Origin of the sequence: Pseudomonas sp. UV AK001, from assembly GCF_046097675.1 — a bacterium.
In the GTDB taxonomy this organism is placed as follows: domain Bacteria; phylum Pseudomonadota; class Gammaproteobacteria; order Pseudomonadales; family Pseudomonadaceae; genus Aquipseudomonas; species Aquipseudomonas kribbensis.
Genome location: NZ_JBJUVZ010000003.1, coordinates 229,971 through 345,313, shown reverse-complemented (window position 1 = coordinate 345,313; position 115,343 = coordinate 229,971). Strand labels below are relative to the sequence as shown.

General features: G+C 60.2%; 95 protein-coding genes (1 of these 95 only partly in view). 48 read left to right on the top strand and 47 right to left on the bottom strand.

The annotated features are described in order from the left end of the window. The 3 genes in view from ACKLNA_RS12490 to ACKLNA_RS12480 are tightly spaced (each overlapping or abutting the next) and all read left to right on the top strand, a layout consistent with a single transcriptional unit that may run on beyond the window. Positions 1-984, top strand: the 3' portion of a protein-coding gene (locus ACKLNA_RS12490; RefSeq protein ID WP_408986033.1) for a DUF4350 domain-containing protein. It extends 180 nt beyond the left edge of the window; only the last 984 of its 1,164 coding nucleotides appear in the window; its start codon lies off the left edge, out of view; its stop codon occupies positions 982-984. Beyond that, positions 981-1,982, top strand: coding sequence for an AAA family ATPase (locus ACKLNA_RS12485; RefSeq protein WP_408986032.1), 1,002 nt, complete (start codon positions 981-983; stop codon positions 1,980-1,982). The genes ACKLNA_RS12490 and ACKLNA_RS12485 overlap by 4 nt, the downstream gene beginning before the upstream one ends. Beyond that, complete coding sequence (locus tag ACKLNA_RS12480; protein WP_408986031.1) at positions 1,979-3,313, top strand: DUF58 domain-containing protein; 1,335 nt, start codon at positions 1,979-1,981, stop codon at positions 3,311-3,313. Before ACKLNA_RS12485 ends, ACKLNA_RS12480 begins: the two co-directional genes overlap by 4 nt. A gap of 26 nt (positions 3,314-3,339) precedes the next feature. Here the strand turns inward: ACKLNA_RS12480 and ACKLNA_RS12475 are convergent, their stop codons facing one another. From ACKLNA_RS12475 to ACKLNA_RS12445, 7 genes are all read right to left on the bottom strand, one after another. Next, the gene (locus tag ACKLNA_RS12475; protein WP_408986030.1) at positions 3,340-4,323 is read right to left on the bottom strand and encodes an Ig-like domain-containing protein; all 984 of its coding nucleotides are present in this window, start codon (positions 4,321-4,323) and stop codon (positions 3,340-3,342) included. Between the two features lie 158 nt (positions 4,324-4,481). After that, positions 4,482-5,342 carry a hypothetical protein gene (locus ACKLNA_RS12470; RefSeq protein WP_408986029.1) on the bottom strand — a complete coding sequence of 287 codons (861 nt, stop codon included), beginning with the start codon at positions 5,340-5,342 and terminating at the stop codon, positions 4,482-4,484. Continuing rightward, the gene (locus tag ACKLNA_RS12465) at positions 5,335-9,057 is read right to left on the bottom strand and encodes an Ig-like domain-containing protein (protein WP_408986028.1); all 3,723 of its coding nucleotides are present in this window, start codon (positions 9,055-9,057) and stop codon (positions 5,335-5,337) included. The genes ACKLNA_RS12470 and ACKLNA_RS12465 overlap by 8 nt, the downstream gene beginning before the upstream one ends. Further along, on the bottom strand, positions 9,050-13,132 hold the full coding sequence (locus tag ACKLNA_RS12460) for a neuraminidase-like domain-containing protein (RefSeq protein ID WP_408986027.1): 4,083 nt from the start codon (positions 13,130-13,132) through the stop codon (positions 9,050-9,052). The genes ACKLNA_RS12465 and ACKLNA_RS12460 overlap by 8 nt, the downstream gene beginning before the upstream one ends. 54 nt (positions 13,133-13,186) lie before the next feature. After that, positions 13,187-16,816 carry a Tc toxin subunit A gene (locus ACKLNA_RS12455; protein WP_408986026.1) on the bottom strand — a complete coding sequence of 1,210 codons (3,630 nt, stop codon included), beginning with the start codon at positions 16,814-16,816 and terminating at the stop codon, positions 13,187-13,189. Next, a complete protein-coding gene (locus ACKLNA_RS12450; protein ID WP_408986025.1) occupies positions 16,776-19,976 on the bottom strand; it encodes a hypothetical protein in 3,201 nt (1,066 codons plus the stop codon). Before ACKLNA_RS12450 ends, ACKLNA_RS12455 begins: the two co-directional genes overlap by 41 nt. 87 nt (positions 19,977-20,063) lie before the next feature. Further along, the gene (locus ACKLNA_RS12445) at positions 20,064-20,609 is read right to left on the bottom strand and encodes a hypothetical protein (protein ID WP_408986024.1); all 546 of its coding nucleotides are present in this window, start codon (positions 20,607-20,609) and stop codon (positions 20,064-20,066) included. Positions 20,610-21,072: 463 nt separating this feature from the next. On the opposite strand from ACKLNA_RS12445, the gene ACKLNA_RS12440 reads away from it, so the two are divergent. Beyond that, positions 21,073-21,477, top strand: coding sequence for a DUF6124 family protein (locus ACKLNA_RS12440; protein WP_119427834.1), 405 nt, complete (start codon positions 21,073-21,075; stop codon positions 21,475-21,477). A 46-nt stretch (positions 21,478-21,523) separates the two neighbouring features. Here ACKLNA_RS12440 and ACKLNA_RS12435 read toward each other — a convergent pair whose 3' ends face one another. Further along, complete coding sequence (locus tag ACKLNA_RS12435) at positions 21,524-21,883, bottom strand: PilZ domain-containing protein (RefSeq protein WP_119427833.1); 360 nt, start codon at positions 21,881-21,883, stop codon at positions 21,524-21,526. Between the two features lie 216 nt (positions 21,884-22,099). Then, positions 22,100-22,483 (bottom strand): tetratricopeptide repeat protein, encoded by a 384-nt coding sequence (locus ACKLNA_RS12430; RefSeq protein ID WP_408986023.1) that lies wholly within the window; start codon positions 22,481-22,483, stop codon positions 22,100-22,102. A 171-nt stretch (positions 22,484-22,654) separates the two neighbouring features. Between ACKLNA_RS12430 and pyk the strand changes: the two genes are divergently transcribed. Next, positions 22,655-24,106 carry a pyruvate kinase gene (gene pyk / locus ACKLNA_RS12425; RefSeq protein WP_085697206.1) on the top strand — a complete coding sequence of 484 codons (1,452 nt, stop codon included), beginning with the start codon at positions 22,655-22,657 and terminating at the stop codon, positions 24,104-24,106. A 65-nt stretch (positions 24,107-24,171) separates the two neighbouring features. Here the strand turns inward: pyk and ACKLNA_RS12420 are convergent, their stop codons facing one another. From ACKLNA_RS12420 to ACKLNA_RS12410, 3 genes are read right to left on the bottom strand one after another with little or no spacing between them, the layout of a single operon-like run. Then, positions 24,172-24,921 (bottom strand): enoyl-CoA hydratase-related protein, encoded by a 750-nt coding sequence (locus ACKLNA_RS12420; RefSeq protein ID WP_408986022.1) that lies wholly within the window; start codon positions 24,919-24,921, stop codon positions 24,172-24,174. A 29-nt stretch (positions 24,922-24,950) separates the two neighbouring features. After that, entirely contained in the window at positions 24,951-25,886 is a 936-nt protein-coding gene (locus tag ACKLNA_RS12415) for an iron-sulfur-binding ferredoxin reductase (RefSeq protein WP_408986021.1), read from the bottom strand. Further along, positions 25,879-26,985 carry a diguanylate cyclase domain-containing protein gene (locus ACKLNA_RS12410; protein ID WP_408986020.1) on the bottom strand — a complete coding sequence of 369 codons (1,107 nt, stop codon included), beginning with the start codon at positions 26,983-26,985 and terminating at the stop codon, positions 25,879-25,881. The genes ACKLNA_RS12415 and ACKLNA_RS12410 overlap by 8 nt, the downstream gene beginning before the upstream one ends. A gap of 441 nt (positions 26,986-27,426) precedes the next feature. Between ACKLNA_RS12410 and ACKLNA_RS12405 the strand changes: the two genes are divergently transcribed. The 7 genes from ACKLNA_RS12405 (at position 27,427) to ACKLNA_RS12375 (ending at position 43,832) form a co-directional block, all read left to right on the top strand. Beyond that, the gene (locus ACKLNA_RS12405; protein WP_007960181.1) at positions 27,427-28,950 is read left to right on the top strand and encodes a fumarate hydratase; all 1,524 of its coding nucleotides are present in this window, start codon (positions 27,427-27,429) and stop codon (positions 28,948-28,950) included. 239 nt (positions 28,951-29,189) lie between these two features. Further along, the gene (locus ACKLNA_RS12400; RefSeq protein WP_408986019.1) at positions 29,190-33,557 is read left to right on the top strand and encodes a SpvB/TcaC N-terminal domain-containing protein; all 4,368 of its coding nucleotides are present in this window, start codon (positions 29,190-29,192) and stop codon (positions 33,555-33,557) included. Beyond that, on the top strand, positions 33,554-36,337 hold the full coding sequence (locus ACKLNA_RS12395; protein WP_408986018.1) for an RHS repeat-associated core domain-containing protein: 2,784 nt from the start codon (positions 33,554-33,556) through the stop codon (positions 36,335-36,337). The genes ACKLNA_RS12400 and ACKLNA_RS12395 overlap by 4 nt, the downstream gene beginning before the upstream one ends. 19 nt (positions 36,338-36,356) lie before the next feature. Next, positions 36,357-39,182, top strand: a complete 2,826-nt coding sequence (locus ACKLNA_RS12390) for an RHS repeat domain-containing protein (protein WP_408986017.1) — start codon at positions 36,357-36,359, stop codon at positions 39,180-39,182. 76 nt (positions 39,183-39,258) lie between these two features. After that, entirely contained in the window at positions 39,259-41,019 is a 1,761-nt protein-coding gene (locus ACKLNA_RS12385; protein WP_408986125.1) for an ATP-binding protein, read from the top strand. Further along, positions 41,019-42,347: a sigma-54-dependent transcriptional regulator gene (locus tag ACKLNA_RS12380; RefSeq protein WP_408986016.1), complete on the top strand. Its 1,329-nt coding sequence runs from the start codon at positions 41,019-41,021 to the stop codon at positions 42,345-42,347. Before ACKLNA_RS12385 ends, ACKLNA_RS12380 begins: the two co-directional genes overlap by 1 nt. 165 nt (positions 42,348-42,512) lie before the next feature. Continuing rightward, positions 42,513-43,832, top strand: a complete 1,320-nt coding sequence (locus tag ACKLNA_RS12375) for an MFS transporter (protein ID WP_248742584.1) — start codon at positions 42,513-42,515, stop codon at positions 43,830-43,832. A gap of 62 nt (positions 43,833-43,894) precedes the next feature. Here ACKLNA_RS12375 and ACKLNA_RS12370 read toward each other — a convergent pair whose 3' ends face one another. Next, positions 43,895-44,653 (bottom strand): hypothetical protein, encoded by a 759-nt coding sequence (locus ACKLNA_RS12370; RefSeq protein WP_119427823.1) that lies wholly within the window; start codon positions 44,651-44,653, stop codon positions 43,895-43,897. A gap of 347 nt (positions 44,654-45,000) precedes the next feature. Here ACKLNA_RS12370 and ACKLNA_RS12365 point away from each other — a divergent pair, with 347 nt between their 5' ends. Together ACKLNA_RS12365 and ACKLNA_RS12360 are read left to right on the top strand one after the other, a co-directional pair. Beyond that, entirely contained in the window at positions 45,001-45,276 is a 276-nt protein-coding gene (locus ACKLNA_RS12365) for a hypothetical protein (protein ID WP_408986015.1), read from the top strand. Between the two features lie 128 nt (positions 45,277-45,404). Continuing rightward, positions 45,405-46,034 carry a flavin reductase family protein gene (locus ACKLNA_RS12360; protein ID WP_085709577.1) on the top strand — a complete coding sequence of 210 codons (630 nt, stop codon included), beginning with the start codon at positions 45,405-45,407 and terminating at the stop codon, positions 46,032-46,034. 6 nt (positions 46,035-46,040) lie between these two features. Here ACKLNA_RS12360 and ACKLNA_RS12355 read toward each other — a convergent pair whose 3' ends face one another. Both ACKLNA_RS12355 and ACKLNA_RS12350 read right to left on the bottom strand, forming a co-directional pair. After that, on the bottom strand, positions 46,041-46,283 hold the full coding sequence (locus ACKLNA_RS12355) for a hypothetical protein (RefSeq protein ID WP_065258578.1): 243 nt from the start codon (positions 46,281-46,283) through the stop codon (positions 46,041-46,043). A 43-nt stretch (positions 46,284-46,326) separates the two neighbouring features. After that, on the bottom strand, positions 46,327-46,680 hold the full coding sequence (locus tag ACKLNA_RS12350; RefSeq protein WP_085709576.1) for a putative quinol monooxygenase: 354 nt from the start codon (positions 46,678-46,680) through the stop codon (positions 46,327-46,329). A gap of 335 nt (positions 46,681-47,015) precedes the next feature. Between ACKLNA_RS12350 and ACKLNA_RS12345 the strand changes: the two genes are divergently transcribed. Beyond that, positions 47,016-47,957, top strand: coding sequence for an AraC family transcriptional regulator (locus ACKLNA_RS12345; protein ID WP_192552275.1), 942 nt, complete (start codon positions 47,016-47,018; stop codon positions 47,955-47,957). Here ACKLNA_RS12345 and ACKLNA_RS12340 read toward each other — a convergent pair whose 3' ends face one another. The 6 genes from ACKLNA_RS12340 to ACKLNA_RS12315 all read right to left on the bottom strand — a co-directional run bounded on the left by ACKLNA_RS12340 (position 47,958) and on the right by ACKLNA_RS12315 (position 55,258). Then, complete coding sequence (locus ACKLNA_RS12340; RefSeq protein ID WP_108563115.1) at positions 47,958-49,013, bottom strand: ABC transporter ATP-binding protein; 1,056 nt, start codon at positions 49,011-49,013, stop codon at positions 47,958-47,960. A 14-nt stretch (positions 49,014-49,027) separates the two neighbouring features. Next, positions 49,028-49,876 carry an ABC transporter permease gene (locus ACKLNA_RS12335; RefSeq protein ID WP_408986014.1) on the bottom strand — a complete coding sequence of 283 codons (849 nt, stop codon included), beginning with the start codon at positions 49,874-49,876 and terminating at the stop codon, positions 49,028-49,030. Then, entirely contained in the window at positions 49,873-50,781 is a 909-nt protein-coding gene (locus ACKLNA_RS12330; protein WP_007960163.1) for an ABC transporter permease, read from the bottom strand. The genes ACKLNA_RS12335 and ACKLNA_RS12330 overlap by 4 nt, the downstream gene beginning before the upstream one ends. A gap of 71 nt (positions 50,782-50,852) precedes the next feature. After that, positions 50,853-51,956 carry an ABC transporter substrate-binding protein gene (locus tag ACKLNA_RS12325; RefSeq protein ID WP_085730221.1) on the bottom strand — a complete coding sequence of 368 codons (1,104 nt, stop codon included), beginning with the start codon at positions 51,954-51,956 and terminating at the stop codon, positions 50,853-50,855. 216 nt (positions 51,957-52,172) lie between these two features. Further along, entirely contained in the window at positions 52,173-53,624 is a 1,452-nt protein-coding gene (locus ACKLNA_RS12320) for an aldehyde dehydrogenase family protein (protein ID WP_408986013.1), read from the bottom strand. After that, on the bottom strand, positions 53,621-55,258 hold the full coding sequence (locus ACKLNA_RS12315; RefSeq protein ID WP_408986012.1) for a 5-guanidino-2-oxopentanoate decarboxylase: 1,638 nt from the start codon (positions 55,256-55,258) through the stop codon (positions 53,621-53,623). The genes ACKLNA_RS12320 and ACKLNA_RS12315 overlap by 4 nt, the downstream gene beginning before the upstream one ends. 139 nt (positions 55,259-55,397) lie before the next feature. Here ACKLNA_RS12315 and ACKLNA_RS12310 point away from each other — a divergent pair, with 139 nt between their 5' ends. Then, complete coding sequence (locus tag ACKLNA_RS12310; protein WP_085709569.1) at positions 55,398-56,276, top strand: LysR substrate-binding domain-containing protein; 879 nt, start codon at positions 55,398-55,400, stop codon at positions 56,274-56,276. A gap of 53 nt (positions 56,277-56,329) precedes the next feature. On the opposite strand, the gene ACKLNA_RS12305 is transcribed toward ACKLNA_RS12310, so the two are convergent. Further along, positions 56,330-56,944 carry an NAD(P)-dependent oxidoreductase gene (locus tag ACKLNA_RS12305; protein ID WP_119427817.1) on the bottom strand — a complete coding sequence of 205 codons (615 nt, stop codon included), beginning with the start codon at positions 56,942-56,944 and terminating at the stop codon, positions 56,330-56,332. A gap of 45 nt (positions 56,945-56,989) precedes the next feature. Continuing rightward, the gene (locus ACKLNA_RS12300) at positions 56,990-57,868 is read right to left on the bottom strand and encodes an MBL fold metallo-hydrolase (protein WP_408986011.1); all 879 of its coding nucleotides are present in this window, start codon (positions 57,866-57,868) and stop codon (positions 56,990-56,992) included. A gap of 114 nt (positions 57,869-57,982) precedes the next feature. Between ACKLNA_RS12300 and ACKLNA_RS12295 the strand changes: the two genes are divergently transcribed. Together ACKLNA_RS12295 and ACKLNA_RS12290 are read left to right on the top strand one after the other, a co-directional pair. Beyond that, a complete protein-coding gene (locus tag ACKLNA_RS12295) occupies positions 57,983-58,888 on the top strand; it encodes a LysR family transcriptional regulator (protein WP_408986010.1) in 906 nt (301 codons plus the stop codon). Positions 58,889-58,929: 41 nt separating this feature from the next. After that, entirely contained in the window at positions 58,930-59,157 is a 228-nt protein-coding gene (locus ACKLNA_RS12290) for a hypothetical protein (protein ID WP_085730216.1), read from the top strand. Between the two features lie 9 nt (positions 59,158-59,166). Here ACKLNA_RS12290 and ACKLNA_RS12285 read toward each other — a convergent pair whose 3' ends face one another. Continuing rightward, a complete protein-coding gene (locus tag ACKLNA_RS12285; RefSeq protein ID WP_114885158.1) occupies positions 59,167-60,063 on the bottom strand; it encodes a helix-turn-helix domain-containing protein in 897 nt (298 codons plus the stop codon). 178 nt (positions 60,064-60,241) lie between these two features. On the opposite strand from ACKLNA_RS12285, the gene pobA reads away from it, so the two are divergent. Both pobA and ACKLNA_RS12275 read left to right on the top strand, forming a co-directional pair. Beyond that, positions 60,242-61,435, top strand: coding sequence for a 4-hydroxybenzoate 3-monooxygenase (pobA, locus tag ACKLNA_RS12280; RefSeq protein WP_408986009.1), 1,194 nt, complete (start codon positions 60,242-60,244; stop codon positions 61,433-61,435). 79 nt (positions 61,436-61,514) lie between these two features. Continuing rightward, the gene (locus ACKLNA_RS12275) at positions 61,515-63,032 is read left to right on the top strand and encodes an MDR family MFS transporter (protein WP_408986008.1); all 1,518 of its coding nucleotides are present in this window, start codon (positions 61,515-61,517) and stop codon (positions 63,030-63,032) included. A 44-nt stretch (positions 63,033-63,076) separates the two neighbouring features. Here the strand turns inward: ACKLNA_RS12275 and ACKLNA_RS12270 are convergent, their stop codons facing one another. The 4 genes from ACKLNA_RS12270 to ACKLNA_RS12255 form a co-directional block, all read right to left on the bottom strand. Continuing rightward, positions 63,077-63,922: a cache domain-containing protein gene (locus ACKLNA_RS12270; RefSeq protein ID WP_408986007.1), complete on the bottom strand. Its 846-nt coding sequence runs from the start codon at positions 63,920-63,922 to the stop codon at positions 63,077-63,079. A gap of 130 nt (positions 63,923-64,052) precedes the next feature. Beyond that, positions 64,053-64,907 carry an ATPase gene (locus ACKLNA_RS12265; RefSeq protein WP_408986006.1) on the bottom strand — a complete coding sequence of 285 codons (855 nt, stop codon included), beginning with the start codon at positions 64,905-64,907 and terminating at the stop codon, positions 64,053-64,055. 105 nt (positions 64,908-65,012) lie between these two features. Continuing rightward, on the bottom strand, positions 65,013-66,005 hold the full coding sequence (locus ACKLNA_RS12260; RefSeq protein ID WP_085709559.1) for an NAD(P)-dependent oxidoreductase: 993 nt from the start codon (positions 66,003-66,005) through the stop codon (positions 65,013-65,015). 54 nt (positions 66,006-66,059) lie between these two features. Continuing rightward, complete coding sequence (locus ACKLNA_RS12255; protein WP_065258594.1) at positions 66,060-66,953, bottom strand: LysR family transcriptional regulator ArgP; 894 nt, start codon at positions 66,951-66,953, stop codon at positions 66,060-66,062. 96 nt (positions 66,954-67,049) lie between these two features. On the opposite strand from ACKLNA_RS12255, the gene ACKLNA_RS12250 reads away from it, so the two are divergent. The 10 genes from ACKLNA_RS12250 to ACKLNA_RS12205 all read left to right on the top strand — a co-directional run bounded on the left by ACKLNA_RS12250 (position 67,050) and on the right by ACKLNA_RS12205 (position 80,904). Continuing rightward, the gene (locus tag ACKLNA_RS12250) at positions 67,050-67,451 is read left to right on the top strand and encodes an ACT domain-containing protein (protein WP_007953258.1); all 402 of its coding nucleotides are present in this window, start codon (positions 67,050-67,052) and stop codon (positions 67,449-67,451) included. Positions 67,452-67,456: 5 nt separating this feature from the next. Next, positions 67,457-68,059 carry a LysE/ArgO family amino acid transporter gene (locus ACKLNA_RS12245; RefSeq protein ID WP_085709557.1) on the top strand — a complete coding sequence of 201 codons (603 nt, stop codon included), beginning with the start codon at positions 67,457-67,459 and terminating at the stop codon, positions 68,057-68,059. A gap of 175 nt (positions 68,060-68,234) precedes the next feature. Further along, positions 68,235-68,831: a superoxide dismutase gene (locus ACKLNA_RS12240; RefSeq protein WP_016773431.1), complete on the top strand. Its 597-nt coding sequence runs from the start codon at positions 68,235-68,237 to the stop codon at positions 68,829-68,831. Between the two features lie 354 nt (positions 68,832-69,185). Continuing rightward, positions 69,186-71,237 carry a bifunctional diguanylate cyclase/phosphodiesterase gene (locus ACKLNA_RS12235; RefSeq protein ID WP_085709556.1) on the top strand — a complete coding sequence of 684 codons (2,052 nt, stop codon included), beginning with the start codon at positions 69,186-69,188 and terminating at the stop codon, positions 71,235-71,237. Between the two features lie 192 nt (positions 71,238-71,429). Further along, positions 71,430-72,773 carry an imelysin family protein gene (locus ACKLNA_RS12230; protein ID WP_408986005.1) on the top strand — a complete coding sequence of 448 codons (1,344 nt, stop codon included), beginning with the start codon at positions 71,430-71,432 and terminating at the stop codon, positions 72,771-72,773. 154 nt (positions 72,774-72,927) lie between these two features. Beyond that, a complete protein-coding gene (locus ACKLNA_RS12225) occupies positions 72,928-74,355 on the top strand; it encodes a di-heme oxidoredictase family protein (RefSeq protein ID WP_408986004.1) in 1,428 nt (475 codons plus the stop codon). Between the two features lie 26 nt (positions 74,356-74,381). After that, positions 74,382-75,446 carry an imelysin family protein gene (locus tag ACKLNA_RS12220; RefSeq protein ID WP_408986003.1) on the top strand — a complete coding sequence of 355 codons (1,065 nt, stop codon included), beginning with the start codon at positions 74,382-74,384 and terminating at the stop codon, positions 75,444-75,446. Between the two features lie 14 nt (positions 75,447-75,460). Next, complete coding sequence (locus ACKLNA_RS12215; RefSeq protein ID WP_408986002.1) at positions 75,461-76,561, top strand: DUF1513 domain-containing protein; 1,101 nt, start codon at positions 75,461-75,463, stop codon at positions 76,559-76,561. Positions 76,562-76,706: 145 nt separating this feature from the next. Next, on the top strand, positions 76,707-77,855 hold the full coding sequence (locus ACKLNA_RS12210) for an efflux RND transporter periplasmic adaptor subunit (RefSeq protein ID WP_408986001.1): 1,149 nt from the start codon (positions 76,707-76,709) through the stop codon (positions 77,853-77,855). A 13-nt stretch (positions 77,856-77,868) separates the two neighbouring features. After that, positions 77,869-80,904, top strand: a complete 3,036-nt coding sequence (locus tag ACKLNA_RS12205; RefSeq protein WP_408986000.1) for a multidrug efflux RND transporter permease subunit — start codon at positions 77,869-77,871, stop codon at positions 80,902-80,904. A gap of 67 nt (positions 80,905-80,971) precedes the next feature. Here ACKLNA_RS12205 and ACKLNA_RS12200 read toward each other — a convergent pair whose 3' ends face one another. The 5 genes from ACKLNA_RS12200 to colR all read right to left on the bottom strand — a co-directional run bounded on the left by ACKLNA_RS12200 (position 80,972) and on the right by colR (position 84,696). Beyond that, on the bottom strand, positions 80,972-81,199 hold the full coding sequence (locus ACKLNA_RS12200; RefSeq protein ID WP_114885184.1) for a hypothetical protein: 228 nt from the start codon (positions 81,197-81,199) through the stop codon (positions 80,972-80,974). Between the two features lie 2 nt (positions 81,200-81,201). Further along, on the bottom strand, positions 81,202-81,915 hold the full coding sequence (locus tag ACKLNA_RS12195; protein WP_408985999.1) for a lipopolysaccharide kinase InaA family protein: 714 nt from the start codon (positions 81,913-81,915) through the stop codon (positions 81,202-81,204). A gap of 4 nt (positions 81,916-81,919) precedes the next feature. Next, a complete protein-coding gene (locus ACKLNA_RS12190) occupies positions 81,920-82,588 on the bottom strand; it encodes a class I SAM-dependent methyltransferase (protein WP_085709742.1) in 669 nt (222 codons plus the stop codon). A 124-nt stretch (positions 82,589-82,712) separates the two neighbouring features. Further along, positions 82,713-84,023, bottom strand: a complete 1,311-nt coding sequence (locus ACKLNA_RS12185; protein WP_408985998.1) for a sensor histidine kinase — start codon at positions 84,021-84,023, stop codon at positions 82,713-82,715. Then, the gene (colR, locus tag ACKLNA_RS12180) at positions 84,013-84,696 is read right to left on the bottom strand and encodes a two-component system response regulator ColR (protein ID WP_085709546.1); all 684 of its coding nucleotides are present in this window, start codon (positions 84,694-84,696) and stop codon (positions 84,013-84,015) included. The genes ACKLNA_RS12185 and colR overlap by 11 nt, the downstream gene beginning before the upstream one ends. Positions 84,697-84,899: 203 nt before the next feature. Here colR and ACKLNA_RS12175 point away from each other — a divergent pair, with 203 nt between their 5' ends. Together ACKLNA_RS12175 and ACKLNA_RS12170 are read left to right on the top strand one after the other, a co-directional pair. Then, a complete protein-coding gene (locus tag ACKLNA_RS12175; protein WP_408985997.1) occupies positions 84,900-86,849 on the top strand; it encodes an LTA synthase family protein in 1,950 nt (649 codons plus the stop codon). A gap of 52 nt (positions 86,850-86,901) precedes the next feature. Then, positions 86,902-87,645 carry a phosphatase PAP2 family protein gene (locus ACKLNA_RS12170; protein WP_408985996.1) on the top strand — a complete coding sequence of 248 codons (744 nt, stop codon included), beginning with the start codon at positions 86,902-86,904 and terminating at the stop codon, positions 87,643-87,645. A 90-nt stretch (positions 87,646-87,735) separates the two neighbouring features. Here the strand turns inward: ACKLNA_RS12170 and groL are convergent, their stop codons facing one another. The 4 genes from groL to ACKLNA_RS12150 all read right to left on the bottom strand — a co-directional run bounded on the left by groL (position 87,736) and on the right by ACKLNA_RS12150 (position 91,269). Continuing rightward, on the bottom strand, positions 87,736-89,391 hold the full coding sequence (groL, locus tag ACKLNA_RS12165; protein WP_408985995.1) for a chaperonin GroEL: 1,656 nt from the start codon (positions 89,389-89,391) through the stop codon (positions 87,736-87,738). Positions 89,392-89,442: 51 nt separating this feature from the next. Continuing rightward, entirely contained in the window at positions 89,443-89,736 is a 294-nt protein-coding gene (locus tag ACKLNA_RS12160) for a co-chaperone GroES (protein WP_011335724.1), read from the bottom strand. A 259-nt stretch (positions 89,737-89,995) separates the two neighbouring features. Beyond that, complete coding sequence (locus tag ACKLNA_RS12155) at positions 89,996-90,472, bottom strand: FxsA family protein (RefSeq protein ID WP_085709542.1); 477 nt, start codon at positions 90,470-90,472, stop codon at positions 89,996-89,998. 65 nt (positions 90,473-90,537) lie between these two features. Beyond that, on the bottom strand, positions 90,538-91,269 hold the full coding sequence (locus ACKLNA_RS12150) for a HugZ family protein (RefSeq protein WP_408985994.1): 732 nt from the start codon (positions 91,267-91,269) through the stop codon (positions 90,538-90,540). 162 nt (positions 91,270-91,431) lie between these two features. Here ACKLNA_RS12150 and ACKLNA_RS12145 point away from each other — a divergent pair, with 162 nt between their 5' ends. Continuing rightward, positions 91,432-92,190, top strand: coding sequence for an SDR family oxidoreductase (locus tag ACKLNA_RS12145; protein ID WP_011335726.1), 759 nt, complete (start codon positions 91,432-91,434; stop codon positions 92,188-92,190). A 65-nt stretch (positions 92,191-92,255) separates the two neighbouring features. Here the strand turns inward: ACKLNA_RS12145 and apbC are convergent, their stop codons facing one another. After that, positions 92,256-93,350: an iron-sulfur cluster carrier protein ApbC gene (apbC, locus tag ACKLNA_RS12140; protein WP_011335727.1), complete on the bottom strand. Its 1,095-nt coding sequence runs from the start codon at positions 93,348-93,350 to the stop codon at positions 92,256-92,258. Between the two features lie 155 nt (positions 93,351-93,505). Between apbC and metG the strand changes: the two genes are divergently transcribed. From metG to ACKLNA_RS12100, 8 genes are all read left to right on the top strand, one after another. Then, entirely contained in the window at positions 93,506-95,557 is a 2,052-nt protein-coding gene (metG, locus tag ACKLNA_RS12135) for a methionine--tRNA ligase (protein ID WP_408985993.1), read from the top strand. Between the two features lie 131 nt (positions 95,558-95,688). Then, on the top strand, positions 95,689-96,258 hold the full coding sequence (locus tag ACKLNA_RS12130) for an electron transport complex protein RnfA (protein WP_408985992.1): 570 nt from the start codon (positions 95,689-95,691) through the stop codon (positions 96,256-96,258). Continuing rightward, positions 96,255-97,469 (top strand): RnfABCDGE type electron transport complex subunit B, encoded by a 1,215-nt coding sequence (locus tag ACKLNA_RS12125; RefSeq protein WP_408985991.1) that lies wholly within the window; start codon positions 96,255-96,257, stop codon positions 97,467-97,469. Before ACKLNA_RS12130 ends, ACKLNA_RS12125 begins: the two co-directional genes overlap by 4 nt. Beyond that, a complete protein-coding gene (locus ACKLNA_RS12120; protein ID WP_408985990.1) occupies positions 97,456-98,439 on the top strand; it encodes an RnfABCDGE type electron transport complex subunit D in 984 nt (327 codons plus the stop codon). The genes ACKLNA_RS12125 and ACKLNA_RS12120 overlap by 14 nt, the downstream gene beginning before the upstream one ends. Beyond that, entirely contained in the window at positions 98,436-99,041 is a 606-nt protein-coding gene (locus ACKLNA_RS12115) for an RnfABCDGE type electron transport complex subunit G (protein ID WP_408985989.1), read from the top strand. The genes ACKLNA_RS12120 and ACKLNA_RS12115 overlap by 4 nt, the downstream gene beginning before the upstream one ends. Further along, complete coding sequence (locus ACKLNA_RS12110) at positions 99,038-99,619, top strand: Rnf-Nqr domain containing protein (protein WP_408985988.1); 582 nt, start codon at positions 99,038-99,040, stop codon at positions 99,617-99,619. Before ACKLNA_RS12115 ends, ACKLNA_RS12110 begins: the two co-directional genes overlap by 4 nt. Next, a complete protein-coding gene (gene nth / locus ACKLNA_RS12105; RefSeq protein WP_408985987.1) occupies positions 99,616-100,254 on the top strand; it encodes an endonuclease III in 639 nt (212 codons plus the stop codon). Before ACKLNA_RS12110 ends, nth begins: the two co-directional genes overlap by 4 nt. 107 nt (positions 100,255-100,361) lie before the next feature. Next, on the top strand, positions 100,362-100,535 hold the full coding sequence (locus ACKLNA_RS12100) for a PA3496 family putative envelope integrity protein (protein WP_167443787.1): 174 nt from the start codon (positions 100,362-100,364) through the stop codon (positions 100,533-100,535). 87 nt (positions 100,536-100,622) lie between these two features. On the opposite strand, the gene ACKLNA_RS12095 is transcribed toward ACKLNA_RS12100, so the two are convergent. After that, positions 100,623-101,249 (bottom strand): response regulator transcription factor, encoded by a 627-nt coding sequence (locus tag ACKLNA_RS12095; RefSeq protein WP_085730184.1) that lies wholly within the window; start codon positions 101,247-101,249, stop codon positions 100,623-100,625. Positions 101,250-101,583: 334 nt separating this feature from the next. Here ACKLNA_RS12095 and ACKLNA_RS12090 point away from each other — a divergent pair, with 334 nt between their 5' ends. After that, complete coding sequence (locus ACKLNA_RS12090) at positions 101,584-102,168, top strand: hypothetical protein (protein WP_408985986.1); 585 nt, start codon at positions 101,584-101,586, stop codon at positions 102,166-102,168. 158 nt (positions 102,169-102,326) lie between these two features. On the opposite strand, the gene ACKLNA_RS12085 is transcribed toward ACKLNA_RS12090, so the two are convergent. Then, positions 102,327-103,544, bottom strand: a complete 1,218-nt coding sequence (locus ACKLNA_RS12085) for an argininosuccinate synthase (RefSeq protein WP_007963976.1) — start codon at positions 103,542-103,544, stop codon at positions 102,327-102,329. 129 nt (positions 103,545-103,673) lie between these two features. After that, on the bottom strand, positions 103,674-104,582 hold the full coding sequence (locus ACKLNA_RS12080) for an OmpA family protein (protein WP_085699676.1): 909 nt from the start codon (positions 104,580-104,582) through the stop codon (positions 103,674-103,676). Between the two features lie 160 nt (positions 104,583-104,742). Between ACKLNA_RS12080 and pyrC the strand changes: the two genes are divergently transcribed. Together pyrC and rnt are read left to right on the top strand one after the other, a co-directional pair. Next, positions 104,743-105,789, top strand: coding sequence for a dihydroorotase (pyrC, locus tag ACKLNA_RS12075; protein WP_047296199.1), 1,047 nt, complete (start codon positions 104,743-104,745; stop codon positions 105,787-105,789). Continuing rightward, a complete protein-coding gene (gene rnt, locus ACKLNA_RS12070) occupies positions 105,786-106,460 on the top strand; it encodes a ribonuclease T (protein ID WP_085709496.1) in 675 nt (224 codons plus the stop codon). The genes pyrC and rnt overlap by 4 nt, the downstream gene beginning before the upstream one ends. A 74-nt stretch (positions 106,461-106,534) precedes the next feature. Here rnt and ACKLNA_RS12065 read toward each other — a convergent pair whose 3' ends face one another. Continuing rightward, the gene (locus ACKLNA_RS12065) at positions 106,535-107,137 is read right to left on the bottom strand and encodes a peroxiredoxin (protein ID WP_007963972.1); all 603 of its coding nucleotides are present in this window, start codon (positions 107,135-107,137) and stop codon (positions 106,535-106,537) included. Between the two features lie 291 nt (positions 107,138-107,428). On the opposite strand from ACKLNA_RS12065, the gene ACKLNA_RS12060 reads away from it, so the two are divergent. Beyond that, positions 107,429-107,647 (top strand): bacterioferritin-associated ferredoxin, encoded by a 219-nt coding sequence (locus ACKLNA_RS12060; RefSeq protein ID WP_273541101.1) that lies wholly within the window; start codon positions 107,429-107,431, stop codon positions 107,645-107,647. A 200-nt stretch (positions 107,648-107,847) separates the two neighbouring features. Continuing rightward, entirely contained in the window at positions 107,848-108,324 is a 477-nt protein-coding gene (gene bfr, locus ACKLNA_RS12055) for a bacterioferritin (RefSeq protein WP_114885214.1), read from the top strand. A 106-nt stretch (positions 108,325-108,430) separates the two neighbouring features. On the opposite strand, the gene grxD is transcribed toward bfr, so the two are convergent. The 3 genes from grxD to ACKLNA_RS12040 form a co-directional block, all read right to left on the bottom strand. Next, the gene (gene grxD / locus ACKLNA_RS12050; protein ID WP_039765841.1) at positions 108,431-108,772 is read right to left on the bottom strand and encodes a Grx4 family monothiol glutaredoxin; all 342 of its coding nucleotides are present in this window, start codon (positions 108,770-108,772) and stop codon (positions 108,431-108,433) included. 97 nt (positions 108,773-108,869) lie between these two features. Continuing rightward, positions 108,870-110,975 carry a molybdopterin oxidoreductase family protein gene (locus ACKLNA_RS12045; protein WP_408985985.1) on the bottom strand — a complete coding sequence of 702 codons (2,106 nt, stop codon included), beginning with the start codon at positions 110,973-110,975 and terminating at the stop codon, positions 108,870-108,872. A gap of 137 nt (positions 110,976-111,112) precedes the next feature. Then, positions 111,113-111,403 carry a hypothetical protein gene (locus tag ACKLNA_RS12040; protein ID WP_065258633.1) on the bottom strand — a complete coding sequence of 97 codons (291 nt, stop codon included), beginning with the start codon at positions 111,401-111,403 and terminating at the stop codon, positions 111,113-111,115. 392 nt (positions 111,404-111,795) lie between these two features. Between ACKLNA_RS12040 and argF the strand changes: the two genes are divergently transcribed. Together argF and ACKLNA_RS12030 are read left to right on the top strand one after the other, a co-directional pair. Next, a complete protein-coding gene (gene argF / locus ACKLNA_RS12035) occupies positions 111,796-112,716 on the top strand; it encodes an ornithine carbamoyltransferase (RefSeq protein WP_085709493.1) in 921 nt (306 codons plus the stop codon). Beyond that, the gene (locus ACKLNA_RS12030; RefSeq protein WP_114885218.1) at positions 112,713-113,822 is read left to right on the top strand and encodes an ABC transporter ATP-binding protein; all 1,110 of its coding nucleotides are present in this window, start codon (positions 112,713-112,715) and stop codon (positions 113,820-113,822) included. Before argF ends, ACKLNA_RS12030 begins: the two co-directional genes overlap by 4 nt. 49 nt (positions 113,823-113,871) lie before the next feature. Here the strand turns inward: ACKLNA_RS12030 and ACKLNA_RS12025 are convergent, their stop codons facing one another. Both ACKLNA_RS12025 and ybaK read right to left on the bottom strand, forming a co-directional pair. Beyond that, positions 113,872-114,654 carry a PhzF family phenazine biosynthesis protein gene (locus ACKLNA_RS12025; protein ID WP_408985984.1) on the bottom strand — a complete coding sequence of 261 codons (783 nt, stop codon included), beginning with the start codon at positions 114,652-114,654 and terminating at the stop codon, positions 113,872-113,874. A gap of 89 nt (positions 114,655-114,743) precedes the next feature. After that, on the bottom strand, positions 114,744-115,214 hold the full coding sequence (gene ybaK / locus ACKLNA_RS12020; protein WP_408985983.1) for a Cys-tRNA(Pro) deacylase: 471 nt from the start codon (positions 115,212-115,214) through the stop codon (positions 114,744-114,746). Between the last annotated feature and the right edge of the window lie 129 nt (positions 115,215-115,343).

Below are 115,343 nucleotides of genomic sequence, written 5' to 3'. Positions count from 1 at the left end.
ATCGTCGACCATGCTGAAAGCCTTGCCGTGTTGCCCGAGATTGACCCGCGCCGACACACGCTGCTGCTGTTCAACGACCGCTCGAACATGACCCCGCGTCAGGTTGATCAAGTCTTGAACTGGGCCCGGGCCGGCGGGCGGCTGGTGTTCGTCGCCGAATCGCTGTGGGATGAAAAGACCGGCCAGAGCAATGACCTGTTGCTCGACCGTGTGCAACTGCACCAGTCCCTGAGCAAGGATCTGAAAGACCCGCCGCCGGATGCCGACGACGATCCCTGGCCCAACCTGACCAAACTCTATCTGGAAGACGAAGACGCCCCCGCCTACGCCGGGTTCGACACCGCGTTCCACCTCGACGACCCGAAAAACCTCGCCCAGGCCTGGGCCAACAGCGCCCGGGCCACGCACATGATGCAACTACCCTACGGCGTCGGCACGATCACCGTGGTCACCGATGCCGAGCTGTGGAAAAACCCGGCCATCGCTCAGCACGACAATGCTTGGCTGCTCTGGTATCTGAGCGCCGACACCGCCGTGACGCTGCTGTACAACACCGAACACGACGGGCTGCTGACCCTGCTCTGGCGCTACTTCCCGCAAGCCATCGTCGCCCTGTTGGCGCTGATCGGTCTGTGGTTGTGGCATGTCGGCGTGCGCCACGGGCCGGTGCAGGCTCCTGCCCCAAGCGGTCGTCGTCAGTTGATGGAACACCTGCGCGCCAGTGCCGATTTCATCCTGCGACACAACGGTCAACAGACCTTGCTGCAAGCCTTGCAGCAGGACGTCCTGCGCCGCGCCCGTCACCGTCATCCCGGTTTCGACCAGTTGAACGTCGCCGAACAATGGCTGGCCCTGTCACGCCTGACCCGCCAGCCGACCCGCGCCATCAGCCAGGCCCTGAGCCCGGCACCGAAGCGGCGGATGTCCAGTGCCGAATTCTGCCGTCAGGTCGCCCACCTGCAAGCCCTGAGGAACTCGTTATGACCGAACACATCGAACCCGGCTCGCCCAGCCACGTGGCCCAGCAACGTCACCGAGCCAGTCAGTTGGCGCAAACGGTACGCGGTGAATTGCAGAAGGCATTGATCGGCCAGAACCCGGTGATCGACGACGTGCTGACCGCGCTGATCGCCGGCGGCCATGTGCTGCTGGAAGGGGTTCCCGGCCTCGGCAAAACCTTGCTGGTACGCGCCCTGGCCAAATGCTTCGGCGGCGAGTTCGCGCGCATCCAGTTCACCCCGGACTTGATGCCCAGCGACGTCACCGGCCACGCGGTCTACGACCTGCAGACCGAGCAATTCAAATTGCGCAAAGGCCCGCTGTTCACCAACCTGCTGCTGGCCGACGAGATCAACCGCGCCCCGGCCAAGACCCAAGCCGCATTGCTCGAAGCGATGCAGGAACGTCAGGTCACCCTCGAAGGCCGGGCCCTGCCGATTGCCCAACCGTTCATGGTGCTCGCCACGCAAAACCCGATCGAACAGGAAGGCACTTACCCGCTGCCCGAGGCCGAGCTCGACCGCTTCATGCTCAAGGTGCGCATGGATTACCCCGACGCCGATCAGGAGCTGGACATGGTGCGTCAGGTCAGCCGTTCAACCCGCGCCGACATGCTCGACGTACAGTCACTGCGCACCGTGTTGCAGGCCAAGGACGTGCAGGCCCTGCAACGCATCGCCAGCGATCTGCCGCTGGATGATCAGGTGCTCGACTATGCCGTGCGACTGGCGCGCAGCACCCGCACCTGGCCGGGGCTGAGCCTCGGCGCCGGGCCACGGGCTTCCATTGCACTGGTGCGCTGCGCCCGCGCCCGCGCCTTGCTGCGCGGTGGCGAGTTCGTGATTCCCGACGACATCAAGGGCTGCGCGCTGGCGGTGCTGCGTCACCGCGTGCGCCTCGCACCGGAGCTGGACATCGAAGGTCTGCAGGTCGATCAGGTACTCCAGCAACTGCTTGACCAGATCCCGGCGCCGCGCCTGTGAAACCCTCGCGTCTGTTGTTGATCTGGCTGGCGATCCTGCTGGCCATCAGCATTGTGCTGGGCGCTTTGCAGGCGCTGGATGTGGAAGTGCCTTCGAGCCTTCTGTCGATCAACTGGGGATTGCTGCTGGCGCTGTTTGCACTGAGCTTGCTGGACGCCCTGCGCCTCAGGCGCCTGCCCTCGCCCCGCGTGCAACGACAGATGCCCGGTAGCCTGGCACTCGGTCGCTGGAGCGAAGTGCGGCTGGAAGTCGAACACGATTTCGACCAACCACTGACGATTCAAATCTTCGACCACGTGCCCGATGGCCTGAGCTTCGAAAACCTGCCACTCGACACCGAGCTGCAACCCGGCCAGCGCAGCCTGATCGGCTATCGCCTGCGCCCGCTCAAGCGCGGCCACTTCACCTTCGACACCTGCGAACTCAACCTGCCCAGCCCCTTCGGCCTGTGGTCCGGCAAACGCCTGCTGCACCTCACCGACCACACCCGCGTCTACCCCGACTTCGCCCGCCTCTACGGCGGCCAGTTGCTGGCGGTCGACAACTGGCTCAGCCAGCTCGGCGTACGCCAGCGCCAACGCCGAGGCCAGGGGATGGAATTCCATCAACTACGGGAATTTCGCGAAGGCGACAGCCTGCGCCAGATCGACTGGAAAGCCACCGCCCGCCACCGCACACCGATTGCCCGGGAGTACGAAGACGAACGGGATCAGCAGATCATCTTCATGCTCGATTGCGGGCGGCAGATGCGCAGTCAGGATGGCGAGCTGTCGCATTTCGATCATGCGTTGAATGCGTGTCTGCTGTTGAGTTATGTGGCGCTGCGGCAGGGGGACGCGGTGGGATTGAGTACGTTTGCCGGCGATCAGCCGCGCTACGTTGCTCCGGTCAAAGGGGCCGGGCAACTCAATGTGCTGCTCAATGGAATTTACGACCTCGACAGCACGCAACGACCTGCTGATTATCCGGCGGCGGTAAATCAGTTGCTGGCGAGGCAAAAACGCCGGGCATTGGTGGTGCTGGTGACCAATGTGCAAGGTGAGGACGATGGTGAATTGCTCAGTGCGGTCAAACAACTGATCCAGAAAAATCAGGTATTGGTGGTCAGTCTGCAGGAAAAGACTCCTGATCTTTTGCGCCATGAACCTGTGCAAACCTTTCACGAGGCACTGTCCTATTGCGGTACTTTGGACTACCTAAACGCCAGAGCCGCTACCCATGAGCGATTGAGCGCTCACGGACTTCCCGTACTGGATTCGCACTCCGAAGAGTTGGGTACCAAACTTGTGACGCGCTATCTGGACTGGAAGAGATCCGGTGTATTGCAGTGACAATTCGAACTTTAGAAATGATTCAGTTATTTATGAATTTTGGATCGGACAACATTTAGTGGCACTGACTTTTCCGCTATGTGGTCCAGACTACGCACGTGAGCCCACACATATACAACTCCCGTTACGGCTCCTGTTGCGAGCCAACGAGCAGTTGCCCGGCCTGTCAAATCTGTATAGCTGACGTCAAATTCATAACCATTGAATATCCAATGGACTTTTCGCCCTGCCAGAGGCTGCAAGGTGTACCAATCTCGTACAAACGCTGCAATTTCCGCAGACTGTCCGACCGGCAGCTCGAAGGGATACTGTGTCATCCTTTCAATACCTGCACGCCGAAGCTCTTGAACAACAATGCGCAGAGTTTTTGTATCGGGCAACCCAGAAACCAGAGTGGCTGTCAGGTCATGCTCGCCAACGTCTGGCACCGCAAAGGTGACGGATGCAATGCCATTCTCATCTGTAGTAGAGTCCGGCAAGGGCTTTCCCGCGTAGGTCCATCCGAGCGTAACACCTGATTCGGGCCGACCACCGGGAGAAGCCAGCACCAATGCCTGAGCATTGATTTCATACCCGGCATACGTAACAGCCTGATCACAAGTCAGTGAATCGATGGTCACATTTTCGATTTGCCCTGAAATTATCGGTGAATCAGGCATGCCGTCATAGAGAGGCATTCTGAAAAAGATATGGAAAGGGCCAGGGTGCGCGTGCTCCGTTGAAAGGATCCATATCAAGCTGCTGAACGTATCCGGATCCCGGACCATTTCAATGAGTTGGCCTTCTGGAGGAACAGCTTCAATGCCACTCACATCGCCGCTTGGCACAAAATGAATGGCAATAGGCGACTCGGGATCACCAATCAAATAGCTTTCATCAAACTCCAGTTTCAGTTGATAACGTTTGCCTGAGACCAGATTCAGTACCAGATCATCCCATCTCTTTCGAATACCATCGAGATAAGGTCTGAAATTGGCGCGCCAGGTTGAAGGCAGTGAGGAATTTGACATCGGCAACCTCTTCTTTGCAAAGCAAAAAGCACGGCACCAGGCATTTCACTATAAAATTCAAACCCGCTTGCAACCTGAACACTTCAAGCAATACTACCGTCGTAACGATTCTTGATGCTTAGAGCAACTGAATCACCCACCTCATCGGTTTTGTGGGCCTAGCCACGAGCGTCAGTTTTTTCGTAATCCACACCTTTATTCTGTACCTGAACGCCTGCCACGGGAGTTCCCAAAAACTTTGAAGTAGCACGAATTGAATAGGTTTTCGAATTCCAGTATTCCGTCACCCACCTTTCAGCAGTTACAAGATGATGATCAACTTCGAAGCGCAGCAGGCTGAGTTTAAAACCTAGATCAACAAACTCCAGCACAACATAAAACACACCATTAGTCACACTATTAGAACAATCAACCAACCAACTCACTCCGGACTGATACAAGTTTCGAATGCTTGTTTCTACGGGTAAGATTTCCACCCCAGCATGCTCAGTCCGAAGCAGCCTGACTTTTTCATTCAAAAAAGTTTCATCGAGTGGTAGCACGTTAAGATAATGTTTTGCACCATGGCAGGCATAAGCTGTAGCCCCCGAAGTGGTTGTCATGGCATCAAATTTAATTTCCAGCGCGTCGGCCAAATTGAAAATTGTCCCCGGAACTTTCGGTGAAGGCGGCATCTCTTTATAGAAGGGCATCTCAAAATGCAGTTCAAACGGCGCACCGAATGTCTTGCGAGCACAAATATGCCAAGTCAGTTCGATGAGCCCCTCCTCCATCTCGACAACCTGTCCAAAGGGAGGATCACACACCAGCCCCAACAACTCTCCGTCCGGCTCACAACACAACTTCAGAGGGGACTCTGGATCGCCTATCAAATAGCTATATTCAAATTCCAACGTGAGATCGACGCACTCTCCTGCCACCAGATGCAAATGCAGGTCAGGCCACCTTACTTTCACGCCATTCACGTAGGGTCTGAAATTCTGCAACCAGGTCTGAGAAGAAACAGATGAACTAGACATTTGGCACCACCCTGAATTCGAGATGTTTTCCTGCCCAACCAGCAAGCCCGCCCACCACGGTCGCTTCGAGAAGCGCACGATTCATGTTTGGCAGCCTGAATTCCACCGTCGCCTTTCCCGCACCGTCCGTCGTCGACGGTGTAAGGACGAGATCCAAAAATGCCCATTTGACTTCGACGTTCTGCAGTGGCTGGCCATTGCGCGCCGACACCACCAGGATCTCTGCTGAAACTCTTGTCCCGACAAAACCTGAAGTATTCGGACTGGTGAGCGACGCTATTTCCCGTGGTTCCAACAACTCATACGGGAGCGTGACCGACTGCGAAGACGCCCCCGTCCCCACGGAGCAAATCACAGCCGACGGACCAGGAATCTTCGGGACCAACCGCACGTTCGCATTCCCGTAATAGTCAGTGACCCTGGTAAAAGCCTCTCCGTTTTCTCCTGAGCAATTGACCTCCACACCGACCATCGCCTTCCCGCTTATCGACGAGCGCACACTCACGACGCCAACAAACGCGTCTCCCCAATAAAGGATCGGGGCGGCACGATTGGCCGCACTGATCGTCAGCACCTGATCGCCCTTCCCCACCGACATATGCATCGGCGGCGACAGTCGCGCCAGCCGCTCGGCGGCGAGGCGCAGTGCGCAGCTGCCGTCCTTCAGATCCTTTACAGAGAACGGAAATTGCAAAGTACCGTTGAATACTCGGGCCAATCCAAGTGTGTTGGCCGGCACGAAAGCGAATCCCAGCCCGGCAGGCCCCTCGCCGCTCATCCCCAGTGTCAGCGTGCGCCCGATCAAGGCATTGCCAACGGGTGCCGAAACCTCAAGCCCATGCTCCGCGTTGCGGCGCGGGAAATAGGTTTTTGTCCCGAGCAGATGTGAGGGCGATCCGTCGAAAGCGGACAATATCTGCGCCCATGGATCGACGCCCAAAGCGTTGGCCTCTGTCGAGCGCGACTCTTGAAAGTTGTCAAAAGGGCTGATGATCGAACCCGCGACCAGATGCACTCCGGGAGATTTCGGTTCAAACGCAAAACCGCTTTTACCCTCGTCATCGGTCTTGACTTCAACCCTTGTACCTTCGGTCTCCCATGTCACCGGCGCACCGGCAACCGGTCCACCGGAAAAATGAGAAACCACCCAGGCCCAAATCCACGCCTTGTCCATCCCGACGACAGGGTCTATCGCAGGACCGCGCAACGCCATCAGCCTGAGCTTGTTGTGATCCAGCACCATAGGTGTGGCAGTAAAGGCAAAACCAAGCTGAGGTAAAGACAAGGTCAGCATGAATTGGCCGGCTACCGCGCTGATAAAGTCCAGCGCCCATATCGCCCCGCCGGCGTCCAGACGCTGCGGCCGGTCCAGCGCAGGGGTTACCGTTGCACCCAGCTCGGCGGCAGACGTTCCCGTCCACTCCAGAAACAGGTCCAGCCCCAGCAATGGGCTGAGCGCATTGGGTAACGCATTGAACTGATGAAGCGCACCCAGGCAGGGGTGGAACGGTTGACCGCTCAGCTGTGCGGAAACCTGATCGAGCAGTTGGCTCAGCTCTTCCTTGAGATCCGGGTGCACCAAACGCCCGGACAATTCGCGGACACTGGACTCGCCTTCAATATGCAACTCGACTTCGAACGGCTGGCTTTGACTGGTGCCTGTTTGAGAAGAAAGCGTCCATTCCACCCCCTCGGGGAACAGCGTTTTGAATGCCCCCAGCTCACTGAGGGTCAATCCGATCACAGGATCCGCCTTGCGCCAGTGCAGGCTGATGTTTTTCCCGATCCACGGACTGGCGGTGTTCGGCAAGACTTTCAGGGTATGGGTCTGCCCACGGCGGCAGAGCAACCCAAGCGTGTTGCGCTCAACTTCAACGCCATCAAGGAAAAACCTTACGTGGCTTTTCCAGGGGCTGGTCGCAACCGCAGGGATAACAAAAGTCTGTTCGACCGGTATGGCGTCCGGGTGCGCCTGGATCTGTACAACAACCGCATGGTTTCCGGCGCTGGTCGGCTGCCAGGTGCGGCTGGTCCAGCCGCCCGCGCCGGTGGTCGAATCGACAGAGGTCCCGTCCGGCAGCAGCCACTTGCACAACGCTCCCTGAACCGGGTCCCCCTTGCCCGCCGTCACCCGATGCAATACCTCGACCTGAACGGTAGCACTTTCATCCTCATCCACGACGCACGTCTTGTCTGCCTCGCGCACCCTGCCGATCTCGATCTCGTTGCGTGCCAGCCGCATGCTTTTATACGGCGATGGCTTGAGCAATTTCGAGCAGGTCAACTGCAATTCGAACCTGCCGTCCAGCTCATCCGCGCTTGTCATCGCCCAAAGCATTTCACGCGTGGATGTCACCGGCACGTCTTCCTCGATCGCCGGGCTGACGTCGACCTTCAGTTGCTCTTGGGAGTCGCCTTCCCACCCAAGCGACAAGGCCGTACCGACAAGAACCTCTGGCACCGTTGCCAACAGGCGATAAGTCGAACCCCGATTTGGCCATCCGGTCTTCAACGCCCAAGGGGTTGCCTCGTCAGCGACAACGGCCATGACCTCCCGCCAGGGATCTGTCTCCAGCCCCCGCACTTCCAGGCTCTGCGTCACAACTCCCGACGCGTAATAAAGGCTCGCGACCGAGGCGACGACGATGAAAATTCCCGCGACGTCCGGCGTATATTTGAAGTACGCCCAGCCTCCAGCATCGGTGACCGCCGCAACCTGAATGGATGTCCCGAGCACGGTCCAGGTAACGCTCAGCCCTTCAAGTGCTTCGCCCGTGTAAAACGATCCCACCTGCACACCCAGGTCGACACTTTCGTTGTACTCAAGTACCGGAAAACAGGCCGCCTCCTGCACTTGTAGAAATTTCAATCGGTGATGCCACAGCGAAGCCGCCAACCGATAGGGTTCGGCGGTGTACTGGTTGAACAGCGTGAGTGTCATCGAGTGTGGCGCAGCCAGGTCGAGCGGCGGACAACGCAGCGAACGGCGCCCGTCCAGCGGGTGATCAACCAGCCAGTCAGGATCGGCGACGATCGCCCCCAGCGGATTGTCGTCAACCTCCAGGGCGTAATCGGTACCCTGCCAGGTATTCCCGTCTGCGACATGGAACTTCAGCTGATGGATCCCAAGGTTCTGCGCGCCCAGGCACAGAGGCACCAGCGCGGTCGGCGGGTGTGACTCCTCGTCGAGGCTGAAGGCCTGCAACACCAACGGCTGCAGGTGTATTTCGAGGGTGATGTCGGTTAAGTACAGCAACAAGTGATAGTCATCAGGCTCACTCGGCGGGCTGGTCACACTGAAAGTCAGAGTGGCACCCGCGCGGAACGTCGAATCCAGCGCAACCTCGTACGGGACCGGCTCAAACGTCAGCGGCTGTCCTGCATTGCGTTGACGACCAGGAGGAATCTGAATCTCCAGCGGCGGCATGCCCTCGCTGCTGATGCGTACCAGACCCGTGCCGGTATGACGCGATTCACACAGAAACTTCAGGACATAGACCGCGTTAACACCAGGATCCATGGGGGCAACGATTGGCTGGCTGGCTGAGGCCGCATACCCGACGGACAATGTATTGACCGGCAGGCCGTTGTATTCCTGTCCCACAACCCGAACCCAGGTGCTGCCTCTCGGATATACCGTCCAATCGGTCAAGGTCTGACGGAATGACCCGTTTTTCACCAGGCTCTGGTTGGCGAGTACATTCTGTCTACGCATGCCTGCCCGCTCCCCTGTGTTTTTTGTTTTTGTCGGGTGACTCCGCCAGGGTCACCATGTCCTCGACCTGACGCATGAAGGTCGGCTCGCCTGCCCTGGCGGTAAAACAGATCTCCAGAATGATGTCCGTCAGGGAATCCAGGATGGCGACCTGTGGTTCTTTTTGCGGCCAGGGGAACTTCAACTGCCAGCAGGAGACCGCTCCGGTGTTTTCGAACGGATTGAGCAAGCCTTCGTCGGGTTTCTGACCGGTCAGGCCGTTATCGGCCAGTCCCGTCGATACGACAATCGACTGGCCGGCAAGCAGGTTGATCAACACATCGGAAGGTGCCACGGAACCCGCAGGATCATGTAGATGCGCGACCGATTGCGCTGTTGCCTTGGTGGCGATCTTGCTGCTGATCTGCACCAGCGTTGCATGCACATCCTGAAAAGCGCCTTTCACGACGGGCAGATGGACCGCGACCGAACTGATCTGCCGGCAGTAATGCCCCGGATGATCGCGATCGAACAGCAATTGGGTCAGGCAGAAATCCAGTGATCCCTTTGACTTCAGTTGCGCCAGTGCGTCCGGCCAGCTGTAAAGAGCGAACTGAGGATCAATGGTGTCATCGAACAATTGGCGCAGGGATACCGTCTTGCGCAGCTCCAGCCGTCGCTGATAACGCTGCATGTAGTCATGCTCCATACCCAGCAGCCACATTCGCAGATACTCACCGGACGTCAGGCCGTGGCGAGCGTCCAGCCAGACCTGAGGTAACGGGCGCGGCGAATCGTAATCGCCGGTCTCGGCGCTCATCGATGCCTGCGCACTTCGACATAAACTGACAACCGCATCATAAGCCTGATAGTGCAGCGTCTTGAGCTGCCCCAGCATCCACCTGAACAGCTCGGCCCTGGTCGCACGTTTTTTGAGAAAGTTGAAGATCGTCAATGCATGGGCATTGGCTCGCAGGGTCTGCTCCAGATTGGTCTGAGCCGCCAGGACCGATTGTCTCTGCGCGCTGATCTGAGCATCCAGCGCGCGGACTTCGGCAAGTGCCTGATTGCGCTGCAGGCCCCAATCATTGCGACGGCGACGGTAGGCTTCGGTTGTAGCTTGTTTATCGGCCTCCATTTGCTTGACCGAGGCGGCCACGTTCAGCCCGAACACCACGGCATCGGTGATTTTATCGACCCTGTGCCCGCCGTTCGCCAATCCAAAAACGTTGGGTAGCGCGGCAATGGCTGCGCCAACCGGTTTGATGCTGGAAGCGATGAGTGAAAGCGCTTTCGATGACTGAATCTTGTCCATCACCTCGTATTCGACCGTCGAAATGTCTTCGACATAGAGTCGGTCATAAGCGTCGGCACGCTCCTGTGCTACGGCTTTGCTCTGCTCCAGCGCAGTGACCTGCAGGCGTAACTGTTCGAGGGTCTGTTCCTGCATTTTGCGAGCAAAGTCACCCAGTTCCACCAATTGTTGTTGCTGGGTTTCCTGCAGCTCAGCCTGGTCCGCTCGCTCCATCAGATTCAGGACCTGCGCACCAAACTCCGACAACATCTGCGCCGCGCGCAGCCCGACCTCGAACGAGACACGCCAGCGGAAAGCGATGACTTTCAATCGACCGCCCATCGCCCTTGGCGCACCACTGCTCCCCGCCGCCAGATCGCGCATCAGTTGTCCGGGATCTGCGGGCGCAGAGAACAAATCAATGAGCAGTGGCGTACCGTCGATGCTGCGATTGCTGCGCAAGTTATCCAGGCGTTCGCCAGGCAACGCGTAAAGTCGAAGCAGTTGCTCATTAAGAGGGTTTATGAAAATGTCCGAGCCGAGCAACCCTGAACGGGCGTCGGCATCGGTGGCCAGTGGGAAATCCCCAAGACTGAACGCCAGTGTCTTTTCAAAGGCCTCAAGCCTGGGTCGCGACTCGCTGTCAGACAAAAGGGCGCCAAGCGTGGTCGATCGCCAGCGGTTCACTGCGCGAACCGACGGTGCCTTGCCCATCAGGAACTGGGCATGGACGTAACACAGTTTGGCCGCTGCCAGGCTGTCTCGGGACAGTTGGCGATAGTACCAATCCCCCTTTGCAATCAATGTCTGGACGTATTCGCAGAACACCAGAATCCGGTAGTGCCTGGGCGCCCCATAGGAAATGGCATCGGGGTCCATCGGGTTCCAGGCTTCATGTCCCGGGTTGCCGTCGCTGTTCAATGGCCGGCATCGCCAATACTGCGGTCTCGGGTTGTCCACGGGCGGTTCCTCCGGATCGGCCGGCGCCTGGGGATCGAACAGGTAATTGAGCCAGTCGAGTGCTTCCTGAAAACGCTCCTCATCGCGCAGACGCGTGGCGACCAGATGCGCCATATGAAAGAACAGCTCCCAGAAATGACGGCCGTTGGCACTGTCGAACGCACCGTTTGGCTCTTCGAACGGTGCACTCGAAGGCTCTGGCTCCTTCAGGAACTGAGTGAACCAGTCCAGCACGGCATCGACGGAAATGCTGGCGCGCGACACCAGTTCGGGGCCGAACAGCGTATTGAGTCGGGTGAACTTGAGCGCAAGATGCGCCTGGTTGAACGATAGAAACTGCGCCGCGTTCCGGGTGTTCTTGAGCAGGGTCGGAACGACGAAATCCGTCAGATCCTTGACCCGGACCTCGAAACGTTTGACCCCTTGGGCGGCACTGCCAAATGTGAAGACAATAGGTTGTGTCCAGGAACCCTCGGAGCGAGTAAAAACCTGCGAAATGGTGTTCCAGCCGCCTGCCAGTGGATAGCTTTCGGTCAGAGGGGCGGGATCAGAGGGAAGCTTGTCTACCAAGGTCAACGTCAGGGAAACATCGGCTCCGGAAAGCCCTGTCAACCAGCAGTAACCCTGAACCACCAGCACATCATCCGTGCCGACGCGATGAGCCGTGGCGTGCAGTCCCAGAAACCCCGTCAGAGCGCCTGCCGATGAATCACTGGCCACCACCTCCGGCTGATTCATCAGCGGATGTTGAATCATCTCCATGCCAGTGAAGCGCTTGCTCGCCACATGCTCGAGCCAGGCACCATTGTCATGAGGGACTGCGCGCAAGAACACGTCACGCACGGAACTCTCTTTGATGGCGTCAGCGCCTGTTTTTTCGTTGGTCAGCAACACCCCGAGCTTGCCCTTGGGAATCTGATAATCAGTCCAGACTGTGGCGATCAGCCGGGCGCCGACCGGAGAAGTTTTTTCCTGATATTCCCGGGTAAGCAACGTCGTTGGCGGCGACCACTGATCGTTCTGGCGCTTGAAGGCCACATATACGTCCAGTTTGTCGGGCAGAAACTGATCCTGTTGCTCGACCCTGTCGCGCCAGGTCGCCCACACGATACACAGCCTTCCGTTCCAGACCACAGGCCGCATGTCCAGCACCTGTATGTCCACAGGGATATCCACGGGCAGAGGCTCACTCCAGGCTGCCGGGTTCAACGCTTTTTCTGCGGATCCGAGTTCAACCTCGGCCTTTCGCCAATAATATTGGCGCGGATCACTGCGTGTACGACTGATGAAATAGTAATCCGTCAGCTCCGGAGACTTTCCGTCCATACAGGCACTGACCATGTCCAGATCGCAAATTTTCACGAACTCTTCGAGATACGCCTGCATCGCTGCCTGAACGCTATCGGTCGTGAGGCGTGCCTGGTTCAAGTCGTTTTCAAACGTTTTGAACAGGCTGGTCTTGCCGATACGCACAGATGGATGAACGACGTTTTCCGGATAGGTCTGGATCATCTTCACCGCCGCCCAGGTTGAGTAGTCGCCGGAATACTTCCACGCCTCCAGATCCCTCTTCTCGAATTCGACTTTCTCAAAACCAGGCTCGAGCTTGTGATACACCGCGCGGATGTACTGCTGCACACAACTCACCGCTTCGGCGACCCAGGCGCTTTGCACCAAATGGCTATCCAGAGGATCCAGCCGCAGAAGTTCCAGGAGATCTTCCGGCGTTCTCACAAAGGGGTACTTTTTGATGTTGTCTTTGCCGAGTTGCCCGATGGCGTACGCGAGCAACGCCTGACGACGCTTTTCCTGCAACCCGCCAATGTTGCCAATCGATGCCATGGTCTTTGCTCCTGAAACAATCATCGAAGTTTCACATCCCGCAAGCGACCTGACTCAAGCCGGCGGCAGGAACTGGATCTGTTCGAAAAAAGCGCTTTTATCACTGCCCTGGCTGCGGACCTCAAATCTGAACGTGCCACCTTCAGGCGCATGGACAAAAACTTTTGTCAGCCCTTGCCGATCGGTGAAGGATTGCCCCGATGGCCGGATGACGTAAGGCTTGCCTTCATCCCCTTCGACAGGAATGGCGAACCACTCTACGAGCTGATTTGGTCCACGGTTTTTGAAGTCGTCCCGCAGCTCGGCGTACAACTGCACTTCCTCGCCCGCAGCTACGCTGGCCAGCGGAATTGCGGACATCAAGGGGCCAGGGAAGAACAATGTCGCGGCGTCAGGAACCACCTCGATTTCGGGCGCGCTGACCGGTTTGAACATATCCATCCAGAAGCTTGGCGCATCGCGACCCAGCACCATGCCTGGAATGAACTCGGCCTTGAGTTCTCCGTTTTCATCGGTGGTCTTTGTCGCGATAGTGCCGAGGCTGGCGAACCAGTACACACTGATGCCCTTCAGTGGCGCTCCTTCGGGATCGTTCAGTGTCACGGTGTAGGTGATTTTCGCTCCCGGCTTGTTGGCCACGACCTCGGTGTTGTCCACCACACAGGTCCTGACGACCAGTTGCTCCACATCAAGAGGAAACCGAGGATCATGCGCTCGCGTTTCCGACTGGCTCAGCAGGGCGTGCTCGGCCGCGTCAGCGTAGGCCTCCCGGTCAATGGCCTCCGGCAAGTTGCCAAGCATGAAAATCGTCCGGGCATCCATACCGCTGTGCTCCGCCAATGTGCGGATACGCATCAACAGATCCAGTTGACGCAGAGTTTTCAGAATCTTGAGGGACGGATCGATGTGAACGACGCACTCGCGCACCTCCTCGACGCTCCAGCGAAAGAACCTCGCCAACTTGATGTAGCCGGCGTCCTGGGCAAGCCTCAGCGAATCTCCGGCGATGCTGTCTGGCAGCGAGTCGACGGCACGCAGATAATCCAGCAGTTCCTGCGCTGGCTGCTCGCTCATCTCGAACGCACGGGTGAGCACCGTCAGGTAATAGAGCGTGCTCATCGAGAACTCGTGTTTGCTCGACTGTCCGAGCCAGGCAAGATGACCATAATCCAGATATTCCTGCAGCACGGCGGCACTCAGCCCCAGTGCTGTCACGACCGCACTCAAGCGTTGCACATTGGCCAAAGCCATGAGCAGCGGATCCACTTCGACGAAGCGCTCGCTCCGGACATTTTGCGAGTTCTGTGCGACTCGTTCGGTGACCTCGTGCAGCAGTCGATAGACCGTGATGTCGGCCCAGGTGAGAACCCCTATTACCCGCTCGGAATCAAGGCTGGTCAGTACGGCCGAAGCCTCCTTGGCCAACGAGACTTGCGCCTCCCTCGCTTGCATCAGAACACCCAGCATTTTTTCAACAATGGCGGCCCGCAGTTCGGGAGCCATGACCGGGAGACCATCCTGCACTGCACGGTCCAGTCGCAGGCGAGCTTCGATCAGGTATTGAGACTCGCTCCCGGGGAAAGCGAGCACCAGGCCATCGGCATCGACCAGCGAAGCCAGGAAATCGAGCCAGTTTCCCGCTGGCACAGGCGGCACGTCGGCCATCAGGAATCCGGCATTGGTCAACAGGGTCGCTGGCAAAAGATTTGTGACTTTGTCAAAGAACTGCAGCTGCGCTTCGGAGGGAGTGCCACTGACTTGGGGTTCTGCCACCATCTGCAACATCCCGAGTACCGGCAGGTTGCGATCCTTGCACCAGCCTACGCACGAATGCAGCGCATAGATGAGATTCAAGACATCTGGCGTTTCGCCCCGTTCGGTATTGATTCTTGGCAAACCCGCCAGCCCGTCGAGCCAGCTTTTCCCTTCTCCCATCAAGGTCAGCATCAGCACAATTTCCACCGGTGTGACGCCCAGCAACCGCGCCAGCTTCACCAACCGGTAAAAGGCTGAAACCACCGCTGGCGTACGCTGCAGGTTTTTACCAAGTCCCAGAGCTTCGGCTATCGCCAGTGCCAGGTAACCGTAGGTCAGCAGATCGATCTGCAGACCGTTGCACAATTGAACGACCGTCGGGTCGCTGCTACCTGCTGCGGGTATCGCCGGAAAATCCTTGCCATCGAGCATGAAGGGCTGGCGATAGTCACCCTGCCCGTTGAACACCTGATCGAACAGCGAGCGTTCTTCGCCGATTCCGTATACCGCTATCTCATCCAGGAAGACGGCAAAGTCCAGCGCTTTACATCCATACGTCTCACGCAGCAGTTGGAAAAGCCCCAGTGCATGCACCACGTTATCGGTTATCCACCACTCACCGGCCTTCGCACCACCGCGCACTTCCGCGCGCATGGCGGCCACCAGCATTGCATCCACCTCGAAGCTGCGCAGGTCCAGCCATTTGTCCAGACGCACCTTGCGGTTCAGTCGATCGTAGTATTCGAAATCAGCCTGTTTATCCGGACCAATCGTCAGTGTTTGACGCAAGCTGGCATCATCTGCAACAACGATAGGCGGCTCGGTTGCGGCGTTTACGTAGACTGAGCCGAAACGTGCGCTTTGCGGGTCTGATAGTGGCTCATCCGCGAATGTCACATTCGCGGAACGCACCGGTGCGAACGCGCGGATCGATAGAAGGGATTCAACGCCGGGGACATCGAGTGAAGTCCGCTCGCCGAAAAACTTCAACTGATTGAGATTCTGATACTTATCGTAATTATCCGAACCGTAGTTGGCGTTGAAGTAGGTTTCCCGGTCAGCGAAGGCTGCTCGCGGCTCAGTCAACAACGTTCGCTGGTAAGGCCCCAGACGCGATGCATGGGCCAGCGCACGGCCGGCATCGTCGTCCCAGCCGTCCGCTTGCAGAAAGTATGGAAACTGCAGGTCAACCATCTGCGCGAAATTGCCCACCGACATGCCCAACTGAAGGGCGATCGAGTCGACGGTGACCCAATGCTGAAAGTAAGGCAGTTCATTGGGGTAGCGCGCCTCGATCAAGGCCTCTACCAGATCGGTTACAGTCCCGTGTTTCTTGATGAAGGTTTCCAGCACCTGGTTGATGATGTCGACCGCAGAGATCGACTGATAAACCGCGTTGAAATCGACAACCAACTGTTTCAAGTCGGTGCGACGGTTGTGCAGAAGGTAATCATCCCCGGTGTCCCCGACACTCTCGATACGATCGCTGACCCACTGCAACAGCTCGACCAGATAAGCCACAGGCGACCACCGGCCTTCCAGCGCATTCGGTGGGCAGGAACCGTTGAAGTCCGGGTTGAGCAATGTCTCGAAAGTGGGTCCCGGAACCATTGACAGCAGCCCGCTTGATGAAGCTTCTTTTCGCGACTTCCCGGTTTTTTCCTGCTGGCTGCCCGTCAAGGTGTGCTCGATGAACCGACGCCTGATGTAGATGGCCATACTGCTGGCCTGACGCAGGAACGCCTGCGCATCTTCGCGACTCATCCGGTAATCCCTCACCAGCCCCTGAATACCCTTTTCCACCAGGGGAAAAATCGAACCACCCTGGCTCAGATAGGCTTGCAGGCCAGGATATTTTTTGTGGCGCGCACGCGTAGGGAACAATTGTTCATACATTTGCTCGGCGGGATGTTTGCGGGTCTTGGCCATGGTGAATTTCCTTGCGGCAAAAGCCATCCCGACGACCCGCACTGGTTGTCGGGTCATCTGTTCGGTTGATTCGATTTGGCGCCAGTCGCCGGCTCATGACAACTGTCAGAAATGACAGCCATGCACGCCGTTTGTCGGGAAGATCAGATGGATTTTTGCCTGGCGACGTCGGGTGGACCTCAAAGCGCGAGCTCAATACATGGTCTGAAATCGTCGCGCCGCCTGCATCATCGGTGATGGTTTGCTGGATCCAGCACCATTGGCCGCCAGAGGGTAACGGTCCCGTCGCATCGCTCTGCCAGCCTCCGACGAAAGCCGTGGCCTGCGCCCACTCTCGCTCAGGGTTGAACCAGCTTCGGACATGCACGACGCCCGCTCGGCCCAAACCTGCGAAACGAACCGGATCACTGACCGATTGCCCCTCGGCGGGCTTCTCGAAGACGGGTCGGTAGGTGCCCAGATTCACTGCCCGCGCAGCGGAGCCGTCGGACTGGAAGTCGTCCCAAGTGGCTGTCACCATCAAGTGGATTACTCGAGAGGGCTGCGTGACGTTCATGGCGACTGACCAGGTTCCATCGGCCTGCACCGTGGTTTCTCCTGCCCTCACGGCCCCGACACGGATCATCCAGACGATGATCCTGTCCCCCAGCACGCCGAAACCTGACGCGACCGAGCCTTGGCCCACATGCGCTCCCGGCACAGGCGTTTCCAGCACCGGAGGGGCTGGGACCACGCTGTAGTTCACCGGCACGCTGTCTTGGGAGGTCTGGTCTTCGAAATACTGCCTGGCCCAAATGATTTTATGCCCCACAGGCAATGTCACTTCGCCTTTCCATTTGCCGTCGAGGCCTATTGGCAAATGTTCGAGTAACGGCTCGGCAGCACCTTCCAGGAACACATCGACCGTCCCCAGCGCTTCCCCCTGACCTTCGATCATCGACGTTCGCGCCAGTCTGCCGCCCTCTTGCGGTGATGTGAAATCCGGAGCCAGCAACACGACATCGAAGGGATGCGATTCACTGTCCGCCGACTCCCGCCCATCGATCTCCTGTTTGGCCCGAACCACCCAACGGCCAAATTTCAGTTTCTCGACAGGGATTTGCCATGCCCCGTCGGCAGTCAGTTTTTTAGAGCCCAAAGGCTCGCCGCTCACGTAGTCCCACAAATAAACCGTGGCACCGCTCATACCGTCCGTTCCTTGAAAAATCACGTCACGACCGACTTCGGAATCCTTTACAGGTTCGGTGATGAGCGGCGCGATCATGGGCGTGAAGAGCCGGAACGTTTCAGTGGCCGCACGCGAAGTCTGCTGGGCGGCAATCTGGGTCGCCGTGACGGTATGGTCGATCTCCGGGGCAAAAGGTTCCGCGCGCTGACAGGTCCAGGTTCTGCCGGTCACCGTGGCGGGGTACGAGCTGCCGCTACCGCTGAACACGAGATTGACCTGGGCGTTCAATTCGCAGGTACCGGTGAAGGTGGGCGACAGCCCCTCAGGTGGAACCCTGTCAATGCCGGGCGCAATCGGAGGGATGCGGACTTTGTGCTCGACGAAGTCCGATTGCTGGGCATTCAGGAATTGTCGGATGCGAACGACTCGATCATACGTAGGCCCCCATTCGACATAGGCCTTACTGGACCACTGGCCATTGGAACCGACCTGGGCATCCGGGGCGATTTTAGTGGTTCCGTCAGAGTCATAAAGCGACACCGTCGCGCCTGAAACACCGTTGCCAGAGAGCGTCGTACTGTATTCCGGTGTGGAAACCACATCGGAGGGAGGCGGAAACTTGAACAGGAATTCGAACGGATATGGCACAGATTCGATCCAGCCCCCCGCGTTGTCGGACACCTTTTGAATCGCACTCATCTTGTAGAGGCCATCGGGCCAGTTCGTTGCGCTGGTTTCCCACTTGCCGCCGACTACTTTTGCTTCCCCCGGCGCTGCTCCACCCGGACCACTGACCACCGTTATCGCGACCGTGGCACCTTCATGACCGTCACCATCAAACGTCACGGTGGTTGGACTTGGCACAGTGACGTTGACTTTGGTCAAGACGGGTGGGCGGATATCGAATGCCCGGGGCTGGCTGAAGTCGGAAGGGTTGATGCCGGTTCCTGTCTGCCCGGCGACCAGTGAACGTCGGCCGGGATCGACCGTCACGGGCACTGTCCAGTTGTCAGCCGTGACGGACGCTTGGCCGACCTGTTTGCTATGGTCCAGGTCATAGACGATTCTCATGATGGAACCGACAACGCCACCTGTGCCACCCACCGTAAACGCAGAGTTCTGTAATGAACCGGCTGCTGGACTGGAGATAACAGGTGTCTGTAGTTTTACGGCTACTGTAATGGGCACCTGATTGGACGACGTTGTCTGCCCGTTATGGGTCTGCGTGGCTTGTAATGTAATTGGGCCGAGTGGCAACGACTTGGTGAGCGGTATATTCCACTTGCCACTCACAACAGATCCGGAGCCATAAACATCGGCAGGATTTTCAGCTCGATGGACTGAAATGCTTGCGCCGGTTTCGCCATCCCCCGAGACCGTTGGATTGAACGAAGTGACTACAGCACCGTTTACCGGTGAAGTGATGGTGACGGTGGCAACCTTGTACGAGACATTGACGGTAGCTGAGTTGGCCGAATGGTAGCCGCCGATCGTTTGTCTGGCATAAAAGCCGAGATTGTTACCTGTTATCGTCAGTGTCTTGGTCCAGTTACCATTGGTCTGAATGTCGGCATTTCCCAAAGATGCATTATTACTGGCGTCAAACAGTGAGACAGTACCCACACCGTACTCTCCCCCACTGCCACTGACATTGAATTGTCTGATTGGAAACTGGGTGCCATTGGCAGGCGATGTAATTACCACAGGTGTGACACGCAGATTCACATTGACTGTGGTCGTACCAGCTTGATCCGCGTCAATGCGATAAACCCCGGGCGCGAAGGGCCCGCGTAATGTAACGGACCAATTTTTATTGACCGTCCCTATCCCTTCCTCTGCGACCTTAATGGAACCGGAATACATTCGTACTACCAGTGCGGTAGAGATAGGGCTGGTTCCCGCCACAATAATCTGACTGTTCCTGACTGAGGCGTTATTGGCCGGAGTTTCGATGACCGCACTTCCTGTCGGCACGTTTCCTTGAGTCTTCATGGTATGTATCCAATGTAGCGTTTCAAGTTGCTGAATTAACTCCGTCGTAGAAATACGACTACCATGTCAAACAAATCATCAAGCCTGCTATGAAAACTCAGTGAAATAAGTGTGATCTACGACTTGCTTGTACGGATCACTTCCACTTTTATCAAAAATAAAAGAAACACCAAAATGTACATATGACGCGCCTGGCAGGATATCCACCGCCTGCGTGTGAAACCAGTTATGCCAAGTTCCGTCCTGCCACATGGCATCCGGGGAAATAATATACTTATGCGGGCTATCTGGATATTTCGTAGCCATCGAACATTCGATATTTGCCTTGTTCCCACCACTCTGACCATTAAGTCTCGTAATTCTATACTGCAAGGTAGAGATCTCGACTGTATTTGCTTTTTTCTCTAGCTGATAAGTCAACTCACCTCTAAAGTTATCTTTTTCCCCAATAATCGTTTTCGTCACTGCTGCTCTGGAGCCTGCTCTGCGCAATGCCTGCTCCCCTGGACAAGTCATGCTGAATTCTCGTTCTTTTCTTGCCTGCGCCTTCAAACGATCTCGCTCTGCTTGTTCTTGAGGATCGAGAGTTTCGTCACTGAAATCGTCTGGTGAATTCAAGTTGAAGTCATTCATTGCCGACCCCCTGAAAGTATTTGAATGGTTGCGAGAGCCAGTAGAGTCCAAAGGCGCTTTCGTGCCTACCTGTAAAATCTGACAGTCCCGACAAGCGGTAACTCTTCCCACAACCCTGTCCGGCAGCGTCCTGCAAGTCGTAACAGCGGGCTACGACGCCTTGTGCCATTGCCTACAAATCCCTCAGAATCCGCCGGCTTGTGCGCCTCGGCGTTGGCCCGTAACTTGATCCCCGTCGCTGCCAATCAGCGGCCGGGTTTAGTCGCCCGGGGTCTTTAGTACGTTGCGCATAAGCGTCATCCAGTCGGGTATTCCCTATCCCCGCACTCGATGGTGGCTGTTCGCAGGGCGCTCTCGGGCGCACCGGTACGTACTCCCGGTCGACTAACCTGCTTACAGCCGCCACCCTTTTTCTCGTTTAGTCGCGAGCCAGATGGTGGCCCTAACGACGAGTACGAAATACATGAAGAAGCCAGTTCCAAATCCCCCTTCGGACACCGACCCAAAGGACCCGACCGATCAACCCGATCCGGTTTCCCCCTACGCTTCAATCGATTCAAAGAAACTCCACGACGCAGCCCACAAGGCCCTCGACTTCTACCTCAATCCCAAGGCCGAAAAGCCGCGCAATTCCGTGGATCGCGGCATGCAGATGTTCAAGGTCGATCCCGAGATCAATTCCGAGGCGATTGCCATCCAGACCTACGAGACCTTTTCCTCGGTCAGTATTCTGCTGCTGGACCTGGCCGACAGCCTGGACGACAAGCCGCGGCACCTGGCGATGGCGATCTATCAGTTGAGCGAGATGGGGTTGCTGCTGGCGGAAAAGACGCTGGATAACGAGCGGGCGATTGCGATAGGCGCGTAACAAAAAAGGGTCATGACCGGTGGCAGGTCATGACCCTTTTGTTTTATCAGGCCGAAGCCGGCAACGGCTGAAAACTGAAGTACTGCTTCAACGCCTCGACCAGTTGCCCGTATTCCGGCGGCGTGCGGAAAAGGCTGAAACCGGCGTCGTAATGCCGGGGCGTGGCGTCTTCATGGCACCACAGGCAGCAGGCGCTGAGATCGATCACCTGCTGGCAACCATCGCCCACGGGGATCTTCAGACGCAATTTGAATTCGGCACCGATCATCATCGGCAACTGGCTGATGAGCATCAGCCCGTCTTCGGAGACGTTGCCCAGAAAGCCGATGGGTTTGTCGGTGACGCTGTTGAACACTCGAAGAAAATACGGCAACTGGTGCCGTTCGATTCGACGGTCGGTAAACATGAGCGTATCGCCATGCAGGGCCCGACAAACGGGCCGCACTGTGCTTCGGAACGAACCTGCCCGACAGGCCCGCTCTCCCCGCTTCCGGTGTGGCGCTCGCCACGTACTTCTCATGCCAGTCGCAGGTGTTGCGCCGGTACAGAGTGCATCTGCACCGGTGTCATTCGACTATAGCTCACCTTGTACAGCCGGCCAGCTTTTGTATGACAACCGCCATCAGAAGCGGGCGGGTGGCACCACGGCGGCGCTGCGGGTCGGGTAATGGCCCAGACTCTGCAGGGTTTCCAGTCGCGCACGGGCGCGGTAGGCGTATTCGCTGTCGGGGTACGAGGTAATGATGAACTGGTAGGTCTGCGCCGCATCGACAAACATTTTTTGCCGTTCCAGGCACTGACCGCGCATCATCGACACTTCCGGCCACACGTAAGGGCGGGCGCGGCTGGCGCGTTCGACCTTGGACAGTTCGAGCATCACCTGCTCGCAATTGCCCCGGTCATAGGCGCTGTAGGCGTTGTTCAGATGATGGTTCATCGACCAACGGGTGCAGCCCGAAGCGGCGAGGACGCTGAGGGCAAGGGCGGCAATGGGCAACAATCGCATGGGGGTTCTCCTGTCTTGTGCTCTGTATCGACCCTTTGCGAGAAATCTTCAGAGCCGTTTGCGCCGATTGTCGCGTTCAAAAAAGAAAATCGTAAGTAGTGCAAACGAACAATGACTACACCCTTCGAGCATAGTAGCCTTCGCTGGCGCTTGAACCTGAGGAGTCTTTGCATGTCCGTCCGTCGTACCAAAATCGTCGCTACCCTTGGCCCGGCCAGTAACTCGCCGGAAGTTCTCGAACAGCTGATTCTGGCTGGCCTGGACGTCGCCCGTCTGAACTTCTCCCACGGCACCCCCGACGAGCACAAGGCTCGCGCGAAGCTGGTGCGTGACCTGGCTGCCAAGCACGGCCGCTTCGTCGCCCTGCTGGGTGACCTGCAAGGCCCGAAAATCCGTATCGCCAAATTCGCCAACAAGCGCATCGAGCTGAAGATCGGTGACAAGTTCACCTTCTCCACCAGCCATCCGCTGACCGAAGGCAACCAGCAGGTGGTCGGCATCGACTACCCGGACCTGGTCAAGGACTGCGGCGTGGGCGACGAGCTGCTGCTCGACGACGGCCGCGTGGTGATGCGCGTTGAAACCGCCACCGCCACCGAGCTGAACTGCGTGGTGACCATCGGCGGCCCGCTGTCCGACCACAAAGGCATCAATCGTCGCGGTGGCGGCCTGACCGCTCCGGCCCTGACTGAAAAAGACAAGGCCGACATCAAGCTCGCCGCTGAAATGGAAGTCGACTACCTCGCCGTGTCCTTCCCGCGCGACGCCGCCGACATGAACTACGCCCGTCAACTGCGCGACGAAGCCGGCGGCACCGCCTGGCTGGTGGCGAAGATCGAACGCGCCGAAGCCGTAGCCGACGACGAAACCCTCGATGGTCTGATCAAAGCCTCTGACGCTGTGATGGTTGCCCGTGGTGACCTGGGTGTGGAAATCGGCGACGCCGAGCTTGTGGGCATCCAGAAGAAAATCATTCTGCACGCACGCCGCCACAACAAGGCGGTGATCGTGGCGACCCAGATGATGGAGTCGATGATCCAGAACCCGATGCCGACCCGCGCCGAAGTGTCCGACGTGGCCAACGCCGTGCTCGACTACACCGACGCCGTGATGCTCTCGGCCGAATCCGCTGCCGGCGCGTATCCGCTGGAAGCCGTGCAGGCGATGGCGCGCATCTGCGTCGGCGCTGAAAAGCATCCGACCAGCAAGACTTCCAGCCACCGTATCGGCAAGGAATTCGAGCGCTGCGACGAGAGCATCGCACTGGCGACCATGTACACCGCCAACCACTTCCCGGGCGTGAAAGCGATCATCGCGCTGACCGAAAGCGGCTACACCCCGCTGATCATGTCGCGCATCCGTTCGTCGGTGCCGATCTACTGCTTCACCCCGCACCGCGAAGCCCAGGCCCGCGCGGCGATGTTCCGTGGCGTGTACACCGTACCGTTCGACCCGGCTTCGCTGGCACCGAACGAAGTCAGCCAGAAAGCCATCGACGAGCTGGTCAAGCGCGGCGTGGTGGAGAAAGGCGACTGGGTCATCCTGACCAAGGGCGACAGCTACCACACCACCGGCGGCACCAACGGCATGAAGATCCTGCACGTGGGCGACCCGCAGGTCTGAGTGACCGGTTGCTGAAAACGAAAAGCCCCGCCATGTGAATGGCGGGGCTTTTCGTTTCAGGACTTTCAATGCCGCTTGATGAACCCGGTCAACGCCGCCAGCGCCTCCGGCGAGCGCAGCCGCTGGGTGAACAGCGCGCCCTCCTCCTCGATTACCTTGCGAATCAACTCGCGATCCGGCGCCCGCATCAATTGCTTGCTGATGCGCACCGCCTCGACAGGCAGCTCATCAAACCGCAGCGCCATCTCTCGTGCTTTGGCCAACGCGGCTTCGCCACTGCCCAGTGCCTCGGTGGCGATCCCCCATTGCGCCGCTTGCTCACCGGTGAAGCCTTCACCCAGCAGCAACAGCTCCGACGCTTTGGCCTGCCCGAGCAAACGCGGCAGGATCAGGCTCGAACCGAACTCCGGGCACAGCCCGAGATTGACGAACGGCATGCGCAACCGCGCATCCCGCGCCACGTACACCAGATCGCAATGCAGCAACAGCGTCGTGCCGATCCCCACCGCCGCCCCGGCCACGGCGGCGATCACCGGTTTGCGGCATTCAAGGAGTTCGAGCATGAAGTGAAACACCGGGCTGTCGAGGTCGCTCGGCGGTTGCTGAATGAAATCGGCGATGTCGTTGCCGGCGGTGAAGCACTCGGCGCTGCCGGTGATCAGCACGGCGTTGATCTCGGGGTCGTGATTGGCTTGCTTGAGCGCTTCGGCCAACTGGCTGTACATGGCGCGGGTCAGGGCGTTTTTCTTGTCCGGGCGGTTGAGGCGCAGGGTCAGCAAACCGCGTTCGCGGTACAGCAGGATGGCTTCGGGCATGGCAGGTCTCGCGTCTGAGAATTCAGCGCTCAACCACGGCTCAGGAAGACATCGGCCAGCAGTTGATTGCGCGGCAGTCCGGCCAGGAACAGACGCTTGGCAAAGGCGTCGACGCTGGCAGTCGAGCCGCAGACTAAGGCCAGGGTTTGTCGGGAGACAAGGCGCAGTTGCGCCAAAGCGCCCGGCAACTCGGCCGCCGTCCACCATTCGACGCTGAGGTTCTCCCGCTGCGCGGCCAGTGCTTCAAGGGGTTTGGCCAGATAATGCCCGCGCTCGTCATGGGCCAGGTGAATGACGCGGATGGCGCCCCGATGATCCTGACGCAAGGCTTCGCGCAGCACACCGAACAACGGACCGAGGCCGGTGCCGGCGGCCAGCAGCCACAGCGGCCGGTCGTGCCAGTCCGGGTCGTAGTGCAGCGCGCCGCCGCGCAGTTCGCCGAGGCGGATCGGGTCGCCGATCTGCAAGCGCCGGGCTGCATCGCTGAATTCGCCGGGCTCGCGACAATCGAGGTGGAATTCCAGAAAACGGTCTTCTTCCGGCAGGCTCGCCAGCGAATACGGCCGCGCGATGTGACCGGCCCACAACACCAGATGCTGGCCGGCGCTGTAGCGCAGCGGTCGCTGGGGTGTCAGGCGCAGACGCAACACGCTGTTGCCGAGCCAGTCCAGCGCTTCGACCGTGGCCGGGCGACCGTCGGTGACGGGATCGAAGGTGTGCACCTGCAAGTCCTCGATCACCTGACACTGACAGGCCAGCCGCCAGCCCTGATCACGCTGTTCGGCGCTCAGGGCGTCCGGGCGACTGTCAGCAGGCAAGCCCTGCACGCATTGCACCAGGCACGCGTGGCAACTGCCGGCGCGGCAACTGTAAGGCACCGCCACACCGTTCTGATTGAGAGCGTCGAGCAGGTTGCTGCCCGCCGCCACCGACCACTGTCGTTCACCGACTCGCAGTTCAGGCATCGACGTTCTCCCACGCGGCGGCACAACGGTTGCGCCCGTCACGCTTGGCCCGGTACAGCGCCTGATCGGCGCGCTGCAAGGCGTCGTCCAGATCATCGCCCAGTTCCAGCAGGGTCATGCCGGCGGACAGGCTCAGGTTTTTCACATTCAGGCCCACCAGTTCGACATCGGTGAAGGCGATGCGCAGCCGTTCGCAGCAAGCGGTCAGTCGTTCCGCGTTGCAATCGGGCAGCAGCACCACGAATTCCTCACCACCATAACGCGCCAGCACGTCGCCGTCGCGCAGACAGGCTCCGGCCACGCCGGCGAACGCCTGCAAGACTTGATCGCCGGCGGCATGGCCGTGCAGGTCGTTGATACGTTTGAAGTGGTCGAGGTCGATCAGCGCCAGACCATGCACCACGTCGGCTTCCATCGCGTTCAATTCGCGGGTGGCCAGGCGCAGGAAATGCCGGCGATTGAACAGCCCCGTCAGTTCGTCGGTGGCCACCAGGTCTTCGAGCTGGCGCATCATCCCGCGCAACGTGTCCTGATGCGCCTGCAAGGCAAAGCGGCGCTGGCGCATGCGTTGTCGTGAGGTCTGGACGAAACGCGCGTAAATCACCAGCCAGGCCAGCACGATCAGCAGGATGCAGGCCTGCAACGCGGACTGCGCCGGATCGTGCAGCCGGAAGTGGTAACCGTCCCACAGCGTGATGGCGCAGAAGCTGAAGAACACCAGCATCGCGCAACGCACAAAGGCCCGCCGCGACAAATGGAACAGGCCGAACAGCAGGATCAGCACATAGAAGACCAGGAACTCGCCCCGCGCTTCTTCCAGATGCGCGATCAACCATGTCTGCCAGCCAAGGCCGAGCAGCACTTGCGCTTCGGTCAGGCTCGGGTCGGAGAACCGCAGGTTGGCGCCCGAGAAAAACACCGCGAACAGGGTCGCCTGGCTGATGACCACCAGGGCGCTGCCGACGGCGACGCCTGCCAGCGAATCTTCGTAGTGTCCGGTGAAATACGCCAGCCACAGCAGCAGCAAGGCCAATCCGTAGGTGGCTGCAGCGAGGGCGAAGCGTTTGAGCAAAAGACGTTGAATGGCGTTATGGGTCAATCGTTGACTCACCGTGCGATAAGAGGCTGACCGAGTGTCCTACTCTACAGACCGGCTGCCACTTTAGTGGCCCAGTCGATAAATGACCATTGATTTTCGGGCCGGATATTTGGCGTCAAAAAAGCCCTTGAGCCCGCCCCGCCCGCGTTCCCGGAGCGCCCGCCAAAAGCGCCGGTCACGCGTGATTTTTTGTCGGCCTTCACGGCCCCGGAACAGCGCGCCGGACACGCATCCGGAAAATCACGACAACCGGCCCCCGCCATGCGACCAACGAATGACTGCCGGCGCGTGTCACCACCAAGTAGGCGCGGTATACTGCCGCGCCTTTTTAGCGTCGCGCCAGCAGCCCCGGCGTGCCTTGAAAGGTGTCTGCGACCGACCGATGCACCCAAGCCGCAGGCACCTTATTGAATGTTCCCGTCTTTTAGAGGAGCGCGACTCATGACCGTGATCAAGCAAGACGACCTGATTCAGAGCGTTGCCGACGCCCTGCAATTCATTTCCTACTACCACCCCGTGGACTTCATCCAGGCGATGCACGAAGCCTACCTGCGCGAAGAATCGCCAGCGGCTCGTGACTCGATGGCGCAGATCCTGATCAACTCGCGCATGTGCGCCACCGGCCACCGGCCGATCTGCCAGGACACCGGCATCGTGACCGTGTTCGTGCGTGTGGGCATGGACGTGCGTTGGGATGGCGCGACCATGAGCCTGGACGACATGATCAACGAAGGCGTGCGCCGCGCCTACAACCTGCCGGAAAACGTCCTGCGTGCTTCCATCCTGGCCGACCCGGCCGGTGCGCGTAAAAACACCAAGGACAACACCCCGGCGGTCATCCACTACTCCATCGTCCCGGGCAACACCGTGGAAGTGGACGTGGCGGCCAAGGGCGGCGGTTCCGAGAACAAGTCGAAAATGGCCATGCTCAACCCGTCCGACTCGATCGTCGACTGGGTACTGAAGACCGTTCCGACCATGGGCGCCGGCTGGTGCCCACCGGGCATGCTGGGCATCGGCATCGGCGGAACCGCCGAGAAAGCCGCCGTGATGGCCAAGGAAGTGTTGATGGAGTCCATCGACATTCATGAGCTCAAGGCCCGTGGCCCGCAGAACCGCATCGAAGAAATGCGTCTGGAGCTGTTCGAGAAGGTCAACCAGCTGGGCATCGGCGCCCAGGGCCTCGGTGGCCTGACCACCGTGCTCGACGTGAAGATCATGGATTACCCGACCCACGCCGCCTCGCTGCCGGTGTGCATGATCCCGAACTGCGCCGCCACCCGTCACGCGCACTTCGTGCTCGACGGTTCCGGCCCGGCCTCGCTGGAAGCGCCACCGCTGGACGCCTACCCGGAAATCGTCTGGGAAGCCGGCCCGTCGGCCCGTCGCGTCAACCTCGACACCCTGACCCCGGAAGACGTGCAGAGCTGGAAGCCGGGCGAAACCGTCCTGCTCAACGGCAAGATGCTCACCGGTCGCGACGCCGCGCACAAGCGCATGGTCGAGATGCTGAACAAGGGCGAAACCCTGCCGGTAGACCTCAAGGGTCGCTTCATCTACTACGTCGGCCCGGTTGATCCGGTCGGTGACGAAGTGGTTGGCCCGGCTGGCCCGACCACCGCCACGCGGATGGACAAGTTCACCCGTCAGATCCTCGAGCAGACCGGTCTGCTGGGCATGATCGGCAAGTCCGAGCGCGGCCCGACCGCCATCGACGCGATCAAGGACAACAAGGCCGTGTACCTGATGGCCGTTGGTGGTGCTGCTTACCTGGTGGCGCAAGCGATCAAGAAATCCAAGGTCCTGGCGTTCGCCGAGCTGGGCATGGAAGCGATCTACGAGTTCGAGGTCAAGGACATGCCGGTCACCGTCGCGGTGGACAGCAAAGGTGAATCGGTACACATCACCGGCCCTGCGATCTGGCAACAGAAGATCAGCGAAAGCCTGGCGGTAGAAGTGCAGTAAGCGCTTCAGTTGCTTGTGGAAAACCGGGCGGTCAGCGATGACCGCCCGGTTTTTTTTCGCCTGCCGTCAGTCGGCACCTGTCAGATCTGACAGGTGCCCGGCGCATGCCGCTCTGCTAGCGTGACACCTCGACATCTTCAGGTTGCGACGCCATGACCCCGGATGCAGATGCGCTCGTCACTCCTCCCTCTATTGCAAAGACCGCGTCCATTGCAACGAACGGGCGCAGTTGGGGGGAGATGGGTGCGACCGGGCAGCGCTCTTATACCCTGCCCCTTCCGATCCTGAATGCGCGCACGCTCAATCCCGAGTTGCAGCTGGTCTACGACGGTAACGCGGGCAACGGCAAGTGCGGGCTCGGCTGGGATCTGCCGCTGCCCGCCATCTCGCGCAAGACCAGCAAGGGCGTGCCGAAATACGAGGCCACCGATGTCATGCAGGCCGACGGCACCGACCTGCGGCCCGAGCTGACGGCCCGCGGCAGGATCAAGGCAACCCGGCGCACTCGAGGAAAAGGCAAGAACGCCAGAAAATTTTCCGTAGTGCGCTACCTCCCTCGTCTGGAGAGCACGTTCGACCGCTACGAGTTCTGGACACCCGATACCGGCAATCCCTTTTGGGTGGTATCCCGTGCCGACGGCTCGCAACATTGCTACGGCAACACGCCGGAATCCTGCATTTACGACCCTGAAGATCCGACCCGCATTGCCGTGTGGCTGCTGGTGGAAATCAGGAACGTCGTCGGGGAAAACATCTACTTCGAATACAAACCCGACGACACCGAGGCTGACCCTCGCTTTGACTATCGGCCCCAGCGCTACCTGCGTCAGGTCTGCTACTGCAACAAGACCGCCAGCACCGGTCTTCTGTGCCTTGAACACCCGAGACCGCAGGATCTGGACTGGCTGTTCAGATTGATCGCCTGCTACGGCGAACGTGTCACCGGGCTGGACGAAAAACCGGCATTCGACCCGACTCAGGCATGGCCAGCGCGCAGCGACCCTTTTCGCATGCATCGCTATGGGTTCGAGGTGGGCACCCGGCGCCTGTGCCGGCAGTTTCTGTTGTTCAATCACACCGGCCCCACTCCAGTGCTGGTCCATCGTCTGCTGCTGGAACACGAACCCACACCGCACCGGTACAACCACCTGAAAGCCGCGCACTACATGAGTTACGACGCCACAGGTCGCGTCAGACACATGCCGCCCCTCGAATATTTTCATGAAGCGCTGATACTCGACACCACCCCCAAACCTTTCCTGCAACTCGACCACATGCCCGGCCTCAATGACGGCCAGCCCTACCATTGCGTCGATCTTTACGGCGAAGGCGTGCCCGGTTTTCTCTGCCAGTACGACGGTGCCTGGTATTACCGCGAGCCCTTGCGCGGAGAGCCCGGCAGTGACGAAATCGTCTACGGCCCCTGGACCTTGCTGCCGCTGATTCCAAATGCAGACAGCAGCAAAACGGTGGTGCAGATCCTCACCGACCTCACCGGTGACGGGCGCCTGGACTGGATCGTCGCGCAACCCGGTGGCAGCGGGTACTACACGCTCAACCCGGATGGCAGCTGGTCGTTGTTCAAGCCGTTCAACCGGTTTCCCGTGGAGTTTTTCCATCAACTGGCACATCTGGGCGATCTGAGCGGCGATGGCCTGGACTCCATGGCCCTGATCGGCCCGAACAGCGTGCGGGTGTATGCCAATGTTCGGGAGAACGGCTTCGCGCCCGGCAAGGATGTGCCGCATACCCCGGATCGTTTACCGCTGTTCAGCGACACCCGAACCGAACTTGTGATGTTCGGCAACCTGCACGCCAGTGACCTCTCGGGACTGTGCCGGATTCGTCACGACGGGATCGAAACCTGGGCCAATCTGGGCCATGGCCGATTCGGCAAGGGGGTAGCGATCAGTCCGCTGCCCTTTGCGTATCAGCATTTCAATGCCGATCAGATTAGATTCGCCGATCTCGACGGCTCCGGCGCACCGTCGTTGATCTGTCTGTGCTCCGATCACTTCGAGATCTACTGGAATTACGGGGGCAATACCTTCGAGCAAGTCCCGCTCATCGTTGCGTGGCCCGACGGCATTCGCTACGACAACCTCTGCCAGGTGACCTTCGCCGATCTGCAAGGCATCGGCTGCGCCAGCCTGTTGTTCACCAGACCGCACATGACACCGCAGCACTGGGTGTATCACTTCGTCAGTGAACGGCCCTACATGCTCACTGGCTGCAACAACAACATGGGCTACGGCGCAACCCTGAAACATCGCAGCAGTGTGCAATTCTGGCTGGATGAAAAACGTCTGGAACTGATGGCGCGCCGGCGTCCGGTCTGCCTTCTGCCCTTTCCCCAAATGGTGCTTCACTGGTTGCGCCAGGACGATGAAATCACCGGCAATTACCTGATGCAGTTCCACGAATATTTCGAGGGCTACTACGACGGTGTCGAGCGCGAATTTCGCGGTTTCGGCAAAGTCTGCCAGACCGACAGTGAGCTGGAACCGGGCAAGGCCGAAAGTGGCCATACGGCGCCGATGCGGGTGACGCACTGGTTTCATACCGGCCGAAGCATTGATCTTGTCTTGAAAGGTATCTGCGAACTCGACGATGAGATCACGCCACTGGGGCACACCCTCATTTCAGAATTCGATGCCAGAGGCCGAAAGGAGCAACCTCGCAAGCGGCGCAAGGCCGACGACGATCATGAAATTGCCTATGCTCTGGCCGGTCGCGCTCTTCGCACCGAAGTCTGTCAGGCAGACGATCCCGCCCCGGCACGTCTGTTTTCCCTGAGCGAATTTCGCTATCGGGTGCGGGTCGTCAATGACAACCCGTCCAGTTTGCTGGTGCTGGAACAGGAAACCCGCAGCCATCAATACGAACGCTTCATGGACGACCCGAACTGTCAGCATGCAGTCAATCTGGCGTGGGATGAGTACGGCCAGCTGACTCACGGCTTCACGGTCGCCTGTGCTCGCCGCCGCACCGAGACGGACAAACCGCCCTTTGATCGAGAAGACCAGCTTCGGGCCTGGGTGGACAGTCACGATGAGCAGCAACAGTACTTTTATCTGACGGAAACACTCGCCGCCTTCATTCACCTGATCACCGACGGCCACTGGCTGCTCGGTTTGCCCTGGCGCCAGCGCAGCAACGCAATGAGTCTGCCAAAGGGCGCACTGCCGGGTGGGCTGCGAGCGGCGGACATCAGTTTCGAAAACTTCGACCGGTATAAAGACAGTGCCGAATGGACGACCGCGTGTGAATTGACCTCGCTCTCGCAACACACGTATCTGGAATCCGCCGGCGAGATGCTTTACCCGCCGCAGGCCGGGCCGACCGAGCAGGCCGTGTTCGACAAAAAAGCCCTGGAGGCTTACGACGACGTCCCGATAGTCATTCGGGACGAACTGAGAAAAATCGGCTACTCGCCCATGAAGCTGTTCTACCCGGAGGATCCTGCACAGGATCTGCTGCAAAACCTGTGGTCAGCGCAAAGCGGTTTTTTCACCTACGCCGATGCCAGCGGTTTTTACCATGTCACCGAGGTGCAGCAGACCGCCAGCCATGGTGTGACGCACATCACCTGGGATACAGACCATCTGCTGACCATTGCCATCACCCTGCCGGACGGCTGCGTAACATCGGTGACATACGACATGCACACCCTGCAGCCGCTCAGTGTCACCGATCCCAACGAGAACATTCAGGAAGTTCTTTATGACGCAGGCGGTCAGCCCCTGGTGCACAGTTTTCATGGCAGCGAAGAAGGATTGCCGGCCGGGTTCGCGCCTTTGTCCGCTTACCCGCCGCAGCCTGATACGAGCGTCAAATTTGCCCTGGCCAATCCAAAAACCGTGCTGGCATCTGCCGCCAGCGTGGTACGCACCGAACTATTCAGCTGGATGCCGTCGCTCCCGCGCAAAACACTGCCGCTCAAAAGAAAGGAATGGATCGTCAAAGGCCTGATCCTGCCCGACGGCCACATCCGCGCCTCGGCGCTGCGCTGGCTGAACCAGCGCAAAAAACGCACCGCCAGCGAACAGACCCTGCTCAAGATCATCCACACCGCCCTCAGACAACCGGTGCACAGCCTGAGCCTGGTTGCCGACCGCTATCACACCGACCCGCTGCAACAGATTCAGATGACGATCAGTTATGTCGACGGCTTTGGCCGCGAGTTGCAAAGCAAACAGCTCGTCCCGCCGGGCGATGCCCTTGTGGCCACCCCCGAGGACACTCTTGTGACTGGCGCCGACGGCAAGCCGATCGAACTGCCAGCCATTCAACGCTGGCGGGTCCAGAGACGCGTGGAATACAACCACAAGGGCGAAACCATCCGGGTCTATCGGCCTTATTTCCTCAACACCCATCGCTGCATAAACGACAGCGCGATGCGCCAGCACGGCTACCACGACCGGATGTTCTACGACGCTCTGGGCCGGCCGATTCAGACGATCAATGCACTCGGTCATCTGGCGTTCGACGTCCTGCATCCGTGGTTCAAGCTCAGCTACGACTTCAATGACACAGACGACTCGCCACCGGCCAGGCCCGCGAAAAGACCGGCGCCTGCAAGACCCGCAAAACGGACCAAGTCATGAATGCCGGCGTGCACCATCTCACACCGACGCTGTCGGTCATCGGCCCTCGCGGCGAAGCTGTCAGACAAGTCGAGTATCTGCGCACGGTGGCCGGAGAAGAGGTGCGCGCGTTCATCAGTCGTCTGCAATATGACGCCGCCGGTCATCTGGTTGCACAACGGGATCCGCGTCTGCCTACGCCCACCAATACAACAACGGTGTACAGGCTGGACGGCATGGCGCTCAAGACCCTCAACGTCGACGGTGGCGAAAACACGATCCTGCCAGGACTCGGCGGCGAGCTTTTGCAGAATCGGGATGCGAACCGCAATCACCGGGAGATGACCTACGACCCGCAACTGCGTTTGCGCAATGTCACGGAAAACGGGCTGCCGGGTTTCGAAAGCTTCAGCTACGACAATGCTTCGGCGGACCCGACGTACAACCTGCGCGGGCAAATGACGGAGCTGAGCGACCCCTCGGGTACGGTCCACATCAAAAGCTTCGCCATGGGTGGTCAGTCACTGGAAGAGATCCGCACCTTCGTGGATGGCAAGGCCTGCACCAGCCGTCAGCGCTACAGCGCCACCGGTGCGCTGCTGCAAACCACCGACGCCGGCGGGCATGTTCAACAATCGGCCTACGACATCGCCGGGCAGCTTGTCCGCGTACAACTGCAACTCAGCGGGCAACCCTTGCAGGGCATTTTGAACGGCGCGGACTACAACGCCGCCGGCCAGATCACCGAACAGCGGCTCGGCAATGGCGTGACCAGCCACTGGCACTACCGCGGGGCCGACGGACGCCTGCTTCGGCAGTATGCGCAAAGGGCTTCGGAGCCGGCGATTCAGGATTTCGAGTATGAATATGACGCCGCAGGAAACGTCACCCGCATCATCGACCACACCTATAAACCGACGTTTTTCCGCAACCAGCGGGTCGACGGTGAACGCACATTTGGCTATGACTCGGTGTACCGCCTGACCCGCACCACCGGTTACAGCGACGCCCCGCCCGCGGACAATCCAGGGCGCCCGCAGCCCACCGATCCCAATGACCGACGCAACTATGTCGAGTCTTTCGAATACGACGATGGCAACAACCTGAAAAAACTGACCCACGTACGCGACGGCAACACCTACACCCGCGAGATGTTCATCGACCCTGCCAGCAATCGCGGTGTGCGCTGGAAACCGGGAGACCCGGCGCCTGACTTCAGCACCCTTTTCGACCGCGCCGGCAGTCTATTGGCCCTGCAATCCGGCCAGCCAATGAACTGGAACAGCCGCAATCAGCTGGCATCTCTGACGCTCGTAGAACACGCCAGCGGCCCGCCGGATCAGGAGCTGTATCACTACAGCCAGGGAGCGAGGGTCTACAAACGTCACGAAATCCACACCAGCAAGGTCAGCCACGTCGAGGAAGTGCACTACGTGGGCCGTCTGGAAATCCGCAGCAAAAGCTCGGGTGAAGAATTGCACCGGATCACCGTTGCCACCGGGGTCGGCGAAGTGACGTGCCTGCACTGGGTCGTCGGCAAACCGTCCGGCATCGCTGCCAATCAACTGCGGTATTCGCTGACGGACCATTTGGGGTCGAGCGTTAAAGAACTGGATCAGCAAACGCGTCTGATCAGTGACGAAAGCTACTACGCTTTCGGCGGCACTGCATCGATGGCTCCCGGCTTGCCGATCGAAGCGCACTACAGGTTCAACCGCTATTCGGGCAAGGAAATGGATGTCACCGGGCTTTACTACTACGGGGCACGGTATTACGCGCCGTGGTTGTGTCGCTGGGTCAGCGCCGACCCGGCCGGCACTGTGGACGGGCTCAACCTTTACGCCTTTGTGTCCAACAACCCGCTTCGCTTTGTCGACCCTTCGGGAGATGCGAAGGCGGAGAGCGTCATCATGCTGTACTCGGGTTTTGTATCGACACTGGAAGGCATTGCCGGGCAGACGCTGGTAGAGATCGACAACGTCATCCACCAAAAGAACATCAAGCGGAATCTGCTGGCGAACACGGTTGGCGAAGTGGCCACAGGGATATTCGGCTATGAAGCCGGGAACATCGGCGGAGCGCAGGTCGGGCAGTTCATCCCGGATGTCCGGCACATCGCCTCTCACAGCAGAGTGCACCGCTTGCCCTTCATCGAGGCGGCGACGGGTGGCAACGTCGGCGGAGACATCGCGGGTGGCTTGGCCGCTCCGATCACAGGCTTGGGGCTGATCGGTGCACTCATAACCCAGACTTCAACCATCTCCGTGTCCGCGATCGATAAAGCAATGGGGATCGAGGAAGCCGCCAAAAATATCCAACTCAACTGGCGGAGCATCAAGGATGAACTGATCCACCCGGCGCTCAACTCGGTGCTCAATCCTGAATTCGTGATGGGGCGTCTGGTCGGAGCATGGATATCGATCCTTGGCGGCGCGCTCAATTTGTTTGCCCGCGCCGTTGAAGCCGAAGACATCAAGAACCGCCTCGATCCCGTCAAGATCGGCAAGATCGAAACGATGCTCAGTGAATGGAAAGAGGCCGTAGAGCAACGCTCCACCTGGGCCGAAGCGGCTTTTGATGCATTGGGCACGGACGTCATCAATCCCGTTGATCACATTCCCAATATCACCCACATGACGTCCCGTGAAACGCTCGCGCCGATCACCCGCTCCGGGCTGCGACAACAGACCGGAAAGACGCTGGACTATATCAACCGAATGCAAAACGGCATGACCTGGTACAAGGAAATGGGCACTACCGACAATCAGTTCCTGATGCGGCAACGCGCTGGGCGCCGTTGAACAGACAATGAGCAGCCCGATGAGTCGATCCGTGCATTGGCGCACACCCTCCTTGCAGGTTCACGACCCCCGTGCACTCCAGGTCCGACAGGTCGAATACCTGCGCAGGGTGGCGGATGGGGACGTAGAGTTGCTCATCACCCGCCAAGACTTTGATGCGGCCGGACGACCGGTGGCTCAACGCGATCCGCGCCTGCCGACACCGAATGTCCTCACGTTTTTCGCACTCAATGGTCAGGCGCTCAGGACGGTCAGTGTCGATGCCGGTACAACCGTCATCCTGCCTGGACTGGCCGGGGCACCCGGACATTCCTGGGACGCAAACGGTAATCATCGAATCATGACCTACGATGACCAGTTGCGCCTGTTGACCCTTGAAGAAAACGGCACTCCAGACGTTGAAACGAGGTCCTACGCCGACGCCACAAACGACTTCGACCGTAATCTTCGCGGGCAATTGATCGAACTGAGCGATCCATCCGGCACCGTCGCATTCCACAGTATCGGACTGACGGGCACCGGGTTACATGAAACCCGTACTTTCCATGACGGTAAAACCTTTGCCAGCCGATGCACCAGCAACCCGCTCGGCGTGGTGCTGGAGAAGATCGACGCCGGCGGTCACGGACAGCAATCGACTTATGACATCGCCGGGCAGCTCAATCGGGTGCAGTTGCAACTCAACGGACAGACCCGCTGGCAAACCGTATTACAGGATGCGCAGTACAACTCCGCCGGACAGATCATCGAACAACAGACCGGCAATGGCGTCATCAGTCGCTGGCACTATCGGGCCACCGACGGGCGCCTGGATCGTCACAGCGTACAGACGGATTCGGGACCGGTGCTTCAGGATTTCGAGTATGAATACGACCGGACGGGCAACATCACCCGAATTCTCGATCACGCCTGCACGCCCACCTATTTCCGCAACCAGCGGGTTGATGGTCACCGCGAGTTTCGTTACGACACGTTGTACAGGTTGATCCACGCCACCGGCCATGCCGACGCCCCGCCCTCGGATCACCTCGGCCGGCCGCAGCCGACCGACCCCGCCGACCGACGCAATTACATCGAGAACTACGAGTACGACCACGGCGACAACCTCGTCAAAACCACCCATGTCCGCGAGGGCACCAGTCACACGTTCGAGGTATTCATCGATCCCGCCAGTAACCGTGGCGTGCGCTGGAAACCCGGTGACCCGCCGCCGGATTTCACCCGCCTGTTCGACCCAGCCGGCCATCTGCTGGCGCTGCAACCCGGCGTGCCGATGACGTGGAACAGTCGTGGCGAGCTGGACAAGGTCACCCTAATCGATCGCAACGGCAGCAGTGCCAACGACGAAGAGCATTACCGCTACAGCCAGGGCGAGCGGGTCTACAAGCGCCACGACAGCCACACGACAAAAGTCAGCCATTTCCATGAGGTGCGTTATCTGCCGGGGCTGGAAATCCGCAACAAAGACAATGGCGAAGAACTGCACTTGATCACCCTGCCGCTGGCCAGTGACAACGCCATTTGCCTGCACTGGAAAGCCGGAAAACCGCCAGGCATCGATGCCGATCAACTGCGCTACTCCCATAGCGATCATCTGGGATCGGTCTCGCTGGAGCTGGATCAGCAGGCGCAGTTGATCAGCCACGAAGGCTATCTGCCGTTCGGTGCCACGGCATGGATGGCGGCGCGTGCACTGATCGAAGTGGATTACCGGTTCATCCGTTACTCGGGCAAGGAAATGGATGTCACACGCATGTATTACTACGGTGCCCGCTACTACGCCGACTGGCTGGGACGCTGGATCAGTGCAGATCCGGCGGGGGATGTGGATGGGCTGAACCTGTACGCATTTGTCGGAAACAATCCAATGGTACGGATTGATACCGACGGTCAGACCTGGCTGAGTCTTCCCTCGAACGAAACCACCGAAGAAAGGGATCGGCGCAAGGCCCAGGACAGGGTCGAGCGTTCTCTATACAACGCAAGACAACGGCTGTCGGGCAGCGTCAACCGACACATCAATATCCTTGGAATCTCGATGCGCCGGGCTCGGGAAGCACAACAGCAAATACTCAATCACCGCTCAGGTACCGAGTTCGCATTAGCGATAGCGCGACGGACGACTGTACACATAGTCGGACAAGCCGTGGGGTATGGCGCAGGTGTAGCTGTCGGTATCGGCGCCCAGGCCTTGAATGCTGCGGCCCCCGGAGTCGGGGGGGTGGTTGCGGTCGGAATGGCAATCGCTACGAAAAAAGCGGTCAGTCTGGGCGTGGATTATGTCGCAGAGCGCACGGGAGCAAGCGCCTCGGTCAAATTGAAGGCAAGCAAGTTGTCCCCGGAGAAAATCATCGCCAAAGCCGAGTACAAATCCGTCAACTACTTTGATTACGTTAAACAGAAATTCGCCGACATGAACTTCACTTCGCAGAAAAGCGCATATAAGGGCAGCAAGGAAATTACAAGGTTTGTAACCGGACAGGTTTTGAAACAAACGGTGCCTGAAGTGGCCAGCGTCGCCAGCGCGACGGTCAGTGCGGCGTTGGGCGTACCAGAAATCGTGCACGAGGTCATTGGTGCCGGTACCGAATTGTCTGCAAAGAAAATCGAGCAGCTCGACAACAATCTGGTGGGACTGATAGAGGCTCTCGAGAGGAACATGGATCAAGTGAAAAATGAATTCTCGACCGCGCAGGTCAATGCCATCCACACCTTCAGTTACTTTGGCGACAACGCCGGCGATACCGTTGAAAGCTTGCAAAACGAAACAAACCGGGTGATCAGCGAGTTGCGCTATACACGCACCATGCTGCATTCGCGGTCAACCCGGTTCAGCGCTGTCTGAGCGCCGCGACAAGAATTGAGAGCCCCGGGCGGGCGCATGTTATCGTGCCCGCCCGTCCTGACTTTTCTTGTCCAGCATGCTGCCGACTTCCCGTACCTTGCGTCTGTCGTTGTACACCCTGCTGATCCTCGCTGGCGCCGCCCTCGCCGCGACACTTGCGATCCGTCACGCCGAGCGTCAGGCATTGGAAGAGGACGCCGCGCGGGCCAATCAACAGCTGGCGCTGTACGCCAACTCGCTGCACACCCTGATCGACCGCTACCGCGCCCTGCCCGCCGTGCTGGCGCTGGACCCGCAATTGCGTGCGGCGCTGGCAGGGCCAGTGAATGCCGAGCAACAAGCGGCGCTGAATCTGAAGCTGGAAAAGATCAACGGCGCCGCGCAGTCCTCGACCCTTGAACTGCTCGACCACACCGGCCTTGCGGTGGCCGCCAGCAACTGGCGTTTGCCCAGCAGTTACGTCGGCCACAACTACGGCTTTCGCCCTTATTTCAGTCAGACCCGCACCCAGGGCACCGGGCGTTTCTACGCGGTCGGGGTGACCAGCGGGATTCCCGGGTATTTCCTGTCCAGCGCCGTGCTGGGTGACAACGGCGAGTTCCTCGGGGCGATGGTGGTCAAGCTCGAATTCCCGGAGCTTGAGCGCGAATGGAGTCACGGCAACGACACCCTGCTGGTCAGCGATGCCCGGGGCATCGTCTTCATCGCCAACCAGCCCGAGTGGCGCTATCGCCTGCTGCACCCGCTGACCCCGGCCGATTACCGAGAGATCAAGGCCACTCGCCAATACGACAAGCAGTCGCTGGTGCCGCTGACTCATCTGTCACTGCGCCGCTTCGACGACAACAGCGACCTGCGCCGTGTCGAGGCTCCGCAAGGCACGGCGGATTACCTGTGGGAATCCCTGCCGCTGACCGCCGAAGGCTGGACCCTGCACCTGCTGCGCCGTCCGCAATTGTCCTTCGAAGACCAGCGCAATGCCGGGCTCGCCGCCGCCGGAGTGTGGCTGGCGCTGGTGTTCCTGTTGCTGTTCCTCAACCAGCGTTGGCGTCTGGCCAAGATGCGCCAGCGCAGCCGCGAAGAACTTGAACAACTGGTCGAGGAACGCACTCGGGATTTGCGTACCGCCCAGGATGGTCTGGTGCAATCGGCAAAACTGGCGGCCCTCGGGCAGATGTCCGCCGCGCTGGCCCACGAAATCAATCAGCCGCTGACTGCCCAGCGTATGCAGCTTGCAACTCTGAGGCTGCTGCTCGATCACGGCCGGGTCGATGACGCCTACAAGGCACTCAAACCGGTGGATGAAATGCTCACGCGCATGGCGGCCCTCACCGGTCATTTGAAAACCTTCGCCCGCAAGAGCCCCAGCGGTTTGCGCGAGCGGCTGGACCTGTCGACGGTGGTCGATCAGGCCCTGCAATTGCTGGACGCGAGACTGCGCGACGAACAGGTCAGTCTGGTGCTGCACCTGACCCGCCCGGCCTGGGTGCGCGGCGATGCGATCCGTCTCGAACAGGTGTTGATCAACCTGCTGCGCAACGCCCTCGATGCGATGCATGGCAAACCGTGCAAGCGTCTGGAGATCCGCCTGGAAGCCGACGAGCAACTGTGGCGCCTGAGCGTCATCGACAATGGCGGCGGCATCGCCGAAGAACATCTGGGCCAGGTATTCGATCCGTTCTTCACCACTAAACCGGTGGGTGACGGCCTCGGTCTGGGGCTGGCGGTATCGTTTGCCATCGTCCACGAATCCGGCGGGCGCCTGAGCGCCGAGAACGGCGACAACGGTGCGGTGTTCAGCCTGACCCTGCCAATCGATCTGGAGGCGCACATCTGATGCTCAATGCGGTGATGGTGGTCGATGACGAAAGCAGCATTCGCAATGCGGTCGAACAGTGGCTGAGCCTGTCCGGGTTCGAGGTGCAGCTGTTCAGCCGCGCCGAGGACTGCCTGGCGGCGCTGCCGAAGCATTTTGCCGGGGTGATTCTCAGCGATGTGCGCATGCCCGGCCTCAGCGGTCTTGAGCTGTTGGCCGAGGTGCAGCGCCGGGATGCCGACCTGCCGGTGATTCTGCTCACCGGCCACGGCGATGTGCCGATGGCGGTCGAAGCGATGCGCGACGGCGCCTACGACTTTCTGGAAAAACCCTTCAGCCCCGAGACCCTGCTCGGCAGCCTGCGCCGGGCGCTGGACAAGCGTCGGCTGGTGCTGGAAAACCGCGCCCTGCACGAGCAGGCCGACAATCGCGCGAAACTCGATGCCACGCTGCTCGGTGTGTCCCGTGGTTTGCAGACCTTGCGCCGGCAGGTGCTGGATCTGGCGACGCTGCCGGTCAACGTGCTCATCCGTGGCGAGACCGGCAGCGGCAAGGAGCTGGTCGCCCGCTGCCTGCACGACTTCGGCCCCCGCGCCGAGAAACCCTTCGTGGCGCTGAACTGCGCGGCGATCCCCGAGCAGTTGTTCGAGGCCGAGTTGTTCGGCCATGAGAGCGGCGCGTTCACCGGGGCGTCGGGCAAGCGCATCGGCAAGCTGGAATACGCCGACGGCGGCACGCTGTTCCTCGATGAAATCGAAAGCATGCCGCTGGCCCAGCAGGTGAAACTGCTGCGGGTGTTGCAGGAGCAAAAGCTCGAGCGGCTGGGGTCGAACCAGAGCATTCGCGTGGACTTGCGCATCGTCGCGGCGACCAAACCCGATTTGCTGGACGAAGCCCGGGCCGGACGGTTTCGCGAGGACCTGGCGTATCGCCTGAACGTCGCCGAATTGCGACTGCCGCCGTTGCGGGATCGTCGCGAAGACATTCCGTTGTTGTTCGAATCGTTCGCCCAGAGCGCCGCCCAGCGCTTGGGCCGGACTTTCCCGCCGCTCAGTGGCGCGCAGTTGAGCCATCTGCTGAGTCATGACTGGCCGGGTAATGTGCGGGAACTGGCGAACGTTGCCGAGCGGCAGGTGCTGGGGCTGGATGAACCGGTGCAGGATATCGATCCGGGGCAGTCGCTGGCGGCGCAGCAAGAAGCGTTTGAAGCGCAGTGTTTGCGGGCAGCGTTGACCCGGCACAAGGGTGATGTGAAAGCGGTGCTTGAGGAACTACAACTGCCGAGGCGCACGTTTAATGAAAAGATGCAGCGGCATGGGCTGACCCGGGAAATGTTCGTACCTGAATGAGCGGAAATCCGCTCATTCATTCCAGCTCATCGGCAAAAACCCGCTCAGCAACTCCCCCTCCCCCCTCTAAACCGGCCCTCTCCCCGTTGGCACAGCTCCTGCTATAGCCCCCGCAGGCTGCGTTTCAACGCGCTCCACAAAAACAATTAAACGAAGGATCCTTCAATGGATAACTCCAACGCCCTGCCTCTTGGGTCGGCTGCCGTGCCCGCCAAAGAACGAACCACCGCCAGTCGCATCAAGTCGATCTTCAGCGGTTCCGTCGGCAACATGGTCGAGTGGTACGACTGGTACGTCTATGCCGCCTTCTCGCTGTACTTCGCCAAGACTTTCTTCCCCGCCGGTTCCACTACCGCCCAATTGATGAACACCGCCGCGATCTTCGCCGTGGGCTTTCTGATGCGTCCGATCGGTGGCTGGCTGATGGGCCTGTACGCCGACAAGGTCGGCCGTAAAAAGGCACTGATGGCCTCGGTGTACCTGATGTGCTTCGGCTCCCTGCTGATCGCCCTGAGCCCGAACTACGAAACCATCGGCATCGGCGCGCCGATCCTGCTGGTCTTCGCCCGTCTGCTGCAAGGCCTGTCGGTCGGCGGCGAGTACGGCACCTCCGCCACTTACCTGTCAGAGATGGCGACCAAGGAACGTCGCGGCTTCTTCTCCAGCTTCCAGTACGTGACCCTGATCTCCGGCCAGCTCATCGCGTTGGGCGTGTTGATCGTGCTGCAGCAGATGCTCACCACCGAGCAACTGTACGCGTGGGGCTGGCGTATTCCGTTCGCCATCGGCGCGCTGTGCGCAATCGTCGCGCTGTACCTGCGTCGCGGCATGGAAGAAACCGAGTCGTTCACCAAGAAAGAGAAGTCCAAGGAAAGCGCCATGCGCACCTTGCTGCGCCATCCGAAGGAATTGCTCACCGTGGTCGGCCTGACCATGGGCGGTACGCTGGCGTTCTACACCTACACCACCTACATGCAGAAATACCTGGTGAACACCGTCGGCATGAGCATCTCCGACTCCACCACCATTTCCGCCGCCACGCTGTTCCTGTTCATGTGCCTGCAACCGATCATCGGCGGCCTGTCCGACAAGATCGGCCGTCGCCCGATCCTGATTGCCTTCGGCGTGCTCGGGACGATCTTCACCGTGCCGATCCTGATGACCCTGCACACCATCCAGACCTGGTGGGGTGCGTTCTTCCTGATCATGGCGGCGCTGATCATCGTCAGCGGCTACACCTCGATCAACGCCGTGGTGAAGGCCGAGCTGTTCCCGACCGAAATCCGCGCCCTGGGCGTCGGCCTGCCGTACGCACTGACCGTGTCGATCTTCGGCGGCACCGCCGAATACATCGCGCTGTGGTTCAAGAGCATCGGCATGGAAACCGGTTACTACTGGTACGTGACCGCGTGCATCGCGGTGTCTCTGCTGGTGTACATCACCATGAAAGACACCCAGAAACATTCGCGCATCGTCACTGACTGATCGCAAAAAAAACGCGCGAGGTGCAAGACCTTCGCGCGTTTCTTACCTGTCCGATTTCACGATCAGGACAACTCGGCAACGCCCTGTTTGCCGCCATAGCGCTTCTGCGCATAAGACGCGCCCACGATCATCACCAGCAGAATCCCCGCCAGCACTGCCGACGATCCGATGGTGCCAAAGTCCAGTCCGCCCTTCTCATGGGACTTGGTCATCAAATCACCCAGGGTCGCGCCAAACGGCCGGGTCAGCACGAACGCCACCCAGAACAGCGCCACCGACGAAATCTTCGTGAAGTACTTGAGCAGTACCACCACGGCAATCGCCGAGCCGATCAGCAGCGCGCCACCGGCAAAGCCCAGACCCGAGTCGTCCGCCAGGTAATCGCCGAGCGCGGTGCCCAGGGTGTTGGAGAACAGGATCGCCATCCAGTAGAACATCTCGCCGCGAAAGCTCTGCACCTTGGTGACGTTGAGCGAGTCGCCGCTCAGGCGCCACGCCGCGAAGATCGCCAGCAGGATCGCGATCAGGATCATGGAACCTGTGGCGTAGCCCAGCTCCAGCGTGCGGTCCATGAAGTCGGACATGGTGGTGCCGGCGGTGCTGGTCGACAGGATCACGATCCAGTACAGCAGCGGCTTGTAGGTCTTGGACATCAGTTGCGTGACCAGCGTCAGGACGAACACGCTGATCAGGATCAGCGAGCTCATGGCGTAGCCGACGTTGAGGGTCATCGACAGCAAATCCCCCGCGGTTTCCCCCAGGGTCGTCGCGCAGATTTTCATGACCCAGAAGGCCAGGGTGATTTGAGGCAGTTTGTTCATTGCAGGTAAAGCTCCAGTGTGTGACGGCCGGTTCTTGGTTTTCTGGCCGCCGGCAGACTGGCGTTACGAGGGTGAAAAACCGGTCGGGAATGTATGAAAAATCTGTCACACACGCCAAAAGCGGCGATTAATCACCGGTTAATGCCCCTGCCGCATCCTGCACTTACCTGATCGATTGACTGCGCGTCGCTCGCTCCCACGACGAGACGAATTGAATGCGTCGCCCTTAATATCAAGTTAATCGATTGTTTTTAGCATTATTTTGCGCTTTTTAATCAATTAAGTTGGCGTAGCATGAACCCCATGCAAGACACACCGCCAACGAATATCGAATCTGGAGAACGACCATGAAAACCAAACTGATCCTCGCCCTGACCCTGTCCGTACTGGCTGCCAACACCTTCGCCGCCGATGGCTCGGACAAAACCAAATCCGCCGATTTCATCAACGGCGCCAGCGCCGCCATCGAAACCAGCCACTCGGGCACCTACGCTGCCGATGGTTTCGATAAAACCAACGTCGGCAAAGCCGTTGCTGCCGATGGCTTCGACAAGACCGGTACTGCCGCAGCCATCGCGGCTGACGGTTTCGACAAGACCGGCACCGCTGCTGCCATCAGTTGATCGGCAGAATGCAGACACCAAAGCCCGGCCATTGCCGGGCTTGTTCATTTCCAAAGGTCGGCATTTGATCTTCGCGGACCGGACTTGCACTATTGGCCGCTTATAAAAGCCTTCAGGAACACCCCGCCATGCCCGATGACATCCATTTCTACGAACCGGCCAACGGCCACGGTCTGCCCCACGATCCTTTCAACGCGATCGTCGGTCCGCGTCCCATCGGCTGGATTTCTTCGCAGGATGCCGAGGGCCGGTTGAATCTGGCGCCCTACAGCTTTTTCAACGCGTTCAACTACATTCCGCCGATCATCGGGTTCTCCAGCGTCGGGCGCAAAGACAGCCTGAACAACATCGAGCAGACCGGCGAGTTCGTCTGGAACCTCGCGACCCGCCCGCTGGCCGAGCAGATGAACCAGAGTTGCGCAGCCGTCGCGCCCGAGGTCAACGAGTTCGAACTGGCGGGACTGACGCCGGTGGCGTCGAAGGTGATCGCCGTGCCGCGCGTGGCCGAAAGCCCGGTGTCCTTCGAGTGCAAGGTCACGCAGATCATTCAGTTGCAGCGCGCCGACGGCGAGACGGTGCCGAGCTGGCTGGTGCTCGGCGAAGTGGTCGCCGTGCACATTGCCAAATGGCTGTTGAAGGACGGGATCTACGACACCGCCGCCGCAGAACCGATTCTGCGCGGCGGCGGGCCGGCGGACTACTTCCAGCTGGGGCCGGAGGCATTGTTCAAGATGTGGCGCCCGGGCGCCGTCAAGTAAACGGAGTTACCAGATCAGCTCGGCGTCATCAGTGACGCCCTTGAGCTTGTCCAGCTCGTTGATGGCCGCTTCATCGGCGGCAATGGCACCAGGGAAGACCTGGTCATTCAACAGTTTGTGAAAGCGTGGCGCACCGCCGTCCACCAGGGCCTTGACCGCGATTGCCGCGAAATAACCCTTGTTGCTGCCCAATTCGACGGGGACTACAGCGGAAACCGCTTCGAAGTGTTCGAACTCTTTACGTGCCATGTCGCAGGTCCTGGCTCAGTCAGATAGGCCGGCCATTAAACCCTCAACCGGCGAGTTTGTGTATCGGCGCGCAACTCTGACCCAGCGCCTGCGCTGCCGACACGTCTTTAAACGTGTGGAAATCCAGGCTGTTGACCACCAGGTCCTGCACCAGCTCGGCAAAAACCTCCATCGACGGGCTGCTGAAATAAGCGGTCATCGATTGCTGGTTGTTCCAGAAACCGGAAACCAGCCACAGCTCCGGATCACACTGCGAATGCTGCAAGGAAAAGCTCAGGCAACCGGCGGCGGCGCGGGACGGTTCGATCAGCGCGCTCAGGCGCATGCCGAGTTCCGCCGAGCGCCCGGCGCGCGCTCGAACGAAGGCCATATGACTGACGGGAATCTGCTTGGACATGTTCAACCCTCCCAGGGAGTCGCGTGGCAGCCGGGGACGGGCTGCGACAGGATCCAAGGTTAAGGGCCGGGCAATGCTCGCCGTTAGTCGATTCCTGCCGCCGCGTTGCACAATCCTGCGAGACTGTCTTTCAGACCTGTAACAGATCGTGAATGGCTGTCACCGTCCTGTCATACCGGTTTCGAGCAAGTTTGCCGGGATGCGCCCTGTCATGTCTGGGCAGGCACACAACGCCATGCAGGATCAGGCAAGCATTTCGCAGGATGTGTCTACCGCTTGCGCTTGCACAAACTTATGCTCTGCTCCCATTCCATCCCTTGCCGAGGAGGCTGTGCATGACGTCATTCGATCGTTTTCAGGCGCCGCGCGATGCCGACATGGAAGCCGACATGGAAAAGCAGCGCGAGGAACTGGCGGCGATCATTCGTCGCAACACCTCCGAAGATGGCAGTTATGCCACCGCCGTCGGCTCGCTGTTCATGTCGCGCCACACCAAATCCCACGATTTCGCCCCGGTGCTCGCGCAACCGGCGCTGTGCATCATGGCCCAGGGTCGCAAGGAGGTGCGGCTGGCGGACGAGTACTTCAATTACGATCCACTGAATTACCTGGTGGTGTCGGTCTCGATGCCGTTGAGCGGTCGGGTGGTGAATGTCTCGCCTCTGGAACCGATTCTCGCCGTGCGCCTGGATATCGACCCTGCGGAAATCACCGCGCTGATCGCCGACGCCGGCCCCATGGGCGTGCCGACCCGGCCGACCGGGCGCGGACTGTATGTGGAAAGGATCGACAGCGCGATGCTCGATGCGGTGCTGCGCCTGGCCCGTCTGCTCGACACACCGAAAGACATCGCCATGCTCGCGCCGCTGATCCGCCGGGAAATTCTCTATCGCCTGCTGCGCAGCCCGCAGGGCCATCGGCTGTACGAAATCGCCATCGCCAACAGCCAGAGCCACCGCATCAGCCAGGCAATCAAATGGCTCAACGGCAACTTCGAACAGCCGTTGCGCATCGATGACCTGGCGAAGGAAGTGAACCTCAGCGTTTCGACTTTGCATCACCGCTTCAAGGCGATGACGGCGATGAGTCCGTTGCAGTATCAGAAGCAGCTGCGCCTGCAGGAGGCGCGGCGTTTGATGCTGGCTGAAGGGTTGGAAGCTTCGGCGGCGGGGTATCGGGTGGGGTATGAAAGCCCTTCGCAGTTCAGTCGTGAGTACAGTCGGTTGTTCGGCGCGCCGCCACTAAGGGATCTGGCGCGCCTTCGGCTGAGTGTCTGATCAGGCGCCGAGTACCCGACACGCCTCACTCGGCAACGTCACCGAAACCGGATGCCCGATCCCCAGCCCGATGCCCTGACACGGCGTGCTCAGCGCCGTGAAGGTCACCCCGGAACACTCCACCGTGGTCTCGATGGTCGCGCCGATATCGCGCACGAACGTCACCTTGCCCAGCAGGCGATTGCCCGCCGTGGCCTGGGGCGCCGACAGTTGCAGGTCTTCGGGGCGGATCAGCATTTTCACTTTCTGCCCGACCACGATGCTGCTGCAGATCGGCACTTGCAGGGCATCACCGCCCGGCAGCACGACCTTGCCATCGCCCAGCGCGGTGGCCGGGAAGATGTTGCCGGAGCCGATGAAGTCCGCCACGAATTCGTTGGCCGGGTGCCGATAGATTTCAATCGGCGTGCCCACCTGCTGCACCCGATGCTCGCCCAGCACCACCACGATATCGGCCATGGTCATGGCCTCGCGCTGATCGTGGGTGACCATGATGGTGGTGATGTTCAGGCGTTGTTGCAGTTGGCGGATTTCCACCTGCATCGACTCACGCAACTTGGCGTCCAGCGCCGACAACGGTTCATCGAGCAGAAGGATTTTCGGGTGCGAGGCAATCGCCCGGGCAATCGCCACCCGCTGACGCTGGCCGCCGGAGAGTTTCGCCACCGGACGGTCGATCATCGGTTGCAGCTGGATCAGTTCCAGCAACTCAACGACCCGCGCCTGTTGATCGGCCTTGCTCACGCCCCGCAGTTTCAGCGGATAGGCGATGTTCTCACCCACGGTCATGTGCGGGAACAGCGCGAGCGACTGGAACACCATGCCGAAGTTGCGCAGGTGCGCCGGGGTGTGGCCGATGTCCTCGCCGTCCAGGCGGATCTCGCCGCCGGTGAGGGTTTCCAGCCCGGCGATCATTCGCAGCAACGTGGTCTTGCCGCAGCCCGACGGGCCGAGGAAACACACCAGTTTGCCCTCGGGCAAATGCAGGTTGACGTCTTTTACCGCGCAGGCCGAGCCGTAATGTTTCTCGACGTTTTCCAGAATCAGTCCAGTCATGTTGCACCTCACAATCAAAAGGAAACGCCGCCCTCGCCCACCAGTTTCTCCAGCGCCCAGATCAGGACGAAGTCGATCAGCACGATCAGCACGGCAAACGAGAACACGGTAGGGTCGAGCGATGACACGGTGCGGCTGTACATCCAGATCGGCACGGTCATGACGTCGATGGTGTAGAGGAAATAGGTCACGGTGAATTCGTTGAACGAGACGATGAACGCCAGCAGCATTCCCGCCAGAATCCCCGATTTCATCAACGGCACCACCACGTCGACGATGGCCCTCAATGGCGACGCGCCAAGCATCTGCGCGGCCTCTTCGACTTCACTGCCGATGGAAAGCATGGCCGCCGTACAGTTCTTCACCACGAACGGGAGCGCCAGAATCACGTGGGCAATCACCAGACGCGACGTAGTCATGTGGAACGGCAGACTGTCGAACACCAGCAGCAAGGCCAGCCCCAGCACCACCATCGGAAACACCAACGGCAGCGACATCAGTTGCAGCGCCAAGCCCTTGCCACGGAACTCGCAACGGGTCAGCGCGTAAGCCGCCGGCACCGCGATCAGCGTGGCGAAAACCATCGTCAGGCACGACACCAGCAAACTGGTGCCCATGGCCTGGCCGAGGCTCAGCACATCGCTGGCGTCCGGCGAAACGAAGGTGTGCCACGCGGCCTTGTACCACTGCAGGCTGTAGCTGCTCGGCGGGAAGTCGAGGTTCGACGCGCCGCTGAACGACATCACGATCATCGTCAGGATCGGCAACACCGCCAGGAACAAAATGATCCCGGAAAGAATGCCGGCGAACTTGCCGGTATCGCCCGGCAACAGCGACTGACGCTTCTTGATCAGGGCACTCATTGCGAAGCCTCCAGCAGACGGCGACGGCGGCCGGTGATGTATTCGGACAAGGTCATGATCGCCAGGGTGGTGACGATCAGCACCACCCCGGCAGCGGACGCGGCGGGCCAGTTCATCAGCGGGGCGATCTGGTCATGCACCATCACCGCCAGCATCGGTACGCGCCGACCACCGAGCAGCAACGGCACCACAAAGCTGCTGGCGTTGTAGGCGAATACCAGCGTCGCGCCGGTGATGATCCCCGGCAGGCTCATCGGCAATACCACCTGACGGAACACCTGAAAACGACTGGCGCCAAGGGTCGCGGCAGCTTCTTCGTAGCTGCGGGCGACACCGCGCATGGCGCTGGCAATCGGCAGCACGGCCAACGGAAACGCAGTCTGCACCAGGCCCATCAACACGCCGTTCTGGTTGTACAGCAACATGATCGGCCGCTTGATCAGACCGAGGCCCATCAGGGTCTGGTTGAGCATGCCGCCGGGGCCGAGGATCACCAGCCAGCCGTAGCTTTGCAGCAACAGGTTGACCAGCAACGGCAACAGCACCGCCGCCAGAAAGATCCGCCGCACAAATGGCGATGTCAGGCGCGACATGGTGTAGGCCACCGGGATCGCCAGCACCACGGCGATCACCGCGCTGATCAGCGCCAGACGCAAGGTCAGCAGCAACGATTTGAGGTAGTAGGGTTCGAGCAACTGGGCGTAACTGGCCAGGCTGAAACCGGACCACTCCGCCCCCTTGGTGCCGACGCTCATGCGCAGCACCAGCAGGCTGGCGGCAATCAGCACGCCGAGAAACAGCATCGACGGCGTGAGGAAAAACCACGCACGCGCAGTCGGCGAAACACCGCGCGCCGGGCGCACGTCACCCGCGCCGACCGGTTGGGTCAGGGATTGATGTTCCATAGCAATGATCTCGTCAATGGAAAACGAATCTCCCGGGCACCCCGATCATGCGGTGCCCCGGAAGGTCGGCGTCAGGAAGAAAAAATTTCCGTGTAGCGACGAATCCACTGGTCATGCACGGTCGCCAGGAAGGCGTTGTCGTGCATGATCGCCTTCTCCGCGATCTGCTCCGGCGTGAGGATGAACGGGCTCTTGCGCGCTTCGGCGGAGATGATCGCCTTGGCGTTGACCGGGCCGTTGAAGATGTCTTCGGCCATCTTGCCCTGCACCAGCGGGTCGAGGGAGTGGTCGATGAAGGCGTAGGCCAGGTCGGTGTCGCCCGGACGGTTCTTCGGCATCACCGAGAGCATCAGGTCGGTGTAGAAACCTTCCTTCATGCCGAACGTGGCGCCGAGGCCGTAGTTCGGATCGCGGATCTGCTTGGGGAAAAACGCCGGGGCGTAGAGGCCGCCCATGTCCAGGGAGCCGGTGCGGAACAGCTCGGCAATCTGGTTGGGGTTTTCGCCCAGGGTCACCACGCGTTCCTTGAGTTCGGCGAGCTTCTTGAAGCCCGGTTCGATGTTGTGCTCGTCACCACCGGCCAGTTTGGCGGCGATGATGATCAGGTCCATCGCCTCGGTCCAGTTCGGTGGCGGCAGGAAAATGTTCGGTGCCAGATCGGCGTCCCACAGTGCGGCGTAACTGTCCGGCGCCTCCTTCTGGGTGCGGGTGCTGTAGACCAGACTGTTGCACCACAACAGGTAACCGATGCCGTGACCGTTGGCCCCGGTGCGGTATTTTTCCGGGACGTCGATCAGGTTGGGAATACGGTTGAGATCGGGTTTTTCCAGCAGTCCGGCAGCGGCCAGACCTTCGGCGCCGACCCCAGCCAGAGTGATGATGTCGTACTGCGGACGGTCACCGCCGGCCTTGAGTTTGGCGACCATTTCCGAGGTGCTGCCGGTGCGGTCGGCAATCACTTTGGCGCCGGTCTTGGCTTCGAACGTTGCAGCGATGTTGCGCAGTGCGGCCAGCCCAGTGTCATCGGACCAGGTCAGCAGGCGCAGGGTCTTGCCGGCAAAGCGGGTGTCGCTGGCGCTGGCCCGGATGAAGGGCATGCTCATGGCCGCCGCAGCCACCGAGGCCACGCCGACGGTTTTGATGAATTGACGCCTGTTCAGATCGTGCTCGCCCATTTGGGACTCCCATTATTCTTGTAAGTATGAGATTGACCGCAACCCTTGCCGTGCGTGATCGGAACCGCTCAAGCCCCCGGTTTAAAAGGGCTTGAACGTGATCAGCGGGTTCATCCTGAGGTCGTGCAAAACACCTGACTATCGATAAAAACTCATTGGAGCCATGACGCCGGCGCATGCCTCGTTGCGAGGCATGCGCTGACCTTTTTCGGGCATTCAGAGCGCGCGGATCACGTGCTTGATTTCCTGGAATGCCGCCAGGCCCCACGGCCCCAGTTCGCGGCCGATGCTGCTCTGTTTGTAGCCGCCCCACGCGGTCTGCGGGAAGATCACCTGCGGTGCGTTGAGCCACACCAGCCCCGCCTGCAAGGCGTTGGCGACCCGGTCTGCGGTCTCGGCATTGCGCGTGACAACGCTGGCCACCAGACCGAACTGACTGTCGTTGGCCAGGGCAATCGCCTCGGCCTCCGAAGCAAAACTGCGCACGCAGATCACCGGGCCGAAGATCTCTTCACACCACAGCGCACTGTCGAGGGGCACTTCGGTGAAGATCGTCGGCTGCAAGAAATAGCCGCGCGGCAGATCCGCCGGGCGATTGCCGCCACAGATCAGCTTGGCACCGGCACTCAGACCTCGGTCGATGTGACCGAGCACACGCTGGTACTGCGCCTGATTGACCAATGCGCCCATCTCGACTTCCGGATCGAACGGGTCGGCCACACGGATTTTTTCCGCCCGGGTCTGCAAGCGAATCAGGAATTCATCGGCCAGTTCATCGGCGACCAGCACCCGGCTGGTGGCCGAGCACATCTGCCCGGCGTTGAAGAAACCGCCGCCGCAGGCCAGCTCCACCGCCAGATCAAGGTCGGCATCTTCCAGAATCAGCAGCGAGGATTTGCCGCCCAGTTCCAGGCTCACGCCCTTCACGGATTCAGCGGCGCGCTGCATCACTTGCACACCGACGGCGTTGCTGCCGGTGAAGGAAACCTTGGCGATGCGCGGGTCCGCCGACAACGGCGCGCCGACCGCCAGACCGGTGCCGCACACCAGGTTGAACACGCCTTTTGGCAGGCCGGACTCGGCGATGATCGCTGCCAGTTCCAGCTCCGGCAGCGGCGTGACTTCCGACGGTTTGAGCACCACGCAGCAACCGGCGGCCAGGGCTGGCGCGAGTTTCCACGCGGTGGTGACCATCGGGAAGTTCCACGGCACGATCAGCCCGACCACACCGCACGGCTCGCGGCGCAAGCGCGCGCTGAAGTCATCGCTGGGCAGCGGCACATCGCTGTCCTGTTTCGCATCGAGGCCTTCGGCGAGTTCGGCGTAGTACTCGAAGGTGGCGATCACGTCATCGACATCGATGCCCGCCTCGAACTGCGGTTTGCCGTTGTTGCTCGACTGCAAATTCATCAAATGTTCGCGACCGTTGCGCACGCCATTGGCGATGTTACGCAGGATCGCACCGCGCTCGGCACCGGTGGTTTTCGACCAGTCCTTGAAGGCTTCGGTTGCGGCCGTCACCGCTTGGTTGACGGCGCTTTCGTCACCGCCATTGACCGTGGTCAGCAGCGCTTCGGTGGCCGGGTTGATCACGCGCAGGTGTTCGCGGCCGGCGGACCATTGGCCGTTGATGTAGAGGCCGTCGAGTGTGGTCGGGAAATTGATCATTTGGCCACCGCCTTCATCCATTGGGTCTGGTCGATTTCGATCAGGGTCGGGCCCTGACGATCAGTGGCGGCGCGCAGTGCACCGCGCAGGTGTTCAGCCGAGCTGATCGCTTCCGCCGCGCAACCCAACGCCTTGGCCACACCGATGAAGTCCGGGGTGTAGATGTCCACACCCACCGGCTCGATGGCGCGGTTGACCATGTATTTCTTGATCTCTTCGTAACCCTGGTTATTCCACAGCAGGATGATCACCGGCGTGCGCGCTTCCACCGCGCTGGCCAGTTCCGGCAGGGTGAATTGCAGACCGCCGTCGCCGATCAGGCACACCACCGGCGGACGTGCGCCGTGTTCGAGATTGCCGCCGAGCCACGCGCCAATCGCCGCCGGCAGGGCGTAACCGAGGGTGCCGTAACCGGTGGACGAGTTGAACCAGCGGCGCGGACGCTCCGGGTTGAAAGTCAGGTTGCCGGTGTACACCGGTTGCGTGGAGTCACCGACAAACACCGCGTTCGGCAGTTCGTGCAGCACGGTTTCGAGGAACCGGGTCTGAGCCAGGGTCGGCGCGTCCCAGGTCGCGGCCAGATCTTCACGCAGACGGGCGGCGCGTACCTGGCCCCAATCGTTGCGGCGTTCGGCCAGCGGCTTGTGCGAGAGCGCACTGAGCAATGCTTGTGCCGCGTTGCGCGAATCGGCCACGAGCGCAACGTGCGGCGGGTAGTTGCGCACGGTCTGGTCCGGATCGATATCGACGCGCAGCAGCTTGCCGGGGATTTCAAAGCCGCCGGCGAAGGTCACGTCGTAGTCGGTTTCCGCCAGTTCGGTGCCGATCGCCAGCACCACGTCGGCATCCGCCACCAAGGCGCGGGTCGCGACCAGGCTCTGAGTCGAACCGATCAACAGCGGATGGCTGGACGGCAACATGCCTTTGGCATTGATTGTCAGCGCTACCGGAGCGTCGAGCAGTTCAGCCAGTTCGGTGAGTTCGGCAGCGGCATCAATGGCGCCGCCACCGGCGAGGATCAGCGGACGCTGGGCGCCGGCCAGCAGTTCGGTCATGCGGCTCACGGCGGCCGGCGCGGCACCGGCGCGGTCGATATTGACCGGCACGCTGCTCAGCAGTTCGTCGGCTTCTTCGACCAGCACGTCCAGCGGAATCTCGATGTGCACCGGACGCGGACGCCCGGCCTGGAACAGCGCAAACGCACGGGCCAATACGCCCGGCAATTCGGACGCCGACATCAGGGTGTGGGAGAACGCCGCCACGCCGCCGACCAGTGCGCTCTGGTTCGGCAGTTCATGCAGCTTGCCGCGACCGCCGCCCAGTTGACTGCGCGACTGCACGCTGGAGATCACCAGCATCGGGATCGAATCGGCGTAAGCCTGTCCCATGGCGGTGGTGATGTTGGTCATGCCCGGGCCGGTGATAATGAAGCACACACCCGGTTTGCCGCTGGTGCGGGCGTAGCCGTCGGCCATGAAGCCGGCGCCCTGCTCGTGACGCGGAGTCACATGGTTGATGCTCGAACGGGCCAGCCCGCGATACAGCTCCACGGTATGCACCCCGGGAATGCCGAACACCTGCTCGACCCCGTAACCTTCGAGTAACTTGACCAGTACTTCGCCACACGTCGCCATGTCTTTGCCCTTCTTGTTCGTTGAGGCACCGGGCCTTTAGGGAACCGGTGATTGACCTCATTGAAACGGGCGACCCGTAGCCGCAACAATCGATAAAAGCTCATACTAGCCATGTCCTCACGTCATACCTTGGATCCACATGAAACGACTGCCTCCCCTGCCCGCCCTGCACACGTTTCTGATCACCGCGCAGTGCTGCAACTTCACCCGGGCCGCCGAGCAGTTGCACATCACCCAGGGTGCGGTGAGCCGGCAGATCGCCGGGCTGGAGGAGCATCTGGGTTATGAGCTGTTCATTCGCCTGGCCCGGGGCCTGGAACTGACGGCCGAAGGTCGCGAATGGCTGCCACGGGTGCAGCAGGTGTTCAGCCTGATCGGCGACTCGATGGAGCAGATCGGCGCCAAGCGCGAAACCCTGCAACTCAAGGCCCCGAGTTGCGTGATGCGCTGGCTGTTGCCACGCCTGTTGCAATGGCAGCGCGAGCGCCCGGACGTGCCGGTGAAACTCACGGCGTCGTTGCAACACGGCGTGGACTTTCATCGCGAGCAGTTCGACGCCGCAGTGATCTACGGCACCGCGCCCCACGACTCCCCTGCCACGCTGCATCTGTTCGATGAACAACTGACGCCGGTCTGCTCGCCAACACTGCTCAACGGTGGCCCGGCGCTGCACACGCCGGCAGACTTGCAACAACACTTGCTGCTGCACCCGACCCACACCGATGACGACTGGACACTCTGGCTGGAAGCCGCCGAACTGCACTTGAGCAACATCAGCAGCGGTCAGCATTTCGAGACGCTGGATCAGGCGATGTCGATGGCGTCCCACGGGACGGGGGTGGCGATTGGCGACTGGTCACTGATCGGCGACGACTTGAACGCCGGGCGACTGGTGATGCCGTTCGATCTGAAGGTGAAGACGGGATTGGGCTATTACATCGTGGCGCCGGCGTCGGAGCCGTCGGCGAAGTTGCAGGAATTGATGGGGTGGCTGGTGGAGCAGGCTCATACGCGGTGAGCCTGTTACTGAACGTTCCCACGCAAGGCGCGGGAACGTTTGATCGGGTTACATCAGTAACCGACCGTAAACCGCTGACGCGAATGCTTCGGCGTTTCCACTTCGTCGATCAGCGCAATTGCGTAATCGGCAAAGCTGATGGAGCTCTGGCCTTCGGCACTTACCAGCAAATCATCCTTGCCCACGCGGAATTTGCCGGTGCGCTCACCTTCGAAGAACAGCGCCGACGGCGACAGGAATGTCCAGTCCAGTTCCTTCTCCTGACGCAGGGCATCAAGGAAAGCGGCACCAGCGCTGGCTTCGGCCTTGTACTCGGCCGGGAAACCCGCGCTGTCGATCACGCGGGTGCCGTCCGGCAGCAACAGCGAACCGGCACCACCGACCACCAGCAGACGTTTCACCCCGGCCTGTTTCACCGGGCCGATCAGCGCGCTGGCCGGCACCGTGGCGAAATGCGCGGCGCTGATTACCACATCGTTACCGGCGACTGCGGCTTGCAGCGCGGCGGCATCCAGCACGTCGACGTTCTTGCTGACCACACCGGCACGGGCGCCGATCTTCGAGGTATCCCGGGCGATGGCGGTGACGCTGTGGCCGCGACGCAGGGCTTCTTCCAGCAATTGGCTGCCGGCACGGCCGGTGGCACCAATGATTGCGATCTTGCTCATGACATTCTCCAGTTGGCTTGAGAGTGCTGCGTTTTCAGAATCGGGTTACCACTTCATCTCGCCCTTGGCGACTTTGGCGCTCAGCTCCAGGGAACTCTCTTCGCCCAGTTTCGGGTAGCGCTTTTTCATCGCGGCGATCAGCGCGGCAGAGTCCTTGGCCTTGGCGGTTTCTTCGTCGAAGGCCTTGATGTAGTCGGCGGTGAACTTCACGGCGGCCAGCGAACGGGCGCTGTCACCCAGGTAGTGACCCGGCACCACGGTTTTCGGCTTCAGGGTTTCGATCGAGTGCAGGGTTTCCAGCCAGTCGGCGTGGGATTGTGCAGTCTGAGTATCGGCCATCCAGACGTGGATGTTCTCGGCAACGACGACACCACCCACCACAGCTTTCAGTGATGGAATCCACACGAAGCTGCGATCCGGTTGCTTGCCTTCCAGGCCGACCACCTGCAGCTTCTGCCCTTCGAGCATCAGGCTGTCGCCCTTGAGCACGCCCGGCACGATGGTTTTGGCCGGCACGTCGGCGCCCATTTTCGGGCCCCAGAATGCGAGTTTGCCGTCGACGGTTTGCTTGATGTGATCAACGGTCGGCTGCGAGGCCAGCACCTTGGCATTCGGGAAGGCCTTGGTCAGGGTGTCGAGACCGAAGTAGTAATCCGGGTCACCGTGGCTGATGTAGATGGTGGTCAGTTGCTTGCCGCTGGCGCGGATCTTTTCCACCACTTGCTCGGCCTGGGATTTGCCGAACTGGGCGTCCACCAGAATCGCGTCCTTCTCGCCGCTGACCAGCACCGAGGTCACCGGGAAGATTGCGTTAGTGCCCGGATTGTAGACATCGAGGCTCAGGTTCGCGGCCGCTGCGTGGGCAGCAAAGCCGAGGGTGGCGGTGGCCAGTAAAACGCGCTTGAGAATGGTGAAGCCGATCATGGGTTGCTCCGCTGTTCGAATGCCGTGCTTGGCGATGGGACAGAGCTTAGTTGCCAGACTCGTTACAAAAAATGCGATGCTTAAACATAGTTTGTTTCTGAAAGCGGGCAAATCATGGATCGTCTCCAAGCAATGCGGGTGTTTGTCACGGTGGTGGATCTGGGCAGCCAGTCGGCGGCGGCCGATCACCTGGACCTGTCGCGGCCGGTGGTGTCGCGTTATCTGGCGGAACTGGAAGACTGGGTCGGCGCGCGCCTGATGCACCGCACCACGCGCAAGTTGAGCCTGACTGCGGCCGGTAACGAGATCCTGCCGCGCTGTCGGCAGATGCTGGAACTGTCGAGCGACATGCAGGCTGCCGTCAGTGAACCCGACGATGCGCCACGGGGTCTGCTGCGAATCAGCGTCAGCACCTCGTTCGGCCAGGCGCAACTGGCCGATGCCATGGCCGCGTTCGTCAAGCGCTACCCGGGCGTCAACATCGACCTGCAAATGCTCGATCGCACCGTGAACCTGGTGGACGAACGCATCGACCTGGCGATCCGCACCAGCAACGACCTCGACCCCAACCTGATCGCCCGGCGCCTGACGGTCTGCCGCTCGGTGGTCTGCGCCGCACCCGCCTATCTGCAGGAACATCCACAACCGCAGCGCGTAGAAGATCTGAGCCGGCACAACTGCCTGACCCACTCCTATTTCGGCAAGAGCCTGTGGCATTTCGAAGAAGATGGCGAACCGGTTTCAGTGCCGGTGCAAGGCAACATCAGCGCCAACGAGGCCAGCACCCTGCTGCGCGCCACTCTGGCCGGTGCCGGGGTGGCGATGCTGCCGACCTATCAGGCAGGGGCGCATATTCACAGCGGCGAACTGGTGCGCCTGCTGCCCAGCGCCGAACCTCGGCGGATGAACATCTACGCGGTGTACGCCTCACGCAAGCACATGCCGGCGGCACTGCGCAGCATGCTGGATTTCCTGGTAATGCGCTTTCCCGAAAACCCGCAATGGGATGTCGGCTTGTAAACCCGTTCGCCGCGCAGCTGGCAACTCCCCGGCGCTGACCTATGCTGAAAGTAGTACCCAAGGGTATTCGTTCAGAGGTCAACGCCATGATCATGAGCACCAGAACAAGAAGATACCTCGCGATTTTCATCACCTGCGCGGCCACGCTGGCGCTGTATGGCACCGCGGCATGGCGCGTGGAGCAGTTGCGGCAACTGCCCCGTGAGTACGCGAGCTGCAACTTCGAGCGCTGCATCCCTCACAACGCCACCCTCAACGCCCTGCGCTGATACAGGACGTCAGGCGTCGTCGTTCTGCTCGGCCTTCAAGCGGTCGCGGAACGCCTTTGGCGAGATCCCCACACGGCGCCGGAACAGGCGCGTGAAGTTGGTCGGATCGGAAAAACCCAATACCTCGGACATCTCGTAAATCGTCATGCTGGTGTACGTCAGCAGACGCTTGGCTTCCAGCAACTGACGTTCATGCATGATCTGCAACGCCGGTTGCCCCGCCAGTTCGCGGCAGGTGCCGTTGAGGTGCGAGACGGAAATCCCCAGACGATGGGCCAGGTCTTCGACCTTCACATGCTGGCGATATGTCTCTTCCACCAACTGGATAAAACCGTTGAGGTACTCGCGCTGACGCTGCGGGCGTTGGCTCGCGTTATGACGGCGGATCGCCTGACGGCTGACCCAGACCATGATCACGCTCACCAGCGAATGCATGAGCATTTCCCGCGCCGGTTGATGACCGTTGTACTCGGCCTGCAACGCGGCAAACAGACTGTTGAGGTACTCCGCGTCCTGCCCCGCCGGATAGCTTTCGGCCTGGGCCAGGGCCTGCACCGCGCTGCCCAGTTGCGCCTGCAAATGGTTGATCAGCGGTGTGGCGAGGGTGACGACAAATCCTTCGACGTCCTCGGAAAAACGGAATCCATGCACCGATAGCGGCGGCAGGATCTGGATCGCGGCTTCGTTCAGTTGCGTGCGTTGACCTTCGATTTCAAGCTCTGCCTGACCTTTGAATACGAAGAGCAACTGGCACAAATCGGCGTGGCGGTGGGGTTTGATTTCCCATTGATGTTCGCGGCTGCGTTTGGAAATGGTTTCACAGTGCAGCAAGTCAGGGGTCGGCCAGTCCAGGCTTTCACCGTAGAGCTTGAACACCGGAATCGAAGGCAGGTCAGGCTTGTTCATCACTTCAATCCAGGCCTCGAAGGTTGCGGGCGATAATCGCACCGATTGGCAGAATGTACAGGTATCGGCTCAGTTTTCACCTTCAATTGACAGACCCGCAAGGGAAAAATGCAAGCACTCGAATCCTGAAAATCATTCACCGGCCGTTGTCGCGTGAAGCTTGCGAGTCATAAAAACAATGAAAACGCTGAAAACCCAAGTCGCCATCATTGGCGCCGGTCCATCCGGATTATTGCTCGGCCAACTGCTGCACAACGCCGGCATCGATACCCTGATTATTGAGCGCCAGACACCTGACTATGTGCTCGGCCGAATTCGCGCCGGGGTCCTTGAACAGGGCATGGTAGAGCTGTTGCGCGAGGCTGGCGTGGGTCAGCGGATGGACGCCGAAGGGCTGGTCCACGGTGGTTTCGAACTGGCCCTCGACGGGCGTCGGGTACACATCGATCTGCAGGCGCTGACCGGTGGAAAAACCGTGATGGTCTATGGCCAGACCGAAGTCACCCGCGACCTGATGGCCGCTCGTCGGGAGACCGGCGGACAGACCATCTATGAAGCACGCGATGTCGTTCCCTGTGGCATGAAAAGCGACGAGGTCTTCGTCACGTTTGAAAAGGACGGCGAAATCTGGCGCGTCGATTGTGATTACATCGCCGGTTGCGACGGTTTCCACGGCGTGGCGCGGCAGTCGATTCCAGCCGAATGCCTGAAGATTTTCGAACGGGTTTATCCGTTCGGCTGGCTGGGGATTCTCGCCGACACGCCACCGATTCACGATGAACTGGTCTACGCCCGCCACGAACGCGGCTTCGCCTTGTGCAGCATGCGGTCGGCGACTCGCACCCGCTATTACCTGCAAGTGTCCGCCGAAGAGAACGTCGACGACTGGTCGGATCAGCGCTTCTGGGATGAACTGCGCAATCGTCTGCCGGAGGATCTGGCGCAGAAACTCGTGACCGGCCCGTCGATTGAAAAGAGCATCGCGCCGCTGCGCAGTTTCGTGGTCGAGCCGATGCAGTACGGGCGCATGTTTCTGGTGGGTGACGCGGCGCATATCGTTCCGCCGACCGGGGCCAAGGGTTTGAATCTGGCGGCCAGCGATGTCAGCACGCTGTTCAGGATTCTGCTGAAGGTTTACCGCGAAGGGCGCACGGACTTGCTGGAGCAGTATTCGCAAATCTGCCTGCGCCGGGTGTGGAAAGCCGAGCGGTTTTCCTGGTGGATGACTTCGATGCTGCACCGTTTCGACGAGCACGACGATTTCAGCCAACGGATCAGCGCCTCGGAACTGGACTACTTTGTCAGTTCAGAAGCGGGACAAAAAACCATTGCAGAAAATTACGTCGGACTTCCTTATGAGGCTATCGAATAGCCTGCTACCGACTTACACTGGCGAGCATCCCCGCTCGTCTGACGATCTGCGGGACCCTCACTGCCCGCAGGTTTTGCCCGTGACCAACCTCAACCACCCCGAAACGCCCAAACCGGCCATTCGCAGCGTGCTGGTCGCGCTGATGCTGGCGATCTTCCTTGGCGCGCTGGACCAGACCATCGTCGCCGTTTCCATGCCGGCCATCTCCGCGCAATTCAAGGACGTCAGCCTGCTGGCCTGGGTGATTTCCGGCTACATGGTGGCGATGACCGTGGCGGTGCCGATCTACGGCAAGCTCGGTGACCTATACGGGCGGCGCAAACTGATGCTGTTCGGCATGGGCCTGTTCACCCTTGCCTCGCTGTTCTGCGGCATGGCCCAGAGCATGGAGCAACTGGTGCTGGCGCGGATTTTCCAGGGCATCGGTGCTGGCGGGATGATCTCGGTGAGCCAGGCGATCATCGGCGACATCGTGCCGCCCCGTGAGCGCGGGCGCTATCAGGGTTACTTCTCCAGCATGTACGCGGTGGCCAGCGTGGCCGGCCCGGTGCTGGGCGGTTACATGACCGAGTATCTGTCGTGGCGCTGGGTGTTCCTGATCAACCTGCCGCTGGGCCTTGGCGCGTACTGGGTGGCGCGACGCAATCTGGTCGGCCTGCCGATCCCCCAGCGCAAACCGGTCATCGATTACCTTGGCACACTGCTGATGATCATCGGCCTGACGGCGCTGTTGCTGGCGATTACTCAGGTCGGCCAGGGTCATGCGTGGCGCAGCAGCGAAGTGCTCGGTCTGTTCGCTTGCGCGGTCGCGGTGCTGGCGGTGTTCGTCTGGCATGAGCGTCGTGCCCGCGAGCCGTTGCTGCCTATGCACCTGTTTACCAATCGCAGCGCCCTGCTGTGCTGGTGCACGATTTTCTTCTGCAGCTTCCAGGCGATTTCGTTGATTGTGTTGATGCCGTTGCGCTTCCAGAGCGTGACCGGTGCCGGCGCCGACAGCGCGGCGCTGCACTTGCTGCCGCTGGCAATGGGCCTGCCGATCGGCGCGTATTTCGCCGGGCGCCGCACGTCGATTACCGGGCGCTACAAACCACAGATTCTCACCGGCGCGCTGCTGATGCCGATCTCGATCCTCGGCATGGCCTTCAGCCCGCCCGATGCGACGCTGGTCAGCAGCCTGTTCATGTTGCTCAGCGGCATCGCCGGCGGCATGCAGTTCCCGACCTCGCTGGTCGGTACGCAAAATTCGGTCGAGCAAAAGGACATCGGCGTCGCCACCAGCACCACCAACCTGTTCCGCTCGCTGGGTGGCGCGGTGGGCGTGGCGTTGATGTCGGCGCTGCTGCTGGCATTGTTGCAGGACTCCAGCTTTGCCCACCTGACCGGCGCATCGTTGATCGGCGAAGGTCACTCCGGCAACGTGCTGCTCGATGGCCTGAACGCGGCACCCGGCGATGCACAGAATGCCTTGCGCGCCGAATTGCTGGTGACGTTCCGGCATTTGCTGATGGTCAGCGCCGGGGTGTCGCTGCTCGGGCTGGCGGCGGCGATTGCCATGCCGAACCGCTTGTTGCGCGGGCGTGAGCACGGCGCCCGCTGACCGATGCCGATGGCTCCCACGCGTGACGTGGGAGCACACAGGGTTCAAGCGCTGTAATAACCGACCGCCACCAGGAACCCGCCGACCTTCTTCAGGTAGGCATGCTTGTCCTCGACCTTGCCGGTCACCGGGTTCTTCCAGCGGTATTCGTATTCACCCTCATCCTGCTTGCCGATCATCGACAGAATCGGCTCACCCACCGGTTTGCCTTCCGGGTCCTTGACCTTGGCGAAGTCGGTGTTGATCAACCGCAGGTTGGTGCCATGGGCGACGTAGCGCCGGGTGTTCAGATCCACCACGAACACATACAGGTCATCCTGCAGGTAACCGCCCTTGAGCGAGTTGATCGCCGTCAGCGTGCCCTTTTCGTCCTTGGTCAGATCGGTGGCGGCTTTGTCGAGCAATGATTTCGCCTGTTCTGCCGATGCTCGTGGCAAGTAGTAACCGACCGCCAGAATCCGCTGACCGATGCGCTGATAGAACACATGCTTGCGCTCGACCTTGCCGTCGGCCTGGTTCTGCCAACGGTACTCGGCCTGCTGGATGCCGTTGCCTTCCGGCACTTTCAACGCGTCCTTGAACGCCTTCTGCAATTCCGGGCCAAGCACTTCGCTCACATCCCGGCCGATCAACGCCGAAGACGGCCCACCGCTGGCGAGCATCACGCCCTTGGTATCGACCACGAACACGTAACGATCCCTGTCGACGAATTCGCCCTGGCGGCTGAATGCCGCGAACGCCTTGTCGCCGTTGTCGTGATAGTAGGCCAGAGCCTTTTCCAGCAAGGCGATGGCGGCCTTGCTGTCGTCCTTTTCCGTGGCCGCATTGGCCTGTCCGAAACTCAACAACAGCACCGCGCCGAGCCAGGCCAGTTTTTGCACAAACCCCATGACGCATCCCTCGTTCTTGTTGGTGTTTCAAGAGCGTAGACGGCCTGACGGCAGGTATGGATTTTCAGAAAGCGTCTGAATGTTGCGATGGGTGTGGCGAGGGCATTCGCGCCCTCGCCACAGAAGAGGCTCACGGCCGGGCGTTGATCTGCTGTTGCAGGTTCTGGATCTGCGCCTGCAGGGTGTTGATGTTGCGGGTCATCTGCCCACGGAATGCATCGAACTCGGCGGTGCTGGAGCCGCCCTGCACAGCGGCCGGACGGTTGTCCTGCTCGCTCTTGAGCACGACGATTTCCTGCTCCAGACGCTCGATGGCGGCGTTCGAACTGCCTTGTTTCTTCAGCGCCGAGATGTCGGCACCAAGGCTCTTGAACTGCGCATCGAAACCCTTGAGTTGCGCGTCGACCTTGCTGGTATCGGCCGGCGCGTTTTTCAGTGTCGCCAGCTCGGCACTCAGGGCTTTGACCTGGGCCTGCAATTGAGTGTTGGCGTTCTGTTGCTCAGTGGTCTGGGCGGTCATCTGCGCGAGGCGCTTGTCCAGATCCGTCGCCTGCCCGGCCACACCCTGCTGCTGTTTGCTCTGATCCTGCAGTGCGTTTTGCAATTGCTTGATCTGCAGTTTCAGCGCTTCACTGTCGGTGTTGACGTTGGTCTGGCTGGCCACGACCTTGCCGGAAATATCCTGCAGGCGCCCCGCCGCTTCTTCACTGATCCGCGCGAAGCTTTCCTGGGTCGCCACCAGTTGCTGCTCCATCAGCGAAATCTGCTGGAAACTCCACCAGGCCAGACCGATGAAAGCAAAGAACAACGCACCGACCAGCGCCCACAACGGCCCGGTGCTCGCAGACTTGACCTTGACCACCGGCGGTGTGCGCGAATGCACGGAAGTGCGGGCAGTGGTCGGGAAATCGTCGTCATCGAGTGTATCGGCGCGCAGGCTCGGAACATCGTCGAAATCGTCGTGGGCATCGTTACGCATGGACATTGAGGCAACCTTTGTGAAACCCGGTAATGGCTGATTGCGGCGCAGTATAAACCCCGCAGCCGCAGGGATTGACCCCCAACCCGCGGCGGGGTTCAGCACTTGGTATCAACGAATGTCCTGGGCTTTCCACCAGCCACAGAACTCATCGAGGGCCGTCCAGAGACTGACTTTCGGATCGTAGTCCAGATAATGCCGGGCGCGACTGATGTCGAGGGTGAAATTTTTGTTCATCACCTGCATGCCCAGGCGCGACAGGGTCGGCTCGGGCCGTCCCGGCCAGAGTTTGCACGCGCCTTCGTTGAGCGCCGCCACGCTGTAGGCCAGCCCGTAGGACCGGTACTTGGTGACCTGTGGGACTTCCATCTTGCGCATCACGTAATTGACCACATCCCACAACGGTACCGGGGCGCCGTTGCTGATGTTGTAGGCCTTGCCCAGCGCCGAACCGGCCGCCAGCAGACTGCTCAGCAACGCTTCGTTGAGATTATGCACGCTGGTGAAGTCGACCTTGTTCAGGCCGTTGCCGATGATTGCCAGACGCCCTTTGCGCTGCATCTTCAGCAGGCGCGGGAAAATGCTCATGTCGCCGGCACCGGTGACGAAACGCGGGCGCAGGGCCAGGGTTTCGAGACCGAATTCCTGGGCGCCGAAGACCTTTTGTTCGGCCAGATATTTGGTCGCCGCGTAATGATGTTTGAAACGCTTGGGCACCTGCTCTTCGGTCAGGCCGAGGTGATCGCGGCCGTCAAAATAGATCGACGGCGACGACAGATGCACCAGGCGCCGCACCCGCTGCTTGAGGCAGGCTTCGACCACGTTTTCGGTGACCTGCACATTGCCCTGATGAAAGTCCTGATAGCGCCCCCATAGCCCGACCGCACCGGCGCAATGCACCACGGCTTCGACGTCGGTGCAGAGCGCACGCACCAGGTCAGGGTCGCTCAGGTCGCCCTGAACGAACTCGGCGCCGCGACGCACCAGATGCTCGACGCCTTCGGCCCGGCGGCCGTTGACCCGCACGTCCAGGCCCTGCTCCAGGGCAAAACGCGCAAAGCGTCCGCCAATGAAGCCGCTTGCGCCGGTGACCAGAATTTTCATGTAGAGCTCCGCTGTCTTTCGTTTTGCCTGATTCGTGAGTCTTGACGCTGGCCGTCAGTCCAACGGCACCAGCCATTGCGACGACGAACGCACCAATTGCTCGGTCAACAACCCCAGCAACTGGCCGCCATTGCGCCAATGATGCCAGTACAACGGCACGTCGATCGGTTTATCTGGCAACAGTTCGCGCAACACGCCGCGTTCCAGTTGCTCGCGCACCTGTAATTCCGGCACCAGCCCCCAGCCGAGCCCGGCTTCGGTCAGGCGGATAAAACCTTCGGAGGATGGGCACAAATGGTGTTCGAAACCACCATCTACACCCAGGGACGCGAGGTAGCGATGTTGCAGAAAGTCGTCCGGACCAAACACCAGCGCCGGGGTGCGTGGCAATTGTTCGGCCCGCACGCCGTCGGGGAAATGCCGCTCGATGAACGCCGGGCTGGCCAGCGCCCGATAACGCATGGCGCCGAGCAGCACGCTGCGGGCGCCCGCCACCGGCCGTTCGCTGGCACACAGGCAGGCGGCTACTTCGCCGGCGCGCATGCGTTTGAGGCCGACGGTCTGGTCTTCGACGATCAGGTCCAGCAACAGATGCTGTTCGGCGCAGAAGTCGCCCACCGCCTCCGCCCACCAGGTGGCGAGGCTGTCGGCGTTCAGGGCGATACGCAGACGTTCCGGCAGGCCCTCTTCGTCCAGCGCCGGCACCAGCGTCTGCAGATCCCGTTCGAGCAGGCGCACCTGTTGCACATGGTTGAGCAGGCGCCGGCCGATCTCGGTGGGTGACGGTGGTGTCCCGCGCACCAGCACTGGCTGGCCGACCCGCGCTTCCAGCAGTTTGATCCGCTGGGAAATCGCCGATTGCGAAAGGCCCAGCACCTGCGCCGCCCGTTCGAATCCGGCCTGCTCGACCACGGCGGCCAGAGCGGAAAGCAATTTATAGTCGAACATCAGTTTTCCTAATGAGCGATCAGCACTATTGGTTTTTCTTATACAGCGTCTGCCCGGAGAATAGCCACCAAGCACTCTTTATCAAGGACCACCCCAATGGCTGGCGAAACCTCGTTGACCACCCTGCTGCGCAGCATGAGCCCGCAGCTCAATGCCGGCGAATATGTGTTCTGCACCTTGCGCGACGGGCAGTTGCCGAGTGGCCTGGAAGTTGTCGGAAGTTTCCGTGAACAGGAAGGCCTGACGGTGATTCTCGAACGGTCCCACGCCGAGCGTGCCGGTTTCAGCTTCGACTATGTCGCGGCCTGGATCACCTTGAACGTGCATTCGGCGCTGGAAGCCGTCGGCCTGACCGCCGCATTCGCCACCGCACTGGGCAAGGCCGGCATCAGTTGCAACGTGATTGCCGGCTATTACCACGACCATTTGTTCGTCGGTCAGGCCGACGCCGAACGCGCCATGCAAGTGCTGCGCGATCTCGCAGCCAACGCGGAGTAATTGTCATGTGGCAAAGCTATACCAACGGTCTGCTGGTGGCCTTCGGGCTGATCATGGCGATCGGTACCCAGAATGCTTTTGTATTGGCTCAGAGCCTGCGTCGTGAACATCACCTGCCGGTCGCCGCGCTGTGCGTCGCCTGTGATGCATTGCTGGTAGCGGCTGGCGTATTCGGTCTGGCCACGGTGCTGGCGCAAAATCCGACGTTGCTGGCGGTTGCACGCTGGGGCGGCGCGGTGTTCCTGATCTGGTACGGCAGCCAGGCGTTGCGCCGGGCGTTCTCGAAACAGAGTCTGCAACAGGGTGAAAACCAGACCGTGCGTTCACTGCGGGCAGTGATGCTCAGCGCACTGGCGGTGACTCTGCTCAACCCGCATGTCTATCTGGATACCGTGCTGCTGATCGGCTCCCTCGGCGCGCAACAGTCGGTGCCAGGTGCCTATGTAGTGGGCGCGGCGAGTGCTTCGCTGCTGTGGTTTTTCACCCTGGCGTTCGGCGCGGCATGGCTGGCACCGTGGCTGGCGCGGCCGGGGACCTGGCGGATTCTCGATCTGTTGGTGGCTGTGATGATGTTCACGGTAGCCGGTCAGCTCATTCTGGCCTCGTGATTATTCCAAACAGCTCTGGAACCTCTATCCCACACAGTTGTTGCGTGGTTATGCCGCACCCCCGGTGCTATGATCCGAACCCTGCGCCGCAAAGAGTAAAAACTCGCCGGTGCATTTCTGGCCGCCCGTGATCGGCCTTGCGCTCACCGCAACAGACCTGATTAGGAGAATCATCATGGCTTTCGAATTGCCGCCGCTGCCTTACGCACACGATGCCCTGCAGCCGCACATTTCCAAGGAAACCCTGGAATTCCACCACGACAAGCACCACAACACCTACGTCGTGAACCTGAACAACCTGGTGCCAGGCACCGAGTTCGAAGGCAAGACCCTGGAAGAGATCGTCAAGACTTCCTCGGGCGGCATCTTCAACAACGCCGCTCAGGTCTGGAACCACACCTTCTACTGGAACTGCCTGGCGCCAAACGCCGGCGGTCAACCAACCGGCGCACTGGCTGATGCCATCAACGCGGCGTTCGGTTCGTTCGACAAGTTCAAGGAAGAGTTCAGCAAAACCTCGATCGGTACCTTCGGTTCCGGCTGGGGCTGGCTGGTGAAAAAGGCTGACGGTTCCCTGGCCCTGGCCAGCACCATCGGCGCCGGCAACCCGCTGACCAGCGGCGACACCCCGCTGCTGACCTGCGACGTCTGGGAACACGCTTACTACATCGACTACCGCAACCTGCGTCCGAAGTACGTTGAAGCGTTCTGGAACCTGGTCAACTGGAAGTTCGTGGCCGAGCAGTTCGAAGGCAAGACCTTCACCGCTTAAGCTGCGCGCCAGACAAAAACCCGGCTATTGCCGGGTTTTTTTATGCCTGTGCAATAAGGTCGGCGAATCCCGTCACAAACAAGGCCATTTCCCATACGCAAAGCAGCCCTTGCCCCCTTGCTCCCAAGCCACAGCGGACTAACATCAAACAGAGGAAAAATTGTCCGACGCCCCTCAAGTTGGAGAGCAAAACTACCGACACAGTACAATCAGGGCCAATACTCCAGGCAGCCGCATTTCGGCCAAGGCCACGGACAAACTTTCCGCGGTTCGATTGTCCCTTTGACTGCCAACACGGGATTGCCAATACTCATGGCAACTTGACGCTACCCGCACGGAACAAGGAATAACCCTTTGAAGCTGGAACTCAAGAACAGCTTGTCGGTGAAGTTGCTCCGGGTCGTGCTCCTGTCGGCATTGATCGTCGGCGTGGTCTTGAGCTGCGCGCAGATTGTCTTCGATGCCTATAAAACCCGTCAGGCCGTCGCCGGCGATGCCGAACGTATCCTCGACATGTTCCGCGATCCCTCCACCCAGGCGGTCTACAGCCTGGACCGGGAAATGGGCATGCAGGTGATCGAAGGCCTGTTCCAGGACGACGCCGTGCGCCAGGCCTCCATCGGGCATCCCAACGAAGCGATGCTCGCGCAGAAATCCCGTGAGTTGCAGCAATCCAGCAGCCGCTGGCTGACCGACCTGATCCTCGGCCAGGAGCGAACCTTCACCACTCAACTGGTGGGGCGCGGTCCCTACAGCGAATATTACGGCGACCTGAGCATCACCCTCGACACCGCCACCTACGGCCAGGGTTTCATCGTCAGTTCGGTGATCATCTTCATTTCCGGCGTGTTGCGTGCCCTGGCCATGGGCCTTGTGTTGTATCTGGTCTATCACTGGCTGCTGACCAAACCACTGTCGCGGATCATCGAGCACCTCACCGAAATCAACCCGGACCGCCCCAGCGAACACAAGATTCCGCAACTCAAGGGTCACGAGAAAAACGAGCTCGGGATCTGGATCAACACCGCCAACCAGTTGCTCGAATCCATCGAACGCAACACCCATCTGCGCCACGAAGCGGAAAACAGCCTGCTGCGCATGGCCCAGTACGATTTCCTCACCGGTTTGCCGAACCGCCAGCAATTGCAGCAGCAACTGGACAAGATCCTGGTGGACGCCGGCAAGCTGCAGCGCCGGGTCGCGGTGTTGTGCGTCGGGCTGGATGATTTCAAAGGCATCAACGAACAATTCAGCTACCAGACCGGCGACCAGTTGCTGCTGGCCCTGGCGGATCGCCTGCGCGCCCACAGCGGCCGCCTCGGCGCCCTCGCCCGCCTGGGTGGCGACCAGTTCGCCCTGGTGCAGGCCGACATCGAGCAGCCTTACGAAGCGGCAGAACTGGCGCAAAGCATCCTCGACGACCTGGAAGCCCCGTTCGCCCTCGATCATCAGGAAATCCGCCTGCGCGCCACCATCGGCATCACACTGTTTCCGGAGGACGGCGACAGCACCGAGAAGCTGTTGCAGAAAGCCGAGCAGACCATGACCCTGGCCAAGACCCGCTCGCGCAACCGCTATCAGTTCTACATCGCCAGCGTCGACAGCGAGATGCGCCGCCGTCGCGAACTGGAAAAAGACCTGCGCGATGCCCTGCTGCGGGATCAGTTCTACCTCGTCTATCAACCACAGATCAGCTACCGCGATCACCGTGTGGTCGGCGTCGAGGCACTGATCCGCTGGCAACACCCGGAGCACGGGCTGGTGCCGCCGGACCTGTTCATTCCGCTGGCCGAACAGAACGGCACCATCATCGCCATCGGCGAGTGGGTGCTGGATCAGGCCTGCAAGCAACTGCGTGAATGGCACGATCAGGGTTTCGTCGACCTGCGCATGGCGGTCAACCTGTCCACCGTGCAACTGCACCACGCCGAGCTGCCGAGAGTAGTCAACAACCTGCTGCAGATGTACCGCCTGCCACCGCGCAGCCTGGAACTGGAAGTCACCGAAACCGGCCTGATGGAAGACATCAGCACCGCCGCCCAGCACCTGCTGAGCCTGCGCCGTTCCGGCGCACTGATCGCTATCGACGACTTCGGAACCGGCTACTCCTCGCTGAGTTATCTCAAGAGTCTGCCGCTGGACAAGATCAAGATCGACAAGAGCTTCGTCCAGGACCTGCTGGATGACGACGATGACGCGACCATCGTTCGCGCCATCATTCAACTGGGCAAGAGCCTGGGCATGCAGGTGATCGCCGAAGGCGTGGAAACCGCCGAGCAGGAGACCTACATCATCTCCGAAGGCTGTCATGAAGGTCAGGGCTATCACTACAGCAAGCCACTGCCGGCACGGGAACTGAGCGTCTATCTCAAGCAGGCGCAACGCAGCAACGCCGCCATTCTCTGAAACCTCCGGCACAGGACTCCCCGCCACCGATACCGGGAAGTACCCGCGCCGTTGATCCAGCGCAACCCCTGCGCAAACAGGAAATATTTCCAGCTACAACCCTTTACACATAATGCGAAAGATTTGCATTATGTCGCAGCTTTTGCGCACCCCCGCGCCTGTCCACTCAATTACCGAAGCAGGATGTTCGCCATGATTCGTATGCCTCTGGCTACCGCCAGTCTGCTGGCCATCGCCATTTCCCTCGCCGGTTGCGGCGAAGGTAAAGACAAGGCCGCCGCTCCAGCTGCGCCGACGCCAGCCGCCAGCACCGCCGCACCGGCGACGCCTGCCGCTGCCGGTAAAGTCGACGAAGCCGCTGCCAAGGCTGTGGTCGCGCACTACGCCGACATGGTCTTCGCCGTTTACAGCGATGCCGAATCCACCGCGAAAACCCTGCAGACCACTATCGACGCTTTCCTTGCCAAGCCGAATGCCGAGACACTGAAGGCCGCCCGTGAAGCCTGGATCGCCGCCCGCGTTCCTTACCTGCAGAGCGAAGTGTTCCGCTTCGGCAACACCATCATCGACGACTGGGAAGGTCAGGTTAACTCCTGGCCGCTGGACGAAGGCCTGATCGACTACGTCGACAAATCCTACGAGCACGCACTGGGCAACCCGGGCGCCACCGCCAACATCATCGCCAACACCGAAGTACAGGTCGGCGAAGACAAGGTCGACGTCAAGGACATCACTCCGGAAAAACTCGCCAGCCTGAACGAGCTGGGCGGTTCCGAAGCCAACGTTGCCACCGGCTACCACGCCATCGAATTCCTGCTCTGGGGCCAGGACCTGAACGGCACCGGCCCTGGCGCCGGCAACCGTCCGGCGTCGGACTACCTGGAAGGCGCCGGCGCTACCGGCGGTCACAACGATCGTCGTCGTGCCTACCTGAAAGCCGTGACCCAACTGCTGGTCAGCGACCTGGAAGAAATGGTCGGCAACTGGAAGCCGAACGTGGCCGACAACTACCGCGCCACCCTGGAAGCCGAACCGGCTGAAAGCGGCCTGCGCAAAATGCTGTTCGGCATGGGCAGCCTGTCCCTGGGCGAACTGGCCGGCGAGCGCATGAAAGTGTCCCTGGAAGCGAACTCCCCGGAAGACGAACAGGACTGCTTCAGCGACAACACCCACAACTCGCACTTCTACGATGCCAAAGGCATTCGTAACGTTTACCTGGGCGAGTACACCCGCGTCGACGGCACCAAGATGACCGGCGCCAGCCTGTCGTCGCTGGTGGCCAAGGTTGACCCGGCTGCCGACACCGCGCTGAAAGCCGATCTGGCCGCCACCGAAGCCAAGATCCAGGTCATGGTCGATCACGCCAACAAGGGTGAGCACTACGACCAGTTGATCGCCGCCGGCAACACCGCCGGCAACCAGATCGTCCGTGACGCCATCGCCTCGCTGGTCAAGCAGACCGGTTCGATCGAAGCGGCTGCCGGAAAACTGGGCATCAGCGACCTGAACCCGGACAACGCCGATCACGAGTTCTGATCGACGCTGGCTGACTGAACAAGGCGACCTTCGGGTCGCCTTGTTCGTTTCCGCCGGCCTGACTTGTATCAAGCAAACGATAATTCCTCTTATTCAAACCCCCTCGCCCTGTTAGACTTTGCGCCTTTATTTTTGCCCGTCCGCAGGAAGTCTGATGCCGTCGTTGCCTCTTCGCTTGTCCGCACTGTTTCTGGCCCTTGGCCTGAGTGCCTGCGATGACGCCCCGCGTTTCACCAAGGCCGAGCCCGGCGAAGCCCGTTCCGGCGGTGCCGCGACCGTGCGCAAGACCGATCAGAATTCATTCTCCCTGCCCTCGGCCAACCTGCCACCTTCGCGTCGGGTAGATTTCAGCGTCGGCAACAGTTTCTTTCGCAGCCCCTGGGTGATCGCGCCGTCGACCACCACCGCCCGCGATGGCCTCGGCCCGCTGTTCAACACCAACGCCTGCCAGGGCTGCCACATCAAGGACGGTCGCGGACATCCGCCACCTCCGGATGCGCCGAACGCCGTATCGATGCTGGTGCGTCTGTCGATTCCCGATGCGCCGCAGTACGCCAGATTGATCGAGCAGGTCGGTGTGGTGCCGGAGCCTGTCTATGGCGGACAGTTCCAGGACATGGCCGTGCCTGGCGTCGCGCCGGAAGGCAAGGTGCGGGTCGACTACACGCCAGTGCCGGTGCGCTTCAAGGACGGCACCGAAGTCGAACTGCGCAAACCGGTGTTGCAGTTCTCTCAGCTTGGCTACGGCCCGATGCACCCCGATACGCGTTTCTCCGCACGGGTTGCGCCGCCGATGATCGGTCTGGGTCTGCTCGAAGCGATCCCCGAAGAAGCCATCCTCGCCAACGCCACTGCGCAGGCCAAAGAGAACAACGGCATCAACGGCCGGCCAAACCGGGTCTGGGATGACGCGCAGCAAAAGACCGTGATGGGCCGATTTGGCTGGAAAGCCGGACAACCGAACCTCAATCAACAAAATGTTCACGCGTTTTCTGGTGATATGGGCCTCACCACGAGCCTGAGACCGTTTGATGACTGCACCGACACGCAAATCGCCTGCAAACAGGCGCCCAATGGCAATGGCCCGGACGGCGAACCTGAAGTCAGCGACAACATCCTGCGCCTGGTGCTGTTCTACACCCGCAACCTCGCCGTGCCCGCACGCCGTGGCGTCAACGATGCTCAGGTGCTGGCCGGCAAGAATCTGTTTTTCCAGGCGGGGTGCCACTCCTGTCACACGCCGAAATACACCACCGCCGCCAACGCGGCCGAACCTGAACTGGCCAATCAAGTGATTCGCCCGTACAGCGATCTGCTGCTGCATGACATGGGCGAAGGCCTGGCCGACAACCGCACCGAGTTCCAGGCCAGCGGCCGCGACTGGCGCACGCCGCCGTTGTGGGGTATCGGTCTGACACAGGCAGTCAGCGGTCACACCCAGTTCTTGCACGACGGCCGCGCACGCAACCTGCTCGAAGCCGTGCTCTGGCATGGCGGCGAAGCCCGGGCGGCGCAGCAACAGGTTTTGTCTTTCAATGCCGAGCAGCGTGCCGCGCTGCTGGCGTTCTTGAATTCACTTTAAACACTTAAAAGAATCGGGAGCCCGACATGTTCCGTCCCAAGCTGTTGTTTACCAGCCTTGCCGCACTGGCCCTCGGCGCCTGCTCACCGCAGGATCCGCAAGCCGTCACCTCGGCCGCCATCGCCAAATCGGTGATCCTGCCAACCTACACCCGCTGGGTCGAAGCTGACCGGCAACTGGCCGTCAGCGCCCTCGCCTACTGCCAGGGCAAGGAAAACCTGGAGACCGCCCGCGCCGATTTCCTGCACGCGCAGAAAGCCTGGGCCGAACTGCAACCGCTGCTGATCGGCCCGCTGTCCGAGGGCAACCGTTCGTGGCAGGTGCAGTTCTGGCCGGACAAGAAGAACCTCGTCGGCCGTCAGGTCGAGCAACTGGTCACCACCCAGCCGCAGATCGATGCCGCGGCACTGGCCAAATCCAGCGTTGTTGTGCAAGGCCTGTCGGCCTACGAATACATCCTGTTCGACGCCAAGCCTGACGTGGCCAACGACGAACAGAAAGCCAAATACTGCCCGTTGCTGGTGGCCATCGGCGAGCGCCAGAAACAACTGGCCGAAGAGATTCTGAGCAACTGGAACAACACCGACGGCATGCTCGCGCAGATGAGCAAGTTCCCCAACCAGCGCTACGCCGATTCCCACGAAGCGATCGCCGATCTGCTGCGGGTACAGGTCACCGCCCTCGACACCCTGAAGAAAAAACTCGGCACCCCGATGGGCCGCCAGAGCAAAGGCGTGCCGCAACCGTTCCAGGCCGATGCATGGCGCAGTCAGTCGTCGCTGACGGCGATGGAAGCCAGCCTCGCCGCCGCCAAGACCGTGTGGGAAGGCGTCGACAACAAAGGCCTGCGCGGCTTGCTGCCGGCCGAGCAGAAACCGTTGGCGGACAAGATCGACGCGGCTTACGCGGCCTCGCTCAAGCTGTTCGGCAGCACCCAGCGCTCGCTGACCGAAATGCTCGAAGACGACGCCGGTCGCCAGCAGCTCAACGACATCTACGACAGCCTCAACGTCGTCCATCGCCTGCACGAAGGCGAACTGGCCAAGGCGCTGGGCATCCAACTGGGCTTCAACGCCAACGACGGTGACTGATGAGGGCAAGTGCCATGCTGCGACGCCAGGCTCTGACTTTAGGTAGTTTGCTGCTGGGAGCAGTGACACTGGGCGGCTGGACGCTGTTCAAGCGCAAGGATCAGAGCCCGCTGCTGCTGTCGGCGCGCGACGACACCGACGGCAAGCACTACGCCGTCGGTTATCGGCTGGACGGCACCCGGGTGTTCTCCACCGAAGTCGGCCAGCGCTGCCACGACATCATCAATCACCCGACGCTGCCGATCGCGCTGTTCGTCGCCCGCCGTCCGGGCACCGAGAGCTACCTGATCGACCTGCGCGACGGTGCATTGCTGCAGACCGTGACCTCGCAGCCGAACCGGCATTTCTACGGCCACGCGGTGATCCACCACAGCGGCGATTACCTGTACGCCACCGAGAACGACACCACCGATCCGGGCCGTGGCTTGCTCGGGGTGTACAAGTTCGAGGGTGAACGGCTGGTACACAGTGGGGAGATTTCCACCCACGGCCTCGGCCCGCATCAAGTGTCGTGGATGCCCGACGGCGAAACACTGGTGGTGGCCAACGGCGGGATCCGCACCGAGGCCGAAAGCCGGGTCGACATGAACCTCGACGCCATGGAGCCAAGCCTGGTGCTGATGCAACGCGACGGCACACTGTTGAGCAAGGAAACCCTCGCCCAACAGATGAACAGCGTGCGCCACCTGGGCATCGCCAGCGATGGCACCATCGTCGCCGGCCAGCAATTCATGGGGCCTTCCCAGGAGCGCTCCGAGTTGCTGGCGATCAAGCGTCCGGGACAGCCGTTCGTGGCGTTCCCGGTGCCGGATCATCAGTTGCAGTCGATGGGGCACTACACCGCCAGCGTCGCCGTGCACAGCGAACTGCGTCTGGTGGCACTGACCGCACCGCGTGGCAACCGCTTCTTCATCTGGGATCTGGACAGCGGCGAAGTGCGCCTCGACGCACCGTTGCCCGACTGCGCCGGTGTCGGTGCGGTGAAGGACGGCTTCGTCGTGACGTCGGGACAAGGACGTTGCCGCTACTACGATTGCCGCCAGGATGAACTGCTGGCCAAACCGCTGGATCTGCCCGCAGGGCTCTGGGACAACCATCTGCACCTGATGGCCTGAAAACCGCCGCTGGCCGTTCGGTCGGCGGTGCTCCCCTCCTCCACCTCATCCCCTCATACCTGTAAAAACTGGCAGCTGGAATCCCTGCCGGAGTCGGGGTAATGTTCCCGCCTGTCTCGCCTGATTTTCTCCAAGGAACTGGAATATGCTGCGTCGCCGCATGCTGATCATGTTGGGTGTTGTACTGCTGATCGTTCTGCTTCTCGCCGGTTACAAGGCCTTCTCGATCTACACCATGATCCAGGGCTTTGCCAAACCGAAACCGCCGATCAGTGTCGCCGTGGCCACAGCCGCCGAGCGCCCGTGGCAGATGCGCCTGCCCACCGTCGGCACGCTCAAGGCGCTGCAAGGTGTCGAGCTGAGCCTGGAAGTCGCCGGCACCGTCACCGAGCTGAAGTTCGAATCAGGTCAGAAGGTCAAGGCCGGGCAACCGTTGCTGCAACTCGACAGCGCCGTCGAATCCGCACTGCTGGAAACCGCCAAGGCCGACCTCGGCCTGGCGCAACTGGACTTCGGTCGCGGCAGCCAGCTGGTCGGCAGCAGCGCGATTTCCAAGGGTGAATTCGACCGACTCTCGGCGGTGCTGCAAAAGAACCGCGCCACGGTCAACCAGCTCAATGCATCGCTGGCGAAAAAACGCATCGTCGCACCGTTCAGCGGCACCATCGGCATCCGTCAGGTGGACGTCGGCGACTACCTCGCCAGCGGCACGAAAATCGCCACCCTGCAGGATCTGAGCAGCCTCTACGCCGACTTCTATGTGCCCGAACAATCAGTGCCGAAACTGGCGATCGGCCAACCGGTGCATATTTCGGTAGCCGCGTATCCCGGGCAGAATTTTCCCGGCGCCATCAGCGCAATCAACCCGATTGTCGAAAGCACCACCCGCAACATTCTGGTTCGCGCGACGCTGGCCAATCCGGATGGCAAGTTGCTGCCGGGCATGTTCGCCAGCCTTGAAGTGCTGCTGCCGGATCCGCAGAAACACATCGTCGTACCGGAAAGCGCGATCACCTACACCCTGTACGGCAACTCGATTTACGTGGTCGGGCAGAAAAAGGCCGAGGACGGCAGCGTCGAAAAAGACGACAAGGGCCAGCCGATACTGATCGCCGAGCGCCGTTTCATTGAAACCGGTGAGCGCCGCGAGGGCCTGGTGATGATCAACAAGGGCGTGCAGAGCGGCGAGCAAGTGGTGACGGCCGGCCAGATCAAACTGGACAACGGCGCCCACATCGCCATCAGCGAAGACATGACCCTCGGCGAGCAGAATAGTCCGCGCCGCGCCGACTGATCAAGGAATCCTCATGGCCTTTACCGATCCGTTCATCCGCCGCCCGGTGCTCGCCACCGTGGTCAGCCTGCTGATTGTGCTGCTGGGCTTCCAGGCCTGGAGCAAGCTGCCGTTGCGCCAGTACCCGCAGATGGAAAACGCCCTGATCACGGTGACTACCGCCTATCCCGGGGCCAACGCCGAAACCATCCAGGGCTACATCACCCAGCCGATGCAACAGAGCCTGGCGAGCGCCGAGGGCATCGACTACATGACCTCGGTCAGTCGCCAGAACTTCTCGGTGATTTCGATCTACGCACGCATCGGTTCCAACAGCGACCGATTGTTCACCGAGCTGTTGGCCAAGGCCAACGAGGTGAAGAACAAGCTGCCGCAGGATGCCGAAGACCCGGTGCTGAGCAAGGAATCCGCCGATGCCTCGGCGCTGATGTACATCAGTTTCTTCAGCAAGGAATTGAGCAACCCGCAGATCACCGACTACCTGTCGCGGGTGATCCAGCCAAAACTGGCGACACTGCCAGGCATGGCCGAAGCCGAGATTCTGGGTAACCAGGTGTTCGCCATGCGCCTGTGGATCGACCCGGTGAAGCTCGCCGGTTTCGGCCTCAGCGCCAGCGACGTGACCAATGCCGTGCGCCAGTACAACTTCCTCTCCGCTGCCGGCGAAGTGAAAGGCGAATACGTGGTCACCAGTATCAACGCCAACACCGAACTGAAGTCCGCTGAGGCCTTCGGCAAGATTCCGCTGAAGGTCAACGGTGACAGTCGCGTGCTGCTGAGCGATGTGGCGCGGGTGGAAATGGGCGCGGAGAACTACAACTCCATCAGCTCCTTCGGTGGCACTCCCTCGGTATACATCGGGATCAAGGCCACCCCCGGCGCCAACCCGCTGGACGTGATCAAGGAAGTGCGCAAGATCATGCCGGAGCTGGAAGCCCAGCTGCCGCCCAACCTCAAGAGCGAAATCGCCTACGACGCCACCCTGTTCATCCAGGCCTCCATCGACGAAGTGGTGAAAACCCTGTTCGAAGCCGTGCTGATCGTGATCGTGGTGGTGTTCCTGTTTCTCGGCGCCCTGCGGTCGGTAGTGATCCCGGTGGTGACCATTCCGCTGTCGATGATCGGCGTGATGTTCTTCATGCAGATGATGGGTTACTCGATCAACCTGCTGACCCTGCTGGCGATGGTGCTGGCCATCGGTCTGGTGGTTGACGATGCCATCGTGGTGGTGGAAAACATCCACCGGCATATCGAGGAAGGCAAGACCCCGCTGGAGGCCGCACTCGAAGGCGCCCGGGAAATCGCGATGCCGGTGGTGTCGATGACCATCACCCTGGCGGCGGTGTATGCGCCGATCGGATTCCTGAGCGGGTTGACCGGGGCCCTGTTCAAGGAGTTCGCGCTGACCCTGGCCGGGGCCGTGGTGATTTCCGGCATCGTCGCCCTGACCCTGTCGCCGATGATGTGCGCCCTGCTGTTGCGCCACGAGGAAAACCCCAGCGGGCTTGCCCACCGACTCGACCGGATCTTCGAAAACCTCAAGCGACGCTACCAGAGCATGCTCCACGGCACGCTCAACACCCGGCCGGTGGTGCTGGTGTTCGCGGTGATCGTGCTGTGTCTGATTCCGGTGCTGCTCAAGTTCACCAAATCGGAACTGGCACCGGACGAAGACCAGGGCATCATTTTCATGATGGCCAACGCGCCGCAACCGACCAACCTCGATTATCTGAACACCTACACCGAAGAATTCGTGAAGATCTTCAAGGAATTCCCGGAGTACTACTCCTCGTTCCAGATCAACGGCTACAACGGTGTGCAGAGCGGCATCGGTGGTTTCCTGCTCAAGCCGTGGAACGAGCGCAGCCGCACCCAGATGCAGATTCTTCCCGAGGTACAAGGCAAGCTCGGCAGCATTCCGGGTCTGCAGATCTTCGGCTTCAACCTGCCCTCCCTGCCCGGCACCGGCGAAGGCCTGCCGTTCGAATTCGTGATCAACACGGCCAACGATTACGAGCTGTTGCTGCAGGTGGCTGACCGGATCAAGAAGCGTGCGATGGAGTCGGGCAAGTTCGCGTTCGTCGACCTCGATCTGGCCTTCGACAAACCGGAAGTGGTGGTCGATATCGACCGTGCGAAAGCGGCGCAGATGGGCGTGTCGATGCAGGATCTGGGCGGTACCCTCGCCACCTTGCTCGGCGAGGCGGAGATCAACCGGTTCACCATCGAGGGTCGCAGCTACAAAGTGATCGCCCAGGTTGAACGGGCCTATCGCGACAACCCGGACTGGCTGAACAACTACTACGTGAAAAACACCCAGGGCGAGCTGTTGCCACTCTCGACCCTGATAACCGTGACCGATCGGGCCAGACCACGACAGCTCAACCAGTTCCAGCAACTCAACGCGGCGAAGCTGTCAGGGTTCCCGCTGGTCAGCATGGGCGAAGCCATCGACAGCGTCGTGCAGATCGCCCGGGAAGAAGCGCCTGCGGGTTTTGCCTTCGATTACGGCGGTGCCTCGCGGCAATTCGTCCAGGAAGGCAGTGCGCTGTGGGTCACCTTCGCGCTGGCACTGGCGATCATTTTCCTGGTGCTGGCGGCGCAGTTCGAGAGTTTCCGGGATCCGCTGGTGATTCTGGTGACCGTACCGTTGTCGATTTGCGGGGCGCTGATTCCGCTGTTCCTCGGCTGGTCGAGCATGAACATCTACACCCAGGTCGGGCTGGTGACACTGATCGGCCTGATCAGCAAGCACGGGATCCTGATCGTCGAATTCGCCAACCAGTTGCGCAAGGAAAAAGGCCTGACGGCCCGCGAGGCGGTTGAAGAGGCGGCGGCGATTCGCTTGCGTCCCGTGTTGATGACCACCGCCGCCATGGTGTTCGGCATGGTGCCGCTGATCATCGCCAGTGGCGCGGGCGCGGTGAGCCGCTTTGATATCGGCACGGTGATTGCCACCGGGATGTCGATCGGGACCTTGTTTACGCTGTTCGTCCTGCCCTGTGTCTACACCGTGCTGGCCAAACCCGATCCTGCACCTTCCCCATAACCGCCGTTTTCACACGCGCACAAAAAAGGCCTCGCATCTGCGAGGCCTTTGGCGCTTTTCAATCGATTCAACTCTGCGGCCTCATCCCTTGAGAAAGCCCGAACATGAACAGCAGCAAATCATGGTCGGGTTTGGTTGCCACGGAAGCTTTCGCCACCCGCGGCATCGGACAATGGGCATCGCTGCTCGATGCTCCGATCACTTGCATGCGTGGCTGTTCCCAGGCCGCCACCGCCAAAGATGCAACTGCCAAGGCTCCTACCAGAAACAAACCTCGTGCAATTTCTAGTTTCATCGCTATAAACCCTTGATAGCGCTGCCAAACGCCGTCTCATAAAAATAGACGAGTTTTTTCCAGTCCGTAGGGCTGAACGACGAGTGGCGGCGCAATTGTTTCATGTCATGGGAGGCCGCACGATAAGCGGTCAGGCGCTGACGGCATTTTTCCAGATCGATCAGGGCCACTTCGACCTTGGCCGAGTCGCCTTCGCCGGTGACGCGGACAAAGACGTGCTTGATGTAAATGCAGCTGTGCTGCCAACGGCCCTTGTGCATGCGGGCCAGGTTTTCGGCGAGGTCCTTGAGCACGCGCTCATACACGGCTTCACCGTACTGCTCGCGACCACCTGCCGCTTCCCACTGTTCAAGTTCCTGGAAACCGTCCAGCGACTTGGTGACCAGCAAGGCCCGCCACTTGTGCTGCGGATCTGGCTGAGCCCCGCAAAAAACGATTTCCGGCACCCGGACGCCAAGTCTGGTTACACCGGTCAGCGCATCCAGTTCACGCAAAACAGTCGGTCGACCGAACGGGTGCAACCAGCTGCGATAGATATGTCCTGTCTGGCGTTTGGCATACAGCAGTTGACCATCGCGCCCTACCACCCGCTGCACGCCACTTTCGCCACCACGACGCACGTTGGGTTCTTCCACCCACTCACCGCGCTGGTTCCAGTAGTAGTCAAAGCGATCCTGGGGAGCAACTTCCGTTTCTGCTGCAAATTGCACTGCCATCCTCTTACCTCTTGCGTAGTACGTAAACTCGCCACATGGCATAGAGCGGAATGAAGTCCAGTTGTTCCTGGATCCTGAATCCTGCCTCTTCGAATTCCTTTTCAACCGTAGCGGCCGGTAGCACAAACCGGTTCTGATAACCTTCCTGGCCGCGGCGTTTCTCGGCACGCTTGCGTTTCCAGGCCTTGAAATTGCCGTCTACCCACAACGAAACGATCACACTGTCCCGGGTGACGCGTTCAAATTCGCGCAAAATCGTCCGCCGATGCTCGGCTTCGCCGATATGGTGCAGCAGACGCATGCAGAAAATGCTGTCCACGGAGTTGTCAGGCAGCGCGATATCGAACGCCGAGGTGTGCAAGGGTTGTACCCGCTTCACCACATCCGCCGGCTGGGCCTGCATCGCCGTCTTGATCATCGACTCGGAATTGTCTGCCCCGATGATTACCCGATTGGGCTTTTCTGCCAGCAACGGCCAGAAACGTCCGGCACCGCACGGCAGATCCAGCACCAGTCCCGGTTCGCCAACCAGCGTCAGCGCCTTGCGGGCCAACTGCTGATCGCGCCAGTTGGACAGGCGACGCCCCAGGCCATCCTGGTGCTTGCGCAGATATTTCTGCGCATGGTTGTCGTCGTACTTCTCGGAAAAATCGAGTTTGATCGGGCCGGCCATCATCGGGACTCCTGAATTGCTGATATCCCCACCTTATGCAGGGGCGTGTCAGCGTCAGGTCATCCCTTTGTGAAAAAAACGTCGCGTAAACCCACGAACTATTTCAAGGTTATACAGGTTTCGTTCAGGTTGGCAGCTTTTTTGTGCCATTTGGGAGGGATTCCTGTATGCCCAGATCTACCTCGAAACGGCAGCCATTGGGCTCCATCGTACTCAAAGTGACGCTCCAGCCCTGGTTCTCACAGATGCGCTGCACCAATGACAACCCCAGCCCAAGGCCTTCTCCGCGTTTTTCGCTGCCGCGCACGAACGGCTTGAACATTTCCTCGCGCTTTTCCTCGGGAATGCCTACACCCGAGTCCTCGACCACGAAGCCGTTGTCGTTGAGCGTCAGCCGAATGAAACCCTGCTCGGTGTAGTGCAGGGCATTGCGCAGCAGGTTACCCATCACGGCATTGAGCAGTGTGGCGTTGTAACGGGTGTCCGGCGGGTTGCCCGGTTCGAAAATCAGCTTCAGCCCCTTGGATTCGATCGGCTCGCGCCACACGCCCAGCAGATTGTCCGCCACCTGGCCCAGACTGTGTCGGGGCGCCGCCCCGGCATCTTCGCGCTGGGCACGGGCCAGCATCAGGAAGGTCTGCACCAGTTCACGCATTTCTTCACTGGCACGAGCAATTCGCTCGACCTGGGCGCGGCCGCGCGGATCGATGCCCGGGTTTTCCAGCAGCAGCTCACAGGAAGTGGCCAGTACCATCAGCGGTGTGCGCAATTCGTGGCTGACGTCACTGGTGAACAACCGCTCACGGGTCAAAGCCTGACGCAAACGCCCCAGCGTCGCATCGAAGGCCACCGCCAGTTCACCCACTTCGTCAGCGGCGTAGTCCGGCGCCAGCGGCGGTGCCAGACCCAGCAACTGATCGCGATGACGCACCTGACGCGCCAGCCGGACCACCGGCGCCATCACCTTGCGCGCCAGCACCCAGCCGAGGAATACCGCCAGCGCCAGACTGAGCACGAAGCCCACCAGCACCACGGCAAACAGCACGCGCTCGCGCTCTTCGAAATCGCTTTGATCCTGCAGCAACACGTAACGCCGACCGTCGACGATTTCGACCATCGCGTGATAGGACAGCTGCTCGCGGAAGACTTCGTGGAACCCCGAATCCAGATGCCGCAGATCCTTGGGCAGCTCGAAGTCACCAGGGCCGCCGCTGAAATAAAACAACTGGTCCGGCTCCGGCCGATGGCTCCAGTCCGAAACGTTGTCCATCAGCAACAGGCGCTGCAGGTCGCCGCCCAGTCCGGCAGAAATCAGTTTTTCTTCCACCAGGTGCACGGTCGCGACAATGCCCATCGCGAAGGCCCCCGCCACCAGTGCGCTCATCAGCGCAAAGGCGATGATGATCCGCTGGGCAAGGCTCTGCTTAAACTCCATCGCGGCCCTCGGCCAAGCGATAACCCACGCCGTGCACGGTGTGCAGCAGTGGTTTGGCGAACGGTTTGTCGATCACCTGACGCAATTGGTGGACGTGGCTGCGCAGGCTGTCGCTGTCCGGGCAATCGTCGCCCCACAGGGCTTCTTCGAGAATTTCCCGACGCAGGACGTGCGGGCTCTTCTGCATCAGTACCGCGAGCAGCTTCAGGCCCACCGGGTTGAGCTTGAGCAGTTTGCCTTCGCGGGTCACTTCCAGTGTGTCGAGGTCGTAGCTCAGATCACCGACCTGCAAGGAGCGTCGACCGCCGCCCTGAGTACGGCGCATCACCGCCTCGATCCGCGCCGCCAGTTCCGACAGCGCGAAGGGTTTGACCAGGTAATCGTCCGCCCCGGACTTGAAGCCCTGCAAGCGATCATCGAGCTGATCGCGGGCGGTGAGCATGATCACCGGCGTGTCGCGACGGGCATCTTCGCGCAGGCGTTTGCACAGGGTGTAGCCATCGATGCCCGGCAACATGATGTCGAGCACGATCAGGTCATAGTGCTCGGTGGCTGCCAGATGCAGGCCCGACAGACCGTCCTGGGCGCAATCGACGGTATAGCCTTTCAGGCCCAGGTAATCGGCCAGGTTGGCCAGGATATCGCGGTTGTCTTCGACCAATAGAATTCGCATGGGCACCTCTTCCGTACACAGTAACGGCCGTCATGGCCCGCGCAGCTTAAGGCCTGTTTCGGTTCAGGGCCAGCGCTGGTGCCCCGGCAGAAGAAATTGCCCGGACGAAATAAATCTTTAACAAAGTTTTCACTATCGATTCACAACCTGACTACAGTGGCGCCGCGAAACTCTCGCGCCATTGATAAAAGGAAAAGAAAACAATGGGTTTCTTCAAGACAGCGCCTATGCGCTATCTGCTGTTGGTCACCGGCGCCTGGCTGGTCGTGTTTCTCCTCACCCGCACCGTACTGCTGCTGACTCATCTGGATGAGGCCGGTGGCGGTGCGCTGTCCGTGTTCGGCGTCGGCCTGGTCTACGACCTGGGCTTTCTCGCCTACGCGGCTCTGCCGATGGGCCTGTACCTGCTGCTGTGCCCTCCGGGCCTGTGGCGGCGGCGCGGTCATCGCTGGTTCCTGCAGGGACTGCTGACGGTCAGCCTGTACGCCATGCTGTTCACGGCGGTGGCCGAGTGGCTGTTCTGGGATGAGTTCGGGGTGCGCTTCAACTTCATCGCCGTCGATTATCTGGTGTATTCCGACGAAGTGCTGAACAACGTGCTGGAGTCCTATCCGATCGGCAAGTTGCTGAGCATCCTGGCGGTGCTGGCCATCGCGTTGAGTTTCGCGCTGCGCAAACCGTTCAACGCGGCGCTGGATGCCCCGCTGCCGCCATTGCGCGGGCGCCTGCTCAATGCGTTGGCCTTGCTGGTGGTCGCGGGTCTGAGCCTGCAACTGATCAGCCAGGACGCACCGCGCGCCCAGGGCGGCAACGCCTATCAGAACGAACTGGCGAGCAACGGCCCGTATCAGTTCTTCGCCGCGTTCCGTAACAACGAGCTGGACTACAGCCAGTTCTACAAGAGCCTGCCGGCGGACAAAGTCGCCGGTCAGATGCGTGCCGAACTGAACGAGCCCAATGCCCGCTTCGTCGGTCAGGATCCACAAGACATCCGTCGCGATATCGACAACCCGGGCGTCACCCGCAAGCCGAACATCGTGCTGGTGACCATCGAAAGCCTCAGCGCCAAATACCTGGGCAGCAATGGTGATGGCCGCAACCTGACGCCGAACCTCGACGCGTTGCGCAAGCAGAGCCTGTACTTCAACAATTTCTACGCCACCGGCACCCGCACCGACCGCGGTCTGGAAGCCATCACCCTGGCCATTCCGCCGACGCCGGGCCGTTCGATCGTCAAGCGCATCGGTCGCGAAAGCGGTTTTGCCAGCCTCGGCCAGCAACTGAGCGCGGTCGGCTATGACAGCGTGTTCGTCTACGGTGGCCGTGGCTACTTCGACAACATGAACGCGTTCTTCAGTGGCAACGGCTATCGCGTTGTCGACCAGAGCAGCGTCGACGAGTCGGAGATTCACTTCAAGAATGCCTGGGGCATGGCCGACGAGGATCTGTACAAACAGACGCTGAAGCTGGCGGACGCCGACTACGCCAAGCAGCAGCCTTTCCTGTTGCAGCTGATGACCACCTCCAACCATCGTCCGTACACCTACCCGGAAAACCGCATCGACATCAAATCCGGCAACGGTCGCGATGGTGCGGTGAAATACACCGACTACGCCATCGGCCAGTTCCTGGAGCAGGCGCGGCAGAAACCGTGGTTCGACAACACGATCTTCATCTTCGTCGCCGACCACACCGCCGGCAGCGCGGGCAAGGAAGACCTGCCGATCACCAACTACCAGATCCCGCTGTTCATCTATGCACCGAAGCTGATCGAAGCACGGGAAAACGCGCAACTGGCCAGTCAGATCGACCTCGCGCCGACTCTGCTGGGGCTGCTGAACCTGGACTACCAGTCGACGTTCTTCGGTCGCAACCTGCTGGCGGACAACCCGCTGCCACCTCGGGTCGTGGTGGGCAACTATCAGCATCTGGGGCTGTTCGACGGCAAGGATCTGGCGATCCTCAGCCCGCGCCAGGGCCTGCGTCGGCATGACGACGCACTGACCGAAAGCCGCGAGTCCCGGGTCAACAGCGACGACCCGCTGGTGAGCCGCGCCATCACGTATTACCAAACCGCCAGTTATGGCTTCAAGCAACAGCTGCTTGGCTGGAAAGCACCCAAGGAGGGTGCCGCGCAAGTCAGCGATCGTTAATCGAAGCGCCCCGGGCTGATGCCCCGGGGCGTTTTCCCGTTCTGGATCCCTCATGTCATCAAGCGTTGTACGCCCTGCCCCTCGCCCGCTGAACTTCTGGCTGTGCCTGGGGATTCCCGCCGTCGCGGCCGCCCTTCTGATCCTGCTGGAACTCACCGATCTGGACATGAACCTGGCGCGGATGTTCTACGACCCCGCCGCCGGCGACTTCATCGGGCGCCACAGTTACTTCCTGGAAAACATCCTTCACGATCGCGCCAAACAAGTGGTGATTGCGTTTTCGGTGTTCGCCGTCATCGGCTTCATCGGTGCGTTTTTCATCGACCGGATCAAACCGTACAAACGTGAACTGGGCTGTCTGGTGCTGTCCCTGGGCCTGGCGACTTCATTCGTGACACCGATGAAAGCCGTGACCGCCGTGCAGTGCCCGTGGAGCCTCGAGCAGTTCGGCGGCCATGAAACCTACAGCAAACTGCTGGATCACCGCCCGCCGACCGACAAGCCCGGGCGCTGCTGGCCCGGTGGTCATGCGGCTACGGGGTTCACCTTGTTTGCGCTGTTCTTCGTGCTGCGGGATCGTCGTCCGCGACTGGCGCGACAGGCGTTCATCTTTGCCTTTGCGCTGGGCTCGGTGTTCTCGATCAGCCGGATGATGCAGGGCGCACACTTCTTTTCGCACAACGTGTGGACGGCGATTTTCTGCTGGCTGATCTGCCTGGGGTCGTATTACTGGGTGCTGTATCGCCCGACCGTGAAAGCTGAAGCGGTCATGAAGGCACAACCGGTTAACGCCTGATTACTCAAACGCCAGATAACAAAATCAGGACAATAAAAAACCCCGCCTGCTCATCGCAGGCGGGGTTTTTCGTTTCGGGGTAAGGCTGGCTTACATCATGCCGCCCATGCCGCCCATGCCACCCATGCCGCCCATGTCTGGCATACCGCCGCCAGCTGCACCTTCTTTCTTCGGTGCATCAGCAACAGCAGCTTCGGTGGTCAGGATCAGACCGCCGATGGAGGCTGCAGCTTGCAGAGCCGAACGGGTTACCTTGGTTGGGTCCAGGATGCCCATTTCGATCATGTCGCCGTATTCGCCGGTAGCAGCGTTGTAGCCGAAGCTGCCTTCGCCGTTCTTGACCTTGTCGACAACCACGCTTGGCTCGTCGCCGGAATTGGCAACGATCTGGCGCAGCGGCGCTTCAACAGCGCGACGCAGTACAGCGATACCGACGTTCTGGTCAGCGTTGTCGCCTTTCAGTTCGGTCAGGGCTTCCAGAGCGCGGATCAGCGCAACGCCACCGCCAGGTACCACGCCTTCTTCAACGGCTGCGCGGGTTGCGTGCAGGGCGTCTTCAACGCGGGCTTTCTTCTCTTTCATTTCAACTTCGGAACCGGCGCCAACCTTGATCACTGCAACGCCGCCGGACAGCTTGGCCAGACGCTCTTGCAGTTTTTCACGGTCGTAGTCCGAGGAAGTCTCGGCAACCTGGGCACGGATCTGAGCGATACGGGCTTCGATGTCGCCTTGAACGCCAGCACCGTCAACGATGATGGTGTTTTCCTTGGACAGGGTCACGCGCTTGGCGCTACCCAGGTGTTCCAGGGTGGTGCTTTCCAGGCTCAGGCCGATCTCTTCGGAGATCACGGTACCGCCGGTCAGAACGGCGATGTCCTGCAGCATGGCCTTGCGACGGTCGCCGAAGCCTGGAGCCTTGACGGCTGCGACTTTAACGATGCCACGCATGTTGTTCACGACCAGAGTCGCCAGGGCTTCGCCTTCAACGTCTTCGGCAACGATCAGCAGTGGACGGCCGGCTTTGGCAACGGCTTCCAGCACTGGCAGCATTTCGCGGATGTTCGAGATTTTCTTGTCGACCAGCAGGATCAGCGCGCCTTCCAGCTCGGCAACCATGGTGTCCGGCTTGTTGACGAAGTACGGGGACAGGTAGCCACGGTCGAACTGCATGCCTTCTACAACCGACAGTTCGTTTTCCAGGCCCGAGCCTTCTTCAACGGTGATCACGCCTTCTTTGCCGACTTTTTCCATGGCTTCGGCAATGATGTCGCCGATGGAGTTGTCGGAGTTGGCGGAGATGGTGCCCACCTGAGCGATAGCCTTGGTGTCAGCGCATGGCTTGGACAGACCTTTCAGCTCTTTGACGATCGCGATGGTCGCTTTGTCGATACCGCGCTTCAGGTCCATCGGGTTCATGCCGGCAGCGACGGCTTTCAGGCCTTCGTTGACGATCGATTGAGCCAGAACGGTAGCGGTGGTGGTGCCGTCGCCTGCGTCATCGTTGGCCTTGGAGGCAACGTCTTTGACCAGCTGCGCGCCCATGTTTTCGAAACGGTCTTCGAGTTCGATCTCTTTGGCGACGGAAACGCCGTCCTTGGTGATGGTCGGAGCGCCGAAGCTCTTCTCGAGGATCACGTTACGGCCTTTCGGGCCCAGGGTCGCTTTTACCGCGTCAGCCAGGACGTTTACGCCAACCAGCATTTTCTTGCGGGCGGAATCGCCGAATTTAACTTCTTTAGCAGCCATGATCGATATTCCTTAAATACTTTGTAGTAGCGGGAAAATGAACGGGGGTAATCAGCCTTCGATAACGGCGAGGATTTCGTTCTCGCTCATTACCAGCAGGTCTTCGCCGTCGACTTTCACGGTGTTGCTGCCGGAGTACGGACCGAACACAACCTTGTCGCCCACTTTCACGGACAGTGCGCGCACTTCACCGCTTTCCAGTGCCTTGCCCGGGCCTACAGCCAGAATCTCACCGTGGTTGGCTTTCTCGGCAGCCGAACCTGGCAGGACGATACCGCCAGCGGTTTTCTTTTCTTCTTCGCTGCGACGGATGACGACGCGGTCATGCAGAGGACGAAGCTTCATTGTCGATCTCTCCTAATTGTGGTTTTCATCGGCCGGTGTAGTCCCGGCGGGTTTAACGAATCCGGCCTGCGCCGGTTGCGGCTCGTCGAGCGAACCGCGGAAGTCTGTCCGGTTCAAATACCGGAAACCTTTCGGTGACCGATACATAAGGGCGCATAAGCTTATTACAAGGGCAGGCCTAAAATTTTTTCATCGTGGCTCGTCATGTGCACGGCCGTAAACGAACACGGCACCCGAAGGTGCCGTGTGAGTGCAGAAGTTACTTGGTGTCGCGGTGTTCGAACTCGCCTTCGATCACATCGCCTTCGCGGCCCAGAGGCTGGCGCGGTGCAGGACCGCCTCGGGGTTGCAGGTCGTCGGCGAACGCACGCTGACGCATGGCCTGTTCTTCGGCGCGCTGGCGCATCTTGTTGGCGAACAGGCGACGGCTGAACGGCAACAGCAGGATCAGACCGGCCACGTCACTGATGAAACCCGGCAGGATCAGCAGGCCACCGGCCAGGGCCAGCATCAGGCCTTCAAGCATGGTCTGCGCAGGCAGTTCGCCGCGGTTCAGGCTTTCACGGGCACGCAGGGCGGTGGCCAGTCCGGCGATACGCAGCACGAATACGCCGAACATCGAGCCGAGAATGATCAGCAGCAGGGCCGGGAAAAATCCGATCGAACCTGCCACTTTGACGAATACGAACAGCTCCAACACCGGGAACAGCAGAAAGAGCAACAAAAAAGGGCGCATCAAAGTTTCCTCAACGCAAGAAATGCCTTGCAGTAAGCCTTAGATGACGTCGCCCTTTCGTGAATTCAAGCGTCGGCCACCGCATTTTTTGGCCAGATCTCGGCGTGAGCCAGAGAAACCAAGGCTTCGCGCACTTGTATCGGCGTATGACAAGGCGCTTGAAACGGCAGCCAGTACAGCGCCTGACCGATGCGCAGGTGCATGCCTTCAGTGTCGATCCCGGCCATTTGTGCCGGTACGGTTTTCGGCAGCCCGGCGAGGTCGACGTAATGCGCGATGGCCTTGGCATGGTCGCTGTTCATGTGCTCGACCATGCTGATTTCGGCCTTGCCGGCAAACGGGTTGGCCAGGGTCAGGTGATCGACCCAGTGGATCGCGCCGAAACCGCCGATGTAGCGATGACGCACGGGTTTGAGCACCCAGAAATCGAAATCGTGGGCCTTGTGGTAATTCTGCGAATCGGGGAAATAACGGTAGTAACGCTCGGCGGCGGTTTCGATGGCGGCAGCGTCTTCGAGTTTTTCCGCTTCCGCCAGATAGGTCAGGCGACCAACGGCTTGCACATCGTCAGCCTCGCGCTCACCCACCAGCAGCGAACATTTCGGGTCTTTCTGCAGGTTGTGGGTGTGCTGGGCGATGCGGCTGATCAGGATCAGCGGCCGGCCCTGCTCGTTCAGGCAGTAGGGAACCACGGAGCCAAACGGAAAACCGGGCATTGATTTGGAGTGGGTCGACAGCACGCCACGGTATTCCTTGAGAAGCAATTCTCGGGCATTCTTAGCCGCTTCAACGCTCAATTTATGACTCCTTAAATAGAATCCGTCGAAAAAACGGACGGGCGACACGGATAAGTATCAGTCGCCACAGGGGCAGTTCTCATGTGCAGCCGGGCCATGTCAGGCGCAGATCGAGAGGCTCTCTAAAGGACACTACTCTGACCTGCTCTCGGGGACATGCGAATGCAACTCAACGACAAAGTAATCATTATCACTGGCGGTTGCCAAGGCTTGGGCCGCTCGATGGCCGAGTATTTCGCAGGCAAGGGCGCGAAGCTGGCACTGGTCGACCTGAACCAGGAAAAACTCGATGACGCGGTCGCGGCCTGCAAGGCCAAGGGTGTCGAGGCCCGCAGCTATCTGTGCAACGTCGCCAATGAAGAGCAGGTGACGCACATGGTTGCCCAGGTCGCCGAAGACTTCGGCGCGATCCACGGTCTGATCAACAACGCCGGGATCCTGCGCGATGGCCTGCTGCTCAAGGTCAAGGACGGCGAAATGACCAAGATGAGCCTGGCCCAATGGCAGGCGGTGATCGACGTCAACCTGACCGGCGTGTTCCTCTGCACCCGTGAAGTGGCGGCAAAAATGGTCGAGCTGAAGAACAGCGGCGCGATCATCAACATCTCGTCGATCTCCCGCGCGGGCAACGTCGGCCAGACCAACTACTCCGCCGCCAAGGCCGGTGTGGCGGCAGCGACCGTGACCTGGGCCAAGGAACTGGCGCGCTACGGCATCCGCGTGGCGGGCATCGCACCGGGCTTCATCGAAACCGAAATGACCCTGGGCATGAAGCCGGAAGCGCTGGAGAAAATGACGTCGGGCATTCCGCTCAAGCGCATGGGCAAGCCGGAAGAGATCGCCCATTCGGCGGCGTACATCTTCGAGAACGACTACTACACCGGCCGGATTCTGGAGATGGACGGCGGGTTGCGCATTTAAGGCTTACCAAAAAACAATGTGGGAGCAAGCTCGCTCCCACAAGTTTTTTCAGCGGCGCCGCGGCATCAATCGTCGCTGATGGTGATGTTCGGCATCGCCGGCGATGCCGCTTCCTGCAACACGATCCGCGCGCCGACGTGGCGGGCCAGTTCCTGATAGACCATGGCGATCTGGCTGTCCGGCTCGGAAATTACCGTCGGCTTGCCGCCATCGGCCTGTTCGCGGATCAGCATCGACAGCGGCAGCGAAGCCAGCAGTTCGACGCCGAACTGGGTCGCCAGCTTCTCGCCACCGCCCTCACCGAACAGATGCTCGGCATGCCCGCAGTTCGAGCAGATGTGCACGGCCATGTTTTCCACCACGCCCAGCACCGGAATATTGACCTTGCGGAACATCTCCACGCCTTTGCGCGCATCGAGCAGCGCCAGATCCTGCGGGGTGGTGACGATCACGGCACCGGCCACCGGGACTTTCTGCGCCAGGGTCAGCTGAATGTCGCCGGTGCCTGGCGGCATGTCGATCACCAGATAATCCAGGTCGCCCCAGGCGGTTTGCGTGACCAGTTGCAGCAGCGCGCCGGAGACCATCGGCCCGCGCCAGACCATCGGCGTGTTGTCGTCGGTCAGGAACGCCATCGACATGACTTCCACGCCATGGGCCTGCAGCGGCACGAACCACTTCTGATCCTTGACCTGCGGACGGGTGCCTTCGGGAATACCGAACATGATGCCCTGGCTCGGACCGTAGATATCGGCGTCGAGGATCCCGACCTTCGCGCCTTCACGGGCCAGTGCCAGCGCCAGGTTGGCGGCGGTGGTGGATTTACCCACGCCGCCCTTGCCCGACGCCACGGCGACCACGTTCTTGACGTTGGCCAGCCCCGGAATCTGCGCCTGGGCCTTGTGCGCGGCGATCACGCTGTTGACCTCGACCCTGGCAGTCACCACTCCGTCAAGATTTTCGATGGCCAGTTGCAGCAATTGCGCCCAGCCGCTCTTGAACAGACCGGCGGCATAACCGATTTCCAGCTGCACGCTGACGCGGTCACCGGTGATTTCGATGTTGCGCACGCAACCGGCGCTGACCGGGTCCTGGTTCAGGTAAGGGTCGGTGTATTGGCTGAGGACGGCTTCCACCGCTGCGCGAGTGACGGCGCTCATGGGCAACTCCGATAACAAGACTGGGAAAAGATGGCGGGTATCCTACCCCTTCTGTCGTCCGGACGGCATGCCCGGCAACCATTTGCAGGGGTGAAATATCTTTCCCGGCGCTTTATAGTGGCCGACCTCCGTTTCATCAAGTAGCGAAGCCCCACATGTCCGAACCACGCAAGATTCTCGTCACCAGCGCCCTGCCCTACGCCAACGGTTCGATCCACCTTGGCCATATGCTGGAATATATCCAGACCGATATGTGGGTGCGCTTCCAGAAGCATCGCGGCAATCAGTGCATTTATGTCTGCGCCGACGACGCCCACGGTTCGGCGATCATGCTGCGCGCGGAAAAGGAAGGCATCACCCCGGAACAACTGATCGCCAACGTCCAGGCTGAACACAGCGCCGACTTTGCCGAGTTCCTGGTGGACTTCGACAACTTCCACTCCACTCACGCCGAAGAAAACCGTGAGCTGTCGAGCCAGATCTACCTGAAGCTGCGTGACGCCGGGCACATCGCCCAACGTTCGATCACCCAGTATTTCGACCCGGAAAAGAAAATGTTCCTGGCCGACCGCTTCATCAAGGGCACCTGCCCGAAATGCGGCACCGAAGACCAGTACGGCGACAACTGCGAAAAATGCGGTGCGACCTACGCGCCGACCGATCTGAAGGATCCGAAGTCGGCGATATCCGGCGCCACCCCGGTGCTCAAGGATTCCCAGCACTTCTTCTTCAAGCTGCCGGACTTCCAGCAGATGCTGCAGACCTGGACCCGCAGCGGCTCCCTGCAGGACGCCGTGGCCAACAAGATCGCCGAATGGCTGGACGCCGGCCTGCAACAGTGGGACATCTCCCGCGATGCGCCGTACTTCGGTTTCGAGATCCCGGGCGAGCCAGGCAAGTACTTCTACGTGTGGCTGGATGCGCCGATCGGCTACATGGCCAGCTTCAAGAACCTGTGCAACCGCACGCCGGAGCTGGACTTCGACGCGTTCTGGGGCAAGGACTCCACCGCCGAGCTGTACCACTTCATCGGCAAGGACATCGTCAACTTCCACGCCCTGTTCTGGCCGGCGATGCTTGAAGGCGCGGGTTTCCGCAAGCCGACCGGGATCAACGTGCACGGCTACCTGACCGTCAACGGTCAGAAGATGTCCAAGTCCCGCGGCACCTTCATCAAGGCCCGTACCTACCTGGATCACCTGTCGCCGGAATACCTGCGCTACTACTACGCGGCCAAACTGGGCCGTGGCGTGGACGACCTCGACCTGAACCTCGAAGACTTCGTGCAGAAGGTCAACTCCGACCTGGTCGGTAAAGTCGTCAACATCGCCAGCCGTTGCGCCGGTTTCATCCAGAAGGGCAACGCCGGTCTGCTGGTGGACAACAACGCCGCGCCGGAACTGACCGAAGCCTTCCTGGCTGCCGCGCCGAGCATTGCCGACGCTTATGAAGCCCGCGATTTTGCCCGTGCCATGCGCGAAACCATGGCCCTGGCCGACCGCGCCAACGCCTGGATTGCCGACAAGGCACCGTGGTCGCTGAACAAGCAAGAAGGCAAGCAGGATGAAGTCCAGGCGGTCTGCGCCACGGCGATCAACCTGTTCCGCCAGCTGGTGATCTTCCTCAAGCCGGTGCTGCCAGTGCTGGCCGCCGATGCCGAGGCGTTCCTCAACGTCGCCCCGCTGACCTGGAACGACCACACCACCCTGCTGGCCAACCACCAGTTGAACGAATTCAAACCGTTGATGACCCGCATCGACCCGGTAAAAGTGCAAGCCATGACCGACGCCTCGAAAGAAGACCTGACCGCCAGCCAGACCGACACCGGCGCCGCCGCGCCTGCCGGCAATGGCGAGCTGGCCAAGGATCCGCTGTCGCCGGAAATCGACTTCGACACCTTCGCCGCCGTCGACCTGCGCGTGGCGCTGATCGTCAAGGCCGAACAAGTTGAAGGCGCGGACAAGCTGCTGCGTCTGACCCTGGACATCGGTGACGAGCAACGCAACGTGTTCTCCGGGATCAAGAGCGCCTACCCGGATCCGTCGAAACTCGACGGTCGCCTGACCATGATGATCGCCAACCTCAAGCCACGGAAAATGAAGTTCGGCATCTCCGAAGGCATGGTGATGGCTGCCGGCCCTGGCGGTGAAGAAATTTACCTGCTGAGCCCGGACAGCGGCGCCAAGCCGGGTCAGCGCATCAAGTAAGGTTCTGCACTGACCGATCCCACAGGCGTACCCCGTGCGCCTGTGGGATTTTTCATATCTGGCCCGCCCGTCATGGCAGCCGGATAATGCCTAATCTTAAGTGACACCCGCCCGCTCTCACCGGCAGAACCATGACCGAACTCGTGCTTACGCTCTTCAGTGCTGCGCTGATCAACAACTTCGTGTTGCACTGGCCGCTGGGCGTCGATCCGCTGTTGGCGGGCGAACGCCGTCAGGTGCATGCGCTGGGGCTGGCAACGTTGTGCCTGATGCTGATTGTCGGCGTGGCGGGTTACGCGATCTGGCATTGGCTGCTGGTGCCGTTGCAACTGGAGTTCCTGCGCCTGTTCGTATTCCTGCCGCTGAGCGTCCTGCTGATTACACCGTTGTTGAAGTGGCTGGCGCGTTGGCGACCCGATATGCCGTTCGACGGATTGTGGCCGCTGCTGTTGGGTAACGCCGGCGTACTGGGGCTGACACTGCTCAACGCGCAAGCGGACAAGGGCCTGCTTCATGCAACGGCGCTGAGCCTCGGCGCCGGACTGGGTTTCTGGATGGTGCTGAGCCTGTTCAGCGATTTGCGCGAACGCACGGCCGACAACGATATTCCCCTGCCCTTTCGTGGCCTGCCGATCCAGTTGATCGGCGCCGGACTGATGGCGGTGGCTTTTCTCGGATTCAGTGGACTGATCAAAACATGAGTCTGATTCAACGCATCGATGCCCTGCTGCCGCAGACCCAATGCGGCAAGTGCGGCCATCCCGGATGCAAACCCTACGCTGCAGGCATCGTCGCCGGCGAGCCGATCAACAAATGCCCGCCGGGTGGCGACGAAACCATCGCGGCACTGGCCGAACTGCTGAAAATTCCGGTGCTGGAACTGGACATCAGCCGTGGCACCGCACCGCCGCAAGTGGCGTTTATCCGCGAGGCCGAATGCATTGGCTGCACCAAGTGCATTCAGGCCTGCCCGATCGATGCCATCGTCGGCGCGGCAAAACTGATGCACACGGTGATCATCGACGAGTGCACCGGTTGCGATCTATGTGTGGCGCCCTGCCCGGTCGATTGCATCGAGATGCACCCGCTGCCGATCGGAACGCTGCCAGTGGTGGGTGGCCTGGCCAACAGCCTCGAAGAGCATCAGGCGCGCACCGAAAAGCGCGATCACGCCCGGCAACGTTTCGAACGACGTAATGCCAGGCTGCAAAAAGAAGAACAGCAGAAGCAGGCCGAACGCGACGCCCGCGCACAACGCGCGGCGCAGGTTGAAGTTGCGTCCACCACACTCGATCCGGTGCAGGCTGCGCTGGAGCGGGTGCGAGCGCAGAAAGCCGCAACCGCCGACGCCGCGCTGAAAAAGGCCAAGATCGACGTAGCGATGAGCCGCGCCCAGTTGCACAAATCGCTGAAGGCCTTCGGTCATCCGCCGACTTTCGAGCAGCAGTCGCAACTGATCGTGCTGCAACAACAATTCGAAGCCGCCGAACAGGCTCTGTCCAAACTGGAAAGCAGCGCCGCACCTGCGCCGGTCGTGACAGCCCCGGCGAAAGACGCCGATCTGAAACGAGCAAAAATCCAGTTGGCGATGCGCCGTGCCGAGCTGAAAAAGGCGCAGACCGCTGAAGCTCCGCCGGAACAGATTGCAGCACTCGAACAAGCCCTGAGTGATGCCGAACAAGCGTTGCACGACGCCGAAGCGGCCAGCGATCAACCGGCTCCCGACCTTGTGCGCGTAGAAAAACGTCCAATCGACAACCAGCTTCGTCAGCTGAAAACCGAACTGGCCTACGCGCGCGCCGACCTGAACAAATTGCAGCGACGCGATGGCACGCCAGCCGAGGTCCTCGACAAGGCCCGCACCCGCCTGCAAGAGGCGGAGCGGCAGGTGGAAGCCCATGTCATCCATTGAAACCAGAGAAGAACGTCTGCAACAGGCAATGAAGCTGGTTCTGCTGGCGACATTGCCGGGGTTGTTGGTGTTGTTCTGGTTTTACGGCTGGGGCGTGTTGATCAACCTGATCCTGTCCGTCGTCACAGCCTTGAGCGTCGAAGCTGCCGTGACCTCTCTGCGCCGACAGCCGCTGCAAGCCACCCTGACCGATGGCAGCGCGGTGATCAGCGCCACGCTGCTGGCAAGCGCCCTGCCGCCTTATTGCCCTTGGTGGCTGACGGTCACAGCGATCGCCTCAGGCCTGCTGTTGGGCAAACACTTGTACGGTGGCGTGGGCCGAAACCCCTTCAATCCAGCCATGCTCGGTTTTGCCCTGGCGATGGTGATGTTCCCGCAACCGATGACCCATTGGCCGGCCCATGGCATGGATCTGACGGCGGCTTTTGGCCAGGTGTTTAACCTCGGCACGCAGCCGGACGCCTGGGTCCAAGCCACTGCGCTGGACAGTCTGCGCATCAACAAAAGCCTGACCATTGATGAGTTGTTTGCCAGCAATCCGGCGTTCGGCCGTTTTGGCGGTCATGGCGTGGAGTGGGTGAATCTCGCATTCCTCGCCGGCGGGCTGTTCCTGCTACAGCGCCGGGTGATCGGCTGGCACGCGCCGGTCGGCATGCTCGCCAGTCTGTTCGTCATTAGCCTGCTGTGCTGGAACGGTTCGGGCTCCGATTCCCATGGCTCACCACTGTTTCACCTGCTGAGCGGCGCCACCATGCTTGGCGCGTTCTTCATCGTCACCGAGCCGGTTTCCGGTGCAAAAAGTCCACTCGCCCGCTTGTGGTTCGGCGTGGGCGTCGGCCTGCTGACCTATCTGATTCGTACCTGGGGCGGCTATCCGGATGGCGTGGCGTTCGCGGTATTGCTGATGAATCTGTGCGTGCCGACACTGGAACGCTTCGCAGCCGCTCGTCAGGCGCAGGTGAAGCCATGAACCGCACAAACAGCCTGATCACCCTGGTGTTGCTGGCGACGGCAGGCGTCGGCGTGACGTATGTCGTGCAACTCAGCAGTGCGCCGCACATCGCCGCCGAACAGCGCCAGCTCGAAAGTCGCAAACTGCTGGACGTGCTTTCAGTCGATGCCTACGACAATCAGCCTCTGGAACAACCTCTGACGCTGGCCGACACCCACTTGAGCCACAGCGAGCTGCTGGACGGTTATAGGGCGACCAAGTCCGGTCAACCGGTGGCGGTGCTGCTACGCACCCGGAGCGAGGGCTATGCGGGTCCCATCGAGTTGCTGATTGCCATCGATGCCAATGGCCGATTGCTCGGCGTGAAAACCCTGGAGCAAACTGAAACACCGGCGCTGGGCGGGCACATCGGCGACTGGCCGAACATTTGGTTGCAGGCATTTATCGGTAAATCCGGCAGCCAACCGACCGATGCCGGATGGGCCCTGAAAAAGGATCAGGGGCAATTTGATCAGATCGCGGGCGCTACTATTACGTCCCGCGCAGCCATCAACGCCATTCACGATGCCCTGCGTTACTTCGATGATCACCGGACGACCCTGCTCGGGAGCGCGCCATGAACACGTCAGCGACGCTGTCGAACTCAATGATGCTGGCGCTGTTGATCGGCGCCACCGACTCCGTGGCCGGTGCGCTGGCGATTGTGTTGATGTTCGCTGTTGTGGTGAGCCTGTACGGCGTGTGCATGGTACCGCTGCGGGCACGACTGAGCGGCGAAAGCCTTTTGCCGGTCAGCCTGGTGCTGGCCGCGACCCTCGCCGGGTGTGCCGATACTCTGCTGCAACGCAGTGCTTTGCAGTGGCATCAACTGGTCAGCCTTTACGCCGGCCTGATCGGCTTGCAGTGCGTCATATTCGAACACAATGGATTCTTTCGACTGCCAGCCCGAGGACGTCTGAAACTGTGCGGCTTGTTCATCGCACTGATGACCGTGCTGGCAGTGTTGCGCGAGCTGCTCGGTCAGGGCAGCATCGGCCATCACCTGTCGGATCACTGGCAAGGTTTGATTCTGTTCGGCGACGGACTGCATTTCACGACGCTGGCTCCCGGCGCCTTCATTTTGCTGGGGCTGTTGCTCGCCGCCCGCCAGGCCTGGACTCGCCCCGCCGCCCCACCCGAGGAAACGCATCACCCATGAATGCCGCAAAACGTCTGGAGATCTTCCGCCGGTTTCACGAGGACAATCCCGAACCCAAGACCGAACTCGCCTATTCCTCGCCTTTCGAACTGTTAATTGCGGTGATTCTGTCCGCGCAATCAACTGATGTCGGCGTAAACAAGGCGACGGCAAAGCTTTACCCGGTGGCCAACACACCGGCCGCCATTCATGCCTTGGGCGTCGAAGGGTTGTCCGAGTACATCAAGACTATCGGCCTCTATAACAGCAAGGCCAAAAACGTGATCGAGACCTGCCGCATGCTGGTCGAGCTGCACAATGGCGAAGTCCCGCAGACGCGCGAAGGGTTGGAGGCATTGCCCGGCGTTGGCCGCAAGACCGCCAATGTCGTGCTCAATACCGCGTTCCGACAGTTGACGATGGCGGTGGACACCCACATTTTCCGGGTCAGCAACCGCACCGGCATTGCCCCTGGCAAGAATGTGGTCGAAGTGGAAAACAAACTGATGAAGTTTGTACCAAAGCAATACCTGCTCGACTCACACCACTGGCTCATTCTTCACGGGCGCTACGTGTGCCTGGCCCGCAAGCCGCGGTGTGGCAGCTGTCGGATCGAAGACTTGTGCGAATACAAGGCCAAAACTTCGGACGATTGAGCGTCTATTGGAATTATTGATATTGCGATTGAAAAAATCTTTTTTACGATCTGCCGGAATGTCGATATAAGGAGCGCCAAAGGCAGTCTTAGCCTGGAGTTAACCTTATGAGCACCAGCAAAGAGCAAGTGGACGTAGAAGACGATTTCGTCGCGGATGCGGACGACGAACCGGTGGTTGAGGTCGCCAAGACCAACCTGAGCAAACGCCGGACCATCGATAACATGCTTGAGGAACGCCGACTGCAAAAGCAATTGGCCGATTACGACTTTGATCTCTGACATTTAAAAGCCTCCGCAACGGAGGCTTTTTCGTTTCTGCTGCATGCTGATGCCGATCTGCCCATGATCCGTCAGCGACTGAAGCGGTCAGACCAGGCCATTGCGCTGGGCCAGCTCGATCAGATCCACCAGCGAACGCGCGTTGAGCTTCAACAGCAACCGTGTCTTGTAGGTGCTGACGGTCTTGTTGCTGAGAAACATGCCATCGGCGATTTCCTTGTTGGTCTTGCCGCGTGCCAGTTGCTGCAACACCATCATCTCGCGCCCGGAAAGACGATCGACCATATCGGCTTCACTGGCATTTCCCAGGCTGGTGCGTACGGTGTGCAACGCCTGATTCGGAAAATAACTGTACCCGGACAGCACAGCCTTGATAGCGCTGAGCAATTCGGTCAGATCCTGTTGTTTGCAAACATATCCTGCCGCCCCCGACTGCATGCAACGCATGGAGAAATGCCCCGGGGCCTGAGATGTCAGCACCAGCACTTTCAGGGGCATCGCGCTGGTCGTAAGCCGCGCAATCACTTCCAGACCATCAAGTTTCGGTATACCGATATCCAGAATGACAATATCGGGCATCTGGTCGCGAGCCAGTTGTAATGCATCCACCCCGTTATCCGTTTCTGCAATGACTTCGTAGCCATGACGCTCCATAAGCATACGCACCGCAAGACGAATGACAGGATGATCATCCACGATCAGCACTTTATTCATGGGCAAGTCCAGTTTCGCTGTTCGAATTTTTAGAACCGGCACAATAACGTAGTCATTTCACCCATGGCATAGCAAAGTTCCATTGCATCAGTAGCGAGAGACACTTCCTACAGCCAATAAAGATTTATCCTACAGAAAAGCCCCATCGGCATGACTGTCGGATAGCGGACCATGAAAAATATTCTCTCAATACGACAAAAAAAACCGAAACAACATACTTATATCCTTCCGGATTTTTTACTATAAACACCAAACACCAGGGATAAAAATCTCCCGACTACAACAATTCAAACCACCCACATGACGAGAACGATCGCACTCATGAGTAAAGAGCATGTTAAAGATCAACAGAAAAATAACCAACCCTATCAGTGTCATTGCCATATTCGCGTTCATCTCCGAAACGTCCGCGGCAGTATCCTTGCCCTTCCTTGACCAGGATGAACGGGAAATCTACATCTGGTTTCTGATCAGTTTTCCATTCTATTTGTTATTCCTGTTTTTCATCACATTGAACTTCAACTACCGATCCCTTTATGCGCCGTCCGATTTTGATAACGACAAGAACTTTCTCAAGGCATTCAAAGATGAACCCCCTGACTTTTTCGGCGAACTTACAGTTCAATCGAATACAGGATCGCACACCGTAAGACTGCCAAAACCACTGAGCACGCTTTGCATCATTGATACTCGAGAAATGAACACCGAATCAAAAATAGACACGTTATTGAAAAAAATCCCACACACAGGCAAGCACTCACAAAGAATTTTCCTCGTTTTAACCGATGACATGTCGGATATTTTACCGAAAGAAAATTTCGCCAGAATGCTAAAACAAGGAAGAAAAACCATGGAAACAACATATTGTATTATTTACAACGTTCACTCACTGAACATTACTGTATTGGGAAGAGTTTAAATTGGGGCGCGAATACAAAAAGCACATCAATGCGATGCACAAAGTACCAATTAATACAGAAACGCTGATCGGCAACGATCAGGTAAACGGAAGGGTTTTCCAGCATAGCGGCCTTGTCACAATGACAAGACCGCTATTTCACATCAGGCCCGAGGGCTTCAGAACAGCTTGCGGCCCTTGTTGGCAGCAATCCGCATGCGCAGCGCGTTGAGCTTGATGAAGCCCGCCGCGTCGGCCTGGTTGTAAGCGCCGCCGTCTTCTTCGAAGGTCGCGATGTTGGCGTCGAAAAGCGAGTCGTCGGACTTGCGGCCGGTCACGATCACATTGCCCTTGTACAGTTTCAGGCGCACGACGCCGTTCACGTTGACCTGGGATGCGTCGATCATCTGTTGCAGCATCAGACGCTCAGGGCTCCACCAGTAGCCGGTGTAGATCAGGCTGGCATACTTCGGCATCAGCTCGTCTTTCAGGTGAGCGACTTCGCGGTCCAGGGTGATCGATTCGATGGCGCGGTGAGCGCGCAGCATGATGGTGCCGCCCGGAGTTTCGTAGCAGCCACGGGACTTCATGCCGACGTAACGGTTTTCAACGATGTCGAGACGGCCGATACCGTGTTGACCACCGATCTTGTTCAGGGTCGCCAGTACGGTGGCCGGGGTCATTTCGACGCCGTCCAGCGCGACGATGTCGCCGTTGCGGTAGGTCAGTTCCAGGTATTGCGGGGTGTCGGGAGCCTTCTCCGGGGAGACGGTCCAGCGCCACATGTCTTCTTCGTGCTCGGTCCAGGTATCTTCCAGCACACCGCCTTCATAGGAGATGTGCAGCAAGTTGGCGTCCATCGAGTACGGGGATTTCTTCTTGCCGTGACGCTCGATCGGGATCGCGTGCTTCTCGGCGTAATCCATCAGCTTCTCGCGGGACAGCAGGTCCCACTCGCGCCAAGGGGCAATCACTTTTACGCCCGGCTTGAGCGCGTAGGCACCCAGTTCGAAACGCACCTGGTCGTTGCCCTTGCCGGTCGCGCCGTGGGAAATGGCGTCGGCGCCGGTTTCGTTGGCGATTTCGATCAGACGCTTGGCGATCAGCGGACGCGCGATGGAAGTACCCAGCAGGTACTCGCCTTCGTAAACGGTGTTGGCGCGGAACATCGGGAACACGAAGTCACGCACGAATTCTTCGCGCAGGTCGTCGATGTAGATTTCTTTGACGCCCATGGCCTGAGCCTTGGCGCGAGCCGGCTCGACCTCTTCGCCCTGACCCAGGTCAGCGGTGAAGGTCACGACTTCACAGTTATAAGTATCCTGCAGCCACTTGAGGATCACCGAAGTGTCCAGGCCGCCGGAATACGCCAGAACGACCTTGTTTACGTCCGCCATGCCATCACTCCACGGGGTTCTACGGAAAGCCGAGGAGTCTACCGCTCAAACGCGATAATTTACAGAGGCGCGACAGCTTAGGACGACAAAGCGACAGAATCTGTCGAGAGCGCGACGATGACCGACAGGTCAGGAAGTCGCCGCGGCGTTGGCAGGCGTACTGGCTTGAGGTGCTGGAGCGGTAACCGGTGCCACCCGGGCCAGCTTCACGCTGACTCGCCGGTTTTTCGCCCGGTTGGCGGCGTTGGTGTTCGGTACCAGCGGGTATTGCTCGCCGTGGAAACGCACGGTGATCTGCGATTCGGCGATACCGTTGGCCTTGAAGAAATCGACCACCGCCAGCGCACGACGGCGCGACAACTCACGATTGGTCAGGCGATTACCGCTGTTGTCGGAATAGCCATCGAGCTCAATGTGATTGACCGTCGGATCGGCCTTCATGAACTCGAGCATCACTTGCAGTTTGGCTTTCGCGGCGGCGTCCAGATCGGTGCCTTCGCCCGGAAAGCCGACCTGCGAGTTTTTGACCTGATCAAAATTCTGCGGGAGCAGTTTCGCCACGCAGGTCTGATAGTCGTTGAACGCCTTGCTGAACTTGACCGGCAGCAGACGCACTTCGGAGACCCGCCCATCGCCGGAGGCACGTCGCACCACCGGGCTGCGACCTTCCAGCAAACCGCTGATCAGCCCGCCGGCCTGCGATTGCGAACTGTTGAACAGCACGTTGCCGGTGCCGATCCTGACACTGCCCAAGTTGATGTCATTGCGCCCCGGCTGCCAGGGCGCTGCCGCCGCCAGCAAGGTTGCCGAACCACCGCCCAGCATCGCGTTGTAGGCATTCAGGCGAAAGATCGCCTGCTCGCCGGCCTTGCGCACGAACTGGCCCGAGCCGAAATCGGTGATCGGCTGCGTCAGGCGGCATTCGAACTTGTCGCCTTCGACCGTCCACTCAATGTTCTCCAGACGGGTCTGGTAGGTCAGTGCCATCGCGGGAAGACTGGCAAACACACTGAGCAAGGCTAAATAACGCTGGCGCACGGGAGGCTCCATTGGCTTCTACAACAAAAAAGACCGATACATACATGTTTACGGCATACCTATGGGATATCGGACGCTCGTCGCAAAACTTGATAGCGAGTGCCTGCAAGAGTCTTTTCCGGTAGCATTCGCCTCAGTTTGACCCGCCTGGAATCCCCTCATGTCCGACCGCCTGACCCTGCTGCGTCCCGACGACTGGCACATTCATCTTCGCGATGGTGCCGTGTTGACCAATACCGTTGCAGATGTTGCGCGCACCTTTGGTCGCGCCATCATCATGCCTAACCTGGTACCTCCGGTGCGCAACGCCGCTGAAGCCGACGGCTATCGCCAGCGGATTCTCGCTGCCCGCCCGGCCGGCAGTCGTTTCGAGCCGTTGATGGTGCTGTACCTCACCGACCGTACCCAGCCCGAAGAAATTCGTGAAGCCAAGGCCAGCGGTTTTGTCCACGCGGCCAAGTTGTACCCGGCCGGCGCCACCACCAACTCCGATTCCGGGGTCACCAGCATCGACAAGATCTTCCCGGCGCTGGAAGCCATGGCCGAAGTCGGCATGCCGCTGTTGATCCACGGTGAAGTCACCCGTGGCGACGTCGACGTGTTCGACCGCGAAAAAATCTTCATCGACGAGCACATGCGCCGCGTGGTCGAGCGTTTCCCGACGCTCAAGGTCGTGTTCGAACACATCACCACCGGCGATGCCGTGCAGTTCGTCAACGAGGCTTCGGCCAACGTTGGCGCGACCATCACCGCGCATCACCTGCTGTACAACCGCAACCACATGCTGGTGGGCGGGATCCGGCCGCATTTCTATTGCCTGCCGATCCTCAAGCGTAATACCCATCAGGAAGCTCTGCTCGACGCGGCCACCAGTGGCAGCGCGAAGTTCTTCCTCGGCACCGACTCGGCGCCGCACGCCCAGCACGCCAAGGAAGCCGCCTGCGGCTGCGCCGGCTGCTACACCGCTTACGCTGCCATCGAGCTGTATGCCGAAGCGTTCGAGCAGCGCAATGCGCTGGACAAGCTCGAAGCGTTCGCCAGCCTCAACGGCCCGCGTTTCTACGGCCTGCCGGCCAACACCGACCGTATCACCCTGGTTCGTGAAGAATGGACCGCCCCGACCAGCCTGCCCTTCGGCGAGCTGAACGTTATCCCGCTGCGCGCCGGTGAAAAACTGCGCTGGCGCCTGCTGGAGGAACACGCGTGAGTGAAGACCATTTCGACGACGAACTGGACGGTCAAGGTGGCGGCGGTTCGCGCCATCCGATGGCAGCACGCTTTCGCGGCTACCTGCCGGTTGTCGTCGACGTAGAGACCGGTGGCTTCAACTCGGCCACCGACGCATTGCTGGAGATTGCCGCGACCACCATCGCCATGGATGAAAAGGGTTTCGTCTACCCGGATCACACCTACTTCTTCCGTGTCGAGCCGTTCGAAGGCGCCAACATCGAAGCGGCCGCGCTGGAGTTCACCGGGATCAAGCTCGATCATCCGTTGCGCATGGCGGTCAGTGAAGAAACGGCCCTGACCGATATCTTCCGTGGCGTGCGCAAGGCCTTGAAGGCCAATGGTTGCAAGCGGGCGATCCTGGTCGGCCACAACAGCAGCTTCGACCTGGGCTTCCTCAACGCTGCCGTCGCGCGGCTGGACATGAAGCGCAATCCGTTCCACCCGTTCTCCAGCTTCGACACCGCGACCCTCGCGGGTCTGGCTTACGGTCAGACCGTGCTGGCGAAAGCCTGTCAGGCAGCCGACATCGATTTCGATGGCCGTGAAGCGCACTCCGCGCGTTACGACACCGAGAAGACTGCCGAGCTGTTCTGCGGCATCGTCAACCGCTGGAAGCAGATGGGCGGCTGGGAAGACTTCGACGACTGATGGTCGTCGGGTTAAATCCCGCGCATGAAAAAACCGGCTCAAGAGCCGGTTTTTTTGTACCTCGACGTTGCGCCTTACAGGGCAGCAGCGTTCTCGGTCAGGTAAGCCGCAACACCTTCCGGCGAAGCGTTCATGCCTTTGTCGCCTTTTTTCCAGTTGGCAGGGCAGACTTCGCCGTGCTCTTCGTGGAATTGCAGAGCGTCGACCAGACGGATCAGCTCTTCCATGTTACGGCCCAGCGGCAGGTCGTTGATGATCTGCGAGCGGACAACGCCCTTGTCGTCGATCAGGAACGCGCCACGGAAAGCCACGCCGCCTTCGGATTCAACGTCGTAGGCCTTGGCGATTTCGTGCTTCATGTCGGCAGCCATGGTGTATTTCACCTGGCCGATGCCGCCATTGTTGACCGGGGTGTTGCGCCAGGCGTTGTGGGTGAAGTGCGAGTCGATCGACACAGCGACCACTTCTACGTTGCGCGCCTTGAAGTCAGCCATGCGGTTGTCCAGAGCGATCAGCTCGGACGGGCAGACGAAGGTGAAGTCCAGCGGATAGAAGAACACCAGGCCGTATTTGCCTTTGATGGCCGAGGACAGGGTGAAGCTGTCAACGATCTCGCCATTGCCGAGTACGGCCGGGACGGTGAAGTCAGGGGCTTGTTTGCCTACGAGTACGCTCATTGATATCTCCTGGTGTAGAAACTTGAAGTTCAGGGTCCGCGCCAGCCTGTCACCCTCAGGCGACAGCCCTGTGACACGACCCCCCTTCGCAAGGGCCGACCATCATACACTGCGTTTTTCGACTGTCCTCAAAGGTTTTTCGCGAAATCCCGGCTGGCATTCGGCCATGCACCACCGTTCGTCAGTCACAGCTGTTGGCGATGAAAACCGTTGGGAAAGCACTTTGACAATCATTCTCGTTAACATTAAGATCCATCGCAATTGAGCCACAACCAGCGACGGTTCTCACTTATGTATGTTTGCCTCTGCACTGGCGTCACCGACGGACAGATCCGCGAAGCGATCTATGAAGGTTGCTGCAGCTATAAAGAAGTCCGTCAGGCCACCGGCGTAGCCAGCCAATGCGGCAAATGTGCCTGCCTTGCGAAGGAAGTGGTACGCGAAACCCTGACCAAGCTGCAAACCGTCCAGGCCGCGATCCCCTACCCTGTAGAATTTACTGCCGCGTAATTGCCCCCTCTTTCGAAGAACCGGACTAATGTCCGGTTTTTTTATGCCTGCAAATCAATTGCTTAGCGACTAGACGCGGAACACAAACATTCTTATTCCGATTAATTTTCATATATTATTCAATAACTTAGGTTTGACACTTATAAATACCAAGCTCAAACTCCGCCTTATATACCGCTACTTAGGGCAGGACTCCCATCATGAAAGGCGACGTAACAGTCATCCAGCATCTCAACAAGATCCTTGCCAATGAGCTGGTCGCGATCAATCAGTACTTCCTGCATGCACGCATGTATGAAGATTGGGGCCTGAACAAACTGGGCAAGCACGAGTACCACGAATCCATCGACGAGATGAAGCACGCGGACAAGCTGATCAAGCGCATCCTGTTCCTCGAAGGCCTGCCGAACGTGCAGGACCTGGGCAAGCTGCATATCGGCGAGCACACCAAGGAAATGCTGGAGTGCGACCTGCGTATCGAGAAGACCGGCCACGCCGATCTGAAGGCCGCCATCGCTCACTGCGAATCGGTTGGCGACTTCGGCAGCCGCGAACTGCTTGAAGACATTCTCGAATCCGAAGAAGAACACATCGACTGGCTGGAAACCCAACTGGGCCTGATCGATAAAGTCGGTCTTGAGAACTATCTGCAATCGCAGATGGGCGACGACGAGTAATCAGCAAGCGCTGAACGCGAGACATTAAAAAGCCCCGCCCTCTTTCGAGAGGCGGGGCTTTTTATTGCCCGGACTTCAGACTCGCCGAAATCCGGGCTGAAACCGATCAGGCTTCGGACTTGGCCGCAGCAGCCTTGGCGGATGCTTCCTTGACCAGAGTCTGCAGCTCACCGTTGGCGAACATTTCAGCCATGATGTCGCTGCCGCCGACCAGTTCACCGGCTACCCACAGCTGCGGGAAAGTCGGCCAGTTGGCGTACTTCGGCAGGTTGGCACGGATTTCCGGGTTCTGCAGGATGTCGACGTAGGCGAACTTCTCGCCACAGCCCATCACAGCCTGCGCAGCTTTCGCGGAGAAGCCACACTGCGGGGCATTCGGCGAGCCTTTCATGTAAAGCAGAATGGTGTTGTTGGCAATCTGCTCTTTAATCGTTTCGATGATATCCATGGAGCACCTCGGCTGAACTTTCCGACTTATGGGTCGGCACGGTGGCGCATTGTAACGGAATCCCGAGCGCCCTGCTCGGTCTCCCCGACAGACTTCCTCAAGCCGCCGCCACCGTCACCGGCACGCCGTTGAGCGCCGCATTGCCCGACAGCTCGTCGAGCTGGCATTCATCGGTCAGATCGTTGGCGCTGGAACCCGGCTGGCCGCTGGCAATCGCCATCTGCACACCCGGTCGGGCATGGCCCCAGCCGTGGGGCAGGCTGACCACGCCCGGCATCATGTCGGCACTGCCGAGCACTTCGACCTCGATCTGCCCGACCCGCGAACTGACGCGCACAAGCTGACCATCACTGAGCCCGCGACTGGCGAGATCCTCCGGGTTCATCAGCAACTGATGACGCGGCTTGCCCTTCACCAGTCGATGATAGTTGTGCATCCACGAGTTGTTGCTACGCACGTGACGACGACCAATCATCAGCAGCTCACCGGCGGCCGGCGCCTGCAAGGCAGAGAAACGCGCCAGGTCGGCAAGAATTTCCGGCGGCGCTGCCTGGACGCGTTGATTGGCAGTCTTCAATCGCGGTGCCAGGTTCGGCTTCAGCGCCCCCAGATCAACGCCGTGGGGATGATCGAACAGCGTCGCCAGCGACAGCTTGTGCTCGGAGGCGTCGCCATACAGGCCCATGCGCAGTCCCATGTCGATCATCTTCGCCGGCGGCATGGTCGGCTTCAGTTCCTTGTCGGTCTTCGCCGCAAAGGCCTTGGCCAGGCCGACGAAGATCTCCCAGTCATGCAGCGCACCTTCGGGTTTGGCGAGGATTGCCCGGTTGAAACGGGTGACATTGCGCACCGCGAACAGGTTGAAGGTGGTGTCGTAGTGATCGTTCTCCAGCGCCGAGGTGGACGGCAGGATCAGGTCGGCGTAGCGCGTGGTTTCGTTGATGTACAGGTCGACGCTGACCATGAACTCCAGCCCGTCCAGCGCCTGCTCCAGTTGCCGGCCGTTGGGCGTGGACAGCACCGGATTGCCGGCGACGGTGATCAACGCGCGAATCTGCCCTTCACCTTCGGTGAGCATCTCTTCGGCCAGCGCCGAGACCGGCAGCTCGCCGCCGTACTCCGGGCGCCCCGAGACACGGCTTTGCCATTTGTTGAAATGCCCGCCCGAGGTGGACGCCACCAGATCCACCGCCGGCTCGGTGCACAGAGCGCCGCCCACCCGGTCGAGATTGCCGGTCACCAGATTGATCAGTTGCACGACCCAATGGCACAGCGTGCCGAAGGCCTGGGTGGAAACCCCCATCCGGCCGTAGCAGACGGCGCGTGGCGCAGCGGCGAAGTCCCGGGCCAGTTGGCGGATCTGTTCGGCGGGAACGGCACACAACGGGCTCATGGCTTCGGCCGTGAACGCCGCCACTGCTGCGCGCACCTCGTCCAGACCGTCCACCGGCAGATGGCTGTCCGACGTCAGTCCTTCGCTGAACAGCGTATTGAGCACACCAAACAGCAACGCAGCATCGCCACCGGGACGCACGAAAAGATGCTGGTCGGCCATCGCCGCCGTCTCGCTGCGCCGCGGATCGACCACCACCACTTTGCCGCCCCGGGCCTGGATGGCCTTCAAACGTTTTTCCACATCCGGCACGGTCATGATGCTGCCGTTGGACGCCAGCGGATTTCCGCCCAGGATCAGCATGAAGTCGGTGTGATCGATGTCCGGGATCGGCAGCAGCAAACCGTGGCCGTACATCAAGTAGCTGGTCAGGTGATGGGGCAATTGGTCGACAGAAGTGGCCGAGTAACGATTACGGGTTTTCAGCAGGCCCAGAAAGTAATTGCTGTGGGTCATCAGCCCGTAGTTGTGCACGCTCGGATTGCCCTGATACACGGCAACCGCGTTCTGCCCGTGTTGCGCCTGAATCGCCGAGAGCTTTTCAGCCACCAGCTCAAAAGCCTCTTCCCACCCGATCGGCAACCATTCACTGCCGACCCGGCGCATGGGCTGGCGCAGGCGATCCGGATCGTTCTGGATGTCTTGCAGCGCCACGGCCTTGGGGCAGATGTGCCCGCGACTGAAAGTATCCAGTGCGTCACCCTTGATCGAGGTGATCTGCACCTGGCCGTCGGTTTCAGTGGTTTCGATGCTCAGGCCGCAGATGGCTTCGCACAGGTGGCACGCACGGTGATGGAGAGTCTTGGTCATGGCCAGTCTCTGTCTTGTTCTGGGCAGGCAATAACGCCTGCGGGAACAAAACTATGGCGCGTGACCGGGCGTGGCGCCAGCGACGTTCGTCTTGTGAATCGACGACCATCAGGCGAGCCGATAGCCCTTCATCGCGATCAGTTGGAAGGCAACTGGGGCGGTGCGGCCAGCTGGATTTCCTGAATGGTTTCGATCTGCTCGTGGGCGACGTGCACGCCGGTGAGTTCGCCGATCAGGCGCCAGTGCTCGTCAAGCCCGGTGCTGATGGTGGCCATGCGATCGATCATGTGGCGGCCGGCGGTCTTGACCACTTCGTCTTCACTGCGCAGCAGTTCGAAGGACAAGGAGGTGACCGAAGCGGTCAGATGAGTCAGTGAGCGTGCCGTGTGGCCCAGCAATTCCATTAACAGTTTTTCTTTCGATTCCATGCGGAGGCTTCCTGCGTCGCTCGTGAGTTATTTATAACCCAGCACTTTGCTTTAGCAAATGTTTCAGGTCTGACATCCGACCAGCGCTTCCATGGCCGACCGGTCGCAAACCGACCAGGCCTGCTCCATCCCCGCCCTGCCTGATTGCCAAGCCCGGCGGCGCCAGTGTACAAAGGTCTGGAACCCGGCTCCAAACCGGCGCTTCGAGTGACCTCGTCACCCCCGCACAATCCGCAAAAATCGTAGCCTATTGGAAAAACGCGACATTTAGTGTCAATATCGCGCCTCCCCCTATTTCGTCGCCCCGTGCGGCTTACGCCGCAGGTCTCGCCCGTTGTTCCTGTAAACAAGGCTTTGAGCATCTGCGGTTTGTAGCAAAAAGGTAGTCAATGATGAGCGCAAGGCACTTTCTCTCCCTGATGGATTGCACGCCCGAAGAGCTGGTCAGCGTGATCCGTCGAGGCGTTGAGCTCAAGGACCTGCGTAACCGCGGCGTACTGTTCGAGCCTCTGAAAAACCGCGTCCTGGGGATGATCTTCGAGAAATCCTCGACCCGTACCCGGATCTCCTTCGAGGCCGGCATGATCCAGCTCGGTGGCCAGGCGATCTTCCTTTCGCCGCGCGACACCCAACTGGGCCGTGGCGAGCCCATCGGCGACTGCGCCATCGTCATGTCGAGCATGCTCGACGCGGTGATGATCCGTACCTTTGCCCACAGCACCCTGACCGAATTCGCCGCCAACTCCCGCGTGCCGGTGATCAACGGCCTGTCCGATGACCTGCACCCGTGCCAGTTGCTGGCCGACATGCAGACTTTCCTCGAACACCGTGGCTCGATCCAGGGCAAGACCGTGGCCTGGATCGGCGACGGCAACAACATGTGCAACAGCTATATAGAAGCGGCGATCCAGTTCGACTTCCAGTTGCGCGTGGCCTGCCCGGAAGGCTACGAGCCGAATCCCGAGTTCGTCGCCAGGGCCGGTGACCGCGTGACCATCGTCCGCGACCCGAAGGACGCCGTGCGCGGTGCGCATCTGGTGAGCACCGACGTCTGGACCTCCATGGGCCAGGAAGAAGAAACCGCCAAGCGTCTCCAGCTGTTCGCGCCGTTCCAGGTCAATCGCGCCCTGCTCGACCTGGCCGCCGAGGACGTGCTATTCATGCACTGCCTGCCTGCCCACCGCGGGGAGGAAATCAGCCTCGACCTGCTCGATGACCCGCGCTCCGTCGCCTGGGATCAGGCAGAAAACCGTCTCCACGCACAGAAGGCCCTGCTCGAGTTCCTCGTCGAACCGGCATATCACCACGCATGAGTCATGAATTACTGCTGAACCTGCGCAACCTCGCTTGCGGCTATCAAGATCAACGTGTGGTGCAGAACCTCAATCTGCACCTCAACGCCGGTGACATCGGTTGCCTGCTCGGTTCCTCGGGCTGCGGCAAGACCACCACCCTGCGCGCCATCGCCGGTTTCGAGCCGGTACATGAAGGGGAAATCCAGCTCGGCGGTGAAACCATCTCCAGCGCCGGCTTCACCCTCGCCCCGGAAAAACGCCGGATCGGCATGGTGTTTCAGGACTACGCACTGTTCCCGCACCTGAGCGTCGCGGACAACATCGCCTTCGGCATTCGCAAGCACCCGAACAAGGAGCGAGTCGTCGAAGAGTTGCTGGAACTGGTCAACCTGAAGAACCTCGGCAAGCGCTTCCCGCACGAACTGTCCGGTGGACAGCAACAACGTGTCGCCCTCGCCCGCGCCCTGGCGCCGGAGCCGCAACTGCTGCTGCTCGACGAGCCGTTTTCCAACCTCGACGGAGAACTGCGACGCAAGCTCAGCCATGAGGTGCGCGACATTCTCAAGGCCCGTGGCACCAGCGCGATTCTGGTGACTCACGATCAGGAAGAAGCCTTCGCCGTCAGCGATCACGTCGGTGTGTTCAAGGAAGGCCGTCTGGAGCAGTGGGATACGCCGTACAACCTCTACCACGAACCGGCGACGCCGTTTGTGGCCAGTTTCATCGGTCAGGGCTACTTCATCCGCGGCCAGCTCGGCAGCCCGGAGTCGGTGCACACCGAACTCGGCGAACTGCGCGGCAATCGCGCCTACACCTGGCCGACCGGCGGCGCGGTGGATGTGCTGCTGCGTCCGGATGACATCGTTTATGCGCCGGACAGCGGCTTGAAAGCACGGATCGTCGGCAAGACCTTCCTCGGGGCTTCGACCCTGTATCGCCTGCAACTGCCTACCGGCGCGCAACTGGAATCGATCTTCCCGAGCCACGCTGACCATCAGGTTGGTGCGGATGTCGGGATTCGCGTGGCGGCTGAACATCTGGTGTTGTTCCAGGCCAGTGGCAGCACGGCAGCGCAGATTCCAGCGGTGGAAAACGGCGTTCGCCGCTACAGCACTGCGCACTGATCTGTACAAAAACAATAAGGGAGCCCGATGGCTCCCTTATTTTTTGGCTTCAGCCCAGCATCAATGTGCCGCTGGCCACCAGCGTCGCATTCCCGCCGATCTTCACCCGCTCGCCTTCCAGCCGACAGAACAGCTCCCCGCCCCGCGCCGAACGCTGGCACGCGGTCAGGCTCGATTTGCCCAGACGTTTGGACCAGTACGGAATCAGGCTGCAATGGGTCGACCCCGTGACCGGGTCTTCATCGATGCCGATCGCCGGAGCGAAGTAGCGCGAGACGAAATCATGCTGGTTACCCCGGGCTGTGACGATGGCGCCGAGCCAAGGAAGCTTGGCGAGAGCGACCATGTCCGGCGTGCAATCGAGCACCGCCTGTTCGGACTCCAGCACCACGAACAGCTCGTTGGAACTCAGAACATCCACTGCCTGGACATTCAGCGCACGCTCGATCTCCACGGTGACGCCTTTCTCCACCGCTTCAATGGCCGGGAAATCCAGCCAAAGCCGGCCACCTTCGCGGCTGACACTCAACGGCCCGGACTTGCAGGTGAAATCCAGACGCTCGGCTGTTTCCTTGTAGATCTCGTACAACACATAGGCACTGGCCAGCGTGGCGTGACCGCACAACGGCACCTCGGTGGTCGGCGTGAACCAGCGGATATGCCAGGCCTGGCCTTCGCGCACCAGAAACGCGGTTTCCGCCAGATTGTGTTCGGCGGCGATTTTCTGCATCAAGTCGTCCGCGAGCCAGGCGTCGAGCCGATAGACCATCGCCGGGTTGCCACTGAACGGCCGATCACTGAATGCGTCGACCTGATGAAACTCGAGCTGCATAACCTTCTCCCTGTGTCAGTCGAAAGAGCATGCCGCTACGGCTCGTTCATCGCCAGTGACAGAACCGGTCAATTTTTCTCATACAGAACTCAGGCGCGACCGATGTCGGCGAACTTCGCCTGGGTGTGCTCGGCGAGGACGGCGGGCGCCAGTTCGACTTCCAGGCCGCGTCGACCGGCACTGACATAAATGCTCGCAAAACCCTGGGCGGAATTATCAATGAAGGTGCGCAGGCGTTTTTTCTGCCCCAGCGGGCTGATGCCGCCCAACAGGTAACCGGTGGAACGTTGCGCGGCGGCCGGGTCGGCCATTTCCACTTTCTTCACTCCGGCAGCGTGAGCCAGCCCTTTGAGGTCGAGACTTCCGACGACCGGCACCACCGCCACCAGCAATTCGCCTTTTTCGCTGGCTGCCAGCAGCGTCTTGAACACCTGCGCCGGCTCCAGCCCCAGCTTTTCCGCGGCCTCCAGGCCGTAGGACGCGGCCTTGGGGTCATGTTCGTAACTGTGCACGCGATGTTCGGCACGAACTTTTTTCAACAAGTCCAACGCAGGGGTCATGGCAGCTCCAGGCTCGGCAGTGGCAAAAAATCCTGCGCCGGATTCTAGGCCATCGCCACGCAAAAGGCTCTACTGCGCGCCACGTTTCCCGGGGCTTGCAGGCTGACAGCCGCATTGCCCAACGGGTGC

Bases quoted from the DNA above. Each gene is read 5' to 3' on its own strand.
- ACKLNA_RS12350 (WP_085709576.1), bottom strand. From the start codon at position 46,680: ATGTCCAAGCAGATTCCCGTCAGTCATATGGCCTTCGTTCGAGCGCGC.
- ACKLNA_RS12395 (WP_408986018.1), top strand. From the start codon at position 33,554: ATGAATGCCGGCGTGCACCATCTCACACCGACGCTGTCGGTCATCGGC.
- ACKLNA_RS12295 (WP_408986010.1), top strand. From the start codon at position 57,983: ATGGATCGTCTCCAAGCAATGCGGGTGTTTGTCACGGTGGTGGATCTG.
- pyk (WP_085697206.1), top strand. From the start codon at position 22,655: ATGTCCGTCCGTCGTACCAAAATCGTCGCTACCCTTGGCCCGGCCAGT.
- ACKLNA_RS12245 (WP_085709557.1), top strand. From the start codon at position 67,457: ATGTGGCAAAGCTATACCAACGGTCTGCTGGTGGCCTTCGGGCTGATC.
- grxD (WP_039765841.1), bottom strand. From the start codon at position 108,772: ATGGATATCATCGAAACGATTAAAGAGCAGATTGCCAACAACACCATT.
- ACKLNA_RS12240 (WP_016773431.1), top strand. From the start codon at position 68,235: ATGGCTTTCGAATTGCCGCCGCTGCCTTACGCACACGATGCCCTGCAG.
- ACKLNA_RS12130 (WP_408985992.1), top strand. From the start codon at position 95,689: ATGACCGAACTCGTGCTTACGCTCTTCAGTGCTGCGCTGATCAACAAC.
- ACKLNA_RS12290 (WP_085730216.1), top strand. From the start codon at position 58,930: ATGCTGAAAGTAGTACCCAAGGGTATTCGTTCAGAGGTCAACGCCATG.
- ACKLNA_RS12485 (WP_408986032.1), top strand. From the start codon at position 981: ATGACCGAACACATCGAACCCGGCTCGCCCAGCCACGTGGCCCAGCAA.
- ACKLNA_RS12285 (WP_114885158.1), bottom strand. From the start codon at position 60,063: ATGAACAAGCCTGACCTGCCTTCGATTCCGGTGTTCAAGCTCTACGGT.
- ACKLNA_RS12170 (WP_408985996.1), top strand. From the start codon at position 86,902: ATGTCATCAAGCGTTGTACGCCCTGCCCCTCGCCCGCTGAACTTCTGG.
- ACKLNA_RS12385 (WP_408986125.1), top strand. From the start codon at position 39,259: ATGCTGCCGACTTCCCGTACCTTGCGTCTGTCGTTGTACACCCTGCTG.
- ACKLNA_RS12375 (WP_248742584.1), top strand. From the start codon at position 42,513: ATGGATAACTCCAACGCCCTGCCTCTTGGGTCGGCTGCCGTGCCCGCC.
- ACKLNA_RS12210 (WP_408986001.1), top strand. From the start codon at position 76,707: ATGCTGCGTCGCCGCATGCTGATCATGTTGGGTGTTGTACTGCTGATC.
- ACKLNA_RS12380 (WP_408986016.1), top strand. From the start codon at position 41,019: ATGCTCAATGCGGTGATGGTGGTCGATGACGAAAGCAGCATTCGCAAT.
- ACKLNA_RS12090 (WP_408985986.1), top strand. From the start codon at position 101,584: ATGTTAAAGATCAACAGAAAAATAACCAACCCTATCAGTGTCATTGCC.
- ACKLNA_RS12205 (WP_408986000.1), top strand. From the start codon at position 77,869: ATGGCCTTTACCGATCCGTTCATCCGCCGCCCGGTGCTCGCCACCGTG.
- ACKLNA_RS12045 (WP_408985985.1), bottom strand. From the start codon at position 110,975: ATGACCAAGACTCTCCATCACCGTGCGTGCCACCTGTGCGAAGCCATC.
- ACKLNA_RS12115 (WP_408985989.1), top strand. From the start codon at position 98,436: ATGAACCGCACAAACAGCCTGATCACCCTGGTGTTGCTGGCGACGGCA.
- ACKLNA_RS12040 (WP_065258633.1), bottom strand. From the start codon at position 111,403: ATGGAATCGAAAGAAAAACTGTTAATGGAATTGCTGGGCCACACGGCA.
- ACKLNA_RS12300 (WP_408986011.1), bottom strand. From the start codon at position 57,868: ATGATCGGCTTCACCATTCTCAAGCGCGTTTTACTGGCCACCGCCACC.
- nth (WP_408985987.1), top strand. From the start codon at position 99,616: ATGAATGCCGCAAAACGTCTGGAGATCTTCCGCCGGTTTCACGAGGAC.
- ACKLNA_RS12250 (WP_007953258.1), top strand. From the start codon at position 67,050: ATGGCTGGCGAAACCTCGTTGACCACCCTGCTGCGCAGCATGAGCCCG.
- ACKLNA_RS12185 (WP_408985998.1), bottom strand. From the start codon at position 84,023: ATGGAGTTTAAGCAGAGCCTTGCCCAGCGGATCATCATCGCCTTTGCG.
- ACKLNA_RS12260 (WP_085709559.1), bottom strand. From the start codon at position 66,005: ATGAAAATTCTGGTCACCGGCGCAAGCGGCTTCATTGGCGGACGCTTT.
- ACKLNA_RS12085 (WP_007963976.1), bottom strand. From the start codon at position 103,544: ATGGCGGACGTAAACAAGGTCGTTCTGGCGTATTCCGGCGGCCTGGAC.
- ACKLNA_RS12320 (WP_408986013.1), bottom strand. From the start codon at position 53,624: ATGATCAATTTCCCGACCACACTCGACGGCCTCTACATCAACGGCCAA.
- ACKLNA_RS12175 (WP_408985997.1), top strand. From the start codon at position 84,900: ATGGGTTTCTTCAAGACAGCGCCTATGCGCTATCTGCTGTTGGTCACC.
- ACKLNA_RS12455 (WP_408986026.1), bottom strand. From the start codon at position 16,816: ATGGCCAAGACCCGCAAACATCCCGCCGAGCAAATGTATGAACAATTG.
- ACKLNA_RS12100 (WP_167443787.1), top strand. From the start codon at position 100,362: ATGAGCACCAGCAAAGAGCAAGTGGACGTAGAAGACGATTTCGTCGCG.
- ACKLNA_RS12190 (WP_085709742.1), bottom strand. From the start codon at position 82,588: ATGGCCGGCCCGATCAAACTCGATTTTTCCGAGAAGTACGACGACAAC.
- ACKLNA_RS12160 (WP_011335724.1), bottom strand. From the start codon at position 89,736: ATGAAGCTTCGTCCTCTGCATGACCGCGTCGTCATCCGTCGCAGCGAA.
- ACKLNA_RS12470 (WP_408986029.1), bottom strand. From the start codon at position 5,342: ATGTCTAGTTCATCTGTTTCTTCTCAGACCTGGTTGCAGAATTTCAGA.
- colR (WP_085709546.1), bottom strand. From the start codon at position 84,696: ATGCGAATTCTATTGGTCGAAGACAACCGCGATATCCTGGCCAACCTG.
- ACKLNA_RS12475 (WP_408986030.1), bottom strand. From the start codon at position 4,323: ATGTCAAATTCCTCACTGCCTTCAACCTGGCGCGCCAATTTCAGACCT.
- ACKLNA_RS12215 (WP_408986002.1), top strand. From the start codon at position 75,461: ATGCTGCGACGCCAGGCTCTGACTTTAGGTAGTTTGCTGCTGGGAGCA.
- ACKLNA_RS12255 (WP_065258594.1), bottom strand. From the start codon at position 66,953: ATGTTCGACTATAAATTGCTTTCCGCTCTGGCCGCCGTGGTCGAGCAG.
- ACKLNA_RS12200 (WP_114885184.1), bottom strand. From the start codon at position 81,199: ATGAAACTAGAAATTGCACGAGGTTTGTTTCTGGTAGGAGCCTTGGCA.
- ACKLNA_RS12025 (WP_408985984.1), bottom strand. From the start codon at position 114,654: ATGCAGCTCGAGTTTCATCAGGTCGACGCATTCAGTGATCGGCCGTTC.
- ACKLNA_RS12265 (WP_408986006.1), bottom strand. From the start codon at position 64,907: ATGTCCATGCGTAACGATGCCCACGACGATTTCGACGATGTTCCGAGC.
- ACKLNA_RS12365 (WP_408986015.1), top strand. From the start codon at position 45,001: ATGAAAACCAAACTGATCCTCGCCCTGACCCTGTCCGTACTGGCTGCC.
- ACKLNA_RS12330 (WP_007960163.1), bottom strand. From the start codon at position 50,781: ATGGAACATCAATCCCTGACCCAACCGGTCGGCGCGGGTGACGTGCGC.
- ACKLNA_RS12155 (WP_085709542.1), bottom strand. From the start codon at position 90,472: ATGCGCCCTTTTTTGTTGCTCTTTCTGCTGTTCCCGGTGTTGGAGCTG.
- ACKLNA_RS12110 (WP_408985988.1), top strand. From the start codon at position 99,038: ATGAACACGTCAGCGACGCTGTCGAACTCAATGATGCTGGCGCTGTTG.
- ACKLNA_RS12405 (WP_007960181.1), top strand. From the start codon at position 27,427: ATGACCGTGATCAAGCAAGACGACCTGATTCAGAGCGTTGCCGACGCC.
- pyrC (WP_047296199.1), top strand. From the start codon at position 104,743: ATGTCCGACCGCCTGACCCTGCTGCGTCCCGACGACTGGCACATTCAT.
- ACKLNA_RS12430 (WP_408986023.1), bottom strand. From the start codon at position 22,483: ATGCGATTGTTGCCCATTGCCGCCCTTGCCCTCAGCGTCCTCGCCGCT.
- ACKLNA_RS12420 (WP_408986022.1), bottom strand. From the start codon at position 24,921: ATGCCCGAAGCCATCCTGCTGTACCGCGAACGCGGTTTGCTGACCCTG.
- ybaK (WP_408985983.1), bottom strand. From the start codon at position 115,214: ATGACCCCTGCGTTGGACTTGTTGAAAAAAGTTCGTGCCGAACATCGC.
- ACKLNA_RS12095 (WP_085730184.1), bottom strand. From the start codon at position 101,249: ATGAATAAAGTGCTGATCGTGGATGATCATCCTGTCATTCGTCTTGCG.
- pobA (WP_408986009.1), top strand. From the start codon at position 60,242: ATGAAAACGCTGAAAACCCAAGTCGCCATCATTGGCGCCGGTCCATCC.
- ACKLNA_RS12030 (WP_114885218.1), top strand. From the start codon at position 112,713: ATGAGTCATGAATTACTGCTGAACCTGCGCAACCTCGCTTGCGGCTAT.
- ACKLNA_RS12305 (WP_119427817.1), bottom strand. From the start codon at position 56,944: ATGAGCAAGATCGCAATCATTGGTGCCACCGGCCGTGCCGGCAGCCAA.
- ACKLNA_RS12060 (WP_273541101.1), top strand. From the start codon at position 107,429: ATGTATGTTTGCCTCTGCACTGGCGTCACCGACGGACAGATCCGCGAA.
- ACKLNA_RS12125 (WP_408985991.1), top strand. From the start codon at position 96,255: ATGAGTCTGATTCAACGCATCGATGCCCTGCTGCCGCAGACCCAATGC.
- ACKLNA_RS12310 (WP_085709569.1), top strand. From the start codon at position 55,398: ATGAAACGACTGCCTCCCCTGCCCGCCCTGCACACGTTTCTGATCACC.
- ACKLNA_RS12460 (WP_408986027.1), bottom strand. From the start codon at position 13,132: ATGGCATCGATTGGCAACATTGGCGGGTTGCAGGAAAAGCGTCGTCAG.
- ACKLNA_RS12315 (WP_408986012.1), bottom strand. From the start codon at position 55,258: ATGGCGACGTGTGGCGAAGTACTGGTCAAGTTACTCGAAGGTTACGGG.
- bfr (WP_114885214.1), top strand. From the start codon at position 107,848: ATGAAAGGCGACGTAACAGTCATCCAGCATCTCAACAAGATCCTTGCC.
- ACKLNA_RS12445 (WP_408986024.1), bottom strand. From the start codon at position 20,609: ATGAATGACTTCAACTTGAATTCACCAGACGATTTCAGTGACGAAACT.
- ACKLNA_RS12145 (WP_011335726.1), top strand. From the start codon at position 91,432: ATGCAACTCAACGACAAAGTAATCATTATCACTGGCGGTTGCCAAGGC.
- ACKLNA_RS12360 (WP_085709577.1), top strand. From the start codon at position 45,405: ATGCCCGATGACATCCATTTCTACGAACCGGCCAACGGCCACGGTCTG.
- ACKLNA_RS12195 (WP_408985999.1), bottom strand. From the start codon at position 81,915: ATGGCAGTGCAATTTGCAGCAGAAACGGAAGTTGCTCCCCAGGATCGC.
- ACKLNA_RS12355 (WP_065258578.1), bottom strand. From the start codon at position 46,283: ATGGCACGTAAAGAGTTCGAACACTTCGAAGCGGTTTCCGCTGTAGTC.
- argF (WP_085709493.1), top strand. From the start codon at position 111,796: ATGAGCGCAAGGCACTTTCTCTCCCTGATGGATTGCACGCCCGAAGAG.
- ACKLNA_RS12230 (WP_408986005.1), top strand. From the start codon at position 71,430: ATGATTCGTATGCCTCTGGCTACCGCCAGTCTGCTGGCCATCGCCATT.
- ACKLNA_RS12370 (WP_119427823.1), bottom strand. From the start codon at position 44,653: ATGAACAAACTGCCTCAAATCACCCTGGCCTTCTGGGTCATGAAAATC.
- ACKLNA_RS12065 (WP_007963972.1), bottom strand. From the start codon at position 107,137: ATGAGCGTACTCGTAGGCAAACAAGCCCCTGACTTCACCGTCCCGGCC.
- ACKLNA_RS12415 (WP_408986021.1), bottom strand. From the start codon at position 25,886: ATGCCTGAACTGCGAGTCGGTGAACGACAGTGGTCGGTGGCGGCGGGC.
- groL (WP_408985995.1), bottom strand. From the start codon at position 89,391: ATGGCTGCTAAAGAAGTTAAATTCGGCGATTCCGCCCGCAAGAAAATG.
- ACKLNA_RS12345 (WP_192552275.1), top strand. From the start codon at position 47,016: ATGACGTCATTCGATCGTTTTCAGGCGCCGCGCGATGCCGACATGGAA.
- ACKLNA_RS12120 (WP_408985990.1), top strand. From the start codon at position 97,456: ATGTCATCCATTGAAACCAGAGAAGAACGTCTGCAACAGGCAATGAAG.
- ACKLNA_RS12220 (WP_408986003.1), top strand. From the start codon at position 74,382: ATGTTCCGTCCCAAGCTGTTGTTTACCAGCCTTGCCGCACTGGCCCTC.
- apbC (WP_011335727.1), bottom strand. From the start codon at position 93,350: ATGAGCGCCGTCACTCGCGCAGCGGTGGAAGCCGTCCTCAGCCAATAC.
- ACKLNA_RS12465 (WP_408986028.1), bottom strand. From the start codon at position 9,057: ATGCGTAGACAGAATGTACTCGCCAACCAGAGCCTGGTGAAAAACGGG.
- ACKLNA_RS12335 (WP_408986014.1), bottom strand. From the start codon at position 49,876: ATGAGTGCCCTGATCAAGAAGCGTCAGTCGCTGTTGCCGGGCGATACC.
- ACKLNA_RS12325 (WP_085730221.1), bottom strand. From the start codon at position 51,956: ATGGGCGAGCACGATCTGAACAGGCGTCAATTCATCAAAACCGTCGGC.
- ACKLNA_RS12400 (WP_408986019.1), top strand. From the start codon at position 29,190: ATGGGTGCGACCGGGCAGCGCTCTTATACCCTGCCCCTTCCGATCCTG.
- ACKLNA_RS12440 (WP_119427834.1), top strand. From the start codon at position 21,073: ATGAAGAAGCCAGTTCCAAATCCCCCTTCGGACACCGACCCAAAGGAC.
- ACKLNA_RS12435 (WP_119427833.1), bottom strand. From the start codon at position 21,883: ATGTTTACCGACCGTCGAATCGAACGGCACCAGTTGCCGTATTTTCTT.
- ACKLNA_RS12390 (WP_408986017.1), top strand. From the start codon at position 36,357: ATGAGTCGATCCGTGCATTGGCGCACACCCTCCTTGCAGGTTCACGAC.
- metG (WP_408985993.1), top strand. From the start codon at position 93,506: ATGTCCGAACCACGCAAGATTCTCGTCACCAGCGCCCTGCCCTACGCC.
- ACKLNA_RS12270 (WP_408986007.1), bottom strand. From the start codon at position 63,922: ATGGGGTTTGTGCAAAAACTGGCCTGGCTCGGCGCGGTGCTGTTGTTG.
- ACKLNA_RS12225 (WP_408986004.1), top strand. From the start codon at position 72,928: ATGCCGTCGTTGCCTCTTCGCTTGTCCGCACTGTTTCTGGCCCTTGGC.
- ACKLNA_RS12450 (WP_408986025.1), bottom strand. From the start codon at position 19,976: ATGAAGACTCAAGGAAACGTGCCGACAGGAAGTGCGGTCATCGAAACT.
- ACKLNA_RS12340 (WP_108563115.1), bottom strand. From the start codon at position 49,013: ATGACTGGACTGATTCTGGAAAACGTCGAGAAACATTACGGCTCGGCC.